Genomic DNA, 115,343 nt, shown 5'->3' with positions numbered 1-115,343 from the left:
TGAAGATGCTCGCGAAGGTGCAGTACATCATGGTGCCGTCGAGATTGAAGGAATAGCCGAGCGGCAGCACGAAGGCCGAGATCCGCGAGGAGGCGCCGAACTTGTTCAGTCCCTCCAGCGTCTTCGGATAGGCCGCCTCCGACGAGGCGGTCGAGAACGCGATCATCAGCGGCTCGCGGATCAGCCGCAGCAGATGACTGTAGCGCGGCCCGATCACGATGAAGCCGACCGCGACCAGGATGCCCCACAGGATCAGCAGCGACAGGTAGAAGCCGCCCATGAACACGATCAGCTTCCAGAGCACGCCGAGGCCGTTCTTCGAGACCGTCGCCATGATCGCGGCCCACACCGCGATCGGCGCGAACAGCATCACATAGCCGGTGACCTTGAGCATGATGTGCGCGAGGTCGTCGATCAGGCCCATGATCGGCTTCGACCGCTCAGGCATGGCGCCGAGCGCCACCGCGAAGAACACCGCGAACACCACGATCTGCAGGATTTCGTTCTGCGCCATCGCGTCCGCGATTGAGGTCGGGATCAGATGGGTCAGGAATTTCTCGATCGAGAACGCAGAGACCGGCAGGCCGGTCGACTGCGCCTTGTCGGGGAGCGTGCCGGGGAAGTTGGCGCCGGGCTGCAGCAGATTGACCATCACGAGGCCGAGCAGCAGCGAAACGAAGGAGGCGGAGACGAACCAGCCCATGGTCTTGGCGAAGATGCGCCCGAGCTTGGCGCCGCTTCCCATATGGGCAATGCCGCCGACCAGGGTGGCGAACACCAGTGGCGCGATGATCATCTTGATCAGGCGCAGGAACAGCATCGCGATCAGGTTGACGTCTGCTGCGATCTCGGCGCGGCTGTCAGGCAGATAGTTGAAGACGAGCGTCCCCATCGCGATGCCAAGGACCATCGCAATCAGGATGTACTGCGTAAACCTGTTCGACATTCTCTTACCCCCGTAAGTTCCCGGCGAAGGGCAAGTGTGGCAGATTTACGCAGCTACGCAACACGCTTCGCGTCCAGCGGGACTTTGCCGAAACGTTCCCGTTGTGGAATGCCAGCGCGCGGATTAGCGTTCATGCAGCGCACAATCTGTGCAACGAGCTGCGCACGCGGCAGCCAACTGCATCCGAAACGACCAACGCGAGGGGGAGACATCCATGAACGACACCGTCAATCGCCAGATCCTGCTGGTTGAAAAGCCGACCGGCAAGCTTGGCCCCGAGCATTTCCGTCTGACCAAGGGCACGGTGCCCGTGCCCAAGGACGGCGAGGCGCTGGTGCGGACGCGCTACATCTCGCTCGATGCCGCCAACCGCGCCTGGATGCACGGCGCCACCTACCGCGCTGCGGTGGAGGCCAACACCGTGATGGCCGGCGGCAGCATCGCCGAGGTGGTGTCGTCGAACGACCCCGGCCTGAAGCCGGGCGACATCGTGTTCGGCGATACCGGCTGGCAGGACTATGCCGCGGTTCCCGCCAAGCATCTGGCGAAGATGCCGAAGCTCGAGCCGATGACGCATCTGCTCAGCGTCTACGGCGTCGCCGGGCTGACCGCCTATTTCGGCCTGCTCGATGTCGGCAAGCCCAAGGAGGGCGAGACCGTGGTGGTGTCGGCCGCCGCCGGCTCGGTCGGCTCGATCGTCGGCCAGATCGCCAGGATCAAGGGCTGCCGCGTGGTCGGCATCGCCGGCGGCAAGGACAAGTGTCACTGGCTGACCTCGGAACTCGGCTTCGACGCCGCGGTCGACTACAAGGACGGCGCCACCTACAAGGCGCTGCGCGCAGCCGCGCCGAAGGGCATCGACGTCTATTTCGATAATGTCGGCGGCGACATCCTGGAGGCCTGCCTGGCGCAGATGAACAACCGCGGCCGGATCGCCTGCTGCGGCGCCATCTCGCAATATGACGGCGTGCCCTCCGCGCACGGCCCGCGCGGTGTGCCCGGCCTGATCGTGGTGAAGCGGCTGGTCATGCAGGGCTTCATCGTGATGGACTACATGGAGCAGCGCGACGCCGCGCTCGCCGACCTGCAATCCTGGGTCGCCTCCGGCAAGCTCAAGGTGCAGGAGGACGTCATCGCCGGCATCGAGAACACGCCGCAGGCGCTGATCGGCCTTTTGGCCGGCGAGAACCGCGGCAAGCGCATGGTGAAGGTGTAACGGCAAGCACGATGTCGTAGGGTGGGTTAGCGCAGCGTAACCCACCGACTTCGTGCCGTGGAGAAGATGGCAGGTTACGCCTTCCGCCTTCGCTCGTTGGGCTACGGCGGACGTAGTCGGCTAACCCGCCTTACGCAACTCAGTCCCGTCATGCTGAGGTGCGCGCTCTTGCGCGCCTCGAAGCATGCAGGGCCCGGCTGGTGGCCGTCGACCCTTCGAGACGGCCGCTTCGCGGCCTCCTGAGGGTGACGGGGAGAAATTAGATGCGCGGAGCTAATGCACCGTGCCGGGTGCCTCCGCTGCCGACTGCGGCGCGGCCGCCTTGCCCTTCTTCGCCTTGCGCCAGTTCTCAAAACTCTGCACCACGACGAAGAACGCCGGCACGAACAGCACCGCAAGGCAGGTCGAGGCGATCATGCCGGAGAACACCGTGATGCCGATCGACTTGCGGGCGTTGGCGCCGGCGCCGGTCGCCAGCACCAGCGGCAGCACGCCGAGGATGAAGGCAAACGACGTCATCAGGATCGGCCGGAATCGGGCGCGGGCGGCGTCGATCGCCGACTCCAGCACCGGCTTGCCGTCGCGGACGTGATGCTCCAGCGCGACCTCGACGATCAGGATCGCGTTCTTGGCCGACAGCGCGATCAACAGGATGGTGCCGATCTGGGTGTAGAGGTTGTTCTCGATGCCCAGGCTCAGCAGCACCAGCGTCGGGCCGAGCAGCGACAGCGGCACCGCCAGGATCACCGAGATCGGCGCGTACCAGCTCTCATATTGCCCGGCGAGCACCAGGTAGACCAGGAGCAGCGCCAACGCGAACACATAGTAGATCTGGCCGCCGACTTCCTTCTCCTGGTACGACATCGCGGTCCACTCGAAGCCCGCGCCCGGCGGCAGCGTCCTGGCCGCGATCTCCTCCATCAGCGTCATCGACTGGCCGGACGAGTAGCCCTGCGCCGGCAGCCCGATGACGGAGGCGGACGGATAGAGGTTGTAGAGGCTGATCAGCGACGGTCCGACCGAGGGCGTGATGTTCGCCACCGTGCCGAGCGGGATCATGTCGCCATTGCTGTTGCGCACCATCATGTTCTGGATGTCGCGCAGGGTCAGGCGGTATTGCGCCTCGGCCTGGGTGTAGACCTGGAAGGTGCGGCCGAACTTGGTGAACTGGTTGACGTAGCTGGCGCCGAGATAGGACGACAGCGCCGCGAAGATCTGGTCGGTGGTGACGTGAAGGGTCTGGGTCTTGACCCGATCGACCTCGACGTCGAACTGCGGCACCATCGAGCGGAACGACGACTGCACCCGCTGCAGCGCGCTCTGGGTCTGCGCATTGGCCACGATCGCCCCGGTGATCGCCTGCAGCTTGCCGTAATCGGCATTGCCGTCGCGGAGCTCGACCTGCATGGCAAACCCTGCGGCGTTGCCGATGCCCTGGATCGGCGGCGGCGGGATCACCAGGATGCGCGCCTCCGGGATCACCGCGAGCTTGTCGTTGAGCCCGTAGACCAGCGAACGCAGATCCTCGCCCGGCCCGCGCGCGCTCCAGTCCTTCAGGATCAGGTAGGCCACGCCGGCATTGGCGAGGCTCGAGGAATTGTCGAGCGCGGAGATGCCGGCGATCGAGACCACCTGGTCGACGCCGGGCGTCTTGCCGGCAATCTCGGTGACCTTGTCGAGCACCTGCTGGGTACGGTCGAGGGCCGCGCCGTCCGGCAGCTGCACCGCGGCGAGCAGATAGCCCTGGTCCTCGATCGGAATGAAGCCGGTCGGCACCCGCGACAGGCCGTAGCCGGCGAGCCCGATAATGACCAGCGCGACCGCGACCGAAATCCTGGCATGCCCGGCGATGCCGCCGACGACGCGCGTGTAGCCGCGCTCCAGCCGGTCATAGACCGCGTTGAAGCCGCGATAGAAGACATTGCGTTGCTCCGGCGGCGCCGGAGGACGCAGCCACAGCGCGCATTGCGTCGGCTTCAGGGTCGCGGCATTGACCGCACTGAGCAGCGCGGTTGCCGCGATCACGAGCGCGAATTGCGCGTACATCCGCCCGGTCAGCCCGGGCAGGAAGGCCGCCGGCAGGAACACCGAGATCAAGACCAGCGTGATGCCGACGATCGGCGCGAACAATTCGTCCATCGCCTTGATCGCGGCGTCGTGCCCGTTCATGCCGCGCTCGATATTGTGCGCGGCGCCCTCGACCACCACGATGGCGTCGTCGACCACGATGCCGATCGCCAGCACGATCGCAAACAGCGTCGACAGGTTGATGGTGAAGCCGAGCGCGGCCATGCCGGCGAACGCGCCGATGATGGTGACCGGCACCGTGGTCGCCGGCACCAGCATCGCCCGCCAATCCTGCAGGAACACCAGGATCACGACCAGCACCAGCAGGCCGGCCTCGATCAGCGTCTTGTAGACCTCCGCGATCGAGGCGTTGACGAACTTCGTGGTGTCGAACGGCGTGTCGTATTTGATGTCCTGCGGAAACTGCCTGGCGAGCTCCGTCATCTTCTTCTCGACCGCCTTCTCGACCTGCAATGCATTGGCACCCGGCGACTGGAACACGCCGATGCCGACCGCAGGCTTCTGGTTCAGCGAGAAGATCTGGCTGTAGGTCTGCGCGCCGAGCTCGACCCAGCCGACGTCGCGAACCCGGGTGACGTCGCCGACCGTGCCTGATTTGACGATGGTGTCCTCGAACTGGCTCTTGTCGTCGAGCCGGCCGTTGACGTTCAACGTGTACTGAAACGCCTGCCCGGCCGGCGTCGGCGGCGCGCCGACCTGGCCGGCGGTGACCTGCTGGCTCTGCTGCTGGATCGCCTGGATGACGTCCTGCGGCACCAGCCCGCGCACCTGCAGCTTGTTCGGATCGAGCCAGACCCTCATCGAATATTGCCCAGCGCCGAACACCGTGACGTTGCCGACGCCGGGCAGCCGCGACAGCTCGTCGCGGATGTTGATGGTGGCGTAGTTCGACAGGAACAGGCTGTCATAGGTCTTGTTCGGCGAGGTCAGCGTCACGAACAGCAGGATCGAGGTCGATTTCTTCTGCACCGTGACGCCCTGGTTCTGCACCGCGGACGGCAGCTGCGACAGCGCCGAGGAGACCCGGTTCTGCACCAGCACCTGCGCGAAGTTGAGATCGGTGCCGATCTTGAAGGTCACCGTCAGCGTATAGGTGCCGTCGGCGCCGCTGTAGGACTGCATGTACAGCATGTCCTCGACGCCGTTGACCTGCTGCTCGATCGGCAGCGCCACGGTGTCGACCACGGTCTTGGCCGAGGCGCCGGGATAGCGCGTCGTCACCTGCACTGTCGGCGGCACCACGTCGGGATATTGCGCGACCGCGAGACTATACAGCGCCACGCCGCCGAGCAGGATCATCAGGATCGCGATGACGTTGGAAAGGACCGGGCGCTCGATGAAGAATTTCGAGATCATGGCGCGCCCCTCACTTGGCCGCTGCCGGCGTCGCGTCGCCCTTCTGCATCTGCGGATCGACCTTCTGCCCGGGGATCGCACGCAACAGTCCGGCGGTCACCACGCGGTCATCGGCCTTCAGCCCGCTCTCGATGACGCGCAGTCCCTCGTCGAGCGGACCGGTCGTCACCTTGCGCTGCTCGACCACATTGTCGGCATTGACCACCAGCACGTAGCGGCCGGCCTGGTCGCTGCCGATCGCGACGTCGGGCACCAGCAACGCGTTGTCCTGCTTGTCGAACGGCACCCGAACGCGGACATAGAAGCCCGGCAGCAGCACGCGATCCGGATTGGGCACCAGGCCACGAACCGCAAGCGTGCCGGTCGACTGGTTGACCGTCGGCGAGACGTAGTCGAGCTTGCCCTTGTGCGGATAGCCGGTCTCGGTCTGCAGGCCGACCTCGATCGGCAGCTGCCTGATCTCATTGGTCGTCATGCCACGGCGGCGCGCTTCGTCGCGGACGCGCTGCACGTCCTGCTCATTGACATTGAAATTCACATAGATCGGGTCGAGCTGCACGATGGTGGCAAGCTGGGTCGGCGACGCCACGCCGACCAGTTCGCCGACCGAGACCAGATGGTTGCTGACAATGCCGTCGAACGGCGCGGCAACGTTGGTGTAGCCGTAATTGACCGCGGCGATCTTGGTGTTGACCTGAGCCTGTTGCAGATTGGCCTGGGCGTTGTCCCGCGTCGATGTCGAGGTTTCCAGCGTCGCCTGCGAGACTGCCTGGCGCTGCACCAGATCCTGCTGCCGCTTGAAGTCGGACTCGGCCTGCTTCAGCGTCGCCTGCGCGCCGACTTCGGCGGCTTGCGCCTGCTCCAGCTTCAGCTTGTAGGTCTCCGGCTCGATCGTGAACAGGGTGGTCCCCTCCTTCACCGGCGAGCCGTCCTGATAGTTGATCGACGCCAGAAAACCCTGCACGCGCGCGACCAGATCGACGGTCTTGATCGGCGCGGTGTTGCCGGTGGCATCCAGATAGCGTGTGATGGCGCGCTGCACCGGCGGCGCGACGTCGACCTTGGGGGGCGGCGGCGCAACAAAACTATTTTGCTCGCAGGCACTTAAACTGACAAAGGCGGATGCGATGAACGCGATGCGCGTGAGCGGCGCATTTCGCATCCGCACAAAATTGCTCTGATTGAAATGTGCCGACGCGCGCGCATGCCTCATTTCCGAGCCTCGATTCAAATGACTTAATTCAAAGCCGTCGTGGCGAGCAAAAAATCCGCGTGCGTCATCCATAGCAACAATCCGCTTGCGGCGGAACTCGAAAGCGAAAATGATGTCACCCGCCGAGGTTGTCAAAGCAAGTCATTTTCAGAACCCAGTTCAATTGAGCCGCAAGCTGCCGGCACGACGAGAGGATTTATTCCGATGATCAATGCGTTGATACGTGCAACGAAGCTGTCCGCATGGTTCGGGCTTGCGGCATTCATCAGCACGGCGCCGGCCTTGTCGCAGGCGCCAAGCCAGGCGCAGCGCGACGCCATCAAATCGCAATGCCGCGACGACTACATCGCACATTGCTCGAGCGTTCCGCCGGGCGGCGAAGCGTCACTGCAATGTCTGCAAAAGAACATGGCAAGTCTCGCGCCGGGCTGCGCCACCGCAGTGAAGGCCGTGGACGCGCCGGCCGCCGCGCCTGCGGCAGCCAAAACCGACGCGGCACCCGCAGCAGCGGCAGCCAAGCCCGCCGCCGCTGCGGCTGCACCGAAGGCGGCCGGGACGCCATCCAGCGCACAGGTTTCAGCGATCCGCAGCGCATGCCGCTCCGACTATCCCAAGGTCTGTGCGGGCGTGCCGACCGGTGGCGCACCGGCGCTGCAATGCCTGGAGAAGAACAAGGGCAGGCTGTCGCCGGCCTGCGAAAAGGCCGTGGCGGCTGCCGGCGGTGCCGCACCGGAGGCAGGCGCTGCGGCAACCGCTGCACCGGCCGCGGCGCCAGCGGCGGCGCCAGCCGTGATCGTGCTGCGGCCGCTGCGGCCGCGCGAAGAGCTGTTCGTGCTGCGCTCGGCCTGCGGCGCGGATGTCCGCTCGATCTGCGGCGGCGTCCAGCCCGGCGGCGGGCGGATCGTGCAATGCCTGGCGACCAATGCCGGCTCGCTCTCGCCGGGATGCCGCGACGTGCTGGCGCCGTTCGCGGCGCGGTGATCCTGTTGCCAAGCAACTGACCGGAAAGGGAAGCGAACAATGCTGCGACTTGTCCTGACCGCCGCGCTGCTCTGCGGCGCGACCGCCGTCTACGCCCAGGAGCTGACCAGCGCACAGCGCGACGCCTGCATGGGCGACTACGAGAAGTTCTGCAAGAGCGTGACGCCCGGCGGCGGGCGCATCATCGCCTGTCTCGCCAGGCAGAGCGACAAGCTGGCACCCGCCTGCAAGAAGGTGCTGGCGGACGCGGAGAAGAAATAGCCGCGCGGGCGGCGAGACGACATGTGCCCGGCGATGGCCGGGCACGGAGCCGCAGCACCTTGTTGTCATCCACAGGCCAACCAACTTCACCCAGGGAGAGGGAACATGATGCGTTCATTATTGCTGATCGCTGCGGCCCTGCTGTCCTTTGCCGCGACCATGACTTTCGAGTCCTCCGACGCCAACGCCGTCGTCTGCGGGCGCGGTCCCTATCGCGCCGGATGCGCCAGCACGCGCGGCGCGGTTGTCGTCCGCAAACCCGTCGTCGCCGGCTGCCGCTGGGTATGGGTCGACGGGGTCAAGGTCCGCCGCTGCTACTGAGCCTTTCGGCGCCGACAGGGTAGTCGCCGCGCATTTTCCCTCTGGCGTTCCCGCCAGAGGGCGATTAGTCTGGACCCAAATTGTAAGTACACTGTCAATCTGGGAGGCAGACGTTGCGGATCGCCGTGATTGGCGGAGGGCCCGGCGGGCTCTATTTCGCCTATCTCTGGAAGAAGCGTCATCCTGACGCCGAGATCGACCTGTTCGAGCAGAACGCGGCCGGCGCCACCTGGGGCTTCGGCGTGGTGTTCTCCGAGCAGGCGCTGGACTTCCTGCGCGCCGACGACCCCGGGACGGTCGACGCCATCACCCCAGAAATGGAGAGCTGGAAGAACATCACCCTCAATCTGCGCGGCGAGAGCGTCGAGATCGACGGCGTCGGCTTTTCCTCGATCGGCCGGCTCAAGCTGCTGACCATCCTGCAGGAGCGGGTGCGCAGCACAGGTGTCACGCCGCGCTTCGATACTGTCGTACAATCGGTCGATCAGCTCAGGGGTTACGACCTGATCGTTGCCGCAGACGGGTTGAACTCGATGGTCCGCCGTGGTTTCGAGTCCGCGTTCGGCGCGTCGGTCTCGCATTCCACCAACAAATTCGCCTGGTACGGCACCACAAAGCCCTTCGCGACGCTGTCGCAGACCTTTGTGGCGACCGACGTGGGCTGCTTCAACGCCCATCACTATCGCTACGCCAAGGACATGAGCACCTTCCTGGTCGAGTGCGACGCGGCGACCTGGGACGCTTACGGCTTCGCCGACAAGACGATCGAGCAATCGCAGGCGATCTGCGAGGACGTGTTCGCCGCGACGCTGGACGGCCATCGGCTGATCTCGAACAAATCGGTGTGGCGCAACTTCCCGTGGATCTGGAACGAACGCTGGTCGCACGGCAACATGGTGCTGATCGGCGACGCCTTGCATTCCGCGCATTTCTCGATCGGCTCGGGCACGCGGCTCGCGATCGAGGATGCGATCGCGCTGACCAAGGCACTGGAAAGCGAGGGCGGCATCGCCCCTGCCCTTGCCCGCTACGAGGCCGAGCGCAAGCCGATCGTGAAGAAGCTCGTCACCGCGGCACGGACCAGCGCCGACTGGTACGAGCACTTCCCGGCTCATATGCAGCGCGATCTGATGGACTTCGCCTACAGCTACATCACCCGCTCCGGCCGGATCGACGACGCGCGGCTGCGCGCGATGTCGCCTGCCTTCATGGCCCGTTACGAAGCCGCAAAGGGACGCTCATGACCGGGATCGCCGACCAGGTTCCGCAGGACAATCCCGGTGCGCGCGAGATCGGCTTCACGATCCCCGAGCGCTATAATGCGAGCCGCATCCTGTTCGACAATCTCGGCAACGGCAACGCCGAGCGCCTGGCGTTGACCGGGCCGGCCGGCACGCGGACCTATCGCGAGCTCTGCGCTGACGCCGCGCGCTGGGGTCACGCCTTCCAATCACTCGGCTTGCAGCGCGGCGACCGCGTGCTGCTGTTCCTCGACGATACCCCGGCCTATCCGGCGGCGTTCTTCGGCGCGGTGCGCGCCGGCTTCGTGCCGCTCTTGATCAACACCCTGACGACGCCGGAGCTGCTGCAATTCTACCTGTCCGACGCCGGCGCGCAGGTCGCCGTCACCGATGCCGAGTTCTGCACGCGCTTCAATGCCGAGGCCTGCAAGGATACGCCGCTGCGGACGCTGGTCGTGGTCAATGGCACAGCCGGCGATCACGCTGTCGCGGAAACGCGTAACGCCGGCGAATGGCTGCACGGCTTCCCGACCGAGCTCGACGCGGCCGACACCCATCGCAACGAGATGGCGTTCTGGATGTATTCGTCGGGCTCGACCGGCCGCCCCAAGGGCATCGTGCATCTGCAACACGACATGGCCTATAGCGAACGCGCCTTTGCCCGCAGCGTGCTGAAACTTGCGCCCGGCGATATCTGCTTCTCGGTGCCGAAGATCTTCTTCGCCTATGGTTTCGGCAATTCGATCACGTTTCCTTTCTCGGTCGGCGCTACCACGCTGCTGCTGCCGGGCCAGCCGAAGCCGGCCGCGATCTTCAACGCGATCGGGCAGTACCGGCCGACCGTGTTCTTCGGCCTGCCGACGCTCTACATCTCCTTGACCAAGGCCGAGGGCGCGGACGCTGCCGATTTCTCCTCGTTGCGGATGGCGGTCTCGGCCGCCGAGGTGCTGTCCGCCGAGGTCTTCAACGGTTGGAAGCAGCTGACCGGGCTCGAGATCATCGAAGGGCTCGGCTCGACCGAGGTGCTGCACGTCTATCTCAGCAACCGCGCAGAACAGAAGAAGCTCGGCGCCGCGGGCCTGCGCGTGCCGGGCTACGAGATCATGCTGCGCGACAGCGACGGCCGCGAGGTCGGCGACAATGAGGAAGGCATTTTGTGGGTGCGCGGCGATTCCGCCACGCCGTTGTACTGGAATCGGCCGGACAAGACCGCCGAGACGGTGCGTGAGGACGGCTGGATCTACACCGGCGACCGCTTCATGCGCGACAGCGACGGCTTCCACTTCTTCCGCGGCCGCGCCGACGACCTGATCAAGATCTCCGGCCAGTGGGTCTATCCGCTGGAGGTCGAGCTCTGCCTCGCCGATCACCCCGATGTCCGCGAATGCGCCGTCTACGCCGCCGAATTGCCGGACCGCCGCATGACGTTGCGCGCGGTGGTGGTGATGAACAAGGCCGGCTTCGACAGCGACGAGGCAACGCGGCGGCTGCAGGATTACGTCAAGACGAAGCTCTTGCCGTACAAATATCCGCGCGAGGTGAAGTTCATCGACGAGTTGCCGAAGACCGGCACGGGGAAGATCGATCGCCAGGCGGTGATGCGGATGTGAGCGGTGCTGTGGAGATAGCGCGCCGCGTTGCTGTCGCCTGATCTCAATCTCGACATCTCGCCCGGGGCTCACCCCTCTCCCCACCCCTCCACCGCAAGGGGGGAGCGAGCCCGAGCAGGGTACTCACCTCACTCGCATGCGCGGCAATCCATGCCTACGGACGTAAGAGAGGCACCGGCGGACGGGTTCCCTCCCCCCTTGCAGGGGAGAGGGGTGGCCACACGGAGTGCTCTTTCAATCAGCGTGCCGCAGCTAACCGCCCAGCCCCGTCCCACCATACAGCCACGCGATATCGTCGCACCATTCAGCTTGCGACTTCGCGCTCATGATCGCGTTGCGGATGCGGGCGTGCTCGCCTGAGGGATGGTAGACGTGCTCGCCGATCGCACGCGACATCAGTTGCACCCGCGCGGTGCGCGGGAAGCGTTGCGCCCGGTAGGCGTCGAGCGCTGCCGGCTGATCGTCGTGATGGGCCAGCATGTGCGACAGGCAGACCGCATCTTCCATCGCCTGGCAGGCACCTTGCGCAAAATACTGCAACATCGGATGCGCGGCGTCGCCGAGCAGCACCACGCGGCCGTCGATCCAGCGCTCGGTGGGATCGCGATCGCACAGCACCCAGAGCTTCCAATTGGTGCCGTGGCGGATGATGGTCTGCGCCCGCTCATGGACGTGGGTGAAGCCTTTCATCACCTCTTCCTCGGAGACCGGCTTGCCGGCGACCGGCTCCGGCGCGTCGTTGTGATAGGTGACGACGAGGTTGAACACCTTCCAGCCCGACAGCGGATAATGCACGATGTGGCATTTCGGGCCGGCCCACAGCGTAGCTGCGTTCCAGCGCAGATCCTCCGGCATCTGCTCGGTCGGGATCACGGAACGATAGGTGGTGTGGCCGGAGACGCGCGCGCGGGCCGTCGGCCGTCACCTGCTTGCGGATATTCGACCACAGGCCGTCGGCGCCGATCAGAAGACGTCCGGTGACCCGCTCGCCACTGCCGAGCCTGGCGGTCACCGATGAGCCGTCCTGTTCGTAGCCGACCACCTCGCTGCTGACGCGCAGTTCGATCAACTCGTGCCTCTCGCAGGCGCGCAGGAACACGCCGTGCAGATCGCCGCGATGCACCACGGCATAGGGGTTGCCGAACCGAGCGCGGAAGGCGTCGCCGAGGTCGATATGGGTGATCTCGTCGGCGGTGAGTGCATCCATCAGCCGCAACTGGTCGATATAGACGGCCATGTTGCGCGCCGCCTCGCCGACGCCGAGATAGTCGAAGGCATGGAACGCATTCGGCCCGAGCTGAATGCCGGCACCGATCTCGCCGAGCGCTGCGGCCTTTTCCAGCAGGATCGAGCGGATTCCCTTTTGTGCGAGCCCCAGCGCCACGGCGAGACCACCGATGCCGCCGCCCGCGATCAGGACAGGCCTCGTCTCCGCCATCAGCCCGACCTCCCGAGATGCTCGAGCGCGTCCTCGGCGCGCAGCGGCACCCGCGACGCCTCGTTGTTGAGGTCGACGAGCTGGGTCAGGAGCGCGAGAAGCGTCTTGCGATCGGCAGGCTTCAGCGGTTGCAGCATCCGCGCCTGCGCCTTGTCGACCGAGGGCATGATGTCGTTGAGCACGGACGCGCCGGCCTTGGTGAGGTAGAGCAGCTTGACGCGCTTGTCCTCGGGCGACGGTTTGCGGGCGATGAACGCCTTGGCCTGCAACCGCTCGATCACGTTGCCGAGCGTGGAGCGGTCGAACGCGATCACCGCCGAGAGCCTTGTGGCGTCGATGCCGGGATGGGTCGAGATCGTCACCAGCGCGGCGTATTGCACCGGCGTCAGGTCGAACGCCTTGCACTCCTCGATGAACAGCGCGACCGCGATCTGCTGCATGCGCCGGAACAGATAGCCGGGCGCGGTGTAGACCGCGTCCATGGTGACGGGCGTTGGCTTGCTACTCGGCATCGGGCTGCTTGTCCGGGACGGCGTCGGCGAACGCCTTGACCTGCTTTGCTGCGGCCTCGGCCTTGAGCAGGCGCGGATAGGCTGACACATCGACGCCGAAGCGCCGCGCATTGGCGAGCTGCGGCACCAGGCAGAGATCGGCGAGCGTCGGCTGGTCGCCGAAGCAAAACGGCCCGGTCTCTTCGGCAATCAGCGTCTCGCAGGCCGACAGGCCCTCGCGATTGGCCCAGGCCGCCCATTCCGTCACCTGCGCCTCGGGCAGGCCGAGCTGACGCAGCCGCGCCAGCACCTTCAGATTCTGCACCGGATGGGTGTCGCAGGCGATCGCCTGCGCGAAGGCCCGCACCTTGGCGCGCCGCAACGGATCCTTCGGCAGCAGCGGCGGAGTGGGATTGGTCTCGTCAAGCCATTCGATGATCGCCAGCGACTGGGTGAGGATCGCCCCCGCATCGCTCTCCAGCGTCGGCACCAGCCCCTGCGGATTGATCGCGAGATAGGCCGGCGCGCATTGCTCGCCCTTGCGCAGATGATGCGGCAGATGCTCCGGTGTCAGACCCTTCAGATTGAGGGCGATCCGGACCCGGTAGGACGCGCTGCTCCGGAAATAGCCATGCAGCTTCATCGGAACCTCCCTTGCATTCGTGATTGGCTTGTTTCATTGACGCTAGCCATATTGTCAGTATACTGTCAATTAAATTGAACCGACAAGAATGATGGGAGGCTTGCCATGGAAGCCGTGCAGAAGACCCCGGAGCGCGAGGCGTTCTACAAGAAGATCGACGGCGAAAATCTCTCGGCGCTGTGGAACGTGCTGGGCGACCTGGTCACGCCGGAGCCGCGCAGCGCCTGCCGTCCGCATCTGTGGAAGTTCGACCAGATCCGCGACTACATGAACGAGGCGGGCAAACTGATCACGGCCAAGGAAGCCGAACGCCGCGTGCTGGTGCTGGAGAATCCCGGCCTGCGCGGCCAGTCGAGGATCACGACCTCGCTGTTTGCCGGCGTGCAGATGGTGGTGCCGGGCGACGTCGCGCCCGCCCATCGCCACACCCAGTCGGCGCTGCGCTTCGTGCTCGAGGGCAAGGGCGCCTATACCGCGGTCGATGGCGAGCGCACCGCGATGGCGCCGGGCGACTTCGTCATCACGCCGTCGATGACCTGGCACGACCACTCCAACGAAACATCGGAGCCGATGTTCTGGCTCGACGGGCTCGATATCCCGATGGTGCAGTTCTTCGACTGCTCGTTTGCGGAAGGCGCCAAGGAGGATCAGCAGGCGATCTCCAAGCCGGCGGGCGACAGCTTCGCGCGCTACGGCCGCAACCTGCTGCCGATCGACCAGAAGCGGTCGTCGAAGACCTCGCCGATCTTCAACTATCCCTATGAGCACACCCGCGAGACGCTGGAAAAGGCCCGCGCCCGCGACGAGTGGGACGCCTGCCACGGCCTCAAGCTGAAATTCTCCAACCCCGAGACCGGCGACTTCGCGATGCCGACCATCGGCACCTTCATCCAGCTGCTGCCGAAGGGCTTCAAGACCGCACGCTATCGCGCGACCGACGCCACCGTGTTCGCCGCGATCGAGGGCAAGGGCCGCACCCGGGTCGGCGACCAGACCTTCGAATGGGGACCGCGCGATCTGTTCGTGGTGCCGAGCTGGCACTGGGTCACCCACGAGGCCGACACCGACTCCGTGCTGTTCTCGTTCTCGGACCGCCCGGTGCAGCAGAAGCTCGATCTGTTCCGCGAGGACAGGGGTAACGCGTAGCGAGGCGTGGCAAAATGTAATGGTGTCGTCCCGGGCAAGCCAACGGGTCGGCGCGAAGCGCCGCCCGATGACAGGCTCCGCGCGACCCGGGACCCATAACCACAGGGGCTTGTTGTTCGAGGCGCTGGGCCCCAGCCTTTTCTAGCAACGACACCCTGTGGTTATGGGTCCCTGCTTTCGCAGGGACGACAGCGGGGGTTGTAGCCGGCAGCGCAGCCTTCACCGCCAGTGCAGCAGCCGCACTTCCAGCAGGTTGATCAGCTTCCCGACCGCGAGCCCGAACAGCGACAGGATCACGACGCCGGCGAGCAGCTGATCGGTCTGCATCAGATTGCCGGCCTGCAGCACGAAGGCGCCGATGCCGTATTGCGCGCCGATCATTTCGGCGCTGACCACCAGCAGCAGCGCAACCGACGCAGTGATGCGGAAGCCGGCGAGGATCGAGGGCAGCGCGCCCGGCCAGATCACGCGGCGCACGATGGCGTGGAACGGCACGTTGAAGCTCTGCGCCATCCGGATCAGATTGCGCGGCACCGCATCCACGCCGCTATAGACCGAGATCGCGGTCGAGAAGAACACGCCGAGCGCAATGGTCGCGATCTTCGGCTCCTCGCCGATCCCGAGCCACAGGATGAGCAACGGCAGCAGCGCGATCTTCGGGATCGGAAACAGCGCCGAGATGAAGGTGATGCCGACGCCGCGCGCCATGGTCGACAGCCCGATCGCGAAGCCTGTGACGATTCCGGCGGCCGTGCCGATGATCCAGCCGGTGCCGATCCGCATGATCGACCACGACAAATGCTGCCACAGCGCGCCCGACATCGCGAGCTCGGTGATCGCAACCGCGATCGCCGACGGCGCTGGCAGGAACAGCGGATTGACCCATCCCGCGCTGCCGGCGAGCTGCCAGACCGCGATCACCAGCGCGAGCGCGATCCAGCCGGCAGAGCGGCTGCCGCCCGGCGTGAAGCCGGCGCCGCGAAACGCGACCGGGCGGGTTGCTTCCGCGGATTGGTCCTTCGTTTCCGGCGGCGCGCGATCAAGCATGCTGGACCTCGCGCTCGGCATCGATCGCCTCTTTCCGGATCAGCGACCACAGCTCACTCTGGAGTGCTGCCATCGGCCCGCGCGCATCCGCGGTCCCGCGCTCGGCGCGCGTCATCGGGATGGCCACGATCTCCCTGATGCGGCCGGGGCGGCGCGACAGCACCACGATGCGGTCGGCGAGCCGCACGGCTTCTTCGAGATTGTGCGTGACGTAGACCGCTCCCATCGCGCCGTCGGCCAGCAGGCCGACGAAATCCTCCATCAGCAGCTCGCGGGTCTGCGAGTCCAGCGCCGACAGCGGCTCGTCCATCAACAGGATCGCGGGACGCACCGCGAGCGCGCGCGCGATGCCGACGCGCTGGCGCATGCCGCCGGACAATTGCTTCGGATAGGCCGCGCGAAAATCGGTTAGGCCCGTGCGGCGCAGCGCATCGTCGATCACGGCGCGGCGCTCGCCGGCGCTCAATCCGGTGTGCAGCAGCGGAAACGCGACGTTCTCCTCGACCGTATTCCACGGCAGCAGGGCGAAATCCTGGAACACGAAGGTCAGCGGATTGAGGCTGCCGGCCGGCGACACGCCACGCAACTCCGCCGCGCCGCTGCTCGGCCGCAGCAGGCCGCCGAGGATCGACAGCAGCGTGCTCTTGCCGCAACCGGACGGCCCGACGATTGCCACGATCTCCCCGGCCGAGACCTGGAAGGAGACATCGTCGAGCACGTCGAGCGCGCCGAAGCGATGGCTGATATGATCGGCGATCAGGTCCATGATGCGCCGCTCCGCGCTGTTTGACCGTCATCCTGAGGAGCGCGAAGCGCGTCTCGAAGGATGCACGGCCGAGCTGCTGCATCCGGGCCGTCGACCCTTCGAGACGCCGCTGCGCGGCTCCTCAGGGTGACGGGGATGGAGTTGTTTGCGCGGCTCATCATCAATCCGCCTTCACATAATCCTTGGCGATGATCGCATCGGCATCAAAGCCCTTGTCGACAAAACCCTGCCCCTGCAGCCATTTGATCTGGTTGTCGAGGTTCTTCACGTCGAGCTTGCCGTCGGGATCGATGTAGGCGCAATTGCCGACCACCTGCTCGACCGGAAGATTGGTGTATTTGGCGATGATCTCGAGCAGCGGCTTTGTTTTCTCGTTGATCGGCGCCATGCCGTCCTTGATCGCGGTGAGGATCACGTCGTGGTATTCGTGGTCGGCGCGAATGAGCGCGGTGAGCAGCCGCTTCACCAGCTGCGGGTTGGCCAGCGTCTTCGGAGACGCGAAGATGGCGCCTAGCTGCCACGGCGTCTCGTCGCCGACCCAGCCGAGCAGCTTCGCACCGTTCGAATCCATCAAGGTTCGCGCGGTCGAGACCGGCAGCAGCGCGGCGTCGACGGTTTCGCCCTTCAGCGCTGCGGCGGCATTCGACAGCGATTGCAGCGGCACGACCTTCAGGTCCGACAGCTTGAAGCCGTATTTGTCGGCGAGCAGGCCGAGCGAATAGTGGAAGCTGGAGCCGATTTGGGTCACCGCGACGCGCTTGCCCGCAAGATCCTTCGGCGTCTTGAGGCCGCTCGCATAGGCGTTGTTGCTGGCGAAATAGCCGATCAGGGGATAGCCGGCCTTCTCGCGGCTCATGCCGCCGATCACCTTCAGCGTGCCCTTGCCGGCGAGATTATAGAGACCCGCGGTGACGGCGGTGACGCCGAAATCGACATCGCCGGATGCGGTCGCGACTGCGATCGGCTGTGCCGCGTCGAAGAACTTCAGCTCGACATCGAGGCCGGCGTCGCGGAAATAGCCCTCGTCCTGCGCGATGAACACCGGCGCCGAGGACGACAGCCGCAACACACCGATCTTCGCCTTCAAGAGATCATCCGCGCGCGCCACACCGCTCGCGGCCCACACCAAGAGACCCGCGAGTGCGAGCCGCGCCCAACCCTTCATTACCGTCTCCACCTACAACCCCTCGGGCACGGCCTGATCGCGGCCGATGAACGCGCCCTGCTTGCCAAGCTGTTGTTGCAACTTTTCGACGGAAATGTCGCGCGGAATCGTATTGCCTGAAAGTGCCAGCGCCGCCGCGGTTCCCGCCGCCTCGCCCATCACAAAACAGGCACCGGAGACGCGCGCGGCCGATTGCCCCTCATGGGTCATCGAGGCGCAGCGGCCGGCAACCAGCAGATTGTCGACGCCCTCCGGCACCAGCATGCGGTACGGCAATTCGTTATAGCCCCGGCTCTCCGGGATCGGCGGAAATTCGAAGGTCACATCGCCCGGCACGTGCTTTTCCATCGGCCAGCCATTGACGCCGATCGAATCGGCGAATGAAGCGCAGCCCAGTACGTCCTCGCCGGACAGCATGTAGCCGCCGATCACACGCCGCGTCTCGCGGATGCCAAGCTGCGGCGGCAGGTCGACGATGTAGGAGCTTTCAAAGCCCGGCACCGTGCGCAGGAACTTGAACGCCTCGACGGCCTGGCGACGGCCCTCGATCTCGCCGCGCGTCATGTCGTCGGGATCGATACCTGAGATCGCACCGCCATCGCTGCGCGTCACCTGGGTGAAATTCACCCGCCATTCGATCTGCGATTTCTGCGGCCGCACGATCGCGGACTTGCGCGGGAATTTGAAGGTGCCGGCGGCCTCGGCCTGCGCCATCCGCTCCGGAATCGTCCGCCACGCATCGCCGGCCTTCCCCGGATCGATACCGTTGAGGCGGAACATCATCGATGGATAGAGCATGCCGCCTTTGTTGTCGCCGACTTCATGGGGCGCGCCGGCCCACACCGCAAGATCACCGTCACCGGAGCAATCGATGAAGATGCCACCGCGCACGGCCTGCCGGCCGGCCTTGGTCTCCACCATCAGCGCGCGGATGTATGCGCCGTCCATCACGACGCCGGCGCCGAGTGCATGGAACAGGATGTCGACCTTATGATGGGCCAAGAGATCGTCCGCCGCGATCTTGTAGGCCGCGGTGTCGTAGGCCTGCGCAAGGATCTTGCCGAGGATCAGGTGCGGCGCGTTCAGCCCGCCGAGCCGGTCGATCCGCGCCAGCAGGTCGGAAGCGATGCCCTGCACCACGCGATGCATCTTGCCGAAGACGTTGGCATGCAGCCCGCAGAAGTTGGTCACGCCGGCCGCGGTGCCCATGCCGCCGAGAAAGCCGTAACGCTCGATCAACAGGGTTCGCCGTCCGGCCCGTGCCGCGCCGACCGCGGCGGCGATGCCGGCCGGTCCGCCGCCGAGCACCACCACGTCATATTCGCCATAGAGGGGCACCTGCCGCGCAGGTTCTTCGATCGTGCTCGCTCGCATCATTTCCGCCCTGAACAAGGTTGATTGGGCAAACTATGAATTGATGCGGATTGCAGTACAATCCACCAAATTATGTGATCAGCTTTCTCGAATCGAGAAAGGCAAAAGAAGAGCAAGGGGAAGGCAGATGGATACGCTCACCAATCTCGAAGCCTTCCTCGCCACCGCCGATGCCGGCGGCTTCTCCGCCGCAGCCCGCAAGCTCAACGTCGCGACCTCGGTCGTCGCCAAGCGCGTCACCCAGCTCGAGGAGCGGATCGGGACCGCGCTGTTCCACCGCTCGACCCGCCAGTTGCGGCTGACCGAGGCCGGACAGCAATATGTGCACCGCGCCCGCGGCGTCGTTGCCGATGTCGGCGATCTGCTGTCGCGGATGGGCGAGAAGCAGCGCGACCTCTCCGATCATCTCCGCGTCAAGGCGCCGACCTCGCTGACGGTGGCGCGGCTCGCCGATGCCTTCACGGTCTTCCAGAAGCAGAACAGAAGCGTGAAGCTCGAGATTGTGATGATCGATCGCCCGGTCGATCCGGTGACCGAAGGCTTCGATATCGCGATCGGCGCCTTTCCGCACTCGTTCGGCGGCGTCGTCGACGAGCCGCTGTGCCGGCTGCCGCGGCTGTTGTGCGCCGCGCCGGCCTATCTGAAGAAGCACGGCACGCCGAAGCATCCGCGCGACCTGGTCGACCATCGCTGCCTCAGCTTTCTGCCGACCGGACCGGAATGGCCGTTCGAGGGACCGCGCGGCCGCATCAACATCCAGGTGCGGCCCATGCTGTCCTCGAACAGGGCCGCGTGCTGACGCAAAGCGCGATCGCCGGCAATGGCATCGCGCTGCTGTCGCACTATCTGGTCGCGGAGGCGCTGCGCAAGGGCACGTTGCAACCCCTACTCCCTGAATTTCCGATCCCCGAACTGTGGGTGAAGGCCGCCGTTCCCGAACGCCGCATCGACGCCGCCGCGGTGCAGGCGCTACTCAAGACATTGAAAAAATCGCTGTCGCAGTCGCTGTGATGGTGCGGCCTTGCCTCGCAAGGGTGGACCTGAGACAACAGTACGAAAGGATCGCCCGCTTGAAACTCCTGATGTCCGTGTCGATTGGCCTCATCCTCGCAGCGCAGCCTGCGGCCGCGATCGAGACCTGCCGCTTCATCGAGGCCAAGCCGGAGCGCGAAGCCTGCTATCATCGGCAGGAGCTGGAGCTCGCCGCCAAGCGCAAGCCGGAGGCCAAGCCTGAAGCATCGACGCGATCGAACGAAGCGAAGACGTTCGAATCGCTGCAACAGATGCGCCGCGACGACGAAGAGGTCTATCGCAGCATTCGCGGCATCTGCAACGGCTGCTGAGCGGCACGACTATACCTTGCCACCCCAGCGGCCGGCGCGCTTCTCGGCAAAGGACGCGAGCCCTTCGGCTGCTTCCGCGGTCTGCCGCTTCGCCGAGTGCAGATGAACGAGGCGCTGGTAGGCCGCATCATCCACGGCCATGCCGCCGAACGAGCTCTCCATCGCGAGCTTCTTGGTCTCAGCCATCGCATCCGGGGCGTTGCCGAGCAGCTGCTCGACGACCTTGGCACCGGCGCTGTCGAGATCGGCCAGCGGCACCACCTCATGCACCAGACCGATGCGCCGGGCATCCTCGGCGCCGAACCGTTCGCCGGTCAACGCGTAGCGGCGCACCTGGCGCACGCCGATCGCGTCGCAGAGCTGCGGGATGATGATCGCCGCGGTCAGGCCCCAGCGCACCTCGGTGATCGAGAACAGCGCATTGTCGGCCGCGATCACGATATCGCAGGCCGAGATCACGCCGGTGCCGCCGCCGAAGCAGCCGCCCTGCACCAGCGCGACCGTCGGCACCGGCAGCGTGTTGAGCCGCTGCACCGCCTCGAAGGTGGCGCGCGACGCCGCCTCGTTCTCATCAGATGATTTCGGCCGCACGCCGTTGATCCATTTCAGGTCGGCGCCGGCCTGGAAATGCTTGCCGTTGCCGTTCAGCACGACGACGCGCACCGGCTTGGTCGAGAGATCGTCGATCGCGGCCAACACGCCGGCGATCAGCGCGCCATCATAGGCGTTGTTGACCTCGGGCCTGTTCAGCGTGACGGTCGCGACCCCGCGCGCATCGAGGCTCCACAGGACTGGGCTGACCGACATGAATTTTCTCCCTCGTTCGCCATTGCTCTTGCCCAGCCACTATGGCGACAGGAGATGGCGTGATCCATCACTTTCGAGCGCGCGCGGCCGCGCCGCATGCATGGCGGGTTGCGCAATGCCCCGCGCTTGTGGAAACTGACGCGACACGTTGCAAGGACCAGTTCCACTGATGCGCATTTGTATTTTCGGCGCGGGCGCCGTCGGCAGCCATGTCGCGGTCCGGCTGGCACGCGCCGGCCACGATGTCTCCTGCGTGATGCGCGGGCCGCATCTCGACGCGGTCAGGACCAACGGGCTGACGCTGAAGGTCGGCCTCGATCCCGGCGGGCGTCTGCGCAGCGCCGTCCCGCAGCAGCGGATCGTCGGCGGGGTGATCTTCTCCTCCAATGATGTGATCGCGCCCGGCGTGGTGGCGAACCTGTCGCCGGATCGCAATCGCCTCCTGATCGGCGAATGTGACGATCGGCAGAGCGAGCGCATCGCCCGGCTGCGCGCGACACTCAATGACGCCGCGATCGAATCGCCCGAGGTCAAGCAGATCCGCGAGACGATCTGGTCGAAGCTGCTCACCAACATGTCGATGTCGGTGCTCTGCCTGCTGACCGGGCTGACCGCGCGCGGCGTCCGCGACGATCCCGACATCCAGGACGTGATCCCACGCCTGCTCGAGGAGGCCAATGCGGTGGCGACACACTACATTCCCGAGGTCAAACGCGTCACCCGATCAGGGCCGGCGCCGAACCACAAGCCGTCGATCCTGCAGGATTACGAGCTCGGCCGCGCCATGGAGATCGACGTACTGGTGCGCGCCCCGGCGGCATTTGCGCGCGCGGCCGGCCTTGCGACCCCGATGCTCGACCTGATTGCCGCACTCGCGATCAGCAAGGCACGTGACAAGGGGCTGTATCAGGGCTGACGATCGCGACAATAAACAGGCAGGGACATCGAACCATGCAAATCAAGGACAAGGTCTGCGTCGTTACCGGCGGCGCCAGCGGGATCGGCGAAGCGGTGGCACGGGCCTATGCGGAGGCCGGCGCCCGCGGCGTCGTGGTCGCCGATCTGAAGACCTCGCGCGACCGGCTCGCCAGCGTCGCCGGCGATATCGACGGGCTCGCGGTCACCGCCGATGTCGGGCTCGAGGAGGACGTCAAGGCGCTGATCGCCGCGGCCGAGGACAAATATGGGCCGGTCGACGTGTTCTTCTCCAATGCCGGGCTGTCGCGCAAGGGACAGGAAGCCGCGTCCGACGCCGATTGGGAGGTCAGCTGGCGCGTGCATGTGATGAGCCACGTGTTCGCCGCCCGCGCGCTGGTGCCCGGCATGCTGGCGCGCGGCTCCGGCTATCTCATCAACACGGCGTCTGCGGCCGGATTGTTGGCCTCGCTGAACTCGATGCCTTACGGCGTCACCAAGAGCGCCGCCGTCGCGATCGCCGAACATCTCGCCATCCAGTACGGCGATCGCGGCATCCGCGTCTCCGTGCTCTGCCCGCAATCGGTGCAGACGGGCATGACGACGCCGGGCCCGAGCGCGGCGCGGGTCGACGGCGTGCTGCAGCCGAGTGAGGTCGCGCGGATGGTGCTCGAGGCGATGGCCGAGGAGCGCTTCCTGATTCTCTCGCATCCCCAGGTGCAGGACTACATGCAGCGCAAGGCCGCCAATCGCGACCGCTGGCTGTCCGGCATGCGCCGGCTGCGCGACCGAATCTATGGCGGCGCCGCAACTTGACCGAGCGTAGCCCGGATGGAGCCAACGGGGCGCGCGAACGCGCGCCCGATGACAGGCTCCGCGCAATCCGGGACGGTGTCACAGGTGGCAAGCAATCCCGGATTTCGCTGCGCTCCATCCGGGCTACAAAAACCTACGAATGCTGTGCGATCCAGGCCGCGAAGGCATCGAGCAGCTCGGCCATCACCTCGCGGTCGGTGCGGCCGGAGCGCTTGAGGACGTGGAAGGAGTGATCGGCCTCCTGCACCAGATGCAGCGTCGCACGGCTACCCAGCCCCTTCACGACGGGCTCGAGCAGATCGAGCTGGGCCAGCGCGTCGCGGGTGCCTTGCAGGAACAGCAAGGGAATCTTGACCGCGGCGAGATGCCTGGCCCGCTCGTTCGACGGCTTGCCGGCGGGATGCAGCGGGAAGCCGAGGAACACCAGCCCGCGCACGCCTTCGAGCGGCGCTTTGGCCTGCGCCTGCGAGGTCATGCGTCCGCCGAACGACTTGCCGCCGGCGAACAGCGGCAGTTCGCCGCAACGGCGCCCGGCCTCCGCCACCGCCGCCCGCACCGTCGCCTGCGCAACGGCAGGCGGATCGGGCCGCCTGCTGCCCTTCTCCATGTAGGGAAACTGATAGCGCAGCGTCGCGATGCCGCGCTCCGCCAGACCCTCCGCGATCACGGCCATCGACGGATGCGTCATGCCGGCGCCTGCGCCATGCGCAAGCACATAGGCCGCACGTGCCTGCGCCGGGCGCAGCAGCAGTGCGGGCACCGTGCTGTCATCGGCGACGGCGATCGTGAGCGGCTGTGCACCTGACGCGTTCAAGATGACATCTCGAAGAATTGTGGCTCCGGCATATCTAGCCGCAGGTCGCGATGCGCGCAAATGTCGCCACCGTCGCGATGCCGCAAGTGAACTGGCTCACAGCCAGTCAATATTTCCTTGGCAACATTTCCGTTGGTAGACCAAGCGCCGCTACTGTAGGATGGCGCGCAGCGCACTACACGCTTAGCGCGAACCTGTTTTCGGCGAATCTTAATATCTCATCCATATCACGCGCGGGTACCGCGAATTGGGGACGGGCATGCCTCGCAAGACGATCTTTTTTATCGGACTGTTGGTTGTCGCCGGCCTGCTCTACTTCAAGGACGATATCGAGACGGTGGCGAGCGGCTTCCACGTCAAGGTCGTCGACTACCAGCCGCCGGCAAAGACGGTGTGGCTGGAGCAGAATGTCACCGCGGCACAGCTACGCTGGTTCTATCACGCCGACCAGGGCACGCGGACCTTCGGCATTCCGCTGAAATGGTTCATGGCGCTTGAGCAGCCGACGCTGTGGCCGCTGTTCGGCGCGGCACCGCGACTCAGCGAGACCAATTATCTCGGCCGCTTCGGCTTTATTCCCGACACCGTGATCCCGGGCAGCCCGGATGCGCTGCCGATCGGCTTCGCCCCGAGCTCCCCGATGACCGATGCCAACGGCGCGCCCTGGCGCAACCCGCACACGAAAGAGGATATGCACGGGATCGGGCTGACCTGCGCCGCCTGCCACACCGGAAGCTTCAGCTATCGCGGCACCGAGGTCGTGATCGATGGCGGGCCGGCCAACACCAATCTGTTCGAATTCCAGAAGAGCATCGGCGTCTCGCTGCTGCTGACCCGGTTCTGGCCGGGCCGCTTTGCACGCTTTGCCGACGACATCCTCGGAAAGGAGGCCAGCCGCGACGAACGCATGGCGCTGCGCGGCCAGCTCGATCTCGTGCTGAAGCAATACGCCAACATCAACGCGCTGGAGACCAAGGTCGCCGCCAACAGCGTCGAGGAAGGCTACGCACGGCTCGACGCGCTGAACCGGATCGGCAACCAGGTGTTCTCGATCGACCTCAACAACCCGAACAACTATGCCGCGCATTCGGCGCCGGTGCATTTCCCGCGAATCTGGAACGCACCGTGGTTCAGCTGGGTGCAATACGACGGCTCCATCATGCAGCCGATGGTCCGCAATGCCGGCGAAGCGCTCGGCGTCAGCGCCGAACTCAATCTGCTCGACGAATCGAAGGGCCTGTTCAAATCGAGTGCGCGGATCGACGTCCTGCACGAGATGGAGCGAATGATCGCTGGCGAACCGCCAAGCGAGGACAAGGGCTTTGACGGCCTGGCATCGCCGAAATGGCCCGAGAACATCCTGGGACAGATCAACATGCCGCTCGCGACAGAGGGCGGCAAACTCTACAAGAAGCACTGTGAGGGCTGCCACGGCCCGGCGATCAACAGCAAGGCGCTGCCGCAGGACGAAGCCTTTGCACTGTTCAAGGACAAGAAGCGCTGGATCAAGAACGACGCCGGCCAGTCGCTGCTCGACGTCGAGATGATTCCGATCAGCCATATCGGCACCGACAGTGCTCAGGCCGAAGGCCTCAGGAGCCGTACGGTCGAGACCCCGGCCAATCTGAAGATCAGGGACGGCAGCTTCGGGCCGGCGCTCGGCGAACTGGTCGAGAAGACGGTCGACTACTGGTATGACCAGAACAACACCCCGGCGGAAGATCGCAAGCGCATCAGCGGCTACCGGGCGAACGAGATCCAGGCGCCGCTCGCCTACAAGGTCCGGCCGCTCAACGGCATCTGGGCGACCCCGCCCTACCTGCACAACGGGTCGGTCCCGACCATCTACGCGCTGCTGTCGCCGGTGAAGGAACGTCCCTCGATCGTCTATCTCGGCAGCCGCGAGTATGACCCGAAGGATCTCGGCTACGTCTCCGACAGCAAGATCAAGAACGTGTTCGCGCTCGACACCGCCAAGCGCGGCAACAGCAATGCCGGGCACGAATTCTCCAACGAGAAGGGCACCGGTGTGATCGGACCGAGGCTCGAGGAAGGCGAGCGCCGCGCCCTGATCGAATTCATCAAGACGCTGTGACATCGGTAGGTGGCCAGACCTCCCCGCTTGCGGTGGAGGTCGGGTCATTCCTTCGGCGCCCTCAGCTCTTCGGCACCGGCTGCCGGCGTGCCGGGCGGGTCATGGCTTCCAGCTCGAGCAGCTGGTTGAGCTGCTCCTCGGTCAGAAGCTTCTCCTCCAGCACGATGTCGGCGACCGAGCGGTTTTCCTTCAGCGCGCGACGCGCCACGCGGGAGCTCGCCTCATAGCCGAGCGCCGGCGCCAGCGCCGTGATCAGGCCGATCGAGCCCTGCACCAGGCTGCGGCAGCGCTCGCGATCGGCCTCGATGCCTTCGACGCAGCGCCTGGTCAGCGTATCGATCGCCGCCGTCAGCATGCGCAGCGAACTCAACACGCAATAGCCGATGGTCGGCTCGAAGGCGTTGAGCTGGAGCTGGCCGCCTTCGGCGCACATCGTCACCGTGAGATCGTGCCCGATCACGAGGAAGGCGACCTGATTGACCACTTCGGGAATCACAGGATTGACCTTGCCGGGCATGATCGACGAGCCGGCCTGCACCGCCGGCAGCCGGATCTCGCCGATGCCGGTGCGCGGCCCCGACGACAGGAGACGGAGGTCGTTGCAGATCTTCGACAGTTTCACCGCGACGCGTTTCAGCACGCCCGAGAACAGCACGAAGGCGCCGAGGTCGGAGGTCGCCTCGATCAGGTTCGAGGCCAGCACCATCGGCTGGCCCGACAGCCGCGACAATTCCTCGACCGCAAGCGCCGCGTAGCGCGGGTCGGCGTTGATGCCGGTACCGATCGCAGTGGCGCCGAGATTGACCTCGCGGAACAGGCTTGAGATCTCGTTCAGACGCGCGACGTCCTCCTTCACGGTAGCGTGGAAGGCGTCGAACTCCTGGCCGAGCGTCATCGGCACCGCGTCCTGGAGCTGGGTGCGGCCCATCTTCAGGACATCGGCAAACTCCACCGCCTTGCCCTTGAAGGCATAGGCCAGATCATCGAGCGCGCGCACCAGCGGCTGGGTGGCAAAGATCACCGCGAGCCGCAACGCGGTCGGATAGGCGTCGTTGGTCGACTGCGCCATGTTGACGTCGTCGTTCGGATGCAGCGTGTGATAGTCGCCGGGCTTCTTGCCCATCAGCTTGAGCGCGACGTTGGCGATCACCTCGTTGGCGTTCATGTTGGTCGAGGTGCCGGCGCCGCCCTGGATCGCATCGACGACAAAGGACTCGGCGTAGACCTTCTCGGTTGCGACCTTGGTGCAGGCCGCCTCGATCGCATCGGCCTTCTCGCGCGCGAGATAGCCGAGGCGCCTGTTGGCGCGGGCGGCCGCCTGCTTGACCAGCGCCAGCGCGCGGACGAATTCCGGGAAATGGCCGACCGGCACGCCGGTGATCGGAAAGTTCATCGCCGCGCGCTTGGTGTGGATGCCCCACAGCGCATTGGCCGGCACCTCGTCCTCGCCGAGCAGATCGTGCTCGGTGCGCGACTGCGCCTGCTCGATCGGCACGGTACGGACGGTCGCGATCGCAAGCTCGCTGACGCCGCCGCTATCGCCGGAAGGTGGCGCGGTGCCTGCGGTGTTGGCGGTTTCAACCTTCGATTCGGCCATCGATCCCTCCGTTGCCTGCTGCAACCTCGTCGTCAGCGAAGGCCGACATGATGCGCCCGACCGGCATCGAAAGCCAATGCCTGTCGGCAAAGTCTTGCACACCGGCGAGCCGAACGAGGCAAAAAAAGCAGCGCCGCGCCGGCCATCGAAGACTTTGCCTTATCTCTCATGATAACAACAACTTATAGCTCCATGCCGCGGTTCGCCCGGCAGCCGCTGCGGCTGCTTTCTCCGTCCCGTCATCGCGTGCTAGATCAGCATCAACTGGCGCAGATGCGCCGCGACATCGAACGAACCAAGGGCCAGGCCGTGTCCAACAACAACGAAGCGATAGCGATCAAATTCCGCTGCCCGGCGGAGCTCGAGGGCAAGATCCCGCCGCCGGTGCCGGCGTCATTGGGTCTCCCCGGATGGCTCAAGGCGATGCCGACGCAGGCCTTCAATACGATGAGCAATCGCGAAGAGGACACCGTCAAGCGCTGCCCGCCATTCGTCGATGCGATGACGTCGGGTTTCCTGATGCCGCTGGTCTGCGATCTCAAGGTCGAGAACGGCGAGATCACATGGGACAACGATCTTCCCGCCGGCGGCGCGCTGGAATTCCCGCGCTCGCCGATCGGATTCCACGACGAAAGCCAGGTGATCGGCTCGCCGCTGTTCGAGGCCGACCGCCTCCTCATCAAGTTCGTCAACCTGTGGACCATCGAGGCGCCGCCGGGCTACTCGCTGTACTTCACCCATCCGGTCAATCGGTTCGACCTGCCGTTCACCACGCTGTCCGGCATGGTCGATTGCGACCTGTTTCACGACAGCTGGGTTCATTTCCCCGCGCACTGGCACGACACCAATTTCAGAGGCGTCCTGCCCAGGGGCACGCCGGTTGCGCAATGCTTCCCGGTGAAGCGCGAGAACTGGGTCGCCCAGACCGCGGCGATGACCCCGGATGAAACGTCGCGCGCCCAGGAGCTGTCCAACAGGATGGCCCGCGAGCCCGGCGTCTATCGCCGCCAGTTTCGGAGCTAGGCGCGCGCGTCGTTGCGAGCCACCTAGCTCTGCATCCGTCGCCGTCGTCCCGGCGAAAGCAGGACGACACCGACGATGTGGCGCGATCCTGTCATCACCCGCGAAAGCGGGTGATCCAGTATTCCAGAGACAGCAGTGCTTGAGTGGAGAAGCCGCGGCGTACTGGATCGCCCGGTCAAGCCGGGCGATGATAGCTGTGCTAACTCAAAAACTTCGCGAACGCGCTGCGACGGAAGAAGAAGCGGCCATGCGATGACATGATCAGCGCGGCCGTGGTGCGGCCGATCATTTGCGGGCGGCCGCGCATCGCCAGACGCAGATTGGCTTCGCCGGCGTTGCGATCGCCCATTTCCAGAAGACTGGCGGAGAAGCTCAGGCGTGTCAGCGGGTCGTCGGGGCGCTGCGCCACCACCTGACTGTAGAGATCCGCCGCAGCGGCATATTCGCCGTCGAGCAGCAGCACGCGCGCGAGCGCGGCCAGAACATCGGGATGTCCCGGCGCCGCCGCGCGCAGCTTCTCCAGCATCTCGCGCGCGCGGCCGCGCTCATTGCGCTGAGGCAACAGCTGCGCGAGCAGGAGCTGGAATTCGAGGCTCCCGGGCGCGAGAGCAAGCGCGCTCTCAAGCACGGCAACCGCCTCGTCGATGCGGCCGGCCGCGTGCAATTGCCCTGCCAGCGCCTGAAATGAAGGCAGATATGGCGGCCGCCGCGCGGTGGTTCGCCGCAACAGATCGATCGCCTCGTCCTGGCGACCGGCGCCGCCGAGCGCCGCGCCGAGCAGGGTCTCGAGGCCGGGATCCTCGACGCGGCGCGTGGCGCGCTCGAGCGGCGCGATCGCCTCCTCGTTGCGGTTCTGGATCATCAGCGCCCGGGCCAGGATCGATGCCGCGCCGACATCGTTGCGGTTTGCCTTCAAGACCTCCGCCGCCAGCCGCTCGGCCTCAATGATCTGCCCCATCTGCAATGCGACGATGGCGCGTTGCAGGACCGGGGACGGGCTGGGCCCGCGATTGGCTGAAGGAGGCGGAGGTTTCGGCATGCGATCCGTCACGAGAACATTGGCTCAGCCGTTATCATCGCCGCCGACCGAGCGTCCAGCGAAACCCGCCAACGCAGTTGCCGGAACCTGGCCTCGTGGGGACATTGCGGTATTGGAAGGGCCAATTGCGTTTGGCGGACTGGCGATCCCGGGAAGACTCGAACTTCCGACCTACGGTTTAGGAAACCGTCGCTCTATCCGGCTGAGCTACGGGACCGCGAACCCGCGGCGAAGCATGCGGGGTGCCATCCCATAGCAGAGGCGAGGCGTGATCGCCAGCCCGCGCCACATCGGGCGCGCGAAGTTGCCCGGAGTTTCGCTGTTTCTAAGTGCTACGCCACCTGCCGTGCCGAGCCGGATGCCGGAGTCACCGCCGCCGCCCGGCGCGGCGGCAGAAACTCGATCGCCTCATCCTTGAGCGAGCCGAAGCGCAGCGTCATGATATCGAGCGCATAGTTCTGATAGAGCCGCCACGGCCGGCGCGAGCCCTGCTTGGGGAACCTGGCCGCCGCACGCTGGATATAGCCCGAGGAGAAATCCACCCAGGGCAGTTCGGCGACATCAGGATCGTTCCGCCGCGGCGTGACTTGCGCGTAGCCATTCGTCTTCATGTGGTTGAGCATTCGGCAGACATATTCGCAGGTCAGGTCGCATTTCAGCGTCCAGGATGCGTTGGTGTAGCCGAACGCGGCGGCGAGGTTCGGCACGCCGGAATACATCAGCCCCTTGTAGTTCATGGTTTTGGACAGATCGACCGGCGCGCCGTCGACCTTGATCTCGAGCCCGCCGAGCACCTGGAGATCGAGGCCGGTTGCGGTGACCACGACATCGGCGTCGAGCACACTGCCGCTCCTGAGCTTGATACCCTCACGCGTGAAAGTCTCGATCTGGTCGGTGACGACGGAGGAGGCGCCGCTGCGCAAGGATTGAAAGAGATCGCCGTTCGGCACCAGGCAGAGCCGCTGGTCCCACGGATTGTAGCGCGGCGTGAAATGGGTGGCGACGTCGTAGTCGGGGCCGAGCGCGTGGCGCACGCCGCCCAGGATCAGCTTCTTCACCCGCTCCGGATCGCGCTTGCAGAGCCGGTAGAAATACATGCCGAACAGCACGTTCTTCCAGCGCGTGAGGCCGTAGGCGAGTTTTGCCGGCAGCCGCGCCCGCAGCCAGTTGGCGACCTTGTCCTCGTCCGGACGCGCCACGACGTAGGTCGGCGAACGCTGCAACATCGTGACATGGGCTGCGGTCTTGGCCATTTCCGGCACCAGCGTCACCGCGGTCGCGCCGCTGCCGATCACCACCACCTTCTTGCCGGCATAGTCGATGTCGTCGGTCCATTGCTGCGGATGGACGACGCGGCCGGCGAAATCGGCGATGCCGGGGAAGTCGGGCGTGTAGCCGTGCTCGTATTTGTAGTAGCCGCTGCACATGAACAGGAAGCCGCAGGTGAAGCGCTCGATCGTCTTCTCCGGCCCGCGCTCGACCTCAACCGTCCATTGCGACTCCGCCGACGACCAGTCGGCGCGCACGACGCGGTGGTTGAAGCGGATGTTTTTGTCGATGCCGTGGACGCGCGCGGTCTCGCGCACGTAATTCAGGATCGAGGGACCATCGGCGATCGCCTTCGGCTCGGTCCACGGCCGGAACGAATAGCCGAGCGTGTACATGTCGGAGTCGGAGCGGATGCCGGGATAGCGGAACAGATCCCAGGTGCCGCCGATGCAATCGCGGCCTTCAAGGATAGCGTAGCTGCGGTCCGGGCAATTGGCCTGCAAATGATAGCCGGCGCCGATGCCCGACAGGCCCGCGCCCACGATCAACACGTCGAAATGAGCGGACATGCCCTGACCCTCCCGTGACAGTATTGACAATGCCAATTGTCAGATAGCTTGACATCTGACAATGCATCGTGTCAATAGGCTTTCATGGCAAGCAGCCGGAAAGCCCGCCTCTACGGCGGCATGGACGCCGAGGAACGCCGCGCCGAACGACGGCTCAAGCTGATCGATGCGGCGATCGAGGTCTATGGCGAGGTCGGCTATCGCGGCGCGACCGTGAAGGCGATCTGCGAGGCGGCCGAGCTCACCGAGCGCTATTTCTACGAATCCTTCGCCAACAGCGAGGCGCTGCTGATCGCGGCCTATAATCATGTCGTTGGCCACCTCCACGAGGAGATGACGGCGGCCGCCGCGTCCGGCAGTGACGATCCCGAGGCAAGGCTGCGCGCTGCGCTGACGCTGTATTTCACGCGGCTGAAGCAGCACCCGAAGCCGGCGCGGGTCTTCCTGCTGGAGATTTCCGGCATCAGTCCCGCGGTCGATGCCGTCAAGCTCGACGCGCTGCGCGTCTTCAGCGACATCCTGGTCCCACCGGCACGCGATCCGAAAGGCAGCGACAGGGGCGCTGCGGCCACGCTGCTCTCGATCGGCATGGTCGGCGCCGTGATCTCGATCGCGCTGCGCTGGGTGTCGAAGCAATATCCGCAGGCCGTCGAGGATGTCGTCGCGATCGCGGCCAGCTTCTGCCGCGTGGCGCTGGCCGAGGCCGACCTCCGTGAGGATGGTCACTCATCGTAGCGGCCGGATCGTACCAGCCGGCCGGCCTCGCCGATTTTCGATCATGTTTCGCCAAACTCTGTGGGCACGCCCGCTCGGCATGTGATCGATTTCACTTGCATGTCAGCGGGCCCGGGTTCTCTTATGCCCGGTACCGGGCGAAAGAGGCGCGACCTGTTTCGCTTTACGAAACAAGCAAACTCTGCATAGGGCGGAGCTGAACCTTTGGTCGACCTGCACAGGCTTGACGATGTGACCGCGCGCCTCGGCGACGTGGTGCTCGATCCGACGACCTGGCCGTCCTTCATGGACGAGGTCTGCGCCGCCGTCGGTGCGACCGGGGCTGCGATGCTTCAGAGCGATATCCGCACCGAAGACATCCCGCGCACGGAATCGATCACCGACTATTTCACCAAGACCTACTTCCCCAATAACCTGCATTTGTCCGACATCCGCGCGGCGCGCGGCGTGCCGCTGATCCTCGCCGGCACCAACGTCATCACCGATGCGGACCTGTTCGAGTCCGAGACCGACATGTTGCGCGATCCGCTCTACGCCTCGCTCGGCGAGTTCGGATTGAAATGGTTTGCCGCCATCGGCTTTCGCTCCGGCCCGGCCTTGTGGGGACTGACCATCCAGCGCACGCCGAAGGAGGGCATGTTCGACGCCGACGAGGTCAAGGCGCTCTCGCGGGTGTCGGCGCGGCTGACCGAAGCGGCGACGCTCTCCGCCGCCGTCGGCCGTTCCGCGTTGTCGGGCATCACCAGCGCGCTCGACCTGATCCAGGTCGCGGCAATCGCCGTCGGCCGCTTCGGCGCCGTCATCGGCATGAACGGCCAGGCGGAAGCCTGCCTGGGCCACGACCTTGCGATCCGCAACAACCGTCTCACCCTGCTCGACCGGCAGGCCAACGCCGATCTGACCAGGCTGATCGATCAACTGGCCCACAGCTCGGACCTGCACCCGCTCCCGTCGTCGCCGATCGTGGTGCGCAGGATCGACAAACGGCCGATCGTGATCCAGATGCAGCCGGTGCCTCCTGCCGCGCGCTCGCCCTTCCTGGGCGCGCGCGCGATCCTCCTGATCCGCGATCTGGAAGGCAGCGCCGCGTTCGATCAGGCACTGCTGGCGGCGACCTTCGAGCTGACGCCGGCACAGGCGCGGCTCGCGACGCGGCTCGCGCGCGGCGATTCAGTCGAAGCGGCCGCGCAGGAAGCCGGCATTGCCCTCGCCACCGCGCGCAATCAGCTGAAGACGATCTTCCAGAAGACGGGCACGCATCGGCAGGCCGAGCTCGTCGCATTGCTGCACCGCGTGAAGTGAACGATTCAAGTCGAATTGTTCCGATGGTCATTCGGCTTCGGATCAGAATTCTTTAATTATTTCAATACCGCGCGGCTGTGTTCCATCAGACACAGCGGCTGGCGTGGCGGTCCACAGGCGCGCAAAATCGTGGGGTTCCCGGGGTGACAAGCGTCACTAAAATGGCGACAATCTGCTCACTCTGTGTCGTTCGGATTTGGTTGCAATGTCCGTGATGCCGTCACGATCATCGACGTTGGCTGTTGCCGTTTTCGTCGCCGCCTGCGCGCTGACGACGAGCGCGCACGCACAATGGTGGCGCAGCGCCCCGAAGGACTTCGAGGATTGCGCCGACCTCGCCGAGAAGGCGAAGACCAGGGAAGACAGGACCGCGCAACTTGCCGATTGCAACGCCAAGTTTGCCGGACGCCGCAAGCCAGGCGGTGGCTACACCTATTACGACTTCATGCAGGATCGCAGCTTCGACATCGCCGGCCCCAACCCGACGCCGGACGAGCAGAAGAAGATCGACCAGGAATATACCGGCTATCTCGAGAAGGAGCGCCGCTCGAGCATCGTCGCGGCGTTCAACGCCAAGCAGCTGGAGCGGCAGGAACAGCAGCAGCCGCAGATTCAGCAGGCGTCATTGCAGAGCGAACCGGCGAAAGTCCCCGTGCCGGTCGCAAGGCCGACCAAACCGCGGGCCGCGGCCACTCCTCTTCCCCGGGTGCGGCCGCAGGCGGGGAGCTGCGTGAAAGGCACGTTCTCCTGCGAATGGCCGCGGCTTTCCGAGGGGCTGGATGGCTTGAAGAAGCTGTTCACGCCGGCCTCGCCGACACCAACCAAGCTGGCCAAACGAAACTAACGTCTCTTCATCGTCGACGCGTTTTCTTCACGCGAACCGGGATCCACTTCGCTCGAAAACGCTACGCTGCGTCAGTCGGTGATCACCATCGCCCAGAACCTGCGGTACGGCGACTTCGGATTGTCGACGAACGCGACGCCGACGCGCTTGGCGCCCGGCATCAGCAGGTTCTCGCGATGGCCCGGCGAATTCTCCCACTGCTTCAGCATCTCGGCGAAGGCGATGAACCCGGCACCGATATTCTCCGCGGCGCGTTGCTTCTTGAGCGGCGCGATGCGCCTAAAGAAGCTGCCGTCCGCGGAATGGCTGACCGAGCCGGTCGCCGACATCGCCTGCGCCTGCTTCAGCGCCATCGCATTCAGCTTCGCGTCGAGCGTCACCGCGGGCATGCGGTTGGCACGCCGGTAGGCACTGATCGAACCGGCATAATCGGCGGCGCCGGCCGTCGTGCTGACGCCGAGCACGAAGGTGAGCGCGAGGACGAGCGGCTTCATTGAGATCTTCTCTGCGGTGGATCAGCGCGCGCGACTGCGCTTGTGGTGGCGATGCGTGACCGGTTTGCGCGCAGCCATGGCCGATCGGCTCGTTGCCGCGGCAGCCGCCGCGCGCTGCTCCTGCAAGCGCGCATCATAGCCCGGCGATGGTGCCACGGTCGGCGGCGCCGCGCGCGCCGGGCCCAAGCCCAGCGCAACAAGCATGAGCAGCATGATGCAAGATCGTTGCATGATGTCACCTCCTCGGTTGTTCATCGCGGATCTGCTCCGGCGTCAGCCCGGGCGATCCCTTGCCGTCGGCCTCCGCCTTCCGGATCAGCGTGATGATCCGGCGCGACAACGGAGCCTGAAGGCCGCGGCGATCCGCGATCGCAACGATCACGCCTTGCAGATAGTCGATCTCGGTGCGGCGCCCGCGCTGCAGGTCTTCCCACATCGAGGAGCGCGCCTCGGGGTCGATCTTCATGGTGCGGCCGAGCAGCACGTCGAACAGCGCGTCCGGCAGCCGCAACAAAGGCGGCATCCAGCTCGACGGCAGCGGCGTCGGCGACACCGGCGCGATGCCTTCGGCGCGCACCGCGGCCAAGCCTTCGGCCATCTGGTCGGCGAACAATTGTCGCCAGCCGCGCTGCGCGAGCTGTCGTCGTAGCGGAATATTGGACAGCGCATTGAGCGCGTTGTTGAGATTGACGATCAGCTTGCCCCACTGCACGCCATCGATATTGGAGGTCGCCTTGATCGCAAGGCCCGGCACCGAGAGCCGCGCCGCAGTGCCGGAATCATCCCGCGCGATCACGATGTCGCCTGAGGTCGAGCGATGGAAGCGCCCATCGCCGAGCGCGACCACGTTGAACGGCACCATGCCGCCGAGCACCTTGCGGTCCGGCAGGCGGTCGCGCAGCAGCGGCAGGTTGCCGACGCCATTTTGCAGGCTGACCACCGCGGCGTCGGCGGGTGCGTGGCGTGCGATCAATTCCGCGATCTCTCCGGTATCGGCGCTCTTCACCGTCACCAGCACGGTCTGGGCATCGCGCAGCACTGCCGGATCGTCGGACAGAATCAGCCGGTCGGCAGATACCATCCGCTCCGAGCCGTCGAAACTGCTGAGCCGCAAGCCGTTGCCCGTGATCTCCTGGATCAACCGCGGCCGCGCCAGCAGCGCGACGCGACGACCCTTAGCCGCGAGCATACCGCCGACGAAACAGCCGATGCTTCCGGCGCCCGCAATCCCGATTGGCCGGTCCGCGTTCATCTGGCTAAACGTCCGCTCATCAAGTCTCTAGCGGACGTCGATAGCAGACCTGGGGTTGCCTGCCTATTCGATGCGCCGCGGCCCGGGTGGTCCGCCTTGTAACCGTCATGGGCCGAAGCTATGTTTCCGGCTCGGGGCACGGTTGCGGCAGGAGACGATCATGGGTCTACTCGACGTACTCAACGGCATGCAGAACGGGCCCCGCGGTCCGAGCGCGCCGAGCACATCATCCGACAGCTCCAGCGGCGGCGGGATGTCGCCGATGACGATGGCCATCCTGGCGCTGCTCGCCTGGAAGGCGGTCAAGCATTTCTCCGGCGGTCAGCCGGGTGCGGGCGAGCCTGAGCCGAAGCCGGCGCAAGCGCCGTCGCTGCCCGGCAACGTCACCGCGAGCCTGCCCGGCGACACGCCCCTGCCCGGCGGCGCCAGCGGTGGCGGGCTTGGCGATCTGCTCAAGGGCGGCCTGGGCGGACTTCTCGCCGGCGGCGCGGCCGGCACGGTGCTCAGCGGCGGCCTCGGCGATCTGCTCAATCAATTGCAGCAGAAGGGCCATGGCGATGCGGCCAATTCCTGGGTCAGCAACGGGCCCAACAAGCAGATCGCGCCCGGCGATCTCGCCAACGCGCTCGGCGCCGACCAGATCGACTCGCTGGCGTCGCAGAGCGGCATGTCGCGCGACCAATTGCTGCAGGGCCTCAGCCAATACCTGCCCGACGCGATCAATCATCTGACGCCGGACGGCCGGCTGCCGAGCGGCGACGAGCTGAACCGCAGGCTTTAGCGGCAGCGTTGATTCCATCTGAGGAGGACGACAGTCATGGGCGGCATCATCTGGGTCATCATCGTCGGCTTTGTCGCGGGGATCATCGCGCGGTTCCTGTCACCGGGGCCGAATAATCCAAGCGGCTTCATTCTCACCACCGTGCTCGGCATCGCCGGCGCGTTTCTCGCGACCTTCATCGGCCAGGCGATCGGCCATTACGGCCCCGAACAAGGCGCCGGCTTCATCACCGCCACGATCGGCGCGCTGGTGGTGTTGTTCATCTGGAATCGGCTGGTCGCGGCGCGCGTGATCCCGGATATCGGCAACAAGTGACGGCGAAGGCGCCATCCCGGAGAGATGCATCACTCTGACTTGCTCAGTGTCATCACCCGCGCATGCGGGTGATCCAGTATTCCAGAGACTGCAGTGCTAGAGCCGAGTGGGCGCGGCGTACTGGATCGCCCGGTCGAGCCGGGCGAGGACAGCGGTAGATGAGGATATAGCCTCACATTCGGCTCACTGAATGAGATGCATGCCGGCATCCATGCGGACGAACTCGCCGGTCATGTTGCTCGACGCGGGGCTGGCCAGGAAGCAGACCAGATTGGCGATGTCCTCGGCGGTCGAGGCAACCTTCAGCGGCACCCGCGCGACCACGGCATCGCGCACCTGCTTGGCGCCATCAGCGCCGCGGCCCTTGGTGAACCAGGGCGTATCGATATAACCCGGGCATACCGTGTTGACGCGGATCAACGGTGCCAGCGCGCGCGCCAGCGACTGCGTCATGGTGTTGAGCGCGCCCTTGCTCGCGGCATAGGCGACCGACGAACCGCCGCCGGAAATGCCGGCGACCGAGGAGACGTTGACCACCGCCGAGGGACGGCCGGAGGTCTTGGCGCCGGCTTCGAGCAAAGCGCGCGCGGCACGGACCATCTGGAACGGACCGATGGTGTTGACTGCATAGATGCGCTGAAAATCCTCCGCGGTCAGGCCGTCGAGATCGTGATGCGGCACATGCTTGGTGGTGCCGGCATTGTTGACCAGCACGTCGAGGCGGCCCCAGCCCTGCGCAGCGGCGGCGATTGTCTTGCAATCCTCATCGCGCGAGACGTCGCCCTGCACCACCAGCACCTCGGCGCCCTGCTTGCGGCAGGCTTCCGCGGTCGCCTCGGCTTCCGCCTTGCTGTTGGAATAGTTGATGATGAGGCGCGCGCCCGGCGTGGCGAGGATTTGCGCAGTCGCGGCGCCGAGTCCCGACGCCGACCCCGTCACGATCGCGCACAAACCATCCTTGGACATCTGCATTTTCCTTGTTGTTGTAAGCCAGATGATCTCCGGCGGTGGCACACCATATCGCGCGGCACAGCATCTGCAAACAGCGCGAAGCTCTCAGATACGAGGCCTCACGTATACGCGTTCGGCCCCTTTTGCAGGCCGGCCCACTGCGCCTCGTCATGGCCGCAGATGATCTTGACGCCCGACGCCTCGAGCCTGGCGATCTCGTCGAGCGATTTCAGGAATTGATCGACATCGAGGCTGTTCCGGGGCGAGACCCGCTGGTCGAGATTGGCGCGCACGCTGAGCGCGTCGGACGCCAGCAGATATTCGCCGCTCTTGTCGAGCTTGACCAGCGCGCCGGTCGTGCCCTTCGAATGTCCCGGCAGCGGGATCAGCGTCAGTTTGCCATCGCCGAACACGTCCATCTGCCGATCGAAGATCTCCATCTTCAGCGGATGATCCCAATCCGCCTTGATGTATCCGCGATCGAACGCGTTGTCGGCATTCGCGGCCTCGATCTCGAGCGCGTGGACGAAGATCGTCGCCTTCTTGAAAAAGGCGTTGCAGCCGCAATGATCGGTGTGCAGGTGAGAGCAGATCACCACGTCGATATCATCAGAACCAAGTCCGACGGCCTTCAGGCTCGTCAGCACGTGATCGTCCGCCGGCATGATCGGGCGCATGTATTTGGCGAGCATGCCGAGCCGCCCCTCGGGATCGGTGGCGACATCGGGATGGCATCCGGTGTCGAACAGCACGTTGCCCTGCGTATGCCGCAACAGCACGCAGGACACCGGAAGGTCGATCGTCGCGCCACGCGGCGCATCAGGCAGATAGGTCCGCTTCGACATCTGCAGACGGCCGCCCGACAACATATGCATCTTCATCTCGTTACCTCCCGATTCGCCTTCAAACTACATATGAGTTTTTTGGAAACTCATAACGGATTTGACAGCACGTTACTCGCCCCTATAGCTTCCGCGCAACGCCGCGATCGCGGCAACGCGCTCAACGAAGCAGCACCCGCAGGCCGGCATCGTTGACGTCGACCCGCGGCCGTCAGGGGAAACATTCGCGACGATGTACACCGTCTTCAACGTGTTCGCTGCGACCGCAGATGCTGCGGCGTTCAAACCCTTTCTCTGCATTCCCGCGCGTCCCAACCGCACATACTTTCCCGACGGCGTCGAACTGTCCTATGGCGACATTGCGCGGCAGGTCTGCGCATTGCGCGACCGGTACCGCACGTCGGGCTTCGGCCATGGACATCGCGCCTGCCTGCTGCTGGAGAACCGGCCCGATTTCATCGTGCACTGGCTGGCGCTCAACAGCCTTGGCGTCTCGATCGTCCCGATCAATCCGGCCTATCGCGCGGCGGAAATCGAATATCTCATTGCGCATGCCGAGCCCGATTTGATCGTCACGCTGCACGGTCAGACGGAGTTGCAGAAGGCGTTGACCGGCGCGGTGCCCGTGCTTGAGGTGTCCGGTGATGACCTCGGCGCGAGCCTGGCGCAAATCCCGTTTGCCAGGCGGCCGCCACCGCGTACCGGCGAACCGGGAAGCGAAACCGAGGCCGCCCTGCTCTACACCTCGGGCACCACGGCGCGGCCGAAGGGCTGCATCCTGACCAACGAATACGTGGTCTCGACCGGCCGCTGGTACGTCAGCCACGGCGGCGAGGCGACGTATCACATGGGAACGGAGCGTCTCTACAGCCCGCTGCAGCTATTCCACATGGCCGGCCTGACGCTGACTCCGATCGCGATGATGCTGACCGGCGGCTGCCTGATCCTCCCCGAACGCTTCAACGCGAAATTCGCCTGGCGCGACATCGTCGCGTGCCGCGCCAGCGTACTGCACTATCTCGGCGTGATCGTCGCGGCCTTGCTGGCGCAGCCGGAAACGCCGGACGAGACAGCGCATGCGCTGCGCTTCTCGATGGGCGTCGGCGCCAATCCCGAGCAGCGCGCGCGGGCCCGCGACCGCTTCGGCATCGCCTTCGTCGAGGGCTGGGGCATGACCGAGACCGGACGCAGTCCGTTCAACACCATCGAACCGCGCCACCTCGAGACCAACACGATCGGCCGCAGCGCGCCCGGCCTCGAAATGACGATCCTCGATGCCGACGGCCATGCGCTGCCGCCGGGCGCGGTCGGCGAACTCTGCGTGCGCCATTCGGAAGCGACGCCGCGGCGCGGCTTCTTCTCCGGCTATCTGAAAGACCCCGAGGCCACCGAGCACGCCTGGCGCGGCGGTTGGTTTCACACCGGCGACAGCGCCTGGCAGCATCCGGATGGCGCCTTCGTGTTCGTCGACCGGTTGAAGCATCTGGTCCGGCGCGCCGGCGAGAACATCTCGGCCGCCGAGGTCGAGGCCGTGCTGACGACGTCGCCGCTGGTCAAGCAGGCCGCGGTTGTTGCCGCGCACGATCCGATCCGCGACGAAGAGGTCGCGGCTTTCATCGTGATCAACGATGGCGCTGACGCTTCCCACAAGCTTGCGCAGGACATCTTCCGTTTCTGCCGCGAACGCCTGGCGCCGTTCAAGCTGCCGGCGTGGATCGCCTTCGTGGCCGAGCTGCCGCTGACCTCGACCAACAAGATCCAGAAGCACGTGCTGCTCGGCGCCGACAGGGACCCGCTGTCGCATCCGGGCATGATCGACCTGCGACAAGACAAGACCAAGGCCATAAGGCAATCGAACTAGAGGAAACCAGGGACAATGACACCGAGTTACGGATGGATCGCCGCGAGCGCTGCAATCCTCTCAGTCGCCTTCGCCGCGCCATCGCACGCGCAGATCTCCGACGACATGGTCAAGATCGGCGTGCTGACCGATCAGGCCGGGCTGTATGCCGACGCGGCCGGCCCCGGCGCGGTCGAAGCGGTCCGGATGGCGATTGCGGATTTCGGCGGCAAGGTGCTGGGCAAGCCGATCGCGATGGTCGATGCCGACCATCAGAACAAGGCTGATATCGGCGCCGGCATCGCGCGGCGCTGGTACGAGCAGGAGAATGTCGACGTCATCGTCGATTTCGCCAATTCCGCGGTCGCCTTCGCGGTGCTCGAGCTCACCAAGCAGAAGAACAAGGCGATGCTGGTGTCGTCGGCCGGCTCTTCAGACCTGACCGGAAAGGGCTGCTCGCCGAATTCGGTGCAATGGACCTACAACACCTATGCGCTCGCCAACAGCACGGTGCGGGCGCTGGCCAAATCAGGCGCCAGGAGCTGGTACTTCGTCACGGTCGACTACGCCTTCGGCCACGCCTTGCGCAACGACGCCGCCAAGACCGTGGAGAAGGTCGGCGGCAGCATCGCCGGCGAAGTGCGGCATCCGCTCAACAGCATGGATTTCTCGTCCTATCTGCTGCAGGCCCAGAGCTCGAAGGCCGACGTGATCGCCTTTGCCAACACCGGCGGCGACCTCGCCAATTCGATCCGGCAGGCGCAGGAGTTCGGCATGGCGCAGAAGCAGAAGCTCGCAGCCTTCCTGATGCAGACCAGCGACATCCACGCCATCGGTTTGCAGGCCGCCCAGGGCCTGCAGCTCGCGACCGCGTTCTACTGGGATCTCGACGACAAGACCCGCGACTTCGCCGCGCGCTTCATGGCCAGGACCAAGAAGCGGCCGACCATGGTGCAGGCCGGTCTCTACTCCGCGGTCATGACCTATCTCAAGGCGATCGAGAAGTCCGGCACCGACGACGGCCCCAAGGTGATCGCGCAGATGAAGGACATGCCGATCGATGATTTCTTTGCCCGCAACGCATTCCTGCGCGAGGACGGCCAGCTGATCCACGACATGTATCTGGTGCAGGTGAAATCGCCGGCGGAATCCAAGGGCGCCTGGGATTACGAGAAGCTGGTTCAGGTCATTCCGGGCAAGGAAGCGTTCGCGACATCAGAGGAAAGCGCCTGTCCGCTGCTGAAGAAATGATGGCTCTGACGAATCCGCAAACCACAAGCAAGGCTGGACATCGCATGACCGAACTGCCGCTGCTGTTTACCCCGCTGCGACTGCGCGACCTCGAACTGAAGAACCGGATCATGGTCTCGCCGATGGCGACCTATTCGGCGCGCGAGGGACGTGCCACCGATTGGCACACCGCGCATATCGGCAAGCTCGCCGCCGGCGGCGCTGGTCTCGTGTTCGTCGAGCAGAGCTCGGTGAACACCCAGGGCCGCATCACCCATGGCTGCCTCGGCATCTGGGATGATGCGCATATCGCCGACCATGCCGCCCTCGCCGCGCTGATCCACGGTTTCAACGCCAAGGCCGCGATCCAGATCGCCCATGGCGGCCGCAAGGGCTCGTCGCAGCGGCCGTGGGAAGGCGGCAATCCGCTCGGCGAGGCCGACATCAAGGCGCGCGGCGAAGGCCCGTGGCAGATCGCGGCCTCGAGCGGCATTCCGTTCGATGAGGGCTGGCCCGCGCCGCAGATGATGACGTCAGAGCAAATCGACGCCCTGGTGGATGACTACCGCCAGGCGTTCCGCCGGGCCAGGGCCGCCGGATACGACGTCATCGAGCTACACTGCGCGCACGGCTATTTGATGCACTCGTTCCTGTCGCCGCTCGCTAACAACCGCAACGACGAGTATGGCGGCTCGCGCGAGAACCGCATGCGCCTGCCGCTGCGGATCGCCGCAATCATGCGCGAGGAATGGCCGGATCATCTGCCGGCCTTCGTTCGCATCTCGTCGGTCGACGGCGTCGACATCGGCTGGTCGATCGAGGACTCGGTTGCGTTTGCGCGCGAGTTGAAGGCGATCGGGATCGACATGGTGGACTGCTCGTCGGGCGGCATGAAACTGCCGCGCGGCAATTCGCTGGTGTCGCGCACCCCCGGCTTTCAGGTGCCGTTCGCCGAGCGTATCCAGAACGAAGCCGGCATCCCGACGGTGGCGGTCGGGTTGATCCGCGAGCCGGACTACGCCGAAGCCATCTTGCGGGACGGCAAGGCGACGCTTATTGCGCTCGGCCGCGAACTGCTGTGGAATCCGAACTGGCCCGCGCAGACCGCACTTGCGCTCGGCTGCGATCCCGAGTGGACCAGTTGGCCCGAGCAATATGGCTGGTGGCTGAAGCGGCGAGTGGCACAGCAGGGACGATAACGATGCCGGTGGCGAAGAAAGATGCAGCGACGACCGACGTGGCTGCCGGCGCCCGGTCTTTCGATTTTCCCGGCGATACCTCGCGCGACCTGCCGAAGATGGACAATGCGGTCAAGTCGGCGCGGCGCGTGTTCGACGTACTCGAATTCTTCGAGGAGCACCAGCGCGCCGCCTCCGCCATCGAGGTCGCCGCCGCGCTGAAATTCCCGCAATCCAGTACCTCGGCGCTGATGCGGACCATGACCGCATTCGGCTATCTGCACTACGACACCAGCCGCCGCACCTATATCCCGACGCCGCGGATCTCGATGCTGGGGCACTGGCTGAGCCCGGCGCTGTTCACCAGGGGGCGCCTGGTCAATTTGATGGAGGAGCTCTCCGCGCGGACCGGCGAGACCATCATGCTCGCAGTGCGTAACGGGCTCAGCGCGCAATATGTCCATATCATTCAGGCCAAGCTGCCGATGCGGCTCTATGTCAAGGCCGGAACGCTGCGGCCGCTGGCACGCTCCGCGTCGGGTTACGCGCTGCTGTCGGCCTACCCGGACAAGGAGGTCCGCCGCCTGGTGCGCCTGATCAACGCCAACGAGACCCGGCCGGACCGGCATGTCGACATCAAGGCCCTCATGCTCGAGCTGAAGAAGGTCCGCGCCAAGGGGCATGCCTTCTCGCTCGGCCTGGTCACGCCGGGCGCCGGCGCCGTTGCCATGAACCTGCCGCCGATTGCTGAGTCGAACGAGCCGCTGGTGCTGTGCGTGGCCGGACTGAACGACGCGCTGGTCACCCAGGAGACCGAATTCGCCGACCTGATGCGGAAAGCGATCGAGTTTCATCTGGCGGACTGAACTGATGTCACCGACCGATTTACGATCGCGCGTGGCATACAAAACGAGGCGCGGCAAAGTTCACTCTGCGGAATTCATGTGCCGCGTCCGGCTTCATGCCGTCCGCGCAAGTGGCCCTGCGGGCAGCGCTTGTCACGGCTATGGCTTTTCCCCATCATTGAGCGCAAGACAACATCGCAAGCAGGGCACGGCCGAACGGCCGGCCCGAGCCAATCAACACGAGGAACGCTGTGGCGGAGAGTGAGAACATCGTCGCCGAGACCGCGGAAAAGATTTTCGCCGATCTCGCGGATGCCCAAACCATCAATCACGACAAGCAGGGCGCATGGAAAGCGCCGCTGTGGCAGGCGCTGACCGAAGCCGGCCTGCCGCTGTCCTGGGTGCCCGACGATCTCGGCGGTTCCGGTGCCAGTCTCGCCGAAGGCTTCAGCGTCCTCAATGTCGCCGGACGACATGCGATCGCTGTTCCGCTGGCCGAAACGATGCTGGCCGGCTGGCTGCTGACGCAGGGCAAGATCGCATCTCCCGAAGGCGAGATGACGGTCGTCCCGGCGAGCCCGAAGGACCGCGTCACGGTTGGCGCCGACGGCTCGCTCTCCGGCCGCGCCCGCGGCGTGCCGTTCGCGAAAGACGCAAAGCATTTTGCCGTGCTGGCTGATGGCAATGGTGGCGTGTCGGTTGCGCTGGTCGATGCCGCGAAGTGCCGGATCGAATCCGGGATCGGCCTTGGCGGCGATCACAACGACACCGTCACGCTCGACAAGGTGCAGCCGGTCACCACCAAGCCCGCGCCCAAGGGTTTTGACCAGACCACGCTGATGCTGATGGGCGGCGTGGTACGCAGCCTGCAGATCGCGGGCGCGCTGGAAGCGATGCTCGACATCTCCGTGCGCTACTCCAACGAGCGCGTCGCCTTCGAGAAGAAGATCTCGAAATTCCAGGCGGTGCAGCACAACCTCGCGCGCCTCGCCGGCGAAAACGCCGCGGCGCTGGCCGCCGCGACCTCGGCGGCGGATACCATCGTCAACGCGACCTCGCTCAATACCGACGCGGTGTTCCTCGAGGCGGCGTCGGCAAAAATCCGCTGCTCGGAAGCCGCCGAGAAGGGCAGCGGCATCGCGCATCAGGTGCATGGCGCGATCGGTTTCACCATCGAGCACATCCTGCACCGCTACTCGCTGCGCGCATTGGCATGGCGCGACGATTTCGGCTCGGAGAGCTACTGGGCGGTCGAGCTCGGCAAGCTCGTCGCCGAACGTGGCGCCGATGAATTGTGGCCGCTGGTGGCTTCGCGCTGAGATCAGGCAGAAAGATCAGGACTGGACATCATGACCGCAGCCCTTCGTTTCGATCCGATCCGCCTGCCGGAGAAATGCGAGCAGCTCCGCAAGGAGGTGCGCGCCTTCCTCGCCGAGGAGATCGCCGCCGGCACCTTCGATCCGCACGCGCCCAACCGCGAGGACAATGATGCGCCGGAATTCTCCCGTCGCGTCGGCGCCAAGGGCTGGCTCGGCATGACCTGGCCGAAGAAGTATGGCGGCCAGGAGCGCTCGTTCCTGGAGCGCTACGTCGTCACCGAGGAGATGCGGGTGGCGAATGCGCCGACCCGGCGCTTCTTCGTCGCCGACCGCCAGAGCGGCCCGGTGCTTTTGAAATACGCGCCCGAGCACATCAAGATGGATATCCTGCCGCGGATCTGCCGCGGCGAGGTCTGCTTTGCGATCGGCATGAGCGAGCCGAACTCCGGCTCCGATCTGTTCGCGGCGAAGACCCGCGCGACCAAGACCGACGGCGGCTATCTGATCAACGGCACCAAGATCTGGACCTCGTCGGCGCACATCGCCGACTACATGATCGCGATCTTCCGCACCTCGCCGCCGACCAAGGAAAACCGCCGCCACGGCCTGACCCAGTTCCTGGTCAAGATGAAGCAGCCGGGCATCCAGGTGAATCCGATCGGCCAGATCACCGGCCAGTTCGAATTCAACGAGGTGGTGTTCACCGACTACTTCGTGCCCGACGATCACGTGCTGGGCGAAGTCGACGGCGCCTGGAAACAGGCGACGTCAGAGCTTGCGTATGAGCGGAGTGGCCCCGAGCGCTTCCTCGAAACCTATTACGTGCTCACCGAGCTGGTGCGCGCGGTCGGCAAGAACCCGGACACCCGCAGCGCCGAGGGCATCGGCCGGCTGGTGGCGCAGGTGCACACCATGCGCCGCATGTCGGTGTCGGTTGCGGGCATGTTGCAGGCCGGCAAGGAGCCGGTGGTGGAGGCCTCGATCGTCAAGGACATCGGCACGGTGTGGGAGCAACAGCTGCCGCATCGCGTGCGCGATCTCGCGGCGTTCGTCGAGGAGACCGCGACCAACCGCGAGACGCTGGAGAAGCAGCTCGATTTCGCCATCAAGACCGCACCCAAGCTGACGATCCAGGGCGGCACCACCGAGGTGCTGCGCGGCATCATCGCCCGCGGACTCGGCTTGCGCTAATTCAAAGAGGACAGATCATGACCAAGTACACTGATATCGGCGTCGAGACCCACGGCCATGTCGGCCTGATCGAAATCCGTAAACCCCCGCTGAACTTCTTCGACGTCGCGCTGATCAACCAGATCGCCGACGCGCTGGAGGAGTTCGACAACAACATCGAGATCCGCGCTTCGGTGCTCGCAGCCCAGGGCAAGGCGTTCTGCGCCGGCGCCAATTTCGGCGATCCCGCCCGCCAGGAGCAGGAAGAGCGCGCCAAGTCTGATCCGGCCTCCAACCTGCCGATCAACCATCTCTACGTTCAGGCGGTGCGCATCTTCCGCAACAAGAAGCCGATCGTCGCGGCGATCCATGGCGCCGCGATCGGCGGCGGCCTCGGCCTTGCGGTCTCCGCCGACTTCCGCGTCGCCTGCCCCGAGGCCCGCTTCTCCGCCAACTTCACCAAGCTCGGCTTCCATCCGGGCTTCGGCCTCACCACGACGCTGCCGGAGCTGATCGGCAAGAACAATGCCGAGCTGATGTTCTACACCAGCCGCCGCGTCACCGGCGAGGAAGCCTATCGCTGGGGACTCGCCAACGTGCTGGTGCCGCAGGACCAGGTGCGGGCTGAAGCGATGAAGCTCGCGCAGGAGATCGCCGAATGCTCGCCGCTCGGCCTGGTCTCGACCCGCGCCACCATGCGCGCCGGCCTCGCCGACCGCGTGCTCGCCGCGACCAACCATGAACTCGCCGAGCAGACCAAGCTGCGCGCCACCGAAGACTTCAAGGAAGGCGTCAAGGCCACCGCCGAGCGCCGCGTCGCCAACTTCAAGGGGCGGTGAGCGCCGAGCGGCACTCTCTCCACGGGTCGTCCCGGCGAAGGCCGGGACCCACAACCACTGAACTGAGTTGTAAGGAACGCCGACGCCGCTTGTGCCTCTTTCGTCGGCCGCGGCGTATGGGTCCCGGCCTTCGCCGGGACGACGTTGAGGAGATAGCGGGCTAATCCCTCGGCACCACCAGCGCATCGACGATGGTCACGCCCTGCCCCTCGGGATGCACCAGCACCGGATTGAGCTCGATCTCGGCGATCTGGTTCGCATGCTGCGCTGCCAGCACTGAAATCTGCGAGATCAACCGCGCCAGCGCTGCGACATCCGCCTTCGGCGCACCGCGGAAACCGTGCAGCAGCGGCGCGGCCTTCAGCGTCTCCAGCATCGCGGTCGCCTCGGCCCCGCTCACCGGCGCCGGGCGATAGACCACATCCCTGAACAGCTCGGTGGTGATGCCGCCGAGCCCCACCATCACCATCGGTCCGAAGGTGGCATCCGTCATGGTGCCGACGATGATCTCGACGCCCCTCTTCGCCATCGGCCCGACCAGCACGCCCTGGATCGCAGCGTCCGGCCGCCGCCTCTGCACGCTCTCCAGCATGTCGCGATAGGCCGTGAACGCCGCGCCCTTGGCTGAGATGTTGACGCGGACGCCGCCGACCTCGCTCTTGTGCGCGATGTCAGGCGATTGGATCTTCATGACAAGTGGAAACCCGGCCCGCTCGATCGCGGCATCGAGCCCGTCGCGATCGGTCACCAGCACCTCGTCCGGCAACGCGATCCCCGCCGCGCGCAGCAGCGACTTGCTGTCATATTCGGAGAACGTCTTCGCTGCGAGATGCGCGGAGAGATCGCGCGCTTGCGACGCAGATGCCGCCATCTCGGGCGCGGGCTTGAAGCCGGCATAATCAGCCAGCCGCCGCATCGCGACGCCGACATGGGTCAGGCCCGACAGCACCACCACGCCCGATTTCGCCAGCTCCTGTCGCGCAAACGACGACGGCAGCGTATAGGAGTAGAACACCACCGGCTTGTGCTGCGCTGATATCACCGGCTTCAGCTCTTCTTCCTTGAACGGCATCCGCGTCTCGCTCGACAGCGACAGCACGACCAAGGTCGCGTCGACCTCGTCGGAAGCGTTGAACAGTTCGATGCTCTTCTGCAGGCCGCCGGAGGAGACGCCCTGCGCGGTCACGTCGACCGGATTGCCCGCCGCGCCATAGGACGGCATCCATTGCTTGATCTGGCTCTGGATCTCGGCCGACAGCTCCGGCACGCGCAGGCCCTGCATCGAGACGGTATCGGCGCCCCAGATGCCCGCTCCGCCGGACACCGTCAGCACCGCGACGCGGTCGCCTTTCGGCAACGGATTGGTGGTGAGGACGGCGGCAATCGTCACCGCCTCGTCGAGGTCGTTGGAGACGATGAAGCCGTATTTCGCGAACACCGCATCATAGGCCGCCGACCAGCCCGCCATGCTCGCGGTGTGCGAGGCCGCGGCGCGCTCGCCGGCGCCGGAGCGGCCCACTTTAGTTACGATGACGGGCTTCCTGAGCTCTGCCGCGCGCTTCGCCGCCGCCAGGAACTTGTCGACGTCGCGGATGCCCTCGATGAACAGCAGGATCACGTCGGTCGAGGCATCCTGCACCATGTAGTCGAGGAACTCGCCGGCACCGAGATCGCTTTCATTGCCGGCGCTGACCACATAGCTGAGCGCGACGCCGAGCGCCTTGGCGCGATGATATATCGCAAAGCCGATGCCGCCGCTCTGCGCGACGATGCCGATCCGCCGCTGGCTTGCGACCAGGCCGGGCGCATCCGGCTTGACGTCGACGGTCGGGCTGAAGGTCGCGGCGACCTTCTGCACCTGGCTGTAGAAGCCTTCGGCGTTCGGACCGGAGATCCGCATCCCCGTCCGCTTCGCGAGCGCGACGATGGCATCCTGCATCGCTGCGCTGTCGCCGCCCTCCTCGGCAAAGCCCGAGGAGATGATGACCGCGTTCTTGACGCCGGCGGCCGCGCACTGCTCCAGCGCCGGCAGCACCGCACGCGCAGGGATCACGATGACCGCGAGATCGATCGGCGCGCCGATCTCGGCGACCGACTTGAAGCATCTCAGCCCGTCGATCTCCTCATAGTTCGGATTGATCGGATAGAGCCCGCCCGGATAGCCGTTCTTGCGCAACATTGCGAGCAACCGCCCCGGAATCTTCTCGTGATCGCGCGAGGCGCCGATCAGCGCGATGCTTTTGGGCGCGAAGAAGGAATCGAGCGGATGCGGCATGGGGCGTTCCGTTGTTGTTATTATGAACCACGATATTGAATAGCGGCCATTCGCTCAATCTTTCCCCGTCATCCTGAGAAGCGCGTAGCGCGTCTCGAAGGATGAACGGCCCGGCCGGTGGCCATCGATCCTTCGAGACGCCGCTTCGCGGCTCCTCAGGATGACGGATTAGGGAACGTGTAGCCCGGATGGAGCGCAGCGCAATCCGAGGACGGCTTATCCGCCCACAGCGTAAACCCGGATTTCGCTTCGCTACATCCGGGCTACGAAACTACGCAATCAGGCGAAAGTTCACACTGCACAGAAAGAACTCATCGTCCTTCACCTCGCAGCCCCTGGCTTTCGCGGCATCCAGCACCTTGGCCTTGTCGGCAACCTTGAAGGTCAAGCCGCTCATGATCTCGCTGGCCCCCTTGACGAAGCGGAAGGTGGCATTCGGCAGCTTCACCACGGTACCGTCGGCGGGAATGCCGACGATCCTGCCCCAATGCGCCGCCAACCCTTCGGGGTCGGGACTCTGCATCTCGACCTCGGTCAACGCCAACGTCGTGTCCTTGCGGATCGACTTCTGCCAGTCCGGGCCGGCCGGCGGATATGGCCCCAGCACGTTATCGCTGCCGTCGGTGTGGTTGAACTCGATGAAGACGGCGCGGCAGTCGCGCGGATGCAGTTGCACCCCATGATACGGCGCATGCGTGATCACGTTGGCGGTACGCACGCCGATCGCATTGGCCTTGGCGCCGCGCGCGTCAGGATCTTCGCAAGCGAAGATCGCCATGTAGCCGCCGCGTCCGCCCGTCTTCTCGATGAAGCGGCCGGCCGCGGTGCCCGGCCCCGGCTGGAACGGCGCGACCACTTCGAGCAGGATCGTATCGACCGGCAGCAGCGCGTTCTCGAGGCCGTATTTGGCGACGTTACCGTCGCGGTAGCAGACATCGAGGCCCATGATCGCAGAGATATCCGCGATCACGGGCGCGAGCTGCGGCGCCACCAGGCAGATCTGCCGCAACCGCATGTACTCGGCCATGTGATTGGTCACGGCTTACTGACCCTGGAAGGTGGGCTTGCGCTTCTCGACGAAGGCCTTTGCCGCTTCCTTGTGGTCGGTGGTCTCGCCGGCACGGGTGTGGTGGATCGCCTCGCCGTCGAAGCAGGCCTCCAGCGTCATGGTCTCGGCATTGTTGATGTTGCGCTTGATGTAGCCGAGCGCCACCGACGGGCCCTGCGCCAGCGAGCGCGCGAGCTCCAGCGCTTCGGCCTCGATATCGGCATCGGGCACCACCTTGGAGACCATGCCGAGATTGTAGGCCTCCTGCGCCGACAGCACCGGCGACATCATGTAGAGCTCGCGCGCCTTGGCGCTGCCGAGCATCTTGGTGAGGAAATAGGTGCCGCCGTAGTCGCCGGAGAAGCCGACCTTGGCGAAGGCGGTGGTGATCTTGCAGGACGCGCTGGCGACGCGCAGATCGCAGGACAGCGCGATCGAGAGCCCGGCGCCGGCCGCAGCACCATCGAGCTGCGCCACCACCGGCTTCGGCATCGTGTGCAGGATCCGCGAGACCTCCATGCCGCGGCGCAGATTGGCCATCTTGGCTTCGAACGGCAGCGGCGCACGGCCTGCCGCCATCGACTTGACGTCGCCGCCGACGCAGAAGGTGCCGCCGGCGCCGCGGATCAGCACCGCCCGCACCTCGGTATCGTCCTGCGCGCGACGCGCGGCCTCCACGAGCCCCTGCGTCATGTCGGGATTGAGCGCATTGCGCCGATCCGGGCGGTTCATGGTGATAGTGAGCAGGCCCTGTTCGAGGGATTGGAGAACCATCTGATTGTCGCTCATGGCGTTTTGCCTTTCGTTGTTTGTTGGTTGTTCCCCGTCGTTCCGGGATGGTGCGCTAGCACCAGACCCGGAACCTCGAGATCCCCGATGCGCAATTGCGCATCTGAGGTGCGATGCTAACGCATCGCCCCGGGATGACTGAGTGACTTCGTCACTCCGTCACTTCTTCACCAGCGGGCAGCGCGACGCCGACAGCGGCTGGAACGCCTGGTCGCCGGGCACGGTCGCGAGCAGCTTGTAGTCGTCCCAGCGACCCTTCGACTCCGAGGGCTTCTTGACCTCGAACAGATACATGTCGTGCACCATGCGGCCGTCTTCACGAATCTTGCCGTTCTTGGCGAACATGTCGTTGATCGGGGTCTCCTTCATCACCTTCATGACGGCGGCGGCATCAGTGGTGCCGGCGGCCTTCACTGCCTGCAAATAATGCAGCACCGAGGAGTAGACGCCGGCCTGGGCCGAGGTCGGCACCCGCTTGGTCCGCTCCATGAAGCGCTTGGTGAACGCGCGGGTGTCGTCATTGAGGTCCCAGTAAAACGCCTCCGCAAGCAGCAGGCCCTGCGCGGTCTCGAGCCCCACACTGTCGATGTCGGTGACGAAAGCCAACAGCGGCGAGATCTTCTGGCCGCCCTTGGTGATGCCGAACTCAGCGCCCTGCTTGATCGCGTTGATGGTGTCGCCGCCGGCATTGGCAAGGCCGATCACCTTGGCTTTCGAGGCCTGTGCCTGCAACAGGAACGACGAGAAATCGGAGGTGTTGATCGGATGCCGGACGCTGCCGAGCACCTTGCCGCCCGACTTCACCACGACATTGCTGGTGTCCTTTTCCAGGTCCTGGCCGAAGGCGTAGTCGGCGGTGAGGAAGAACCAGGTGTCGAGACCGGATTTGACCGCGGCAAGGCCGGTCACATTGGCCTGCGCGAAGGTGTCGAACACGTAGTGCACGGTATAGGGACCGCAGGCCTCGTTGGAGAGACGGATCGAGCCCGGACCGTTGAACATGATGATCTTGCCGCGCGCCTTGGCGATCTCGCCGGCGGCGAGCGCGGTCGCCGAGGCCGCGACGTCGAAGATCATCTCGACACCCTGGTTGTCGATCATGTCGCGGGCGATATTGGCGGCGAGGTCGGCCTTGTTGAGATGGTCGCCGACCACGATCTCGATCTTGCGGCCGAGCACCGTGCCGCCGAAATCCTCCGCCGCCATCTTGGCCGCGGTCTCGCTGCCCGTACCGGTGATGTCGGCATAGAGGCTCGACATGTCGAGGATGCCGCCGAGCTTCAGCGGAGGCTTGTCCTGCGCCAGCGACGCATTCGCCGAGATCGCAAACACACAGGCCAACACGCCGGCCAAAACTCGTCTCATTCATACCCTCCCTGGAGATGCGGACCTCATTGCATCAGGTCCGTTTCGAGGGCGGGATCATGCCGCATGGCCCGCAGTGCAGCAAGCCGCAGCGGCAGTAATCTGTTTTCCGCTAGCCGGAATGACGCCTCGATCAGAGATGGAAGTCAGGCACGGTCTGATACGACGTGCCAGCCGGCAGCCCGAGGAACAGGTACTGCATGCCATAGTGCCCGGCGAACGCCGTGGCGGTCGCGTCCATGATGACATGGCCACCGAGATCGAGATGCAGTTCCGGCCGCGTGATCGACCCGAGCGTATAGGCCGGCACTGTCGTCTCGTTGATGTGCAACGCATCGAACGCCGCCGACACGGCCGACAGCGACGCCGCATTGCCGGCGAGGTCGACCACGCTGGCGCCATTGGCGGCGAAGCCGGTCACCGCCAGCGATGGCGCGCGATCGGTCGACGACACGATGTGATCGAATACCAGCTTCGAGGGATCGCCGAGCAGCGTCGTGGCCGCGGCATCGTAGATCGCGCTGCCGCCGTCGTTCAGCGTCAGTGTCGGCGTGCCGCTGATCACGCGAACCGCCTCGCTGAAGCCGACCGTCAGTTGCACCAGCGCGCCCGGAGACGCAACGCCGCCGGAGGGCGTGGCGGTGATCCCGGTCAGATGGGGCGCAGTCGTGTCGAGGGTGAAGGTCAGGCTGGACGACGCGCTGACATTGCCGGCGGCATCGACCTCCTGCACCGTCACGGAATGCACGCCATCGGTCGTGAACACCGGCGCCACCGCCGAGAAGCCCGACGCGCCGTCGGCCTTGAAGCGCAGCGTGTCGGCAGCATCGGCCTTGTAATAGTCGATCAGCGGATTGCTGGTGATGCGATCGGCACCCGAGACGCCGGTGTCCTGATGCAGAAATAGCGCCGGTACCAAGGGCGCCTTGGTGTCGCCGCTGAAATTGACCGAGCTGCTTGCCGCACCGGCATTGCCGGCGACGTCGGTGTAGCTCGCGCCGGCGACCGACAGGTTTGCCGACAGATAGTTGGTGACATCGGGCGTGAAGATCGCGGTGTAGATATCCTGGCCTGCGCCGTTGAGGCCGACATGAACAAGGTTGCCCATGAAGCCGCCGTGCACGGTGATGTCGCCGAGCCCGAAGCCCGCGACGGCTTCGGAGAAGGTGAACGTCATCAGCGCCGTGTCGCCCGCGTGCAGCACGGTGTGATTGGCCGCCACCGACACCGTCGGCGCATGCGTGTCGCCGCCGATGGTGGCGGTGTTACCAGCCGCACCGGTATTGCCGGCATCGTCGGCATAGCTCGAGGCCGTGACCCGGATCGAGCCCGCCAGCACATCGGTGATATCAGGCGTGAACAGCGCGGTGTAGACGTCCTGGCCCGACACATTGAGCCCGACATGGACCAGGTTGCTCAGGGCACCGCCGGCGACGACGGTATCGCCGATGGCGAAGCCCGCGACATGTTCGGAGAAGGTGAAGGTGACCACCGACGTCTGCCCGGCCAGCACCGTGCTCGGGCTCGCGGCAACCGACACCGTCGGCGCCTTGGTATCGCCGATGAAATTGACGATGTTGCTCGCTGCACCGGCGTTGCCGGCGACGTCGGTATAGCTTGACGCCGTGACCTGCACCGAGCCCGCCTCGGTGTTGCTTTCATCCGGCGTGAAGGCTGCGGTGTAGATGTCCTGGCCCGACGCGTTGATGCCGACATGGACGAGATGGCCGAGCGTCCCGCCATGCACCGTGACGTCACCGAGCGCGAAGCTCGCGACCTCTTCGGAGAAGGTGAATGTCACCAGCGCGGCCTGGCCCGCCAGCAGCGCGCTACGGTCGGCCGCGATCGAGACCGTCGGCGCCAGCGTATCGCCGCCGATCGTGGCGGTGTTACCAGCCGCTCCGGCGTTGCCGGACAGATCGGCATAGCTCGACGCATTGACCTTCACCGAACCGGTCTCGGTGTCGCTGACATCGGGCGTGAAGGTCGCGGTGTAGACATCCTCGCCGGCACCATTGAGCCCGACGTGGACCAAATTGCTCAGCGCGCCGCCATGCACGGTGGTGTCGCCCAGGGCGAAGCCGGACACCGCCTCCGAGAAGGTGAAGGTTGCGACCGAGAGGTCGCCGGCCAGCACCGCGTCGGGATTGAGCGAGACGGAGACGGTCGGCGCCTTGGTATCGCCGGTGAAATTGATCGTGTTGCTGATACCGCCGGCATTGCCGGCCGTGTCGCTGTAGCTCGATGCGTTGACCTGGACCGATCCGGCCTCGATGTTGGTGACATCGGGCGTGAAGGTCGCGGTGTAGATGTCCTGACCGATGCCGTTGACGCCGATATGGACAAGATTACCCAGCGCGCCGCCGCTGACGCTGACATCGCCGAGCGCGAAGCCCGCGACCGCTTCGGAGAAGGTGAAGGTCACCACTGCGGTCTGGCCGGCGAGCAGCGCATTGTGGTCCGCCGAAACCGACACCGTCGGCGCCCTGGTATCGCCGGTGAAATTGACCGCGTTGCTCGACGAACCGGAATTGCCGGCGACGTCGCTATAGCTTGAGGTGTTGACCTGCACCGAACCCGCTTCGGTGTTGGTCACGTCGGGTGTGAAGGTCGCGGTGTAGACGTCGTGGCCGGAGCCATCGACGCCGACATGGGTGAGATTATCCAGCGTGCCGCCGCTGACGGTGACGTCGCCCAGCCCGAAGCCGGTGACGGCCTCGGAGAAGCTGAAAGTCACGACTGTAGTATCGCCGGCCGCGAGCCTGCTGTGATCGGCAGTGACCGACACCGTCGGCGCCTTGGTGTCGCCTGAGAAATTGATCGCACTGCTGGCCGCGCCGGCGTTTCCAGCCGCGTCCGTATAGCTAGCCGCGTTGACCTGCACCGAACCCACCTCGGAATTGGTCACGTCAGGCGTAAAGGTCGCGGTGTAGATGTCCTGGTGCGCGGCGTTGAGGCCGACATGGATAAGGTTATCAAGCGTGCCGCCGCTCACCGTCGTGTCCGCAAGCGCGAAGCCCGTGACCGCCTCGGAGAAGGTGAAGGTGACGATCGAACTCTGCCCGGCCAGCAGCGACGTCGAGCTTGCCGCGACCGATACCGTCGGCGCGACCCCGTCGATCACCAGATGCAGATCGGTCGCCGCATGGGTGACGTCGGCGTCCTGGCCGCCGGGATCCTTGATCGTGCCGCCGTTGAGCGACAGGCTCTGCACCTGAAGATCAGAGCTGCTGTCGCCGTCCTGCACCGTGTAGCTGAACACGAGTGCCTGCGAGCCGCTGCCGCTGACATAGGTCGCGGCCTTGCCGTCGCTGAGCAGCAGTTCCGGCGCACCGGTCACGGTCACCGCATTGCTGAAATTGACCGTGATGGTCACCACCTTGCCGGTATTGAGCAGCGTCAGGTGACCGGTCGTGTCCGCGGTCAGCGAAGCAATGCTGGCCTGCGACCTGATCTCGAGGTGCGGCGTGGCCGAACCATCCGAGGCGAGGCTCAGCGAGCCGAAGGTGGCGCCCGCGCCGAAACCCAGATGCAGCGAGGCGAGCGTGCTGCCACTGCCGCTCTTCACCGTCAATATGCCGTTCGCATAGGCCAGCGTCGCCGTCGCGTCATAGGCGAGATTGCTGAAATCGATGGTATCGCCGCCGGCAAAGCCGGTGATCGACGTGCCGAACGAGGTGCCGGAGAATGCCGCGGCATCGAGCACGAGCTTCTCGGTAGAGCCGTCCGTGAACGCAATCGCTCCGGTTCCGGCCGCACCGCTCGCTGCGAGCTCGAGGATCGAGCCCTTAATGACGGTGCCGCCCGAATAGGTGTTGTGCGCGGACAGCACGAGCCGTCCACCGCCGGTCACTTCCACGTCGCCGGGCGTCGCGCCGTCGGAGATGACGCCGCTCTGGGTGACGGTCTGGCCGGCCGCGACGTTGAAGACCGGATCACCGGCGACGGTGATGTTGCGGGTCTGCGTAAAACCGTCGGTGAAGCTGATGCCGGTGCCGTCGCCGAGCTTCAGCACGTTGGTCACCGCGCCGAGATTGACGTTGGCGGAGATCGACACCCGTGTGCCGGCGCCGCTGACCGTGGTGTTGCCGGTGTAGGTGTTGTTGCCGCCGAGGATGACGGTGCCGCCGCCGCTAACCACGAGACCGCCGACGCCCGCATTGGCGCCGGTGCCGCCACTGCCGCTCTGGTCCGCGATATCGCTGGCGACCGTCAGCGTCTGGCCGCTGGCCGGTGCGAAGCTGAGATTGTTGGTGCCCTGGATGAAGATGCCTGAGCCGTATGCAGATCCGCTGGCCTGGCCGGCGCCATTGGTGCCGCCCTTGACCGCGTTGAAGCCGGAATCGTTCGAGAGCGAGCCGCCCTTGATGGTCAACGAGCCGCCTTGCTGAACGAAGACGGTGCCACCAGCGCCAAGGCCGCCACCGCCACCCGCCGTGCCACCACCGCCGCCGAAGCCACCGAGCCCGCTGACGCCACCACCGCCGCCGAAGCCGCCATTGCCGCCATAGCCGCCACCACCACCGAAGCCACCATTGCCGAACGCCCCGCCGCCACCGCCGTAGCCACCATTGCCGCCGTCGATTGCGTTGCCGCCGCCGACGCCACCGCCGGTACCGTGCGCGCGGTTGTTGTTGCCGAGGAAGCCACCCGCGCCGCCGCCGCCGCCATTGGCGCCGCCCGTTCCGCCATACCAGTAAAGCATGGTCCCGCCTCCGAACGGGATCAGGTAGCCGTCGACGCCTTTGCCGCCCCCCGCGGCGCCGGGAACGATCCCAGCGGCCCCGTTCTGGAATGCAGCGGAGTTCGCACCCTGCGCGTGAAGGCCGATGCCGCCACCGCTGCTGTTGCCGCCACGACCGCCCATGCCGCCACCACCGCCGAAGCCGTCGAGGTTGGCGTTGCTCGCGGTGCTGCCGGTTCCGCCATTGCCGCCGATCGCGGCACTGTTGTGAAACACGACATTGTCGAGCGTGGCGCTGCCGTTCGCCGAGACGAACAGCGCACCGCCGAGCCCGGCGCCACCGCCGCCGCCGCCCTGGATGACGCCGCCGCCGGCCGCCACCGTGTTCTGGATGGTCAGGTTCTCGAGATTGACGTTGCCGGCATAAACGAAGAACCCGCGCTGGGCGTTGAGGCCGTCAATCGTGTAGGCGCCGCCGTGACCATCGCTGCCGTTGATGGTGACGCTCGACCCGCTCAAGAGATTGAGCGCGTACAGCTCCGACGAGAGGCTGAAGCTGGCGGTGATGTTGATGGTGTAGTTGGCATTCGGCGCGGCGTTCTGGCCGCCGGAATCCATCTGCAGGATGGCTGCGTTGAGCTCGGTGACGTTCGAGACATTGAAGACGCGCGTCGACACAAGCTGCACGATCGTGCCGCCATTCGCATCCTGCGAAAGCTGGAAGCGGGCGCCGCCGTCGAGCCCGTTCACCGTCAACGTATCCGTCACCGTGCCGTTCGAGACCGTGAGGACGTTGCCGGAAAGACTGACGGTGTTGAGCGAGGTGTTCTGGGCGTTGTAGTGCAGCCCGGTCAGGTCGATGGACTGGCCGGGATTGAAGTTGGAGATGCTGTTGGTGAACGCGTTGCCGGTCAGCGCGGCATCGTCGATCTTCAGCGTGCTGGCGAGTCCTGTCGTGAACGAGATATTGCCGGTGCCGGCTGCGCCGGCCGTGGTCAGCCATACCGTGCCGGAATAGATCGTCGTGCTGCCATAGCTGTTGGCATGGCTGAGCACGAATGTGCCGCCGCCGTCGATTCCGAGATTGCCGCCGCCACTGATCAGGGCGGTATCGGTGACGGTCGCGCCGGTCCCGACCGTCAAAACCGAGTTGCCGCCGACCACGATCGCGTCGTCAAAGGTTCCGCCCGTCGTCAACCCAAGGTGCCCACCGCTCAGGTTGAGCGTCCCGGTCAGCCCCGCGAGCTGGCCAAGCCCGAGTTGCAAGGTGCCTGCGCCCGACAGCGTGAACGTGCCGGAGCCGCTGATCGCGCCAGAGTCGGCGATCGTGCCGGACGAGATGTCGAAGGTGCCGCCATTGGCGGTGACCTGGATGCCGTGCGTGAAAGTGTAGCCGCCGGTCGTGGTCAGCGTGCCGCCGTTGAGGATCAGTGCGCCGGCCGAGCCGCCGATATTGTTGTCGGCGGTGATCGAGAGCGTATTGCCGGCATCGATCTGGGTGCCGCCGACATAGCTGTTGGCGCCGGTCAGCGTCAGCGTGCCGCCGCCGGAAATCTGCAACTTGCCGGTCGTGCCGGCACCGCTGATTCCCTTCTCGTCCGCAATCGTGTCGGCGATCGTCAGCGTGGTGACGGTCTGCAATCCCTCGAAGACCGTGGAAACGGTGTGCGTCGGCGTGACGACCATCGTGCCCTGGATGAAGATGTCGCCATAGGCCGAGCCGTTGCTCGCGCCATTCGCGCCAGTGCCGCCGGTCTCGGTGGCACCGGACAGGGTGCCGCCGATCACGGTCAGCTTGCCGCCTTGCTGGACGAAGATATCGCCGCCGGCGCCGAGACCGCCGCCACCGCCGCCGGCGAGCGAGCCATTGCCCGCGCCGAAGCCGCCGCTGCCGGGCGTGCCGTTCGACCCGCCGCCACCACCGCCGAAGCCGCCATTGCCGCCGGTGTGCGCGTAGCCGCTGCCATTGCCGGATCCGCCGCCACCGCCGGCGAACCCGCCATTGCCGCCGCCATAAATGCCGCCGCCGCCACCGCCACCGACGCCACCTGCACCGCCGAAGCCGATCAGCGTGCCCGAAGGGCCGCCGCCCACCGAGTTGCCGCCACCGATGCCACCGCCGCCGCCGCCGACGCCGCCGGCACCACCGCCACCATTTGCGCCGCCGGAGGCATGCGCGCCGTAGCCGATGCCGCCATAATTGTCGGCGCTCTGTCCGCCGCCTGGACCGACGACGGTCGCCGGCGTGCCGCTCGAGCCCTGCGCGCCTGTTGAAGGATGCTGGCTATCAGAGCCGGCTTCGCTGTAACCGTTCGCGCCATTGCCGTGGTCGCCATAATAGTCGTGACCGCCGAAACCGCCGCCACCGCCGCCGCCGCCATTGCCACTGCCGCCGTCGGCACCGATGCCGCCGCCACCGCCGCCGCCACCGGCAGGATCGACCGCACCGCCATCGCCGCCCTTCGCGGTGTTACTGCCGAAATTGACATTGTCGAGCGTGACGTCGGCGTTCTGCCCGACGAACAGGCCGCCGCCGAGGCCTGCACCGCCGCCGCCACCGCCGACCCCGCCATTGCCGCCGCTCGCAACCGCATTGATGATGGTGAGATTCTTGAACGTCACCTTGCCTGAGGTGACGACAAAGCCCTGATAGCCGCGCGCGTCGATGACGTCGCTGTAATCCTGCCCGCCGAGCTGATTGTTGTAGTCGGAGTTGCCGTCGAAGGTGAGCGTCGAACCGTTCATCAGGTTGATGGCCGGCAGATCGTCGAGCAGCTGCAACGTGCGCGCGCCTGACGAGAGCGAGAAGTTGATGACGTAATCGGTGTTCGCCGCAGCGAAGCCGCCGCCGACGCTGATCGCCGAGATCGCGTTGTAGAGCTGGGTGTAATCGTGGAGGAGATCGCTGGTCGTCAGCGTGAGAACAACTGGGTTCGACACAAGGACCTCGGCAATAGGATTGAGCGACCGCAATCGATCGCTGTTTCTAAAAATTGCCGAATAGTTATCGTGCGCCGCAAATCATTGGCAATAATAACGAATTCTCATTCCGCGCACGGAGTTGAGATGGTCAATGGGTAAGGTTGACGGGCGCGCGGACCGCGTCGCGCGCGATTGGATGGCCATTTTCGTCACGGCAAGGGACATGCGAGGTGTGTTTGTCCCGTCGCGGCCACGCATCGATGTGAAACCAGCGGCGCGTGCATGCGCGCGATGAGAAGCGCTCGGAAAATTTGTTCGCTGAATCAAGGTGCCCAACGGGTGTCGTTTCGCTTGTGGCTCCGCGACGATCTTTCCGTCAGACTGCCTCTGTTGGCGGCCGCCGCTCGGAACAGAGCGCGCCGGAGTGAAGAGTGCAGCATGACGCTTCCACACGATCGAGCATGGCGACGCCGTTCGCGGACGGTGACGATGACAGTATGCGCGCTCGCAATCGTCGCATGCATCGAACCTGCCGAAGCGGCCGGATGCAATTTCGAGATTCAGGGCGAAGGGCGCGTCGCGGCTATCATCGATGCCCGCAGCCTTCGGCTCGACGACGGCCGTGAGGTCCGGCTTGCCGGCATCGAGGTGGCGGACAGGACGAAGGCCATGGCAGCGCTGTCGGCACGGCTGGTCGGCCGCGAGGTGACGCTGCGCGGGCAGGACGACACGCCGGACCGCTACGGCCGGCAACCGGCCTACGCCTTCGTCGAAGGTGAGGGGCTGCCCGTGCAGACCGAACTGCTGCGTCAGGGCCTCGCGCTGGTGTCGTCCGAGGTCGCCGACAAGGACTGCGCCGCGGCGCTGATGGCGGCGGAGGGCGAGGCACGGGCGGCCCGGTCGGGAACCTGGGCCGAGGCCAGTGTCATAAAAAACGCCGAAAGTCCGGACGATATTTTGGCCGGGATCGGGCGTTTTATGGTGGTCGAGGGCAGGGTTTTGTCGGTGCGCCAGGCCGGGGCGACGACCTACCTGAATTTCGGCCGAAACTGGACTCGGGACTTTGCTCTGACTATTTCAAGGCGCATAGTCCCTGCGTTCGAAGCGGCCGGGCTTGCGCCCAAGTCTCTGGAAAATCGCAGGATTCGTGTACGAGGCTGGGTGGAAGCACGACGTGGGCCGCGAATCGAACTGCTCCGGGTGGGGCAGATTGAAGTGCTCGGCGGGAACTAGGGGGCCTTTGGCCACACCCCGGCCGACTCACGGGACAATTTGCGAGTTTTGGACGTGATGGTGCGCGCAGGACGGCGTGAAAATGGGACTGGCCGCCGGCTTTCGGCTGCGCCGGTGCTCGTCTGCGCCGCCCTGACGCTGTCGGCCTGCGGCAATGTCGGCCGATTCGAGCAGGTCACCCCGACTGCGGCGGCGGCGCCGGTGAAGCCGAACCGGGTGGTGCAGCAGACGCCCAACAGCGAGCGCGAGCATGAGCGCATCCTGTCGTCCTATGGCGGCGCCTATGACGACCCGAAGCTCGAGGCGCTGATCAGCAAGACCGTCGAGCGGCTGGTCGCCGCTTCCGAGCGGCCCGACCAGGCCTACAAGGTGACGATCCTCAACTCCGGCGCGGTCAACGCCTTCGCGCTGCCGACCGGCCAGCTCTACGTCACGCGCGGCCTGATCGCGCTCGCCAGCGACACCTCGGAGCTCTCCTCGGTGCTGAGCCACGAGATGGCGCATGTGCTGGCCAAGCACGCCGCGATGCGCGAGGACCAGGCGCGCCAGGCGGCGGTGGTGACGCGCGTCGTCACCGACATGAGCACCGATCCCGATCTCACGGCGCTTGCGCTCGCCAAGACCAAGCTGACACTGGCGAGCTTCTCGCGGCAGCAGGAGTTCGAGGCCGACGGCATCGGCGTCGGCATCGCCGCCCGCGCGCATTTCGATCCCTACGGCGCGGCGCGTTTCCTGACCGCGATGGAGCGCAATGCCGCGCTCAAGATCGGCAAGACTGCGCTCGATCCGCGCGCGCAGGATTTCACCTCGTCGCATCCGGCGACGCCGGAGCGCATCAACAATGCGCAGACCACCGCGCGGCAATATTCATCGCCGGAGAGCAACGATCGCGACCGCGAGACCTATCTCGCCGCGATCGACAACATCGTCTACGGCGAGGATCCCAGCGAAGGCTTCGTCCGCGGCCGCCGCTTCCTGCATCCGAAGCTCGGCTTCACCTTCACCGCGCCCGATAATTTCACGCTCGACAACACCGCGCAGGCGGTGATCGGCGTGCGCGAAGGCGGCAGCCAGGCGATGCGCTTCGACGTGGTGCGGGTGCCGGCCGAGCAGTCGCTCGGCGACTATCTGAATTCCGGCTGGATGGAGGGCGTCGAGAAGTCCTCGACCGAGGACCTCACCATCAACGGCTTTCCGGCGGCCTCGGCCACCGCGCATGGCGACCAGTGGCAGTTCAAGGTCTATGCGCTGCGCTTCGGCAGCGACGTCTACCGCTTCATCTTCGCCGCCAAGCAGAAATCCACCGAGAGCGAGCGCAACGCACGCGAGACCGTCAATTCATTCCGTCGCCTGACGCTCGACGAGATCCAGGCCGCGCGCCCGCTGCGCATCAAGGTGATCAACGTGCAGCCCGGCGACACCGTGGAATCGCTGTCGCACCGCATGGCCGGCGTCGATCATCCGGCCGAGCGCTTCCGCGTGCTCAATGGCCTCGACGCCCACGCCCAGGTCAAACCGCGCGACCGCGTCAAGATCGTGGTGGATTGAGGCGGTAGAGAACCGTAGCCCGGATGCAGCGTTGCGCAATCCGGGGACGTGCGTCCGCGAAGAGAAGATCCCGGATTACGCTGCGCTCCATCCGGGCTACAAGCAACCCTACTTCGCCCTCTCCTTGAGGAAGGCGATGATGTCGGCGCGATCCCTGGGATCCTGAACCTCGTAGAACATCTTGGTGCCCGGGACCATCGCGTCCGGATCGGTCAGCCATTTGTCGAGATTCTCCTCGGTCCACACGATCTTCGAATTCTTCAGCGCCGGCGAATAATTATAGCCCGCGACCGAACCGGCGAGGCGGCCCACCACGCCCTTATGCATCGGGCCGACGTCGTTCTTCTCGATCGAATGGCAATCGCCGCAGCCCTGGTACAGCGTGGCGCCGCGTGCCGGATCGCCCGCCGCGCGGGCGCTGTTCAGCGCGAGCAGGATCGCGATGGCCGCCATCGCGGCGATTTTGGCGCGCCGCGGCGCCAGCGCGCCGGCGATCGAACGAATGGTCATTCCGGGTCTCCTGTTTGCCACCACAACAGGAGCCGCCGCGCTGCCATTCTATTCCCTGCCGCCCGGCCGTCATTGCACTGGACGCCGGCCGCTGGGATCGCCGACAATCATGCCTCGTGTTGAAGTTTTTTGCCGCCCCCGCGGAATAATTGCGCGGCCCCGTCGATCTTGATTGCGGCTGCCACCTCCGCAGCCGCGCCGCGCTATTGGAGCATCCCCAGTGTTTCAGACCAGGTTCGGCGCCGTCGCTCGACTTGCCGAACTCGGGTGCGTGCTTGCTGCGCTCACACTCGCAGCAGCCACCGCCGCGCGCGCGGACGGCTGTCCCAAACCGAGCGACGAAATTGCGACCGACCGGCCCGACGTCACCAATTCCAGTATCGTCGTGCCGGTCGGGAGCCTGCAGAACGAGAACGGCGTCAACCTGACCGGCCGCGACGGTGGCCGCAGCATCGACGGCAGCAACAGCCGCTGGCGGCTCGGGATTGCGCCCTGCCTCGAAGTACTGGTCGACCTGCCGAGCTATGTCGGCACGCTGAAATCGCCGGGCGCCTCCGGCTTCTCCGACGTCGCGCCGGCCATCAAATGGCAGATCAGCCCGGGTGCCCGGGAAGATCGACCTCTCGATCACGGCCGGCGTCGCGTTGCCGACAAGTGCTGCTGTTATCGCCGGCCGCGGCGCGCAGCCCTATATTCAATTGCCATGGTCATGGGAGCTGCATGAGGGCTGGGGCGTCAGCGGCATGTTCACGGAATTCTTCCGTCCGGCCGAACCGACCGGCCAGCACATGTCGGAGGCGACGTTCGTGGTCGAGAAGAAACTGACCGAGCGGATCAGCGTGTTCACCGAATATGTCGGCGACTATCCCGACGGCGCGCGGCCGACCCAGCTGGTCAATTCCGGCGGCATGTACAAGATCACACCGACCCAGCAGCTCGACTTCCACATCGCGTTCGGGCTCAACCGCAACTCGCCGAACTACGTTGTCGGCTTAGGCTATTCGTTTCGCGTCGATGGATTATTCCGCTAGCCTGAGATTCGCAGCCCGGATGGAGCGCAGCGCAATCCGGGGGCAGAACGGTCCGCGGTCAAGGTGGCCCCGGATTTCGCTTCGCTCCATCCGGGCTACAAGACGAGGGAAACTGCGCGAGCAGTCTAATTCACTTCCGCTTCGCGCAGGCCGCTGAGCCACAGCGCCAGCAGCGTCCACACCGCCCCCGACAACAGGTACGCGCCGGCCGAGATCAGGCCGAAATGCGTCGCCAGCAAGAGCGCGGCCAGCGGCGCGAAGCCGGCGCCGAACAGCCAGGCGAAATCCGAGGTCAGCGCGGAAGCCGTGTAGCGATAGTTGCGCGCGAAGTTCGAGGCGATCGCGCCCGACGACTGGCCGAACGACAGGCCGAGCAGCACGAAGCCGAGCACCATGTAGACGGTCTCACCGAACGCGCCGGCGTCGAGCAGCTGCGGGGCAAAGCCGCTATAGACCGCGATCGCGACCGCCGAGCCCAGCAGCAGCGGCTTGCGCCCGACGCGATCGGCGATCATGCCGGAGGCGACGATCGCCGCGACGCCGACCATGGCGCCGATCATCTCGATGATCAGGAAGCGCACCGGGCTTTCCTTGGTGAACAGGAACACCCAGGACAGCGGAAACACCGTGACCATGTGGAACAGGGCGAAGCTCGCCAGCGGCGCGAACGCGCCGAGCAGGATGTTGCGGCCTTCCTGCGCGACGGTCTCGCCGACCCGCGCCGGCTCGAGGTCGCGGCTTTCGAACAGCTCGGAATATTCATCGGTCGCCACCATGCGCAGCCGCGCGAACAGCGCCACCACGTTGATGGCGAAGGCGACGAAGAACGGATAGCGCCAGCCCCAATCGAAGAAATCATCCGCCGACAGGTTGCCGGCGAAAAACGCGAACAGCGCGCTCGCCACGATCAGCCCGAGCGGCGCGCCGAGTTGCGGCACCATCGCGTACCAGCCGCGCTTGTTCGCCGGCGAATTCATCGCGAGCAGCGAGGCGAGGCCGTCCCACGCGCCGCCCCAGGCAATGCCCTGCAGGACGCGCGCGGCGGCGAGCAGCCAGATCGCCGCAACGCCGATCGTATCGTAGCCGGGCAGGAAGGCGAGCGCGACCGTCGCGGTGCCGAGCAGGAACAGCGCGGTGACGAGCTTGGCGCCCTTGCCGTGGCGGCGGTCGACCGCCATGAAGATGACGGTGCCGAGCGGCCGCGCGGCGAAGGCCAGCGCGAAGATGCCGAAGGAATAGAGCGTGCCGGTCAATTCATTGGCGAACGGGAACACCAGCTTCGGGAACACGATCACCGAGGCGATCGCGTAGACGAAGAAGTCGAAGAACTCCGAGGTGCGTCCGATGATGACGCCGATGGCGATCTCGCCGGGTTTCGCCTGCCCGTGACCTGATGTGGTCGGGGTGCCGTGAGCCATTGCTGGGGCCTGTGCCATCGCCGGAGAACCGTCCTTTGGAGCCTGATCCGGGAAACCGAAGAACGGTTTTCCGAACCAATCATGCTCGAACAAGATGAGGCCACGGGCAGACTTTGCCACGCGGTCCACCTCACCTTCTGACCGCCTATCCCGCAGTGCAACATTGGACAAATTGTCCAATGTCAACTTTGCTGCATCGCAGCTACCCCTTGGCCGAACTCATGAAATTCAAGTGGGGTGAGCCGTGCGCGCCTTGAAATTATTGGCCTTATTGCCGTTCGCGGCGCTCCTTGGCGGGTGCGATTTCGTCGTCCTGGCGCCTGCCGGCGACATCGCCGCCCAGCAGCGCGACCTCGTCGTGATCTCTACCGTCCTGATGCTGATCATCGTGCTTCCGGTAATGGCGCTGACCGTGTTCTTCGCCTGGCGCTACCGCCAGTCCAACACCCAGGCGCCCTACGAGCCGGACTGGGATCACTCCACCCAGCTCGAGCTGGTGATCTGGTCGGCACCGCTTCTGATCATCATCTGCCTCGGCGCGCTGACCTGGATGGGCACCCATCTGCTCGATCCCTACCGCTCGCTCGGCCGCATCGCCGCCGACAAGCCGATCGAGAGCAAGGACGCCCCGCTCAATGTCGAGGTGGTCGCGCTCGACTGGAAGTGGCTGTTCATCTACCCGGATTACGGCGTCGCCGCGCTCAACGAGCTTGCGGCGCCCGTCGACCGCCCGATCCGCTTCCGCATCACGGCCTCCTCCGTGATGAACTCGTTCTACATCCCAGCTCTCGCCGGCCAGATCTACGCCATGCCCGGGATGGAGACCAAGCTGCACGCTGTCGCCAACAAGCCCGGCACCTTCCGCGGCTTCTCCGCCAATTACAGCGGCGCCGGCTTCTCCGGCATGCATTTCGATTTCAAGAGCCTGTCGAACGCCGATTTCGACAAGTGGATCGCGACCGCCAAGGCCAGCGCCAACATGCTCGGCCGCACCGATTATCTCCAGCTCGAACGTCCGAGCGAGAACGATCCGGTCCGGCTCTATCGCTCGGTCGATCGCGATCTCTACAAGGCGATCCTCAACATGTGCGTCGAGCCCGGCAAGATGTGCATGAGCGAGATGATGGCGATCGACGCCAAGGGCGGCTTGGGACGCGAAGGCTTCAGCAACACGCTGCCGCTGACTTACGACAAATACGCCCGCCGCGGCGCGCCGCTCGGCTCCGAGCCGACCTTCGTCGCCGGCATCTGCTCGATGGACGAGATCAAGGATGCGCCGTCGCGCGAGGTCACCGCGCCGCTCGATCTGACGCCGCTGCGCGGCTTCGGGCTGAAGCGCCCGCCGTTCTCGCCGGCTCACCCGTCATCGACATCCCTGCTGCTCGGCCAGCGTCCGAAATCAGAGTCCTGAGGAGGACCGCATGAATCCCGATCTCGTCAAGATGATCTTCGGCCGCCTCAATCTCGAAGCGCTGCCGATCCATGAGCCGATCCTGGTCGGCACCTTCGCGGTGGTCGCAACCGGCGGGCTGGCGCTGTTCGCCCTCGTCACCTACTTCCGGCTCTGGAGCTATCTGTGGCGCGAATGGTTCACCACCGTGGACCACAAGCGCATCGGCATCATGTACATGATCCTCGGCATCGTGATGCTGCTGCGCGGCTTCGCGGACGCGCTGATGATGCGCCTGCAGCAGGCGATCGCCTTCAACGGCTCCGACGGCTACCTCCCCGCCCATCACTACGACCAGGTCTTCACCGCCCACGGCGTGATCATGATCTTCTTCGTGGCGATGCCGCTGGTCACCGGCCTGATGAACTACGTGGTGCCGCTGCAGATCGGCGCCCGCGACGTCTCGTTCCCCTTCCTCAACAATTTCAGCTTCTGGATGACGGTCGGCGGCGCGGTGCTGGTGATGATGTCGCTGTTCGTCGGCGAATTCGCCCGCACCGGCTGGCTCGCCTACCCGCCGCTGTCGAACATCGGCTACAGTCCTGACGTCGGCGTCGACTATTACATATGGGGACTCCAGGTCGCCGGCGTCGGCACCACGCTATCGGGCATCAACCTGGTCTGCACCATCGTCAAGCTGCGCGCGCCCGGCATGACGATGATGAAGATGCCGGTGTTCACCTGGACCTCGCTCTGCACCAACGTCCTGATCGTCGCCTCCTTCCCGGTGCTGACCGCGGTGCTGGCGCTGCTGTCGCTCGACCGTTACGTCGGCACCAACTTCTTCACGAACGATTTCGGCGGCAACCCGATGATGTACGTGAACCTGATCTGGATCTGGGGCCATCCCGAGGTCTACATCCTGGTGCTGCCGGCGTTCGGCATCTTCTCCGAGGTGACCGCGACGTTCTCCGGCAAGCGGCTGTTCGGCTACACGTCGATGGTCTACGCCACCGTCGTCATCACCATCCTGTCCTACCTGGTCTGGCTGCACCACTTCTTTACGATGGGCTCCGGCGCCAGCGTCAACTCGTTCTTCGGCATCACCACCATGATCATCTCGATCCCGACGGGCGCGAAGATGTTCAACTGGCTGTTCACGATGTATCGCGGCCGCATCCGCTTCGAGCTGCCGATGATGTGGACGGTGGCGTTCATGCTGACCTTCGTGATCGGCGGCATGACCGGCGTGCTGCTCGCGGTGCCTCCGGCCGATTTCGTGCTGCATAACAGCCTGTTCCTGATCGCGCATTTCCACAACGTGATCATCGGCGGCGTGCTGTTCGGCCTGTTCGCCGGCATCAACTACTGGTTCCCGAAGGCGTTCGGCTTCAGGCTCGATCCGTTCTGGGGCAAGCTGTCGTTCTGGTTCTGGGTCTCCGGATTCTACTTCGCCTTCATGCCGCTCTATGTGCTCGGCCTGATGGGCGTGACCCGAAGGCTCCGCGTGTTCGACGATCCGTCCTTGCAGATCTGGTTCGTGATCGCGGCGTTCGGCGCCTTCCTGATCCTGCTCGGCATCGGTGCGATGCTGGTGCAGTTCGCGGTCAGCATCCTCCGGCGCGAACAGCTCAAGGACACCACCGGCGATCCCTGGAACGCGCGCACGCTGGAATGGGCGACCTCCTCGCCGCCGCCGGACTACAACTTCGCCTTCACGCCCGTGGTCTACGACAACGACGCCTGGTGGGACATGAAGCGCCGCGGCTACAGGCGCCCGCTGACCGGCTTCAAGCCGATCCACATGCCGTCCAACACCGGCACCGGCGTCATCCTCGCCGGGTTCGCGACGGTGATGGGATTCGCGCTGATCTGGTACATCTGGTGGCTCGCCGCCGTCAGCTTCGTTGCGCTGCTCGCGGTCGCGATCGGCCACACCTTCAACTATCACCGCGACTTCCACATCCCGGCGGATGAGGTGGTGCGGACTGAAGACGCGCGGACACGCGTTCTTGCCGCGGGAGCCCAGTCATGAGCGTAGCGACGACCATCACCACTCAAGACTCCGAGCCCGTCTTCCACGTCGTCGACGAGCACGATCATCCGGAAGGCGCCAGCACCATGCTGGGCTTCTGGATCTACCTGATGAGCGACTGCCTCATCTTCGCGATGCTGTTTGCGACCTATGGCGTGCTCGGCGGCAGCTATGCCGCCGGCCCGTCGCCGAAGGACCTGTTCGACCTCAAGCTGGTCGCGCTCAACACCACGATGCTGCTGCTCTCCTCGATCACCTACGGCTTCGCCATGCTGACGATGGAGAAATCGAAGATCGGCCAGACCCAGCTCTGGCTCGCGATCACCGGACTGTTCGGTCTCGCCTTCCTCGGCATCGAGCTCACCGAGTTCGCCCACATGATCCATGAGGGCGCCACGCCGCAGCGCAGCGCCTTCCTGTCGTCGTTCTTCACGCTGGTCGGCACCCACGGCCTGCACGTCACCTTCGGCCTGGTCTGGCTGGTGACGCTGATGGTGCAGACCGCGCGGTTCGGCCTCACCACCGCCAACCGGCGCCGGCTGATGTGCCTGTCGATGTTCTGGCACTTCCTCGACGTGGTCTGGATCGGCGTCTTCACCTTCGTCTACCTCCTGGGAATGCTGCGATGACAACAAAAGCTCACGCCGAAGCTCATGCCCTCGAAGCCAATGCCGGACACGGCCATGACGATCATGGCGGCGCCGCTCACGGCTCGCTGAAGAGCTATCTGATCGGCTTCGGCCTTTCGGTCGTCCTCACCGCCATTCCGTTTTGGCTGGTGATGACCGGCACCATCGCCGACAAGGCGGTCACCGCCCTGATCGTGCTGGTGCTGGCGGCGGTGCAGATTGTGGTTCACATGATCTACTTCCTCCACATGAACACGCGGTCCGAGAACGGCTGGACCATGATGGCCATGATCTTCACCGTGGTCATGGTGGTGATCGCGCTGACCGGCTCGCTGTGGGTCATGCATCACCTCAACATCAACATGATGCCGATCCACGACATGAGCCAGATGCCGTGACGGTGCGATCTGCCAGACCACCGCTGGTGCTGCTCACGCTCGGCATGCTGGGCGTGGTGCTGCTGAGCGCGCTCGGCGTCTGGCAGATCGAACGCCGGACCTGGAAGCTGGCGCTGATCGAACGGGTCGAGCAGCGCATGCATGCGGCAGCGGTCGCGCCGCCGCCGCCATCGTCATGGCCCGCGGTCACGGCCGCCAGCGACGAATATCGCCGCGTCACCCTGAGCGGCACGTTCCTCAATGCCGACGAGACGCTGGTGCAGGCCGTGACGGCCGAAGGCCCCGGCTTCTGGGTGCTGACGCCGCTGCAGATGGCCGACGGAACCACGGTGCTGGTCAATCGCGGCTTCGTTCCGCCCGACCGGCGCGATCCCGCCACACGGCGCGACGGCGCCCCGCAGGGCCGGGTCAATCTCACCGGGTTGTTGCGGATTTCGGAGCCGAAGGGCGGTTTCCTGCGCAGCAACGACCCTGCGGCGGGCCGCTGGTATTCGCGCGACGTCGCCGCGATCGCCGCCGCGCACGGATTGTCGCACGTCGCCCCCTATTTCATCGATGCCGATGCGACGCCGAATCCCGGCGGCAGCCCCCTCGGCGGGCTCACGATCGTGCGGTTTCCCAACAACCACCTGATTTACGCGCTGACATGGTTTGCGCTGGCCTTTATGCTGGCGGGCGCGCTCCTGCGCATCGTCGGCAGGAGCCGCGCCGGCGCCTCCGATCCAGGGTGGAGTTCAAGACGCGCCGCCGTGCGCCGCTTGGTCGGCGCAGCCCGCAACCTGTCTCGCGACCCAGGCCCAGATGCTCGAGCGCACATCGGATCCGCATGAGGAAAATGCCGCGACAGGCACGGCTGTGATGCCGTCTGCCGCAGGCGCGGCCACCGGCATCCCGTTCGATCTCGCAAGCCCCGCCGACATCGCCACCAACCGCAAGAACATGGCCCTGCTGGTCCAGCTGCGCTGGATCGCCGTGATTGGCCAGATCGCCACCATCGGCTTCGTCCAGTTCTGGATGGGCATCGCGCTGCCGCTGCTGCCGCTCGCCGCCGTGATCTCCGGGCTCGTCGCGCTCAATGTCGTCAGCCTGCTGTGGCTGCGCTACCGCGCCGACATCAACAACCGCGAGCTTTTGGTCGCGCTGGCGCTCGACGTCGCGGCGCTGACCGCCCTGCTCTATCTCAGCGGCGGCGCGACCAATCCCTTCACCTCACTCTATCTGCTGCAGGTGACGCTCGGCGCGGTGCTGCTCGATGCGCCCTCGACCTGGTCGCTGGTGGCGCTGGTCTGCATGAACTTCGCCTGGCTGACCAGCTACTACCGGCCGCTGGAGCTGCCGCAGCAGGGCTTCGCTGACGCCTTCAACCTGTACATCGCCGGCACCTTCATCGGCCTCGTGCTCGACGCCGTGCTGCTCGTGGTGTTCATGACCCGGATCAACCGCAATCTGCGCGACCGCGACCTGCGCCTCGCGGCGATGCGCCAGCATGCCACCGAGCAGGATCATATCGTCCGGATCGGCCTGTTGGCTTCCGGCGCCGCGCATGAACTCGGCACGCCGCTCGCCTCGCTCTCGGTCATCCTGGGCGACTGGCGCCGGATGCCTGCGCTCGCCTCCGACCCCGAACTGTCGCAGGACCTCGGCGAGATGGAGATCTCGGTGCAGCGCTGCAAGTCGATCGTGACCGGCATCCTGCTCTCAGCCGGCGAAGCCCGCGGCGAAGGCTCCTCGCCGACCACCGTCGCGGCATTCCTGAGCACGCTGGTCGAGGAGTGGCGGACGACACGGCCGTCGGCCACGCTGTATTTCCGCAACGCGTTCGGCACCGATCTTGCGATCGTGTCCGACATCGCGCTCAAGCAGGCGATCTTCAACGTGCTCGACAATGCCGCCGAGGTTTCGCGCGACTGGATCGAGCTGATGGCCGAGCGCAATGCCGATACGCTTGTGCTGTCGGTGAACGATCGCGGTCCGGGCTTCTCGCGCGAGGTGCTTTCACATATCGGCAAGCCGTATCAATCGACCAAGGGCAGCCCCGGCAGCGGCCTCGGCCTGTTCCTGGTCGTCAACGTGGTGCGCAAGCTCGGCGGCGTGGTGGCGGCGCGCAACCGGCCGGACATCGGCGCCACAGTCAGGCTCGAGCTGCCGCTCTCGATGCTTGCGATCGGAGACCACCTTGACGCATGAACGCCAGCTTCTGATCGTCGAGGACGATTCAGGCTTTGCCCGGACCCTGAAGCGCTCGTTCGAGCGCCGCGGCTACGGCGTCGCCGTATCCGCCTCGCTCGACGAGGTCCGTGAGCTACTCGAGCAGCAATCGCCCGGCTATGCCGTCGTCGACCTCAAGCTCGCCGGCGGCGCCTCGGGTCTTGCCTGCGTCGAAGCGCTGCATGCGCATGACCCGGAGATGCTGATCGTGGTGCTGACCGGATTTGCCAGCATCGCCACCGCGGTCGAGGCGATCAAGCTCGGCGCCTGCCACTACCTCGCAAAGCCGTCGAACACCGACGACATCGAGGCCGCATTCCAGAAAGCCGCCGGCAACGCCGCCATCGAGGTCGGTGCGCGGCCGACCTCGATCAAGACGCTCGAATGGGAGCGCATCCACCAGACCCTGATCGAAACCGACTTCAACATCTCCGAAGCCGCCCGCCGCCTCGGCATGCATCGCCGGACATTGGCGCGAAAGCTCGAGAAGCAGCGGGTGAAGTAGCCATAGGCGGAAGCTTCTCACCGTCACCCTGCGGTGCTCGCCCCTTCGGCGAGCCTCGAAGGGCGACGGCCCTACTTCCTCCGCGAGCACCGGGATACATCCGCAGGACGATGCTGGTCGGAATCGTTTACGTAGCGTCGAGCGCCGTGGCCGTTTGCTCCGCTACCGTATGGCGACGCAGCGCTCGTCTTGAGTACAAGTGCCGCAGCAGGAGAGCAGTCAGTGTCACCGAGACGCTACCGGCGGGCCAGAAAGACCCCTAGCATGCAACGGCAAGTGATTGAAGTGGGGCGGCCTTGGTCGCCTCGCCCAGGTGATGCAGCCACCGGTCTCGTTGCGGCAAAGGTTCAAATACGCTGTGCTCAGCCATCTGACGGATCGCCTCTGACGCCTGCTCGATGCGTTGCTCAGGGCTCGTCGCGAAAGCAATGGAGGTTTCGTCAGTCATCACCATCAACGTTCCTTAATTCCGGACTGTTCCTCCATTCCTTCACCAAGTGACGCGCTCAGTCATTCCCGAAGAATTTCGCGAACGGACGGGGCGGGGAATCATCATCTTCAGATGCCATGATCGGTACGTCACGGCGGTCTACCTGTTCCAGGAGCACCGGAGCTTCACGGCGTTGGCCGCCTTGCTCGATGCGCCGCTGCTGACGTCTCGCCTGCTCGGACGCGATACGCTTCGCCTTGCGTTCAGCATACCGCTTGCGCCGCTCCCGTTCTTCCGCTGCAGGCTTCCTCGCCTCAGCCGCATCCGCCTGCTTCTCGACGGGCGCCTGGACGTCCTTCACCGGCTCTGGCTGCACCTGCGACGGCGGGGGTGGCGCGGCGGCTTCTGCAGCGGCGGCCTCGCGCTGGCTCGCTGGCTGCGGTGCGGGCGCGGCTTCTGCCGTCGATGGCAGCACCACGCGTGCTGGTTCCGCGGCCGCCGGCGAAGAGACGCGCGTCTGGGGACCGGCGGGATCCTTGAGCGCCGAATTTGCCATCAGCAGCCCACCACCGAATCCGGCACCGAGGATGATGAAGGTTGTTCCGACGCCCGCGAAGAAAATGACTGCCTTTGATGCCATGGTCCGCTCTCCTCCAATGGCGAGCGAACGCGCGAAAGGTAGCGGCGTTCCGTTCGGGATAAACCGGCAATGAGGTGGGCGACATTTTGCCAAAAAACAAAAAGCCCGGTCTTGCGACCGGGCTTTGGTTTCAATCCGTCGAACCCTTTCAGGCGGCTTCGTCCTCGACGGCGGTGTCGTCGCCATCGCTGTCGGCATCCTCGCCGTCGGCATCGCCCTCGCCTTCACCCTCGGCTTCCGCCTTGGCGCCGCGGCGCGGGCTCTTGGCGAGCTGGCCTTCGATCTCCTTGATCGCTTCGGTCTCGGTCGAGTGCTGCACCACCGCGATCTCGCGCGACAGCCGGTCGAGCGCCGCTTCATACAGCTGGCGTTCGGAGTAGGACTGCTCGGGCTGCGATTCCGAACGGTAGAGGTCGCGGACCACCTCGGCGATCGCGACGATGTCGCCCGAATTGATCTTCGCTTCGTATTCCTGGGCGCGGCGCGACCACATGGTGCGCTTGACGCGGGCGCGGCCCTTCAGGGTCTCCAGCGCCTTCTTGACCAGCGCCGGCTCCGACAGCTTGCGCATGCCGACATTGGCGACCTTCGCCGTCGGGACGCGCAGCGTCATCTTGTCCTTCATGAAGTTGATCACGAACAGCTCGAGCTTGGCGCCCGCGATCTCCTGCTCCTCGATGGCCAGGATCTGGCCGACGCCGTGAGCGGGATAGACGACGAATTCATTGGCCTTGAAGCCCTGACGCTGGGTCACGACCTTCTTCGGCTCCTCGACGCGCGGTGCGGCGGCCGGCTTGGCGGCAACCTTCGGAGCAGCGGCGGGGGCGGCAGCCTTCGGGGCAGCCGGCTTCGGCGCAGCAGCAGTTTTGGGGGCGACCTTCGCAGCAGCGGGCTTCGCAGCTGCCGCTTTCGCGGCAGTCTTGGCAGTCTTTTCTGGCATCACGCTTCTTTTGTTCTTTGAGGACTTTGCAGCCGCGGCCTTCTTGGCGCCTTTCACAGGCGCCTTGGCACGGCCCTTGGTTGCGCTGCGGGCAACGACAGCGGCTTTCTTCGTCGTCTTTGAAGCACTCTTTTTACGCGTTTTCTGTGACACAGCCTGCGCGCGGAAACTGCCACGCCCCTGTTCGATGTTGCGGGAACCTCGAAGCCACAAGGTACGCATGGCAGGGGGTTCTTGGCCTGTAATGTGTCAGATATAGCACATTTTCCGCAAAAATCAATGGTTTACGCCCGATTCCGGGCATAACAGGGCATCCTCAGGTCATATGTCCGTCATTAGGGTTAAATTGGAGCGCCGCGGCGAGCCAAAGCCCGCCCTTATCGGGGTAATCCGGAAGATTGCTCGCGAACGCCAGCGAATCAGTCGCCGCTGCCCGGATTCGGAGAAAAATATTTCTCGAACTTGCCTTCCTTGCCTTCCCACTCCTTGGCGTCCTCGGGCGAGTCCTTCTTCTGGGTGATGTTCGGCCAGCTCTTGGCGTAGTCGCGGTTGACCTCGAGCCACTTCTCCAGCCCCGGCTCGGTGTCCGGCTTGATGGCGTCAGCCGGGCATTCCGGCTCGCACACGCCGCAATCGATGCATTCGTCGGGATGGATGACCAGCATGTTCTCGCCCTCGTAGAAGCAATCGACGGGGCAGACCTCGACGCAGTCGGTATATTTGCACTTGATGCAGGCTTCAGTGACGACGTAGGTCATCCAAAACTCCGGAACGATCGATTTTTCTGGGGTTGCGTAGCGCAGGAATACCGGGGCCGCAAGGGAAGCCGCCCCCGAAAAACGCCAGTATTCTCACGTAACTGCCCGCCCAAATCGGAATAGCAAGCGCTAGATAACTACTCCTTACCGGCTTGCAAATTCCCGGCCTGCAAATCCTCATACAGCACCCGCGCTGAAATCGCGTCGCCGCGCCGCTCGGCGAAGGCGATCACCTTCAGCACGCGGACGCTGTTGTCGAGCGCGACGGTGACGACATCGCCCGCCTTCACCGCATGGCCCGGCGATTTCTCGCGCGTGCCGTTGATGCGGACATGCCCTGATGCGACCAGTTCAGCCGCGCTGGTGCGGGCCTTCACCACCCGCGCGTGCCACAGCCATTTATCGAGGCGCTGTCGATCCAAAAGCTAGACCAAGGGTTGGACTATTCCTTCCGGCCGGCGAGCTGCTCTTTGAGAGCAGCGAGCTTGGCGAATGGCGAATTCGGATCGATCGGCCGGTCGCGCTCGCGCGGCGCGCTGGAGGCGTAAGGCCGATGCGACGGGCCGCCCTCGCGCTTGTCGCGACCGCCCTTGTCACGGCCGAAATCGCGGCCGCCGCGGTCACGATCGCCGCGCTCGCCCTTGCGATCGCCACCGCCGAACTTGTTGTCGCGGCGCCGTTCATTGTCGCGATCACGGCCCTTGCCTTCGAAGCGCTCGCGGCGCGGGCCCTTGTCGTCTTTGTTGTCGCGGGCCTGCGCGCCCTCAGTGGGTGCGGCCGACGGATCCGCCGGCGCGCCGGGGCGCGGGGTGCGGAAATCCTGGTGACGGCGTGGACGACGATGCTGCTCGCGCTTGGCCTCGCCCTCGCTGCCACCCTCCGCGGCCTGCGCGCCCTCGGCGGGCTTGCCCTGATGGCGGCCGCGGTTGCGATCGTGGCCGCGATGATGCGGACGGCGCTCGTCGGAACGGCCACCGGGACGCCAGACTTCGACCAGCTGCGGCTCGGCCGGCGTCTCCACGGCGGCGGGAGCCGCCTCGGCGACAGCTTCAGCGGGTGCAGCGTCAACGCTTGCGGTCTCCGCAGGCGCTTCGGCAACAGCTTCAGCAGCTTCCACGGCAGGCGCAGGCTCGGCCGCGACTTCGGCAGCCGGCGCCTCAGCTTCGACGGCAGCGGCCGGCGCATCGACCGGCGCGGCGCGCTCGGCCACCGCATCCTGATGAGTCTCGACCACGGCCGGCGTCGCCTCGCTGGCAGCGACCTCGGCAAAGCCGACATCGGGCAGCAACGCGGCCGACGGCGCCGGATCGCCGGACACCGGCTGATGATCGACCGCAGCCTCCGCCGCATCGGCGGTGACTTCGGCAGCGGCATCGACCGGCGCGTTCACGGCGGCGTCGGAGGTCGCTTCGACCGGCGGCGTCTCGGCGGCGACCGTCTCGGTGGTCTCGGCCGGCGCAGCCTCGACCGGCTTCGGCGGCAGCGGCGGACGGCGGTCCATGCGATAGCCGAGCGCGCGCAGGATCGAGGCAAAATCCTCACCGGCCGAACCGGTCAGCGAGGTCATCGCCTGGGTCACGACAAAGCCGCGGCCGTCGAACGCACCGGCGGGCTTCTCGCCCGGCGAGGTCTCGCGCCAGGCCAGCGCCGGCCGGATCAGATCGGCCAGCCGCTCCAGGATGTCTACGCGCACCGCGCGCTCGCCGCACTGGCGATAGCCGAGCACGCGATAGCCGTCGCGCGGCAAGGTCTTGTCGACCGGGAACGAGGTGCGGCCGCTCGACGCCAGATGCTGCACATTCGACAGCGCAGCCATGTCGACATTGCTTTGCTTCTCGGCCCACAGCAGCGAGGCCAGCGAGCGCGCCGCGGGCTTCAAGAGCTGCGGGAAATAGATGTGATAGGCGCCGAACCGCACGCCGTATTTGCGCAGCGCCGCGCGCGACGGCTGGTCGAGATCCTTCATCTCGGCCGCGATCTTGCTGCGCTCGAGCACGCCGAGCGCCTCGACCAGCTGGAAGGCGATGCCGCGGGCGATGCCCTGCAGATCTTCGGCCTTGGACAGTTCGAACAGCGGCCCGAGCAGCTTTTCGACATGCGTCTTGAGCCAGAGATCGAGCCGGGTCTGCACCGCTTCGCGCGAGGCGCCGGTCAGCCGCTCGTCGGAAATGATGCGCAGGCGCGGATGCAGCGCGTCGTCGGCGGCGACCAGCTTCGCCACCGCATCGCCGGTCCAGCGGATGGTGCCGTCGGAGGTCAGCACGAACTGCTCGTCGGGGGCGGCGCCCAGTTTCTCGGCCCGCGCATCGATCTCGCGCGCCAGCACCTGCTGGGCGGCGGCTTGCAGCGCCTTGGCGTCGCTGCCGGCCTCGGCCGCATCGGGTGCGAAGGTGAAACCATCGAGCCGGCCAATCACGTGGCCTTCCACGATCACTTCACCGGTCTTGCCAATTTCCGTATTCAAAACTGAGTTCTCCCGCAGGCGGCGCATCAATACACTGGTCCGCCTGTCAACGAAACGCTCCGTGAGCCGTTCATGCAGCGCATCGGATAATTTATTTTCGAGGTCGCGCGTGATCCCCTGCCAGTGGTCCGGGTCGTCGAGCCAGTCGGGCCGGTTGGCAACAAAGGTCCAGGTCCTGATTTGCGCGATCCGGCCCGATAGCGTGTCGATATCGCCGTCGGTCCGGTTGGCCTGGTCGACCTGGGCGGCAAACCATGCGTCAGGGATACGCCCCTTTTGCATCAGGAAGCCATACAGCGTGGTCACGAGTTCGGCATGGGCGGCCGGCGACAGCTTCCGGTAGTCCGGAACCTGGCAGGCCTCCCACAGCCGCTCCACCGCCTTGGGCCCATGCGCCCATTCGCGCACCTCGGCGTCGCGTGCGACATGTTCGAGCACCCGCAAATCCTCGGCCACCGGGGCCCGCGTCAGTGCCTCATGATTAGGCGTCAGCGCCAGCGACACCTGCAACGCGCCGAGCGAGGAGAAGTCCAGCCTGGCGTTGCGCCATTGCAGCATCTTGACGCTGTCGAAGGTGTGGTTCTGCAGCGCGTTGACGAGCTCCGGCTCGAACGGCGCGCAGCGTCCCGTCGTCCCAAATGTGCCGTTGCGGGTGGCGCGCCCGGCGCGGCCGGCGATCTGCGCGAACTCGGCCGGCGTCAGGCGGCGGAATTGATAGCCGTCATATTTGCGGTCGGAGGCGAAGGCGACGTGATCGACGTCGAGATTGAGCCCCATGCCGACCGCATCTGTCGCGACGAGATAATCGACATCGCCGTTCTGGAACATCGCGACCTGCGCATTGCGCGTGCGTGGGCTAAGCGAGCCCAGCACCACGGCCGCGCCGCCATGCTGACGTCGGATCAGTTCGGCGATCGCATAGACTTCATCAGCGGAGAACGCGACAATTGCCGTGCGGCGCGGCTGCCGCGTGATCTTGCGGTCGCCGGCGAATTCGAGCTGCGAGAGCCGTGGCCGCGTGATGATCGAGGCGCCCGGCAGCAGCCGCTCGATCATCGGCCGCATCGTCGCCGCACCCAATAGCAGCGTCTCGTCGCGGCCGCGGCGGTTGAGAATGCGATCGGTGAAGACATGCCCGCGCTCGAGATCGGCGGCGATCTGGATCTCGTCGACCGCAAGAAACGACACATCGAGATCGCGCGGCATCGCCTCCACGGTGGAGACCCAGAAGCGCGGCGCCTTCGGCTTGATCTTCTCCTCGCCGGTGATCAGCGCGACGTTGTCGACGCCGGCGCGATCGACGATCTTGTTGTAGACCTCGCGCGCCAAGAGCCGCAGCGGCAGCCCGATCAGGCCCGATGAATGCGCCAGCATGCGCTCGATCGCCAGATGCGTCTTGCCGGTGTTGGTCGGCCCCAGCACCGCAGTGACACCCGCACCGGGCACGCGGTCATTTCCGAACGAAGTTGAGAAAACCATTTTTTGCAGGTGTTTCTTGAAGTCAGGTGTTTCTTGAAGTGTTGGGCGAAACGCTCAATCCGTCATCCCGGGAGCTTGTGACGCATTGGCTTGCTCGGTGTCATCACCCGCGCATACGGGTGATCCAGTATTCCAGAGACGGTCGTGCTTGAGCCGATAGGCCGCGGCGTACTGGGTCGCCCGGTCCCGTCTTCGCCAAGGCTTCGACGAGGCCATGACTCCCTGGCGCGCCGAAGCTTTAGCGAAGGCGGCAAGCCGGGCGACGACAACGGTGGATGAGGACAAAGCTTCACATCCTCTCAGGGTGACGGTTTGGCAGTGTGTTTCGCACCGGCAGAGTGTTTCGCAAAATCTGTCTCACAATGCGACGCTTGCTGCGCCGCCCTTAAGCTTCGGAACGACTTGAGAACGAATCGCGGCCGAATCGCTGACTCCGTTCCGGGCCTGAAACGTTCACCGCAACATCTCGGGTAGACTCCACGGCGGCGGCACTAGATCAAGTTTGAACGGGCTCCACAAGCAGGGGATATGCGGACTGAATTCCTTAAATTCCAGAGGCGGCCGAGTCGAATCAGAAGCGGGCAAGAGTCAACTGGATTCAGTCAACTGGATTCCGGTGACGTTTGTTGCATGGCCTCGCGCTGCGTAGCCCGCATGGAGCGAAGCGCAATCCGGGACTTTGCATCCGCGGCGAAAGACCCCGGATTTCGCTTCGCTCCATCCGGGCTACCAAGCTGCCAGACCGTCATCCTGAGGAGCCGCGAAGCGGCGTCTCGAAGGATCGACGGCCACGCCGGGGACCGTGCATCCTTCGAGGCTCGCCAAAGAGGCTCGCACCTTAGGATGACGGGTCGGGCAGTGTCGCCCGCGTAGCCCTACTGCGTCTTCGCCACGCGCGGCGGCGCGGCTGTGGTGACGAACGAGGTCGCTTCCAGCATGGCCTGGCCGAGCGGGGTCGGGATCGTCATGCGGAACGGCACCAGCAGGCGGGTGCCGGCGATCGGCACGAAGGCGATTTCGATGTTGCGCTGGGCGGCGAGGTATTTGATCACGGGGCGATCCGGGATGTAGCCCGAGATCGGCACGAAATAGAGCGCGCAGACCAGCGCCGGACCGTGATAGCCGCGTTCGGCCTTGACGATCTCGACCCGCTTGAAATCGAGCTTGAGGTCGTAGCGCATGCGGCCGTCGAACACGCCGGCGCCGGTGCGGCAGACATCCGGGCTCATCAATTCGGCGTTGCCGGGCGCGCGCAGGAACGCGCCGGTCATCGGATCGAACACGTTCTTCTTCTGCGCCTCGGTCACCGGCAGGCGGTCGGCATCAACTGGCGGCTCCGGCTCGATCGTGGATTCCTTGATGCCGCCACCCGCAAGCACCATCCGGATCGTCTCGGATTTCTTCGAGGTGGTGGTGGTCGCGGTGTAGGACGAGGCCGCCAGCGTCCCGTTGACGACCCGGCCCTGCGAGGCGCCCGAGCCGCTGCCGCCGGAAAATGCCTTCAGAAGCCCCGCGGTGCCGCCCTGGGCGGTGGCGGAGAAGGTGTCGTCGCCGATTTCGATGGTCCAGGAGCCCTTGCCGACCGGGATACCGGCAAGCGTCGCCTCATACTGCGCGTCGAGCCGACCCTGCGCGCTGGCGCGCTCGGCACAAAACAGCAAAAGGGCACCGGCGCACAGGCCGAGGAGCCGGCCGAGCGGGGGCAAAATGGCAATGGCGGTCGTCACTTAACCTACCTGACGGTCCTGCTATCGGCGCTTGGTCCGTTGTCCATTTCTCAAAGCACATCGGCCGGACAACATGCGCGTCTCTTATGGAACCAAGACTTGCAGCCGAATACGCCCTTTATATGGTTGCCATTTCAGCCGTTAAGTGGCTGGAACGGCTTATGAACCGGCATTCCCGGATACCGCCATGCGGCGATATAATCTTGACGCTCGGGTGATCCGCCTCTATACACCCGCGGTTCCTGGAAAATGGACGCGAATTCAAAACCCCCGCGCGGGCCGTGCGATTGCACGCCTGGCAGAGCGGCGGGGATGCAATAAGGATTTTGTAAGATGTCCCGGCGCTGCGAACTGACGGCCAAGGGCCCCCAGACGGGCCACAAGGTGAGCCACTCCAACATCAAGACCAAGCGGCGCTTCCTGCCGAACCTGGCCAACGTGACCTTCATCTCGGATGCGCTCGGCCGCAACGTGCGCCTGCGCGTCTCGACCAATGCGCTCAAAAGCGTCGACCACAATGGCGGCCTCGACGCCTACCTGCTCAAGGCCAAGGCCGACGTGCTCTCGCCCCGTGCCCTCGACCTGAAGCGCGCGATCGAGAAGAAGGTCGGCAAGCCGGTCCCGGTGAAGAAGGCGAGCTGAGCGAGACTGCGAGAGCGGAATTCGCGGAGAGTGTTTTGAACGGCCGGGTCGATGACCCGGCCGTTTTTGTTGAAGTGGTACGCGTGTCAACTATCAACGAATTCGCGCCAACCCTTCTTGCGCAATCGGCAAGCATCGCAAATCGAACACCCGTAAGTGCGATACTTGCACACATGGAAAGCATGATGAGATTGCGACCCGGGATATAGCGCCTTCCAGGGAAAAGCGGCGACCCAACCAAACCTCCGTGAAGGACCTCGATACTTGTCGCGACCTGCCCGATCAAATCAAGCTTCACGAGGTGATCAGGACCGAGGCGCTCGCTCCAAATCGGAAACGCCGCCTCTAGGGATTTTCTGACAGCGAGTCTTTGCTCAAGCTCAATGGAGTGCTTCTGGCCGTACTCAAATCCGACGGTCTCAACCCGCCTGTATTTGTTTAGCGCCCATGCGAGGACCGTCGTCGAATCTTGACCTCCTGAAAAGAGCACGATTGCAGCATTCCGGTCTAATGCTGCTCCCAGCGCCTGCACCGTATCCATTCACAAGCCTCGTCAATGCTGTGAAACACCGCTCGTAACGCGCAATCAATCATCGGATTGTCGCCGATCGGCAAAAGCGACCGAACGTCCGTCTTCACTCCAACGCAAATCTTTCCACGACTGTACGCATAGCCCCCAACGCTCAACGAGTAGTAGTGACTTCCGATATAGAGGGGACGCGTACATGTCGCGCGCAAGCTCGCGGTGATCCCCTTTGGTCTTGCTACACGAGATTAGTGCTCGAACGCCTTGGACGCCCATCGAACGTATTGTCACCGAGCATGCAAGTGCCCGTTTGGTGACCGTGGAATCAGTTTCGATTGGTGTCATCCGACCAACATCGATCGAGGACTTTGCGTGATCGAAAAACTATATGCGACGGGCATCGTCTGAGATCTCGAAATTGGGGGGAATCAGAATCACCAATGACTGACAGGTCCCTTAAACTTGGCATGAGTAGAGGACGGTGCCTCTCTATCAAGCGGCCTCTCCCCTAGGTTGTGATCTCCTGGGTGCGAGCCAACTAACATCATGGAGCAAGAACGTGCGGTCTGGCTATGCACCAAAACACGAATTTCCCCAACCTTTTCAAGGCACCGCATCCTGTCCGACCTTCACCACAAAAATATTCCCCCCACAACAGTAGAACGGACCGCATCCCGCCTCCTGTGAGAAGCGCGTATACGAGGGGGTGCGGTGGACGGAACGGGTGGGCGAGACGAGCGCGCCGCATCGTGGACGGCGAAATCGCGTGATCCTGACGCCCATAGACGGCGTGCCCGCACCCGGCGTTCCCTGCGCCCTTTGCTGACAAGCGAGGTCAACTGCCGCAAAGCTCGGATCAATCGCGCGCGAGGATGCGCACATACAGCCTCTCCTCTGTCCGGCAGGTGAGTCGATCTGACCATGGCGCACGTGCCACAATGGTGAGGTGGATTATTCTTTATGCGATCGCGCGCGAAGTAAAATCATCCATCGGGCTGCATGATGAGAGGCGGATTGCCTCAGCGCTACGCTCCTCGCACTGACAGCGCTGAGAGCTGCATCGAATCCGCTGACAGCTACTGCCAATGACAGCGGTGTCATCGCTCGCCACTGCGCGAATCTGTGGCGATACGCTGTTCGTGCGTGAAGAAACGCTTAACGCGCGCGCCTTAACCAACATAGAAACTCTATAAATAAAGGCAAAAGCGGCTTCCCGCACTCGTTAATCACAACATCACTGCGCATCATCACGAGCGCATGAGGCGCATGCAAAACGCCATGATCTCTTCCAGATGTGAGTGTGCAAACAAGCGCGCCCGACGCGCTTCCGATTCGCTTGTGGCCGACGCCGCATCGTCTCGAACACCGTGCCGGACATCACGGCGGGTACAACTGATTGTGAGGCCCGTGCGCCGCACTCTTGGGAAGAAGCCTGGCCGTTCTTATGTCACGTCCAAAGACGACCCGATAAAGGAATTGATCAATGCAAGTTCGCGCAGCCGATCCGCGCGGAAGACTGGTGCCCGCGATCGCAACCGCCGCCGTGGCGGTGCTCGCAACAGCCGCCCTCGTCGTCCTCGAATTTCACCCGCCCAGGAACGTGCGAACGGGTGAGCCCGGGATGATCACCTCCGCCGCCGCCAGCCGCGCCGGCGCCACCGTGCTGCCGACCGATCCGGTGACGACTGGTAGCGTGCGGTATCGCTGAGGCCAGGAGTTCTCCCTCGCCCCGCTTTTGCGGGGTCGAGACGAGCGAAGCTCGCTCTTAGAGGGTTGGGGTGAGGGGCATCTCTCCACGCGATAGGTCGCTGATAGACCTGTACCCCCTCACCCGGATCGCATTCCGCTTCGCTGCATGCGATCCGACCTCTCCCCGCAAGCGGGGCGAGGTGAGAAGCGCCCCGGGCGCGGGGAAAGATTTTGATAATCATTCCACATCGCGGCAGGCCACCGCACAGTCGCTGAGCTTGGCGGCTTGATATTACCCCGGCCATTCATCCCGCCGCATTTTCGCATCCCTGCCCCGGCGTCTCGCCGCAAGCCTGCCTCCCCCGGCCTCGCGTAAGCTTAGCCCTCGCGAACAACAAAAAACGCACAGGGAGGCTCACGATGATCTGGAAGGCCATCACGGCAGCCGCAGCGCTTGCGCTGGCGACGCAAGCGTACGCCGCCGAGAAGAAATACGGCGCCGGCGCCAGCGACACCGAGATCAAGCTCGGGCAGACCTCGCCATTCTCGGGCGCGGCGTCGGCCTACAGCGTGATCGCGAAGACGCAAGGAGCCTACTTCAGGATGATCAACGACCAGGGCGGCGTGAACGGGCGCAGGATCAATCTGATCACGCTCGACGACGGCTACTCGCCGCCGAAGACGGTGGAGCAGACCCGCAAGCTGGTGGAGCAGGAGGAGGTCGCCGCGATCCTCAATCCGCTGGGCACGCCGACCGGGCTTGCGGTGCGCAAATATCTCAACGACAAGAAGGTGCCGCAGCTGTTCGTCGGCGCCGGCGCCACGCTGTGGGGCGACTATGCGCATTATCCGTGGTCGATCGGCTTCCAGCCGTCGTACCAGGCCGAGACCGCGGTCTACGCCAAATATGTGCTGACCCAAAAGCCCGACGCGAAGATCGCGCTGTTCTACCAGAACGACGACGCCGGCAAGGATTACGGCAACGGCTTCAAGAAGGGGCTGGGCCCGGAGAACACCGCGAAGATGGTGGTGGCGGAGACGACCTATGAATCGACCGATCCGACGGTCGACAGCCAGATCGTGAAGCTGAAGGCCTCCGGCGCCAACGTGCTGTTCATGCACGCGATCCCCAAGCAGGCGGCGCAGGCGATCAAGAAGATCGGCGAGATCGGCTGGAAGCCGGACCTGTTCTTCCTCGCGGCGACCTCGACCTCGGTCTCCTCGGTGCTGAAGCCGGCCGGCTTCGACTACTCCAGGGACATCATCTCGTCCTATTCGCTGAAGGATCCGAACGATCCGCAGTGGAAAGACGATCCGGACGTGATCGCCTGGCAGGACTTCATGAAGAAATATTTCCCGGACGGCAATCTGCAGGACCAGCTGATCGTCTACGGCTATGTGGTGGCGGAGGCCACCGTGCAGGTGCTCAAGCAATGCGGCGACGACCTCACCCATGAGAACATCATGAAGCAGGCCGCCAACCTCGACATCGCGCTGCCGATGTTCCTGCCCGGCATCAAGGTGAAGACCTCGCCGACCGACTATTTCCCGGTGGAAGCGATGCGGCTGCAGAAATTCAACGGCGAAACCTGGCAGCTGTTCGGCGAGACGATCGGGAATGATTGAGGGGGTTGAGAGGGATGTGTTGAGGGGCAAGTTGTCGGACGCGCCCCATCCACATCGTCGTCCCCGCGAAGGCCGGGACCCATTGCCACCGCAGCCCGTTGTTGCAGCGGGCTGCGGCCCCAGCATCGCGCCAAACATTCATTTGTGGTTATGGGTCCCGGCCTTCGCCGGGACGACGGAGGTTAGACTTGCCGTCAACAACGGCGAAATGACTCGCCCTTGGGGCGCGCACACACGCATTCCAGATTTCGGAATATTGGAAATGTACCCTTGAGTTGCCCGACGCGTCAAGCCGCCTGGTCGAAGGTCCCCGGCTACCGCCGGGCTCCTTTGCATGGGGTTGTTTTCGCTGTTTTGGTATCGGCCCCCTCCGCGGGGCGGGAGTTACACCCCCCGCTCCAACAACACCCTGAAATCCGCCCGCGCCCGCTGCGCCTCGGCGCGGGCGGCGTCCGACGCGTCGCCGAGGCCGAAATAGCCGTGAATGAGCCCCTCGCCGGTGTGATACGCGACCGGCACCCCGGCCGCCTGCAACGCCCTGGCATAGGCGTGGCCCTCGTCGCGCAGCGGGTCGAACCAGGCGGTGGTGACCACCGCCGGCGCCACGCCGGCGAAGCTCGTCGCGCGCAGCGGCGAGACGCGCCAGTCGGCGGCATCGGCCTTGTCCGCGAGGTAATGCCCCGCGAACCATTGCATCGTCGCGCGGGTCAGGAAGTAGCCTTCCGCATTCTCATCGCGCGACGGGAATTTGGCGTTCTCGCCCGCGTCGGCATAGTGGCCGACCACGTCGGTGACGGGATAGACCAGCAATTGCCCGGCGAGCCTGATGCCGGCGTCGCGGCACGCCAGCGCCGTGGTCGCGGCGAGGTTGCCGCCCGCGGAATCGCCGGCGACGCCGATGCGGGCGAGATCGCCGCCGAACTCACTGAGCCGCGCGATCACGTCGCGGATCGCGGCGAACGCATCCTCGAATGCGCCGGGAAAGCGCGTCTCCGGCGGGCGGCGGTAATCGACCGAGATCACGACCGCGCCGGTCTCGATCACGAGGTTGCGGGCCTGCCGGTCATGGGTCTCGAGATCGCCGGCGACCCAGCCGCCGCCGTGGAAGAAGATCACGGTCGGCGCGGTGCCGCTGCCGTTCCGATAGAGCCGCGCGCCGAGCTTGCCGGCGGCGCCCTGCACTTCGATATCCCTGAAAACATCGACCGGCGGCGGCGGCACCGCCTTGCGCGCCTCGGCCAGCGCGCGCAGCTGCTCGCGGCAGCTCTGCGGCGTCATGGTCGCGGGATCGCGCAGCGGCAGCAGCGGGATGATTTGTTCGATGACGGGGTCGAGGGGAAGAACCATGGCTGTGCTTTCTCGGGAGCAGTTGCCGTCCATCTGACAACATGCGCACGGAAAGCACAACCATCATGCCGAGGCTCAAGCCAAAACTCAGGCCGAAGGCTCAAGCGACGTGTTGCTGACGCGCCTCCGGCTCGGCCTCGGCCGCGTCGGTCGTCTCATCCGCCTGCGGCGCCGGCACGGGCGCAGCGGCCGCAAGTTCCTTGGCCAAAGCAGTGGCGCCGACATAGTCGGTCTTGCCGGTGCCGAGCAGCGGCACCTTGTCGACGACGCGGATGTCGGCCGGCACCGCGAGCTCGGAGGCACCGGTGCTCTTGGCCTGGCGCTGCATCGCGGATCGGTCGGCGTCCTTTTGCGTGGTGAGCAGCACGATGCGCTCGCCCTTGCGCTGATCGGGCAGCGTGACCGCGACCGACATCGCCTGCGGCCACAGCGCGGTCGCCATCGCCTCGACCGCCGACAGCGAAACCATCTCGCCGGCGATCTTGGCGAAGCGCTTGGCGCGGCCCTTGATCGCGATGAAGCCCTGCGCGTCGACCGTGACGATGTCGCCGGTGTCGTGCCAGCCCTCGGGCAGCGGCTCCAGCACGCCGGGATTCTCGGCGCGGAGATAGCCGATCATCACGTTCGGGCCCTTCACCGACAGCCGGCCGCCCTCCGCGATGCCGGGAACCGGATCGAGGCGGTACTGCATCAAGGGCGAAATCCGGCCGACGGTGCCCTGGCGGTTGGCCATCGGCGTGTTCATCGCCAGCACCGGTGCGGTCTCGGTGACGCCGTAGCCCTCGAGGATGCGGATGCCGTAGCGCTCCATGTAGATCTGCCGCGTGCGCTCCTTCACCGCTTCCGCGCCGGCGATCACCAGCCGCAGCGTGCGGAAATCATAGGCATGCGCCGAGCGGGCGTAGCCGGTGAGGAAGGTGTCGGTGCCGAACAGGATGGTGGCGCCGGTCTGGTAGATCAGCTCGGGCACGATCCGGTAATGCAGCGGCGACGGATACATGAAGATCGGGATGCCGCCGAGGATCGGCATCATCATGCCGCCCGTGAGACCAAACGAGTGGAACACCGGCAGGACGTTGAACACCTTGTCGTTGGCGTTGGCATCGACCCGCGCCAGCGCCTGCGCCGCGTTGGCGAGGATGTTGCGGTGGGACAGCACGACGCCCTTCGGCGTGCCTTCCGAACCCGAGGTGAACAGGATGACCGCGGGATCGCTGGCATTGCGGGCGACGCGGGGCGCGATGCCGGCGCGGAAGCCCGCGATCTTGTCGGTGAGGCTGATGCCGCCGCGCACGTCTTCGAGATAGATCACGCGGGCCTGGCCGGCCATCGCCGCGATCAACTTGTCGAGCTTGCCCTTCTCGATGAAGGCCTGCGAGGTCAGCACGGTCTTCACCTGCGCCGCCTTCATCGCGGCCAGCACGTTGACCGGGCCGGCCGAGAAGTTGAGCATCGCGGGCACCCGGCCGATGGTCTGCAGCGCCATGAACACGACGGCGACGCCGGCCGAGTTCGGCAGCAGAACGCCGACATTCTCGCCCACTGAAGTCCCCTGCTCGAGCTTGCGGCTCAAGACCTGCGCGCCGAGGATCAGCTTGCGATAGGTCAGCTTGGTGCCGAGCGCGTCTTCAATGATCGGCTTGCCGGTGTCGCGGTCGCGATAGGCGTGGCCGAGGCCCTCGAACAGCGTCTGGTCGAGCATCGCGTTCTGCACCATGGCGTCGATCATGACGTCCTGAAGTGCGGCGCCGGCGGCGTTGCGGCGCGCCTTGCCTTTCAGCGACTGGTCGACCGGCAGCTTGACCGGCGGCAGGATCGAGATCGTCACCTTGGGAAACCAGGAGCGCTTGATCTCGCCGTTCTTGAGATAGCTGAGATGCGAGCGCTGCGCGCCCTCGATGCGGACCGGGACGACGACCGCGTCAGCCTTGTCGGCGATCATCGCGGTGCCGTCATAGACCTTCATCAGCGAGCCCGAAACCGTGATGCGGCCCTCCGGGAAGATCACCACCGGCTCACCGGCGGCAACCAGCTTGATCAGGTCGCGCGCGGCCAGCGGCTTCGACGGATCCATCGTGTAGTGCTTGATCATCTTCAGGAACGGCTTGGCCCACCACGCCTTGGCAATCCCGGTGTCGACCGCGAAGCTCGCGTCGATCGGCAAGGTGGCGTGCAGCAGCGGGCCATCGACCAGGCTGACATGGTTGGGCGCGATCAGCATCCGGGTGCCTGCAGGCGGCAGGTTCTCCATGCCGCGCACCTCGAGCCGGAACATCGCGCGGAACAGCAGCGCGCCGAAATCGCGCACGCCCTCCTTGCCCCACTTGTTCAGCACGAACCAGACGCTGCCGAAGCTCGCGATGCCGAGGCCGAAGAAGATCCAGGCGATCGGCAGTCCGACGGCTTGCAGGGCGCCGACGAACACCGCGCCGGCGACCATGAAGCCGGCCTGCAGGATGTTGCCGGCGGCGATGATGCGGGCGCGCTCGGACGGCGCGGTCCAGGCCTGCACGGCGGCAAACGCCGGCACCACGAACAGGCCGCCGCCGATGGCGAACAGGAAGAAGTCGGCCAGCATGCGGAAGCCACCGAGCGAGGTCGCGAACGCGGCCGCGGTGACGTCCTTGCCGAGCGACGTGGTGGCGATCGCAAGTGCGAGGTCGAGGCCGATCACGCCCATCACGATGGCACCGATCGGCACCAGCGCGATATTCGGGCGGACATGGCTCAGCTGGGCGGCGAACAGCGAGCCGGCGGCAATGCCGATCGCGAACACGGCGAGGCACAGCGTGACCACGCCCTCGGTGCCGCCGACGCCTTCCTTGATCAGAGCGGGCAGCAGCGACAGCACGATCGCGCCGACCATCCAGAACCACGACACGATCACCATGCCGTCCCACAGCCGCGGCTCGGCATAGAGCGACTTCAACAGCCGCACGGTCGAGGTCCAGGGATTCCTGGTGATCGGCAGATCAGGCGCGGACGGCTGCGTGACCGGGATGCGCGAGGCAAATCCCCAGGACAAGATCGACAGGCCCACAACGGCGGCGCAGATCCAGCCCATGTGGCTGGCGCCCGCGACGAACAGGCCACCCGCGATGGTGCCGATCAGGATCGCCATGAAGGTGGCGCCCTCGACCAGCGCGTTGCCAGTGGCGAGTTCGGACACCGACAGCTGGTCGGGCAGTACGGCATATTTCACCGGGCCGAACAGCGCGGCGACGGTGCCGAACAGCACCAGCGCGATGAACAGCAGCGGGATTGAATGCGTGAAAAAGCCGGCCGCGGCAAAGGCGGCGGCGAAGATCTCGAAGAATTTCAGGCGGCGCGCGACGATGGATTTGACATAGCGGTCGGCGAGCTCGCCACCGAGCGCCGACAGCACGAAGAACGGGAAGATGAACACCGCGCCCGCGAGCTGCACCAGCGCCGGTCCCTGCTCGTTGGCGACCCCATACAGCAGCATGATGACCAGCGCGTTCTTCAGCACGTTGTCGTTCAATGCCGAGCAGAACTGCGACCAGAACAGCGGCGCGAAGCGGCGGGACGTCATCAATTCCTTGATCATGACCGGTTCCTTGGGTTAGCGCGCAGGGCGCTGGCAGGTCTGCGAATTCGGGTGGCAGAGAATGCTGAGCGTGGTGAAAATGACGGAGATGCCGCAGCCTTTAGTCTGTTCCGCAACGTATCGGTTCGAATCGGGGCGGATCGGCCGCACCGGAACGCCGGGACAATGCCCGGCAGAAATGTACGAGACCTTATCCAGGGTTGTGGCCGGTCGACGGCGAAACGGACTCGCGAGGGACATGGTGAGTGCTTTGTTGAGGTTTCGGCGACAATTGCGGCCCGAACCCTTCAGGTCAGTTCACTCAAGCCGCGGAACGGCGACCAGCGGCAGCTGCGCTGCTTGCAACGACCACCGGTGACCATCGCCGGGCGCGGCGCGCGCCGATCGGCGCGCCGCTGCTCCAGGACGCCTGCGACGTCGCAGGCACGGGCGATCCGCTCGATCGGCGCCATCGCCAGGGCGAGGATGCCGCGGCCAAGGCCCTTCACGAGCTCGATCGCGTCATCGATAAGGGTGGTGGTCAGTTGAAGTGCTAGGGTCTGCATGTGAGTGGCCTCCTATGCCAACTTGAGCAACGCTCAAATTTGTAGCTAGAAAATGAACGTTGTTCAAGAAGAATCGCGACGAGACCGAAAAAAACTTCAGCGGCGCACTCTGCTGATCGAGATCGCGCGCCGGGTCATCTCGACTAAAGGTCTGAGATCATTGAAGGTTCGTGACGTTGCCGAAGCCGCCGGCTGCTCCATCGGCAGCGTCTATAACGAGTTCGGCGACTTCGATGGCCTGATCCTGACCGTGAACCGGGAAACCGTTCAGGCCCTGACCGCGCGGCTCAAGGCGGTCCCAACCGACGATCCGCTGCGCCAGCTACACGGGCTCGCCGACGCCTATCTCGGCTTCGCCACCGAGCACGCCAACCTGCTGCGTTCGCTGTTCGAGCACCGGATGGAGGACGACCGGCCGTTTCCGGAAGATATCCTGACGATGGTGATGGAGGCATTTGCGCTGATGCATGCGCCACTGGTGCGGCTATTGCCCGATCGCGATCCCGACGACGTCGCGCTGCTGTCGCGGATGATGTTCTCAGCGGTCCACGGCATCATCTCGCTGGGCCTCGAGGAGCGCATGGTCGCAGTGCCGCCGGAGCAGCTGCGCGAGCGCCTTGCGCAGTTCGTCGACACGCACCTTGCCGGACTCGGCGTATCGCGCGGCGACTAGCTACGCGCGCGCCCGCGCGATGGTGCCGGCGACGATCTGCATGGCGACGCCGAGCACCCAGCCGGCCATGATGGCTGCGGTCCAGCCGATATCCGGTTCGCTGCGCAGCACGACGACGCCGACCGAAAAGAACGCGACCATCGTCGCCAGGAACGTGCCGATCGCGCCGAGCAGCTCCGCCGCGTCGATCTTCCGCGTCGATGCGGCATCCTTCGGATGGAACAGCTTTGGCGGCGTATCGATGCCGAGATAGAAGCCGATCGCGCCGCCGAGCATCATGATCAGCAGGAACGCCTGCGAGGTCAGCGCCGATACGCTCGATCCGACATGGATGGCGACGAACAGACCGCTCGCAGCTCCCGCCAGGGCAAGGCCGAAGCGCTCCAGGACATGGGCAAATTTTCTGACGCGGCTGCGCATTGCTCTGCCTCATCAATGAATTGCACCGCTGTCAGGCTAGGCCTTTTCGCAGCATCGCGATAGTCGCTCGCCACTCACATGACTGCGACCAGGCGGCGCTTCGCGGTTGCTGCAGGCCGCAGCAACCGTAACGAACCGCGCGACGTATTCCATCTGTGCGCGACGCCGACTGCCCGCCACAACCTGAAGCACGGGGCAGCGTTGCCGCTGCCTCGCATCGCTCAGGTCTACGCCGCGCGGCCGACCGAGGCATCGAGATGCTTCAGCTTCGGCAGCACCTCGTGCTTCAGCAGCCGCAGCGAGTTGTGCCAGGCCTCGGGCTTGTGCTTGTAATCGAAGCCGAACACCAGCAGCACGCCGAAACCGCCGACCTCCCGGTAGATTGTCTCGATCTTCTCGGTAACCGTCGCGGGCGAGCCGACGATCCAGTTGTTGCGGGCGCAATACTCGACGGTGACGTCGCTGTCCGGCACGTCGGGCGAAGCTTTCAGATAATCCTTGAAACCAAAATGGCCGAGCAGCGGCAGGAAGTACTCGCCCATCATCCGGCCCATCATGTCGCCGGTCGAAAGCTTCCACGCCTCTTCGTCGGTGTCGGCGACGAACACCTCGCGCACCATCCGCCAGTCCTTGCGGCTTGGCTTGCGGCCGGTCTTGGCGGCACCGGCTTCCACCGACTCCCAGTGGCTGCCGACGTAGGCCGGGTTGAGGTTGAGGCTCATCGGAATGAAGCCGCGCTCGCCGGCGAGCTTCAGCGTGTCGGAATTCTTCGATAGGCCTGCGACGCCGATCGGCGGATGCGGCGCTTGCTGGGGCCTGATGTGGGGTTTGAGGAAATCGAACATCGTGTCCGGCTTGGTCACCGTCCAGAACTTGCCCTTGTGGGTCCACGGCGCCGGCTCGGTCCACATCTTCAGGATGATCTCGAGCGCCTCGCGGGTCATGTCGCGGTTCTGGCCCGACATGCCGTCGACATTGAACATCGCCCAGTCGCTCGGCAGCCCCGAAGCCGCGACGCCGAAATTGAGCCGACCGTTCGAGAGATGGTCGAGCATCGCGACGCGGTTGGCGAGCTCGGCCGGGTGATGATACGGCAGCAGGAAGCCGCCGGGCCCGATGCGGATGTTCTTGGTCTGCAGCAGCGCCTGCGCGATTAAGAGGTCGGGCGACGGATGCGGCTCCCACGGCGCCGTGTGGTGCTCGCCGATCCAGGCTTCCTGATAGCCGAGCTCATCGAGCCAGCGCAGCACCTGCAGATCCCAGTCGTGGCCCTCCTTCAATCCGCACTCCGGCGGATGCGACGGCATCGCGAAATATCCGAGTTCCATGGGTTTCCTCTCTTTGTTCGAAGCGTGTCTTGCGCACGCGCGCAGAGAGTAGCTGCCCCGGCTGCGGCAGGACAATGGCCAGATGAATCACATCGTCATTCCGGGGCAATGCGCAGCATTGAACCCGGAATCTCGAGATTCCGGGTCTGGTGCTGACGCACCATCCCGGAATGACGAGGGAGTAATCCTAGCGCGCCCCGAACGTGGTCTTGCCGAACAGCGCCTTCTGCGTCGAAGGCTGCGAGCGCCAATATTGCGGCGGCGCGCTCACCTCGCCACCGAGCTCGGCAGCGGCATGCCAGCCCCAGCGCGGGTCGTAGAGCATGCCGCGGGCGAGCGCGACCATGTCGGCCTTGCCGGTGGAGACGATCTCCTCCGCCTGCCTGGCTTCCGTGATCAGGCCGACCGCCATCGTGGTGACGCCGGTCGCCTCCTTCACCGCCTGTGCCGCCGGCACCTGGTAGCCCGGACCGAGCGGAATCTTCTGCAGCGGCGAGACGCCGCCGGACGAGACATCCATCCAGTCGACGCCGCGCTTTTTCAATTCCTTTGCAAATTCGATGGTCTGCGCGAGGTCCCAGGCGCCTTCGACCCAGTCGGTCGCCGACACCCGCATGCCGATCGGCTTGTGATCCGGGAATACGGCGCGCACCGCGTCGAACACTTCCAGCGGGAAGCGCATGCGGTTCTCGAGCGAGCCGCCATAGCGGTCGGTCCGCTTGTTGGCGATCGGCGACAGGAACTGGTGCAGCAGATAACCGTGCGCGCCGTGCAATTCGAGCGCGTCGATGCCGAGGCGGTCGGCGCGCTTCGCCGACGCGACAAAGGCCTCGCGAATGCGCTTCAGACCGGCATCGTCGAGCGCCACCGGCGCCGCCTCGCTCTCCTTGTGCGGGACAGCGGACGGCCCGACCGTCTGCCAGCCGCCCTCGGCGATCGGGATCAGTTGCCCGCCCTCCCAGGGCCGCTGGCTCGAGGCCTTGCGGCCGGCATGCGCGAGCTGCATCGCGACCGCGGCCTCCGAGTGCTTGCGCACCGAGGCCATGATCGGCTTCAGCGCCGCCTCGTTGGCATCGCTATAGAGGCCGAGGCAACCCGGCGTGATCCGCCCGATATCCTCGACATGGGTGGCCTCGATGCAGAACATCGCGGCGCCCGACAGCGCCAGCATGTTGATGTGGGTGAAATGCCAATCATTGGCCGAGCCATCGTCGGCCGAATACTGGCACATCGGCGAGACCATGATGCGGTTGGAAAGCTTGAGGCTGCGCAGTTCGATCGGGGAAAACAGGGCGCTCATGCGGGGACATCCGGGACCGGGAAAGGACCCGGCTAAGATAGAGGGCGCGGCCGAGATCACCAACTGTCGGGGACGCCGGGCAGGCTACGACGCAGATCAGCAATGCGATAGCGCCGCCCCTTGAGGCGCGGCACCTCACTCCAGCAGCGTGAACTGCAGCAGCAGGTTGCGCTGGATCAGCGAGAAATTGTCGTCGGAGATCAAGGTCAGCACGGTCTCGCCCTCGTCGGTGACATGGGCGTCGATGCCTTCCATGTTGTCGATCTCGTTGCCGAGATCGGCGTTGAAGATCGCAGGTCCGTCGACCACGGCGCCGGGCGCGATGTCGGACAGCGCGAGGCGGCGGATGCGGATGCCGACGCCGCCGAGCCAGGAGAATTTCCGCTCCAGGATCAACAGATCGCCTGACGGCAGCAACACCGCGTCGCTGATATCGAAATTCTCGGTGCGACGAACGCTGAACTGGCCCGGCGTTCTGCCGCCGACCAGAAAGGCGATCAAATTGCCGCTCGCGTCGAGCCCGCGCTCCGAGAACGCGATCAGCGTGCCTGCCAACGGCTGGGCCTTCGACAAGGCCTTGGGTACGAAGACCAGCGCCTCCAGCCCCTTGTTGTTGGGAAGCTTGCGCGCCGCCGGCGGCAGCGGCACCACCTCGCCGCGCGAGCGGGTAAACCCCTTGGCGAAATCGTAGCGCAGCACCTGGTTGACCCGCTCGAGCCCGACATAGGCAAACGAGCCGTCGAGCGCGAGCGATTCCGAATCGTACCAGCCACGAGTCGCGGTGATCGGCCTGCCGTCGGCACCTAACAGCGGCGCAGCCTCGACATCGTCCAGCCCGGCCATGTCGCGGCCGCGATAGACGATGCGGCCGGTGAACCAGGTCCCCTGGTCGCTGACCGCGATGAAGCGCTCGCCCTTGGCATCGAGCCGCAGCGCGGAGAGGCCGCCGAAGCCGGAGAATGACGAGGTCAGAATAAGACCGCTGCGATATTCCAGCGCGCCGAACTTGACCCGCGCGCGATCGCGGATATCGAACGACGGCAACGGCCGCGCGTTGACTTCGATCGCGACGGGCTCGTCGACGCGATGCCGGCCCGGCCTGCCTGATGGTCCCGGAGTCAGTGGCGGCTGGGTCGCGCTCTGTGCCAAGGCAAGATGCGGCAGCGCGGCGGCCGACAGCCCCGCCGCCACACCTCTCAGGATATGGCGGCGGCTAGGGAGTGAGCGCATGTCTCACGAGTGCAGGCGGCGCCGGCTGCCCGGTGCAGGCGCCGAGCCGTGGGTCTCGCTGAACAGCTCGGCGAGCTTTTCGGTGATCGCGCCGCCGAGCTCTTCGGCATCGACAATGGTGACGGCGCGACGATAGTAGCGCGTGACGTCATGACCGATGCCGATCGCGATCAATTCGACCGGCGAGCGGGTCTCGATCTCCTCGATGATGTGGCGCAGATGCCGCTCGAGGTAATTGCCGGGATTGACCGACAGCGTGGAATCGTCCACCGGCGCGCCGTCGGAGATCATCATCAGGATGCGGCGCTGCTCGGGACGCGCAAGCAGACGCTTGTGCGCCCAGTCGAGCGCCTCGCCGTCGATGTTCTCCTTGAGCAGGCCTTCGCGCATCATCAGGCCGAGATTCTTCCGCGCACGACGCCATGGTGCGTCGGCCGATTTGTAGATGATGTGCCTGAGATCGTTGAGGCGGCCGGGATTGGCCGGCTTGCCCGCGGCAAGCCACGCCTCGCGCGACTGGCCGCCCTTCCAGGCGCGGGTGGTGAAGCCCAGAATCTCGACCTTGACGCCACAACGCTCCAGCGTGCGCGCCAGGATGTCGGCGCAGGTGGCGGCAACGGTGATCGGCCGGCCGCGCATCGAGCCTGAGTTGTCGAGCAGCAGCGTCACCACGGTGTCGCGGAAGGTCGCCTCCTTCTCATGCATGAAGGACAGCGGGTGATAGGGATCGGTGACGACGCGCGACAGCCGCGCCGGATCGAGGATGCCTTCCTCGAGATCGAAATCCCAGGCGCGGTTCTGCTGCGCCATCAGGCGGCGCTGGAGACGGTTGGCGAGCCGCGCCACGATGCCCTGCAGATGCGCGAGCTGCTTGTCGAGATAGGAGCGCAGCCGTTCCAGCTCGTCGTGGTCGCAGAGATCCTCGGCCGCGATCACCTCGTCGAACTTCGGCGCAAATGCATGATATTCCGGACCGCGCGGCTCGTTCTGACCGCGCGAATTCGGCCGCGTCGCCTCGCCAGGCGTCTCGTCGTCGCCGAGCTCGCCGTCGTCGAACGTATCCGACGTCGAGGCCTGCGCGCTCTCCATCGCGCTTTCGCTCATCTCGTCAGCGGTGGTCTGCGCCTGGTCGGCGCTCATCTCCTGCGCGGCGTCGGAATCGGGCGAGCCTTCGGCGCCGGACTGATCGTTCTCGCCGTCCTGGTTCTCGTCCTGGTCCTCGTCGTCGTCGGAATCCATGTTGCGATCGTCGCCGAGATCGAGCGCCGACAAGAGATCGTGGACGAGGTCGCCGAATCTCGCCTGGTCCTCGGCGAAGCGGCTGAGCTTGTCGAGCCGCGAGCCGATCTTGTCCTCGAGCGTCGGACGCCAGAGATCGACCATCTTCTTGGCGGCCGCGGGCGGCGCCAAGCCGGTGAGGCGCTCGCGCACCAGCATCGCCAGCGCGTCCGACAGCGGCGCATCGGCGCGGTCGGTGATCTCGTCATACTTGCCGCGGTGGAAATGATCGTCGAGCATCGCGGTGAGGTTCTTGGCGACGCCCGCCATCCGGCGCGAGCCGAGCGCCTCGACGCGCGCCTGCTCGACCGCCTCGAACACGCCGCGCGCCTGCGGATTGCCCGGCATCAGCTTGCGATGCACCTTGGGATCATGACAGGCGATCTTGAGCGCGATCGAATCGGCGTGGCCGCGCACGATCGCGGCATCGCGCTTGGTCATCTTGCGCGCCGGTTCGGGCAGCCGCGCCTTGCCGGGCGCGAGCCCCGGCCGCTCGGCGGCGAAGGAGACCTCGAGCTCCGGCTTCTTGGCGATCGCCTTCAGGCACGCCGACACCGAGCGCTTGAACGGCTCGGTCGGCGCTTCCTTCGATCCGGGACGGAATTTGATGTTGGAGGTTGTCATAGCGATTTCGTAAACCAGTGGCGCGTGACGCCGCCGGGATACCCCTCAATCGAACCGAACTCTTTATATCCGTTGGCGCGGTAGAAGCCCGGCGCCTGGAAGCTCATCGTATCCAGATAGGATCGCGCCGCTCCGAAGCGCCGCGCCTCGTCTTCGATCGCCTTGATCAGCTTCGCGCCAAAACCCTTGTTGCGAAACTTCTGCTCCATCCAGAACAACTGGATGAACAACACCGCGGTCCAGACCTCGCCGACGATGCCGCCGACGATCTCGTCGCCTTGCCGCAGCGAGATGGCGAAGCGCTTGTACTTCTGCTTCCCCATCTTCTCGTTGTTGTAACGGAGCAATCCGCCGAGCACCGCCTTCTTCGTCTGTGTGACTGTGCGCTCGACGGAGATGTTCGGCATGGATTAGCTGAGCGCCACGTTGACCGAGGATTCCGCCAGCTCGACGTTGAAGCAGCGCTGGTAGAACTCGGCGACCAGCGGCCGCTCCAGCTCGTCACACTTGTTGAGGAAGGTGACGCGGAACGCGAAGCCGATGTCGTTGAAGATGTCGGCGTTCTCGGCCCAGGTGATCACCGTGCGCGGGCTCATCACCGTCGACAAATCGCCGTTGGCGAACGCATTGCGGGTGAGATCCGCGAGCCGCACCATCTTGTTGACGATGTCGCGGCCTTCCTGGGTGCGATAGTGCTTCGCCTTGGCCAGCACGATCTCCACCTCCTCGTCATGGGCGAGGTAGTTCAGCGTGGTGACGATCGACCAGCGGTCCATCTGGCCCTGGTTGATCTGCTGGGTGCCGTGATAGAGGCCCGAGGTGTCGCCGAGGCCGACCGTGTTGGCGGTCGAGAACAGGCGGAACGCCGGATGCGGCTTGATCACCTTGTTCTGGTCGAGCAGCGTCAGGCGGCCCGAGACTTCCAGCACGCGCTGGATCACGAACATCACGTCCGGGCGGCCGGCGTCGTATTCGTCGAACACCAGCGCGATGTTGTGCTGCAGCGCCCAGGGCAGGATGCCGTCACGGAATTCGGTGACCTGCTTGCCTTCCTTGACCACGATGGCGTCCTTGCCGACCAGATCGATACGGCTGATGTGGCTGTCGAGGTTGACGCGGACGCAGGGCCAGTTGAGGCGGGCCGCAACCTGCTCGATGTGGGTCGACTTGCCGGTGCCGTGATAGCCGGTGACCATCACCCGGCGGTTCTTGGCGAAGCCGGCGAGGATCGCGAGCGTGGTGGCGCGGTCGAAGCGATAGTCCGGATCGGTCTCCGGCACATGCGGGTCGACTTCCGAATAGGCCGGAACTTCCAGATCGCTATCGATCCCGAAGACCTGCCGGACCGACACCTTCATGTCGGGCAAGCCGACGGGTTCTTGTTCTTTGGTCTGGACGGCGGTCGTCATTCATCCTCCGAGGTCCCGGGCATTCCCGAAACCAGATTGTAGGTCATTTGGCTGCGGATGGGGTGCTGCGCACAAGCCTAGCAGAGAGCAACGGCTGGCAGAAGCCCGCGGGCAAATCAAAGTTTCATTGGTCTATCATAAAGATAGGAACGAAACTCGATTTTTGGAAGGCTGCCCTGCAAATCCCGCCGTACTTTCGCCGCAGCGCCACGGCGGCCTGCCCTGCCGGGCACTTTTCAGCCCGGCGGGGAGTTGTTAGCTCTCGAAGCCGTTTTATCACCGCCGCATGGGATTTTTGTGACTTCATTCCTTGACCCCCTGATCGCCTTCGTCTCGGCCCATGCCTGGCTCGCCTATCTGACGCTGTTTCTGGCCGCCCTGCTGGAAGCTGTCCCGGTGGTCGGCTCGCTGGTGCCAGGTTCGACCATCATCCTGGCGCTGAGCGCGCTGGTGCCGGGCGGCGAATTGAAGCTGGTGCCAGTTCTGGCCGCCGCGGCCTGCGGCGCCATGCTCGGCGACGGCACCGCCTATCTGATCGGCTACCGCAGCCAGCGCGAGATCCTCTCCGCCTGGCCGCTCTCCAACTATCCGCGGGTGGTCGCGCAGAGCGAGGCCTTCTTCAACCGCTGGGGGGTGCTCGCGGTATTCTTCGCCCGGTTCGTGCCGCCGATTCGCGCCTTCGTGCCGATCACCGCCGGCGCGCTCGACATGCCGCCTCAGCGCTTCTACGCCGTCAACATCCCCGCAATCCTGCTCTGGGCGCCGGCGCATGTGCTGCCCGGCGTGCTCGCGGTCACTGCGCTGCACGACTATGCCGGCCTGCCGCATCATCAACATGTCGGCAAGCATCTCTGGATGTTTGCGGTCGCCGGCGGCGCGGTCATCCTGGCGCTTGCGATCTGGACCATTCGCCGCCGCCACGGCGGCGGCCTGATCGAACCGTCCAAGCCGGCAGAATAGCTTTTATTTGAGCATGATCTGCTCGGAAAACCGGCCTCCACTTTTCCGGATCATGCTCTAGATACTATTGGTCGAAGCGGCCCGCCCGGGTGCCGGTCCGACATAGCGCGCGCGGGGCCTGATCAGCTTGCCGAGTTGAAGCTGCTCGCTGGCATGCGCAATCCAGCCGACATTGCGAGCCATCGCAAACAGCGCGAGCTCGCTGCCTGCGGGCATCCGCAGGGCTTGCACCAGTACCGCCAGCGCATAGTCGATGTTGACGAATTCGCCAGTCGCCTCCGCGATCCGCTCCGGCACCTCCCTGGTGAATTTGCGCGGCGCGCCGGCCCGCGTCAGCGCTTCGAGCAGCGAGATCGCGCGCGGATCGCCCTTCTTGTAGACGCCGTGTCCGAAGCCGGCGAAGCGCTCGCCGAGCGCGACCCGCTCGCGAACCACCGGCGCAACGTCATTGTCGATCATCGTCCTGACCAGGCGCGAGGCGAGCACGCCGGCGCCACCATGCATCGGCCCCTTCAGCGCAACGAGACCTGCGATCACGGCGTCATACAGATTGAGTCCGGTCGACGCCGCGCAGCGCGCGGTGAAGGTCGAGGCATTCAATTCGTGATCGGCGAGCAGCACCAGCGCGCGGCGAATCAGATCCGGTGCGTGCTTGTTGTCGGGCGTCCAGACCCGAGCCACCTGCTCGTGGAGCGGGTCCGCCGATGGCGCGGCGTTCAGCATGGTCGCGACCAAGAGCCGCAAGATGCGGCCGCCGACCATCGCGCGGCCGTCGGGCGCGCGGGTGAAGGCGCCGGGATCGGCACTCGCCGCCAGCGCCAGCACGGCCACCGTGCGGTCGATCGGCTGGGCGCGGCGCGCGGCCTCGGCGATCAAGCGCATCTCGTCCGAGACATGCGGACAATTGTCCGAGGCAAACGGATCGACGTCGGTGACATCCCAGAGCAGCGTCGCGGTGTGCTCCAGCGTATCCCGCTCGGCAAGATCGACGCAGTTCACGCCGCGATAGATCGGGCCCTGCTCGGTGATGGTCGCGATCGCCGAATCCATCACCGGCAAATCGGCATCGAAATTGCGAAAGCCGCGCGGCTCCGGCGACGGCACGCGGCGTTCCTTCAGGCCCCTGATGTCCTCGGCGCGGTAGCGGTGGCTGCGCGAATCCGGCGACGGCTCGGAGCGGATCAGGCCACGACTGACATAGGCGTAGAGGGTCGCCGGCGAGATCGCGAGCTCGGCGGCGGCCTCGCGGGCGGAGAGGTAGAGCTCGGCGGATTTTTTCATATTGATTTATATAATCAAGATTGATCAACTCGTCGAGAGGCCCGACCTTCGAGGCGTGAAGCAAGGAGATCGGGTCATGAACATGATTGTCACCAAGAGCCAGATCGGTCTGGACGGCGTTCCCGCCGCCGAGACCGTGTTGAGCCATGTCGACGGCGAGCGCGGCGAATTGATCATCGCCGGCGAGCACGTCGCGAGCCTCGCCGGCACGTCGAGCTTCGAGGCCGTCACGGCGCGGCTGTGGAACGGCGCCACCGGCAAGTCGCTGAGCGAGGCCAATGTCCGCTCAAGCCTCGGCGCCGCCCGCGAACGCGCCTTCGCTCGCCTGCCGGACCTGCTGCCGGCGACCCGCGGCATGTCTATTGTCGACGGCTTCCGCGCCGCGATCGCCGGCCTGCGCAGCGAGAACGGGCTGGAGCACGAGGCGACCATTGTCGGCGCCTTCCCGGTGATCGCGGGTGCGCTGGTGCAGCAAGCCAAGGGACACGCCCCGATCGCGCCCGATCCGAATGTCAGCCACGCCGCCGACACGCTGCACATGCTGCTGGGCCGCAAGGCCGCGCCGCGCGAGATCACAGCGCTTGACGCCTATCTCGTCACGGTCTGCGATCACGGCATGAATGCGTCGACCTTCACGACACGGGTGATCGCATCGACCCAGGCCGATCTGTTCGCGGCCATCACCGGCGGCTATTGCGCGCTGACCGGCCCGCTGCATGGCGGCGCGCCGGAGCCGGTGCTGGAGATGCTGGATGCGATCGGCACACGCGAGCGAATCAAGCCCTGGGTCGACGGCGCACTGGCGCATGGCGAACGGTTGATGGGCTTCGGCCATCGCGTCTACCGCGTGCGCGACCCGCGCGCCGACGTGCTCAAGGTCGCGATCGAACGCCTCGAGGCAAACGGGGCCGACCTGCCGTTTGCAGCAGAGGTCGAGGCCTATATCCGCGAGGCGCTGCAGAAGAAGAATCCGGAGCGGCCGCTGGAGACCAATGTCGAGTTCTTCACCGCGATCCTGCTCGACGGGCTGGAAATCCCGCGGCAGGCGTTCACGCCGATCTTCGCGGTGGCCCGCGCCGCCGGCTGGACCGCGCACGCGCTGGAGCAGCGCCGCACCGGCCGCCTGATCCGGCCGAGTTCGTCCTATGTCGGGGCGGTGCCGAAGGGCTGAGAGCCAACCGCGAACCGTAGCCCGGATGGAGCGCAGCGAAATCCGGGAGCGGTGTGACCGCGGTTAGAGGGGTCCCGGATTACGCTTCGCTTCATCCGGGCTACAAAACCGCACCGTTGGACGACGGCGGAGCCACCCACTCACAGGGGCGACGACGGTGATGGCTTACGCCTCGCGCACCACGGTCTTCAGATAATTATACGCCTTGATGATCTCGATCAGGCGATCCTCGGTGGAGCGGTCGCCGCCATTGGCGTCGGGGTGGTGCTGCTTGACCAGCGCCTTGTACTTCGACTTGACGTCGTCCAGCGTCGCGCCGGCACCGAGCCCCATCACCATCAGTGCCTTGCGCTCGGCGTTCATGACCTTGCGGGTCTCGGGCTTGGGCTCCGCGCCGCCCGGGCCGGGCCGCCAACGGCCGCGGCCGTTGAGTTCGGAGAACACGTGGAACGGATCGGAGGCGGCATCGAGACCGCTCTCCTTCTTGCCGTTGTTGGCGCCCATCTTCCAGGTCGGCCGATGACCGGTCAGCGCGTCCTTCTGGTAGCGCGCGACGTCGTCAGGATTCATGCCCTGGAAGAAGTTATAGGACTGGTTGTATTCGCGGACATGGTCGAGACAGAAGTGCCAATACTCGCGCGAATTCTCGCGGCCCTTCGGGGCGCGGTGCGCACCCTTGTTCTGGCAACCCGCCCACTCGCAGGTCACGGCCTGCTCGCCGGCCTGCGCCTGGCGCTTCGCACTCACCTTGGTCGGCTTGATGCGAATGGAGTCGAAGAATTTTGATGAATCGATCGGCATGTTCTCTTTGACTACGCAATGCACAAATCTTCAAGTCTTGACATTGCGCAGACCTCGTTTCCCGCTAGCACCATTGACGAAAAGCCGTCGCGAACCTAACTCCGCCGCCATGAGCACCAAAGACGCTATCATAAACAAGTTGCGTGAAGCTTTCTTGCCGGAAAGCCTCGACGTCGTCGATGAGTCACATCTGCATGAAGGCCACGCCGGCCACAGGCCAGGCGGGGAGACGCATTTCAGGGTATATATTGTGTCTCCGGCCTTCGAAGGGAAGAGCCGGATCGAACGCCATCGCATGATAAATGCGACGCTGGCGCCGGAACTCGCCGGCTCGGTGCATGCGCTGGCGATCCATGCCCACGGCCCCGGGGAAAAGCCGCGCTAGCTCGCGCTTGCCGCAAGACGAAGCAGCGGTTTTCCGTTATGAGGATGATACCTCCGGCGATGGACCTGCTCCCGATGCGAGCAGGGAAACCACGGGTCGCCACGCATGATATGGGGCCGTTGATGATCCCTTGCTGGCCACGTTTCCGGTCGATCGTCACCGCTGCCGGCCTGCTCCTGATCTGTGCGATGCGCCCGGCCTCGGCGCTGGATATGCCGAGCCCGTTCGTCCAGGAGGTGCTGATCAAGAGCATCCTGGTGTCGCTCAACGATGCGGTGGCCGCCAACAATTTCACCGTATTCCACGCCAAGATATCGAAACCGTTCCGCGACCAGTTTTCGCCGGACAAGCTGAAGACCATCTTCAAGGACCTGGTCGACAAGCACGCGGTGTTCGACGCCGTGGTCGCCAAGCCGATCACGCTCGATGAGGACGCCAAGATCGACGACAAGGGCGTGTTGCGGCTGAAAGGCCATTTCGACACCAGGCCCAAGCAGGTGAAGTACCAGCTCGGCTTCATCCCCTCCGACGGCGCGTGGAAGCTGTCGGGCATCTCGATCGATATCGAGTAGGCCGACGGCTTCGTTCAACCCGTCATCCTGAGGAGCCGCGAAGCGGCGTCTCGAAGGATGCACGGCCACCAGCCGGGCCGTCGACCCTTCGAGACGCCGCTGCGCGGCTCCTCAGGGTGACGGAGAGAGGCTTGCGTGTGCTGTACCCGCCTAGAACGCTGTCCCTGCCCGCTTCGGCTTCTTCTCCTCCAGCTCGGCCTCGCGCGGCACGGCTGTGATGCGCAGCGCGGTGATGCGGTTGCGCTCGCGGCGGAGCACGCGGAAGCGGAAGCCGTGGAAGGTGAAGCTCTGGCCGCGCTCCGGGATCGAGCGCGCCTCGTGAATCACGAGGCCGGCGACCGTGGTCGCCTCCTCGTCCGGCAGGCGCCAGTCCATCGCGCGGTTGAGGTCGCGGATCGGCACCGAGCCGTCGACCACGACCGAGCCGTCCGGCTGGGCGCGGACACCGGCGACGACGATGTCGTGCTCGTCGGAGATGTCGCCGACGATCTCCTCCAGGATGTCCTCCAGCGTCACCATGCCTTCGACCTCGCCATACTCGTCGACCACGAGGGCGAAGTGGGTCTTGCGGCGGCGGAACGCCTTCAGCTGCTCGGAGACCGGGCGCATCTCCGGCACGAACCAGGGCGGCAGCGCGATCGCCGAGGCATCGATCGCGGACATGTCGCCCTCATTGGCGCGGATCGCGCGCAGCAGGTCCTTGGCGTGCAACACGCCGACGATGTTCTCGGGCTTCTCCCGCCATAGCGGGATGCGGGTGTATTCGCTGGCCAGCACCTCGCGCACCAGCTCCTCGGGCGGCAGGTCGGCGTTGACCATGGTCATCTCGGTGCGATGGACCATCACGTCGGAGACCTGCAACTCGCTGAGGTCCAGCAAACCTCCGAGCATGTCGCGGTCCTGCTTCTCGACCTTGCCCTCGTGATGCAAGAGATCGACCGCGCCGCGCAGACGTTCGGTCGGCGACAGCACCGCCTGATGCGCGCCGACCTTGATGCCGAGCAGCTTCATCAGCGCCAGCACGATGGCCTCGATGATGGTGAGCAACGGCCCCAGCACGAAGATCGTCAGCCGCATCGGCCGCGCGACCAAGAGCGAGATGCGGTCGGGCGCGTTGATCGCGATGGTCTTGGGCAGCACCTCGGCGAATACCACGACCATTACAGTCATCACAGCGGTGGCATAGAGCACGCCGACATCGCCGAACCAGGCGGTGAACACGCCCGTTGCCAGCGCCGAGGCGCCGATATTGGCAATGTTGTTGCCGAGCAGCAGCGCGCCGATCATCCGCTCGCGCATGTTGAACAGTTTCGAGACCACTCCGGCATCGGTGTTGCCCTGCTTCGACAGCCGCAGCATGCTGGCGCGCGAGGCGCCGGTCAGCGCCGTCTCACTCGCCGCGAAGAACGCCGAGATCAAGAGACAGAGCAACACGATCGAGAAGGTCAACCATCCCACTGAAATGATCCGTGGCTAGAGCATGATCCGGAAAAGTGTGCAGCGCTTTTCCGAAAAGATCATGCTCGAATCAAGCAGACAGAGCGGGGTGACGATTCGAAGAAGAGTCATCCCGCTCTAGGCCTTGAGCTTGGCTTGCAGGAAGTCGCGCACCGGCTGCGGCTCGACATTGTTGGCAATCACGGCGCGGCCGACCGCTTCCAGCAGAATGAAAGTGAGCTTGCCGCGCTTGACCTTCTTGTCCTGCGCCATCAGCGCCAGCAATGCGTCGGCATCGACAAGGCCTTCCTGCGTAAAGCCTGCGATATCCTGCAGGCGCGTCGGCAACCCTACCGCGGAAAGATGACGCGCGATGCGGGTCGCATCGTCGGACGAGATCATCCCGAGCTGCGCCGAGAATTCCGCTGCCAGCACCATGCCGACCGAGACGCCCTCGCCGTGGAACAGGCGATCGGAGAAGCCGGTCGCGGCTTCCAGCGCATGGCCGAAAGTGTGGCCGAGATTGAGCAGCGCACGTTCGCCGGTCTCGCGCTCGTCGCGGGAGACGACGCCGGCCTTGGCGCGGCAGGAGGTGGCGATCGCGTGCTCGCGCCCGGCGCCGCCCCCGAAGATGTCGGCGTGATTCTTCTCCAGCCAGGCGAAGAACGCTTCGTCGCCGAGGATGCCGTATTTCGCGACCTCGGCGTAGCCGGCGCGGAACTGGCGCGGCGACAGCGTATCGAGCACCGAGGTGTCGGCGATGACCAGCACCGGCTGATGGAAGGCACCGATCAAATTCTTGCCCTGCGGCGAGTTGATGCCGGTCTTGCCGCCGACCGAGGAATCGACCTGCGCCAGCAGCGAGGTCGGCACCTGCACGAAATCGACGCCGCGGCGCAGGATCGCGGCCGCGAAGCCGGCAAGATCGCCGACCACGCCGCCGCCCAGCGCGATCACCAGATCGTTGCGCTCGATCTTCGCCGCGATCAGCGCCTCGCTGACCTGCGTCAGCGTCGCGTAGCTCTTCGAGCCCTCGCCCTCCTCGACGACGATCTGCGATGTCGGCACGCCCGCGGCCTTAAGCGACGCTTCGGTCGGCTCCAGCCAGTGCTTGGCGACGGTGCGGTCGGTGACAATAGCGGTGCGCACGCCGGGCCGCAGCGCCGCGACGCGTTCGCCGAGCGAGGCCAGCACGTCGCGGCCGATGACAATGTCATAGGCACGGTCGCCGAGCGCGACGTCGACGGTAACGGAGGCGGAGTGTTTCAAGGGCGCAGTCATGAGGTCGCGTTCAATCCATCAGGTGGCGGCCCGCCGGCCGGACGCACGCCGCACAGATGCGCATGCAGGGCCGCGAGGCATTCGTCGACGATGCGATCGTGCGGCACGTCGCGCGAGGCAATCGTCAGGTCGGCATTCTTGTAGACCGGCTCGCGCTCGCTGAGCAGCCGGTTGACGGTCGCCTCCGGGTCGGCGGTCTGCAGCAGCGGACGGTCGGCGCGGCGGCGGACCCGGCGCATGATGATATCACTGTCGGCCTTGAGCCAGATCGAGATCGCGCGGTCGCGGATCCGGTTGCGGGTCTCATCGCGCATGAAGGCGCCGCCGCCGGTCGCCAGCACGACCGGGCCGCTGTCGAGGATGCGGGCGATCACCCGCGCCTCGCCGTCGCGGAAATAGGGCTCGCCATGGGTTTCGAAGATTTCCGGGATCGTCATGCGGGCCGCCGCCTCGATCTCGGTGTCGGCATCGGCAAAGGGCAGCTTGAGCCGCGCCGCCATCCGCCGGCCGATGGTCGACTTGCCGGCCCCCATCATGCCGACCAGCACGATCGACCGCAGCCCCAGCGCGGCCGCGATATCGGCCTCCAGGGTCGGGTGGGTGGGTGCCGGTACGGCTGCGTCGGACATCAAAAAGCTCGGATATTGGGACGAATTGTTTGGAATTCGAGCCACCTATACTACCCCCGGCGATACCGTTACCAGCGACTCTTGCAACCGCGCGGGGAACATGTTGGATGATTTCATTGGTTAATTCGCCGCCCGAGTCGCCTCTATGCCCAGCCTGTTCCGCTTCCTGACGGTCGTCGCCGTGATTTTCGGGATCGGGTACGGCATCGTCTTCGCGCTGGCGAATTTCGTGCAGCCGAAACCGCGGGAAATGACCGTGACCATTCCGCCCGATAAGTTCCTCAAGAAATAGCCGCTATGATTCCGGCATGCCAGCCAAGGTTCAGACCAAGCCGCCTGCCAAGTCCTCCGACGCCAAACTGACCGCGTTGTTCCTCGACATGCTCGCCGCGGAACAGGGCGCAGGCCTCAACACGCTCGACGCCTACCGGCGCGACCTCACCGATTTCTCCGGTTACCTCGCCCATGCCGGCGCCGATTTCACCACTGCCGACACCGAGGCGCTGCGCGGCTACCTCGCCGACCTCGATACCAGGGGCTTCAAGTCGACCAGCGTGGCGCGGCGGCTGTCGGCGATGCGGCATCTCTACCGCTTCCTGCTCAACGAGCAGGTCCGAGCCGACGATCCCGCCGCGATCCTGTCCGGGCCGAAGCGCGGCCGCGGCCTGCCCAAAGTGCTGTCGATCGCCGACGTCGACCGCATGCTGACCCGTGCCAAGGAACTGACCCGGACCGATGTCTCGCCGGCGCAACGGCTGCGCGCGCTGCGGCTGTATTGCCTGCTCGAAGTGCTCTACGCCACCGGCCTGCGCGTCTCCGAGCTGGTGTCGCTGCCGGTCTCCGCGGCGCGGCGCGATGCGCGGATGATCGTGGTGCGCGGCAAGGGCAACAAGGAGCGGCTGGTGCCGCTGAACGAGGCCTCGCGCCAGGCGATGGCGGACTACCTCGCCGCGTTGGAGGTGATGCAGCCGAAGGCGAAGAAGGCAGCAGCATCGAAATGGCTGTTTCCGTCCTCCGGCGAGAGCGGCCATTTGACCCGGCAGCATTTTGCCCGCGACCTGAAGGAGCTTGCGGCGGCTTCCGGCCTTGCGCCCCGGCTGGTCTCCCCGCACGTGTTACGTCATGCGTTCGCCAGCCATCTGCTGCACAATGGCGCGGATTTGCGCATCGTGCAGACCCTGCTCGGCCATACCGATATCTCGACCACCCAAATCTATACCCATGTGGTCGAGGAGCGGCTGAAGAGCCTGGTCCGCGACCTGCATCCGCTGGCGGAAACGTCGCAGGCCCCGTAGCCCGGATGAAGCGCAGCGCAATCCGGGACAGACCATCCGTAGCCCGATCTACCCCGGATTACGCTTCGCTCCATCCGGGCTACGAGCGTTGGAGACCTCGATACCTTCACCTGATCCGCCTTGACTTCCGCGCCGTCTCCGCAGAAAGAGCGTGGCCTGCCTGCGATCCCGAAGCGTGCATTCCGCTGAATGCGCGTTAACCGATTGAAGTTACAAAACTTCTCTTGTCACCGCCGAATCCGCTTCGCCCCTCGCATTGTTCCTCCCTATATTAAGTTGATGCCCGACCCGATGCGCAGCTATCTCGACTTCGAAAAACCCGTCGCCGAGCTTGAATCCAAGATCGACGAGTTGCGCACGCTTGCCGCCAGCGGCAGCGACATCGGTGACGAGGTCGCGCGGATCGAGGACAAGGCGGCGCAGGCGCTGACCGACCTCTATGCCAATCTGACACCGTGGCAGAAGACGCTGGTGGCGCGGCATCCGCAGCGGCCGCACTTCACCGATTTCGTCAGTGGCCTGATCACCGAATTCACGCCGATGGCCGGCGACCGCAAATTCGCCGACGACGAGGCGCTGATCGGCGGCTTCGGCCGCTTCCGCGGCGAGAGCATCTGCGTGGTCGGCCAGGAGAAGGGCGCCACCACCGACAGCCGCATCAAGCACAATTTCGGCATGGCGCGCCCCGAAGGCTACCGCAAGGCGGTGCGCCTGATGGAGATGGCCGATCGCTTCGGCATCCCGGTGCTGTCGATCGTCGATTCCGCCGGCGCCTATCCCGGCATCGGCGCGGAGGAGCGCGGCCAGGCCGAGGCGATCGCGCGCTCGACCGACGCCTGCCTGTCACTCGGCGTGCCCAATGTCGCGATCGTCACCGGCGAGGGCATGTCGGGCGGCGCGATCGCGATCACCACCGCCAACCGCGTCCTGATGATGGAGCACGCGATCTACAGCGTGATCTCGCCGGAGGCGGCCTCCTCGATCCTGTGGCGCGACGGCAGCAAGGCGCAGGAAGCCGCCAACAGCATGAAGATCACCGCGCAGGACATGCTGCGCTTCGGCGTGATCGACCAAATCCTCAAGGAGCCCTCCGGCGGCGCGCATCGCGACCCCGCCGCGATGATCGCGACCACCGGCGACGCGATCGCCCAGGCACTCAACGACCTACGAAATCTTGATCCGGACGCGATTCGCAAACAGCGGCGCCAGAAGTTCCTCGATATCGGCCGCAAGCTGGGCTGAGGCGCCCAAACGGCCGGATTTTTCGCCCAAATCGACCAATTTTGCCGCAATTGGGCCCCGAGCCGGGTCTTTAACGTTCCTTGAACCATGCCTGCTACCGTGAAGGCTGTCAGCCCCGGTTCAGGTTGCGAGCAGGGGTGGTCGAAGGCTAATATTTTACACAATGGCTTCAGGGCATATTCGCCGTGTTGGGGTCGCGAAAATCGCCCGGTGGGTGTGGAGCTCGGACTTGACTCATCGCACGCTCGTACGCGCGCTTCTGACTTCGGCAGTCCTCGCCGCGGGCGTCATGCTCGCCGGTTGTGACAGCGACCAGATCTCGCTCGCCCAGAACGCCAAGGCCAACCAGCCGGTCCCGCCAAAGCTCGTCGCCGCCATGGCCGAGAAGGACATGGATCTGCAGTCGCCGATCCTGGTCCGCCTGTTCAAGCAGGAGGCCGAGCTCGAGGTCTGGAAGCAGACCCGATCCGGCCAGTTCGCGCTGCTCAAGACCTATCCGATCTGCCGCTGGTCGGGCGACCTCGGCCCCAAGGTCCGCGAAGGCGACCGCCAGGCGCCGGAAGGATTCTATTCCATCAACCCGAGCCAGATGAATCCGCAGTCGGCCTACTATCTCTCGTTCAACACCGGCTATCCCAACGCCTTCGACAAGGCGCTCGGCCGAACCGGCTCGGAGCTGATGGTGCATGGCGACTGCTCGTCGCGCGGCTGCTACGCGATGACCGACGAGCAGATCGCCGAGATCTACTCGCTCGGTCGCGAATCCTTCTTCGGCGGCCAGAAGGCGTTCCAGTTCCAGGCCTATCCGTTCCGGATGACGCCGGTGAACATGGCCAAGCACCGCAACAACCCGAACATGCCTTTCTGGAAGATGATCAAGGAAGGCAATGATCATTTCGAGGTGACGAAGCAGGAGCCGAAGGTCGACTTCTGCGAGAAGAAATACGTGTTCGATGCGGTGAAGCCGCCGGATGCGACCCGCGATCCGGTGTTCAACGCGTCGGCGAAGTGCCCGGCCTATGTGATCCCCGAGGAGATCACGAGCGCGGTGCGCGAGAAGCAGCAGCGCGACGACGCCGAGATCGCCAAGCTGGTGTCCAAGGGCACGCCGGTGGCGCGCCTCAACACCGGCATCGACGGCGGCATGAACGCGATCTTCGCCTCCAAGATTCCGGAAGGAAACACCGGCCTGTCCGAAGGTGGTGACAGCCAGGCGCTGGCCTCGATGGCGCTGGCGCGCGCGCCCGGCACGATCCCAGGCACGGTCAATCCGCCGCGGCCCAATCTCGCGGTCCAGCAGGAAGAGCCGGTGGTGGCGACGACCTCCTCGACCGCACCTGCGGCCAACACCCGCGTCGCTTCGGCGAATGCGTCCGACAAGTCCGAAGGCTTCTTCTCGAGCTTTGCCCGCAAGGTCGGCATCGGCGGCGCCACCGCCGACGCCAGCAAGGCGACCGCGCCGGCGCCAGCCGCTGCCACGCCCGCCAAGCCGAAGGTCGCCGAAGCCAAGCCGCAATCGGTGGTTCGCGTCGCCCCGAAGGCGGAGCCGAAGCAAGCCGCCAAGCCCGCGCCGAAGCCGCAGGCGACCGACACCGCAGCCGCCGCACCGGCTCCGACCTCGTCGACCCAGCTCGCCGGCTCCGCACCTGTCGTTCAGACCAACTCGTTCGACACCCGCTTCTCCGCGGTGAAGTAAGCGCGGCCCGGCTTCGGCGCGTTTTGTCTCGCGACATGTTCTGTCCGAGCTTCCTTCTGCTCACTTCATGAACAAGGCGCAGGGCAACTAAACGCAAGACTCGGACTCAATCGGCCGCGAGATTGCGGGTCTATGATCCTCAAGCGAGCACCACATATTCGATGTCGTCCCGGGCAAGCCAACGGGTCGGCGCGAAGCGCCGCCCGATGACAGGCTCCGCGCGACCCGTGACCCATAACCACCAATGACAATTGCTTGGCCAGCGCGGGGGCCACAGCTCACTTCAACAACACCACCCTGTGGTTATGGGTCCCTGCTTTCGCAGGGACGACAGCGGAATAGGCGGCGCGATCGTGCAACCACGCGCAGGAGCACTGATGACGGCCCCGATTTCCTCCGCTAACCTCTCCGCACAGAACCGCCAGCAAGGCGGACCGGATTGAGGGAGGAGACCCGCGTGCACCAAGGCCGTGTCGTATTCGGCGCCATGGAGGAGGTCGTGTTCGGGCGGCCCGCTTGTGAGGCCATCGTCGAGCAACTGGACCGGCTCGGCGCCGCGCGCGCCTTCCTGATGGTGTCGGGCACGCTGAACCGCGGCACCGATGAGATCGAGAAGATCCGCCGCGCGCTCGGCCCACGCTGCGTCGGCACCTTCGACAGGATGCCGGCACATACGCCGCGCGCCGCTGTCATCGCGGCCACGGAGCAGGCCCGCGCTGCGAAGGCCGATCTGATCGTCACTATCGGCGGCGGCTCGATCACCGACGGCGCCAAGGCGGTGCAGCTCTGCCTTGCCAACGACGTCACCACATCCGACGGCATCGACACGATCCGCACCCGCGGCGGCGTCTCGCCCGAAATGAAGCCGCCCGTCGTGCGCCAGATCAGCGTGCCGACCACGATCGCCGGGGGCGAGTTCTCCTCGATCGCCGGCGTCACCAACGAGGCCAAGCGGCAGAAGGAGATGCTGCGCCATCCGCTGGTGATGCCGCGCGCCACCATCCTCGATCCGGAATTGTCGGTGCACACGCCGGAATGGTTGTTCCTGTCGACCGGTATCCGCGCTGTCGATCATTGCGTCGAGGGCATCTGCTCGCGCGAGGCGCATCCCTATGGCGATGCGCAGGCGCTGAAGGGGCTCGAGATGCTGGCGGCCGGCCTGCCGCGCGTGAAGGCCAATCCGAAGGACATCTCGGCGCGGATGGATTGCCAGATCGGCACCTGGCTCTCGACCGGCCCGCTTGCATCGGGCGTACCGATGGGCGCGAGCCACGGCATCGGCTATGTGCTCGGCGCCGAGTTCGACGTGCCGCATGGCTACACCTCATGCGTGATGCTGCCCGCGGTGATGCGCTGGAACAAGCGCGACAATGCCGACCGTCAGGCGCTGGTCGCCGCCGCGATGGGGCATCCCGGCAAGGACGCCGGCGACGTGCTCGACCGCTTGATCCGCGACCTCGGCATGCCGCGCAGCCTGCGTGAGGTGCACGTCGGCCCCCAACATTTCGATCGCATCGCTGCGGGTGCGATGCGCACGCCCTGGGTGCCACGCAATCCGCGCAAGATCGACGATCCGTCAGAGGTTCGCGAGATTCTGGAGATGGCGGCTTAAGGCAAAGATTGAGGGGGATCTGGAGTTCGATGTACACCGGCAAGCACGCTTACCTGCGCCCGCTGCAGCCCGCCTTCATCATGGCCGGCACCGGCGAGATCGTCACCTATCGCGAACTCGAGGCGCGCAGCAACCGCCTCGCGCACCTGTTCCGCAACCGCGGCATGAAGCGGCTCGATCATTATTCGATCTTCATGGAGAACAACAACCGTTACCTCGAGGCCTGTGGTGCCGGTGAGCGGTCGGGCCTCTATTTCACCTGCGTCAATTCCTTCCTCACGCCGGGCGAGCTCGCCTACATCCTGACCAACAGCCAGTCGCGGATCCTGATCACCTCGAAGCTGAAGCTCGAGATCGCACGCGAGGCACTGAAGGAGTGCCCGCAGGTCGAGCTCTGCATCGTGGTCGACGGCGACAGCGAGAGCGCGCGCATCGTCGGATTGCGCGACGCGACCGCCGGGCTGCCGGCAACGCCGATCGCGGACGAATATGCCGGCACCGCGATGCTGTATTCCTCCGGCACCACGGGCCGTCCCAAGGGCATCGTGCGGCCGCTCCCAGAGCAGCCGCCATCGCAAAACCTGCCGCTGTTCGATTTCCTGACCAAGCTCTGGCACTACCGCGAGGGCATGGTCTACCTGTCGCCGGCGCCGCTCTATCACTCGGCACCGCAGGCCGCGGTCAATCTGACCATCCGAATGGGTGGCACCGTCGTCATCATGGAGAGCTTCGATCCCGAACGGTATCTCCAGCTGGTCGAGCAATGGGGCATCACTCACAGCCAGCTGGTGCCGACGATGTTCTCGCGCATGCTGAAGCTGCC

Annotated in this window: 100 protein-coding genes, 1 tRNA gene and 1 pseudogene (2 of these 102 running past the window's edge); 50 read left to right on the top strand and 52 right to left on the bottom strand. The window is 65.3% G+C overall.

The genetic code is table 11. From position 1 onward, the window contains the following. A protein-coding gene (locus ACVINW_RS13790) for a dicarboxylate/amino acid:cation symporter (RefSeq protein WP_456751795.1) crosses the window boundary here: on the bottom strand, positions 1 to 946 show its 5' portion. 344 nt of this gene lie to the left of the window's left edge; the window shows 946 of its 1,290 coding nt (coding positions 1-946); its start codon is at positions 944 to 946; its stop codon lies off the left edge, out of view. 214 nt (positions 947 to 1,160) lie between these two features. Between ACVINW_RS13790 and ACVINW_RS13785 the strand changes: the two genes are divergently transcribed. After that, positions 1,161 to 2,162 carry an NADP-dependent oxidoreductase gene (locus ACVINW_RS13785; RefSeq protein WP_456751794.1) on the top strand — a complete coding sequence of 334 codons (1,002 nt, stop codon included), beginning with the start codon at positions 1,161 to 1,163 and terminating at the stop codon, positions 2,160 to 2,162. A 273-nt stretch (positions 2,163 to 2,435) separates the two neighbouring features. Here the strand turns inward: ACVINW_RS13785 and ACVINW_RS13780 are convergent, their stop codons facing one another. Then, positions 2,436 to 5,606: an efflux RND transporter permease subunit gene (locus ACVINW_RS13780; RefSeq protein WP_456751793.1), complete on the bottom strand. Its 3,171-nt coding sequence runs from the start codon at positions 5,604 to 5,606 to the stop codon at positions 2,436 to 2,438. A gap of 10 nt (positions 5,607 to 5,616) precedes the next feature. Next, on the bottom strand, positions 5,617 to 6,768 hold the full coding sequence (locus tag ACVINW_RS13775; RefSeq protein WP_456756393.1) for an efflux RND transporter periplasmic adaptor subunit: 1,152 nt from the start codon (positions 6,766 to 6,768) through the stop codon (positions 5,617 to 5,619). Between the two features lie 255 nt (positions 6,769 to 7,023). On the opposite strand from ACVINW_RS13775, the gene ACVINW_RS13770 reads away from it, so the two are divergent. From ACVINW_RS13770 to ACVINW_RS13750, 5 genes are all read left to right on the top strand, one after another. Next, positions 7,024 to 7,800 (top strand): hypothetical protein, encoded by a 777-nt coding sequence (locus ACVINW_RS13770; RefSeq protein WP_456751792.1) that lies wholly within the window; start codon positions 7,024 to 7,026, stop codon positions 7,798 to 7,800. A gap of 39 nt (positions 7,801 to 7,839) precedes the next feature. Further along, positions 7,840 to 8,061 (top strand): cysteine rich repeat-containing protein, encoded by a 222-nt coding sequence (locus tag ACVINW_RS13765; protein WP_456751791.1) that lies wholly within the window; start codon positions 7,840 to 7,842, stop codon positions 8,059 to 8,061. A 108-nt stretch (positions 8,062 to 8,169) separates the two neighbouring features. Then, positions 8,170 to 8,382, top strand: coding sequence for a hypothetical protein (locus tag ACVINW_RS13760; protein WP_146992091.1), 213 nt, complete (start codon positions 8,170 to 8,172; stop codon positions 8,380 to 8,382). A 113-nt stretch (positions 8,383 to 8,495) separates the two neighbouring features. Next, positions 8,496 to 9,626, top strand: a complete 1,131-nt coding sequence (locus ACVINW_RS13755; protein WP_456751790.1) for an FAD-dependent monooxygenase — start codon at positions 8,496 to 8,498, stop codon at positions 9,624 to 9,626. Next, entirely contained in the window at positions 9,623 to 11,233 is a 1,611-nt protein-coding gene (locus ACVINW_RS13750) for a benzoate-CoA ligase family protein (protein ID WP_456751789.1), read from the top strand. Before ACVINW_RS13755 ends, ACVINW_RS13750 begins: the two co-directional genes overlap by 4 nt. A gap of 252 nt (positions 11,234 to 11,485) precedes the next feature. Here ACVINW_RS13750 and ACVINW_RS13745 read toward each other — a convergent pair whose 3' ends face one another. Genes ACVINW_RS13745 through maiA form a run of 4 tightly spaced genes read right to left on the bottom strand, consistent with a single transcriptional unit; the run spans position 11,486 to position 13,805 of the window. After that, positions 11,486 to 11,923, bottom strand: a complete 438-nt coding sequence (locus ACVINW_RS13745) for an FAD-dependent monooxygenase (RefSeq protein ID WP_456751788.1) — start codon at positions 11,921 to 11,923, stop codon at positions 11,486 to 11,488. Then, positions 11,898 to 12,671, bottom strand: coding sequence for an FAD-dependent monooxygenase (locus ACVINW_RS13740; RefSeq protein WP_456751787.1), 774 nt, complete (start codon positions 12,669 to 12,671; stop codon positions 11,898 to 11,900). The genes ACVINW_RS13745 and ACVINW_RS13740 overlap by 26 nt, the downstream gene beginning before the upstream one ends. Continuing rightward, positions 12,671 to 13,183: a MarR family winged helix-turn-helix transcriptional regulator gene (locus tag ACVINW_RS13735; protein WP_456751786.1), complete on the bottom strand. Its 513-nt coding sequence runs from the start codon at positions 13,181 to 13,183 to the stop codon at positions 12,671 to 12,673. The genes ACVINW_RS13740 and ACVINW_RS13735 overlap by 1 nt, the downstream gene beginning before the upstream one ends. Beyond that, positions 13,173 to 13,805 (bottom strand): maleylacetoacetate isomerase, encoded by a 633-nt coding sequence (maiA, locus tag ACVINW_RS13730; protein WP_456751785.1) that lies wholly within the window; start codon positions 13,803 to 13,805, stop codon positions 13,173 to 13,175. Before maiA ends, ACVINW_RS13735 begins: the two co-directional genes overlap by 11 nt. A 105-nt stretch (positions 13,806 to 13,910) precedes the next feature. Between maiA and gtdA the strand changes: the two genes are divergently transcribed. Beyond that, positions 13,911 to 14,951 carry a gentisate 1,2-dioxygenase gene (gtdA, locus tag ACVINW_RS13725; RefSeq protein WP_456751784.1) on the top strand — a complete coding sequence of 347 codons (1,041 nt, stop codon included), beginning with the start codon at positions 13,911 to 13,913 and terminating at the stop codon, positions 14,949 to 14,951. 219 nt (positions 14,952 to 15,170) lie between these two features. Here gtdA and ACVINW_RS13720 read toward each other — a convergent pair whose 3' ends face one another. The 4 genes from ACVINW_RS13720 to ACVINW_RS13705 form a co-directional block, all read right to left on the bottom strand. Next, the gene (locus ACVINW_RS13720) at positions 15,171 to 15,998 is read right to left on the bottom strand and encodes an ABC transporter permease (protein WP_456751783.1); all 828 of its coding nucleotides are present in this window, start codon (positions 15,996 to 15,998) and stop codon (positions 15,171 to 15,173) included. Next, on the bottom strand, positions 15,991 to 16,764 hold the full coding sequence (locus tag ACVINW_RS13715) for an ABC transporter ATP-binding protein (protein WP_456751782.1): 774 nt from the start codon (positions 16,762 to 16,764) through the stop codon (positions 15,991 to 15,993). The genes ACVINW_RS13720 and ACVINW_RS13715 overlap by 8 nt, the downstream gene beginning before the upstream one ends. A gap of 160 nt (positions 16,765 to 16,924) precedes the next feature. Beyond that, complete coding sequence (locus tag ACVINW_RS13710; RefSeq protein WP_456751781.1) at positions 16,925 to 17,929, bottom strand: ABC transporter substrate-binding protein; 1,005 nt, start codon at positions 17,927 to 17,929, stop codon at positions 16,925 to 16,927. Between the two features lie 12 nt (positions 17,930 to 17,941). Then, entirely contained in the window at positions 17,942 to 19,303 is a 1,362-nt protein-coding gene (locus ACVINW_RS13705; protein WP_456751780.1) for an FAD-dependent oxidoreductase, read from the bottom strand. A gap of 127 nt (positions 19,304 to 19,430) precedes the next feature. Between ACVINW_RS13705 and ACVINW_RS13700 the strand changes: the two are divergent. Next, positions 19,431 to 20,314, top strand: a pseudogene (locus tag ACVINW_RS13700) (LysR family transcriptional regulator). Between the two features lie 71 nt (positions 20,315 to 20,385). Beyond that, complete coding sequence (locus ACVINW_RS13695) at positions 20,386 to 20,646, top strand: hypothetical protein (protein WP_456751779.1); 261 nt, start codon at positions 20,386 to 20,388, stop codon at positions 20,644 to 20,646. Between the two features lie 9 nt (positions 20,647 to 20,655). Here the strand turns inward: ACVINW_RS13695 and ACVINW_RS13690 are convergent, their stop codons facing one another. Then, a complete protein-coding gene (locus tag ACVINW_RS13690; RefSeq protein WP_456751778.1) occupies positions 20,656 to 21,453 on the bottom strand; it encodes an enoyl-CoA hydratase-related protein in 798 nt (265 codons plus the stop codon). A 169-nt stretch (positions 21,454 to 21,622) separates the two neighbouring features. Between ACVINW_RS13690 and ACVINW_RS13685 the strand changes: the two genes are divergently transcribed. Continuing rightward, complete coding sequence (locus ACVINW_RS13685; protein WP_456751777.1) at positions 21,623 to 22,369, top strand: ketopantoate reductase C-terminal domain-containing protein; 747 nt, start codon at positions 21,623 to 21,625, stop codon at positions 22,367 to 22,369. A 35-nt stretch (positions 22,370 to 22,404) separates the two neighbouring features. Next, on the top strand, positions 22,405 to 23,184 hold the full coding sequence (locus tag ACVINW_RS13680; RefSeq protein ID WP_456751776.1) for an SDR family oxidoreductase: 780 nt from the start codon (positions 22,405 to 22,407) through the stop codon (positions 23,182 to 23,184). Positions 23,185 to 23,317: 133 nt separating this feature from the next. Here the strand turns inward: ACVINW_RS13680 and ACVINW_RS13675 are convergent, their stop codons facing one another. Beyond that, positions 23,318 to 23,998 (bottom strand): alpha/beta hydrolase family protein, encoded by a 681-nt coding sequence (locus ACVINW_RS13675; RefSeq protein WP_456751775.1) that lies wholly within the window; start codon positions 23,996 to 23,998, stop codon positions 23,318 to 23,320. Between the two features lie 259 nt (positions 23,999 to 24,257). Here ACVINW_RS13675 and ACVINW_RS13670 point away from each other — a divergent pair, with 259 nt between their 5' ends. Next, a complete protein-coding gene (locus ACVINW_RS13670) occupies positions 24,258 to 26,093 on the top strand; it encodes a di-heme-cytochrome C peroxidase (RefSeq protein ID WP_456751774.1) in 1,836 nt (611 codons plus the stop codon). Positions 26,094 to 26,154: 61 nt separating this feature from the next. Here ACVINW_RS13670 and ACVINW_RS13665 read toward each other — a convergent pair whose 3' ends face one another. Next, positions 26,155 to 27,690 (bottom strand): aspartate ammonia-lyase, encoded by a 1,536-nt coding sequence (locus ACVINW_RS13665; protein WP_456751773.1) that lies wholly within the window; start codon positions 27,688 to 27,690, stop codon positions 26,155 to 26,157. 273 nt (positions 27,691 to 27,963) lie between these two features. Between ACVINW_RS13665 and ACVINW_RS13660 the strand changes: the two genes are divergently transcribed. Next, a complete protein-coding gene (locus ACVINW_RS13660; protein WP_456756392.1) occupies positions 27,964 to 28,713 on the top strand; it encodes a hypothetical protein in 750 nt (249 codons plus the stop codon). A gap of 199 nt (positions 28,714 to 28,912) precedes the next feature. On the opposite strand, the gene ACVINW_RS13655 is transcribed toward ACVINW_RS13660, so the two are convergent. The 3 genes from ACVINW_RS13655 to ACVINW_RS13645 all read right to left on the bottom strand — a co-directional run bounded on the left by ACVINW_RS13655 (position 28,913) and on the right by ACVINW_RS13645 (position 31,590). Then, positions 28,913 to 29,752 (bottom strand): tetratricopeptide repeat protein, encoded by an 840-nt coding sequence (locus ACVINW_RS13655; RefSeq protein WP_456751772.1) that lies wholly within the window; start codon positions 29,750 to 29,752, stop codon positions 28,913 to 28,915. Positions 29,753 to 29,892: 140 nt separating this feature from the next. Next, positions 29,893 to 29,969 (bottom strand) — tRNA-Arg (locus ACVINW_RS13650). Between the two features lie 115 nt (positions 29,970 to 30,084). Then, positions 30,085 to 31,590, bottom strand: coding sequence for a flavin-containing monooxygenase (locus ACVINW_RS13645; RefSeq protein ID WP_456751771.1), 1,506 nt, complete (start codon positions 31,588 to 31,590; stop codon positions 30,085 to 30,087). 84 nt (positions 31,591 to 31,674) lie between these two features. Here ACVINW_RS13645 and ACVINW_RS13640 point away from each other — a divergent pair, with 84 nt between their 5' ends. From ACVINW_RS13640 to ACVINW_RS13630, 3 genes are all read left to right on the top strand, one after another. Then, positions 31,675 to 32,325, top strand: a complete 651-nt coding sequence (locus ACVINW_RS13640; RefSeq protein ID WP_456751770.1) for a TetR/AcrR family transcriptional regulator — start codon at positions 31,675 to 31,677, stop codon at positions 32,323 to 32,325. Positions 32,326 to 32,529: 204 nt separating this feature from the next. Beyond that, a complete protein-coding gene (locus ACVINW_RS13635) occupies positions 32,530 to 33,627 on the top strand; it encodes a helix-turn-helix transcriptional regulator (protein WP_456751769.1) in 1,098 nt (365 codons plus the stop codon). 205 nt (positions 33,628 to 33,832) lie between these two features. After that, positions 33,833 to 34,471: a hypothetical protein gene (locus ACVINW_RS13630; protein ID WP_456751768.1), complete on the top strand. Its 639-nt coding sequence runs from the start codon at positions 33,833 to 33,835 to the stop codon at positions 34,469 to 34,471. Positions 34,472 to 34,542: 71 nt separating this feature from the next. On the opposite strand, the gene ACVINW_RS13625 is transcribed toward ACVINW_RS13630, so the two are convergent. From ACVINW_RS13625 to ACVINW_RS13615, 3 genes are read right to left on the bottom strand one after another with little or no spacing between them, the layout of a single operon-like run. Then, the gene (locus ACVINW_RS13625; RefSeq protein ID WP_456751767.1) at positions 34,543 to 34,965 is read right to left on the bottom strand and encodes a CAP domain-containing protein; all 423 of its coding nucleotides are present in this window, start codon (positions 34,963 to 34,965) and stop codon (positions 34,543 to 34,545) included. A 21-nt stretch (positions 34,966 to 34,986) separates the two neighbouring features. Then, positions 34,987 to 35,220: a hypothetical protein gene (locus ACVINW_RS13620; RefSeq protein WP_456751766.1), complete on the bottom strand. Its 234-nt coding sequence runs from the start codon at positions 35,218 to 35,220 to the stop codon at positions 34,987 to 34,989. Next, a complete protein-coding gene (locus ACVINW_RS13615) occupies positions 35,201 to 36,217 on the bottom strand; it encodes a 2-dehydropantoate 2-reductase (RefSeq protein ID WP_456751765.1) in 1,017 nt (338 codons plus the stop codon). Before ACVINW_RS13615 ends, ACVINW_RS13620 begins: the two co-directional genes overlap by 20 nt. Positions 36,218 to 36,377: 160 nt before the next feature. Between ACVINW_RS13615 and ACVINW_RS13610 the strand changes: the two genes are divergently transcribed. Further along, positions 36,378 to 36,998, top strand: a complete 621-nt coding sequence (locus tag ACVINW_RS13610) for a YidB family protein (RefSeq protein ID WP_456751764.1) — start codon at positions 36,378 to 36,380, stop codon at positions 36,996 to 36,998. Positions 36,999 to 37,034: 36 nt separating this feature from the next. Continuing rightward, positions 37,035 to 37,313 (top strand): GlsB/YeaQ/YmgE family stress response membrane protein, encoded by a 279-nt coding sequence (locus ACVINW_RS13605; protein WP_021080200.1) that lies wholly within the window; start codon positions 37,035 to 37,037, stop codon positions 37,311 to 37,313. A 183-nt stretch (positions 37,314 to 37,496) separates the two neighbouring features. Here the strand turns inward: ACVINW_RS13605 and ACVINW_RS13600 are convergent, their stop codons facing one another. Together ACVINW_RS13600 and ACVINW_RS13595 are read right to left on the bottom strand one after the other, a co-directional pair. Beyond that, positions 37,497 to 38,279: an SDR family NAD(P)-dependent oxidoreductase gene (locus ACVINW_RS13600; RefSeq protein ID WP_456751763.1), complete on the bottom strand. Its 783-nt coding sequence runs from the start codon at positions 38,277 to 38,279 to the stop codon at positions 37,497 to 37,499. A gap of 104 nt (positions 38,280 to 38,383) precedes the next feature. Continuing rightward, positions 38,384 to 39,145 (bottom strand): N-acyl homoserine lactonase family protein, encoded by a 762-nt coding sequence (locus ACVINW_RS13595; protein WP_456751762.1) that lies wholly within the window; start codon positions 39,143 to 39,145, stop codon positions 38,384 to 38,386. Positions 39,146 to 39,338: 193 nt separating this feature from the next. Here ACVINW_RS13595 and ACVINW_RS13590 point away from each other — a divergent pair, with 193 nt between their 5' ends. The 7 genes from ACVINW_RS13590 to ACVINW_RS13560 all read left to right on the top strand — a co-directional run bounded on the left by ACVINW_RS13590 (position 39,339) and on the right by ACVINW_RS13560 (position 47,527). After that, positions 39,339 to 40,967 carry an AMP-binding protein gene (locus tag ACVINW_RS13590; RefSeq protein ID WP_456751761.1) on the top strand — a complete coding sequence of 543 codons (1,629 nt, stop codon included), beginning with the start codon at positions 39,339 to 39,341 and terminating at the stop codon, positions 40,965 to 40,967. A 15-nt stretch (positions 40,968 to 40,982) separates the two neighbouring features. Next, entirely contained in the window at positions 40,983 to 42,197 is a 1,215-nt protein-coding gene (locus ACVINW_RS13585) for an ABC transporter substrate-binding protein (RefSeq protein WP_456751760.1), read from the top strand. A 44-nt stretch (positions 42,198 to 42,241) separates the two neighbouring features. Next, a complete protein-coding gene (locus ACVINW_RS13580; RefSeq protein ID WP_456751759.1) occupies positions 42,242 to 43,375 on the top strand; it encodes an NADH:flavin oxidoreductase/NADH oxidase in 1,134 nt (377 codons plus the stop codon). A 2-nt stretch (positions 43,376 to 43,377) separates the two neighbouring features. Further along, positions 43,378 to 44,220 (top strand): IclR family transcriptional regulator, encoded by an 843-nt coding sequence (locus ACVINW_RS13575; protein WP_456751758.1) that lies wholly within the window; start codon positions 43,378 to 43,380, stop codon positions 44,218 to 44,220. Between the two features lie 230 nt (positions 44,221 to 44,450). Then, entirely contained in the window at positions 44,451 to 45,518 is a 1,068-nt protein-coding gene (locus tag ACVINW_RS13570) for an acyl-CoA dehydrogenase family protein (RefSeq protein WP_456751757.1), read from the top strand. Between the two features lie 30 nt (positions 45,519 to 45,548). Further along, positions 45,549 to 46,709 carry an acyl-CoA dehydrogenase family protein gene (locus tag ACVINW_RS13565; RefSeq protein ID WP_018269158.1) on the top strand — a complete coding sequence of 387 codons (1,161 nt, stop codon included), beginning with the start codon at positions 45,549 to 45,551 and terminating at the stop codon, positions 46,707 to 46,709. A gap of 17 nt (positions 46,710 to 46,726) precedes the next feature. After that, positions 46,727 to 47,527: an enoyl-CoA hydratase/isomerase family protein gene (locus ACVINW_RS13560; RefSeq protein WP_018269159.1), complete on the top strand. Its 801-nt coding sequence runs from the start codon at positions 46,727 to 46,729 to the stop codon at positions 47,525 to 47,527. A 160-nt stretch (positions 47,528 to 47,687) separates the two neighbouring features. Here ACVINW_RS13560 and ACVINW_RS13555 read toward each other — a convergent pair whose 3' ends face one another. The 5 genes from ACVINW_RS13555 to ACVINW_RS13535 form a co-directional block, all read right to left on the bottom strand. Next, the gene (locus ACVINW_RS13555) at positions 47,688 to 49,802 is read right to left on the bottom strand and encodes an acetate--CoA ligase family protein (RefSeq protein WP_456751756.1); all 2,115 of its coding nucleotides are present in this window, start codon (positions 49,800 to 49,802) and stop codon (positions 47,688 to 47,690) included. Between the two features lie 271 nt (positions 49,803 to 50,073). Next, a complete protein-coding gene (locus tag ACVINW_RS13550; RefSeq protein WP_456756391.1) occupies positions 50,074 to 50,829 on the bottom strand; it encodes a hypothetical protein in 756 nt (251 codons plus the stop codon). A gap of 15 nt (positions 50,830 to 50,844) precedes the next feature. Continuing rightward, a complete protein-coding gene (locus ACVINW_RS13545) occupies positions 50,845 to 51,639 on the bottom strand; it encodes an enoyl-CoA hydratase (RefSeq protein ID WP_456751755.1) in 795 nt (264 codons plus the stop codon). 159 nt (positions 51,640 to 51,798) lie between these two features. Continuing rightward, a complete protein-coding gene (locus tag ACVINW_RS13540) occupies positions 51,799 to 53,004 on the bottom strand; it encodes an ABC transporter substrate-binding protein (protein WP_456751754.1) in 1,206 nt (401 codons plus the stop codon). 133 nt (positions 53,005 to 53,137) lie between these two features. Continuing rightward, positions 53,138 to 60,628 (bottom strand): Ig-like domain-containing protein, encoded by a 7,491-nt coding sequence (locus tag ACVINW_RS13535; RefSeq protein WP_456751753.1) that lies wholly within the window; start codon positions 60,626 to 60,628, stop codon positions 53,138 to 53,140. 420 nt (positions 60,629 to 61,048) lie between these two features. Here ACVINW_RS13535 and ACVINW_RS13530 point away from each other — a divergent pair, with 420 nt between their 5' ends. Next, positions 61,049 to 61,843: a thermonuclease family protein gene (locus tag ACVINW_RS13530; protein ID WP_456751752.1), complete on the top strand. Its 795-nt coding sequence runs from the start codon at positions 61,049 to 61,051 to the stop codon at positions 61,841 to 61,843. A 57-nt stretch (positions 61,844 to 61,900) separates the two neighbouring features. Beyond that, the gene (locus ACVINW_RS13525; protein ID WP_456756390.1) at positions 61,901 to 63,391 is read left to right on the top strand and encodes a M48 family metalloprotease; all 1,491 of its coding nucleotides are present in this window, start codon (positions 61,901 to 61,903) and stop codon (positions 63,389 to 63,391) included. Between the two features lie 108 nt (positions 63,392 to 63,499). On the opposite strand, the gene ACVINW_RS13520 is transcribed toward ACVINW_RS13525, so the two are convergent. Beyond that, a complete protein-coding gene (locus tag ACVINW_RS13520) occupies positions 63,500 to 63,901 on the bottom strand; it encodes a c-type cytochrome (RefSeq protein ID WP_456751751.1) in 402 nt (133 codons plus the stop codon). A gap of 220 nt (positions 63,902 to 64,121) precedes the next feature. On the opposite strand from ACVINW_RS13520, the gene ACVINW_RS13515 reads away from it, so the two are divergent. Both ACVINW_RS13515 and ACVINW_RS13510 read left to right on the top strand, forming a co-directional pair. Further along, on the top strand, positions 64,122 to 64,625 hold the full coding sequence (locus tag ACVINW_RS13515) for a hypothetical protein (protein ID WP_456751750.1): 504 nt from the start codon (positions 64,122 to 64,124) through the stop codon (positions 64,623 to 64,625). Continuing rightward, positions 64,546 to 64,932: a transporter gene (locus tag ACVINW_RS13510; protein WP_456751749.1), complete on the top strand. Its 387-nt coding sequence runs from the start codon at positions 64,546 to 64,548 to the stop codon at positions 64,930 to 64,932. The genes ACVINW_RS13515 and ACVINW_RS13510 overlap by 80 nt, the downstream gene beginning before the upstream one ends. 125 nt (positions 64,933 to 65,057) lie before the next feature. Here the strand turns inward: ACVINW_RS13510 and ACVINW_RS13505 are convergent, their stop codons facing one another. Then, entirely contained in the window at positions 65,058 to 66,350 is a 1,293-nt protein-coding gene (locus tag ACVINW_RS13505; protein ID WP_456751748.1) for an MFS transporter, read from the bottom strand. A gap of 244 nt (positions 66,351 to 66,594) precedes the next feature. Between ACVINW_RS13505 and cyoA the strand changes: the two genes are divergently transcribed. From cyoA to ACVINW_RS13470, 7 genes are read left to right on the top strand one after another with little or no spacing between them, the layout of a single operon-like run. After that, complete coding sequence (cyoA, locus tag ACVINW_RS13500) at positions 66,595 to 67,761, top strand: ubiquinol oxidase subunit II (RefSeq protein ID WP_456751747.1); 1,167 nt, start codon at positions 66,595 to 66,597, stop codon at positions 67,759 to 67,761. A gap of 10 nt (positions 67,762 to 67,771) precedes the next feature. Next, positions 67,772 to 69,775: a cytochrome o ubiquinol oxidase subunit I gene (cyoB, locus tag ACVINW_RS13495; RefSeq protein WP_456751746.1), complete on the top strand. Its 2,004-nt coding sequence runs from the start codon at positions 67,772 to 67,774 to the stop codon at positions 69,773 to 69,775. Then, positions 69,772 to 70,404 (top strand): cytochrome o ubiquinol oxidase subunit III, encoded by a 633-nt coding sequence (gene cyoC / locus ACVINW_RS13490; RefSeq protein ID WP_456751745.1) that lies wholly within the window; start codon positions 69,772 to 69,774, stop codon positions 70,402 to 70,404. The genes cyoB and cyoC overlap by 4 nt, the downstream gene beginning before the upstream one ends. After that, positions 70,401 to 70,802 carry a cytochrome o ubiquinol oxidase subunit IV gene (gene cyoD / locus ACVINW_RS13485; RefSeq protein ID WP_456751744.1) on the top strand — a complete coding sequence of 134 codons (402 nt, stop codon included), beginning with the start codon at positions 70,401 to 70,403 and terminating at the stop codon, positions 70,800 to 70,802. Before cyoC ends, cyoD begins: the two co-directional genes overlap by 4 nt. A 26-nt stretch (positions 70,803 to 70,828) precedes the next feature. Next, positions 70,829 to 71,632 carry an SURF1 family protein gene (locus tag ACVINW_RS13480; protein ID WP_456751743.1) on the top strand — a complete coding sequence of 268 codons (804 nt, stop codon included), beginning with the start codon at positions 70,829 to 70,831 and terminating at the stop codon, positions 71,630 to 71,632. Between the two features lie 28 nt (positions 71,633 to 71,660). Further along, positions 71,661 to 72,989: an ATP-binding protein gene (locus tag ACVINW_RS13475; protein ID WP_456751742.1), complete on the top strand. Its 1,329-nt coding sequence runs from the start codon at positions 71,661 to 71,663 to the stop codon at positions 72,987 to 72,989. Further along, positions 72,979 to 73,515, top strand: a complete 537-nt coding sequence (locus ACVINW_RS13470) for a response regulator transcription factor (protein ID WP_456751741.1) — start codon at positions 72,979 to 72,981, stop codon at positions 73,513 to 73,515. The genes ACVINW_RS13475 and ACVINW_RS13470 overlap by 11 nt, the downstream gene beginning before the upstream one ends. A 259-nt stretch (positions 73,516 to 73,774) precedes the next feature. Here ACVINW_RS13470 and ACVINW_RS13465 read toward each other — a convergent pair whose 3' ends face one another. From ACVINW_RS13465 to ACVINW_RS13435, 7 genes are all read right to left on the bottom strand, one after another. Beyond that, positions 73,775 to 73,963 (bottom strand): hypothetical protein, encoded by a 189-nt coding sequence (locus ACVINW_RS13465; RefSeq protein WP_456751740.1) that lies wholly within the window; start codon positions 73,961 to 73,963, stop codon positions 73,775 to 73,777. Positions 73,964 to 74,021: 58 nt separating this feature from the next. Then, the gene (locus tag ACVINW_RS13460) at positions 74,022 to 74,585 is read right to left on the bottom strand and encodes a hypothetical protein (RefSeq protein WP_456751739.1); all 564 of its coding nucleotides are present in this window, start codon (positions 74,583 to 74,585) and stop codon (positions 74,022 to 74,024) included. 148 nt (positions 74,586 to 74,733) lie between these two features. After that, a complete protein-coding gene (locus tag ACVINW_RS13455; RefSeq protein ID WP_456751738.1) occupies positions 74,734 to 75,747 on the bottom strand; it encodes a CarD family transcriptional regulator in 1,014 nt (337 codons plus the stop codon). Positions 75,748 to 75,944: 197 nt separating this feature from the next. Further along, entirely contained in the window at positions 75,945 to 76,283 is a 339-nt protein-coding gene (gene fdxA / locus ACVINW_RS13450; protein WP_016844914.1) for a ferredoxin FdxA, read from the bottom strand. A 137-nt stretch (positions 76,284 to 76,420) separates the two neighbouring features. After that, the gene (locus ACVINW_RS13445) at positions 76,421 to 76,705 is read right to left on the bottom strand and encodes an RNA-binding S4 domain-containing protein (protein WP_456751737.1); all 285 of its coding nucleotides are present in this window, start codon (positions 76,703 to 76,705) and stop codon (positions 76,421 to 76,423) included. Positions 76,706 to 76,725: 20 nt separating this feature from the next. Further along, complete coding sequence (locus ACVINW_RS13440; RefSeq protein ID WP_456751736.1) at positions 76,726 to 80,226, bottom strand: helicase-related protein; 3,501 nt, start codon at positions 80,224 to 80,226, stop codon at positions 76,726 to 76,728. An 875-nt stretch (positions 80,227 to 81,101) separates the two neighbouring features. Next, a complete protein-coding gene (locus ACVINW_RS13435; protein WP_456756389.1) occupies positions 81,102 to 81,932 on the bottom strand; it encodes a DUF3108 domain-containing protein in 831 nt (276 codons plus the stop codon). Positions 81,933 to 82,286: 354 nt separating this feature from the next. Here ACVINW_RS13435 and rpmB point away from each other — a divergent pair, with 354 nt between their 5' ends. Then, the gene (rpmB, locus tag ACVINW_RS13430; RefSeq protein WP_456751735.1) at positions 82,287 to 82,595 is read left to right on the top strand and encodes a 50S ribosomal protein L28; all 309 of its coding nucleotides are present in this window, start codon (positions 82,287 to 82,289) and stop codon (positions 82,593 to 82,595) included. Here the strand turns inward: rpmB and ACVINW_RS13425 are convergent. Then, positions 82,495 to 83,136 (bottom strand): 7-cyano-7-deazaguanine synthase, encoded by a 642-nt coding sequence (locus ACVINW_RS13425; RefSeq protein WP_456751734.1) that lies wholly within the window; start codon positions 83,134 to 83,136, stop codon positions 82,495 to 82,497. The two genes, rpmB and ACVINW_RS13425, sit on opposite strands and share 101 nt — an antisense overlap. Positions 83,137 to 84,604: 1,468 nt before the next feature. Here ACVINW_RS13425 and ACVINW_RS13420 point away from each other — a divergent pair. Next, positions 84,605 to 84,829, top strand: coding sequence for a hypothetical protein (locus ACVINW_RS13420; RefSeq protein WP_456751733.1), 225 nt, complete (start codon positions 84,605 to 84,607; stop codon positions 84,827 to 84,829). 401 nt (positions 84,830 to 85,230) lie between these two features. Beyond that, the gene (locus tag ACVINW_RS13415; protein ID WP_456751732.1) at positions 85,231 to 86,436 is read left to right on the top strand and encodes an ABC transporter substrate-binding protein; all 1,206 of its coding nucleotides are present in this window, start codon (positions 85,231 to 85,233) and stop codon (positions 86,434 to 86,436) included. A 384-nt stretch (positions 86,437 to 86,820) separates the two neighbouring features. Here ACVINW_RS13415 and ACVINW_RS13410 read toward each other — a convergent pair whose 3' ends face one another. The 3 genes from ACVINW_RS13410 to ACVINW_RS13400 form a co-directional block, all read right to left on the bottom strand. Further along, positions 86,821 to 87,783 carry an alpha/beta hydrolase gene (locus ACVINW_RS13410; protein WP_456751731.1) on the bottom strand — a complete coding sequence of 321 codons (963 nt, stop codon included), beginning with the start codon at positions 87,781 to 87,783 and terminating at the stop codon, positions 86,821 to 86,823. A 100-nt stretch (positions 87,784 to 87,883) separates the two neighbouring features. After that, on the bottom strand, positions 87,884 to 91,351 hold the full coding sequence (locus tag ACVINW_RS13405; protein ID WP_456751730.1) for an acyl-[ACP]--phospholipid O-acyltransferase: 3,468 nt from the start codon (positions 91,349 to 91,351) through the stop codon (positions 87,884 to 87,886). A 287-nt stretch (positions 91,352 to 91,638) separates the two neighbouring features. Then, complete coding sequence (locus tag ACVINW_RS13400) at positions 91,639 to 91,896, bottom strand: hypothetical protein (protein WP_456751729.1); 258 nt, start codon at positions 91,894 to 91,896, stop codon at positions 91,639 to 91,641. Between the two features lie 52 nt (positions 91,897 to 91,948). Here ACVINW_RS13400 and ACVINW_RS13395 point away from each other — a divergent pair, with 52 nt between their 5' ends. Further along, positions 91,949 to 92,569: a TetR/AcrR family transcriptional regulator gene (locus ACVINW_RS13395; protein ID WP_456751728.1), complete on the top strand. Its 621-nt coding sequence runs from the start codon at positions 91,949 to 91,951 to the stop codon at positions 92,567 to 92,569. Here the strand turns inward: ACVINW_RS13395 and ACVINW_RS13390 are convergent, their stop codons facing one another. From ACVINW_RS13390 to cobS, 7 genes are all read right to left on the bottom strand, one after another. After that, complete coding sequence (locus tag ACVINW_RS13390; protein ID WP_456751727.1) at positions 92,570 to 92,989, bottom strand: hypothetical protein; 420 nt, start codon at positions 92,987 to 92,989, stop codon at positions 92,570 to 92,572. 227 nt (positions 92,990 to 93,216) lie between these two features. Then, entirely contained in the window at positions 93,217 to 94,317 is a 1,101-nt protein-coding gene (locus ACVINW_RS13385; RefSeq protein ID WP_456751726.1) for an LLM class flavin-dependent oxidoreductase, read from the bottom strand. A 187-nt stretch (positions 94,318 to 94,504) separates the two neighbouring features. Further along, on the bottom strand, positions 94,505 to 95,617 hold the full coding sequence (locus tag ACVINW_RS13380) for an NADH:flavin oxidoreductase/NADH oxidase (protein ID WP_456751725.1): 1,113 nt from the start codon (positions 95,615 to 95,617) through the stop codon (positions 94,505 to 94,507). 135 nt (positions 95,618 to 95,752) lie between these two features. Continuing rightward, the gene (locus ACVINW_RS13375; protein WP_456751724.1) at positions 95,753 to 96,847 is read right to left on the bottom strand and encodes an esterase-like activity of phytase family protein; all 1,095 of its coding nucleotides are present in this window, start codon (positions 96,845 to 96,847) and stop codon (positions 95,753 to 95,755) included. Positions 96,848 to 96,850: 3 nt separating this feature from the next. Next, positions 96,851 to 98,749, bottom strand: coding sequence for a cobaltochelatase subunit CobT (gene cobT, locus ACVINW_RS13370; RefSeq protein WP_456751723.1), 1,899 nt, complete (start codon positions 98,747 to 98,749; stop codon positions 96,851 to 96,853). Next, positions 98,746 to 99,156: a GNAT family N-acetyltransferase gene (locus ACVINW_RS13365; RefSeq protein ID WP_456751722.1), complete on the bottom strand. Its 411-nt coding sequence runs from the start codon at positions 99,154 to 99,156 to the stop codon at positions 98,746 to 98,748. The genes cobT and ACVINW_RS13365 overlap by 4 nt, the downstream gene beginning before the upstream one ends. Before the next feature lie 3 nt (positions 99,157 to 99,159). Then, a complete protein-coding gene (cobS, locus tag ACVINW_RS13360) occupies positions 99,160 to 100,158 on the bottom strand; it encodes a cobaltochelatase subunit CobS (RefSeq protein WP_456751721.1) in 999 nt (332 codons plus the stop codon). Between the two features lie 297 nt (positions 100,159 to 100,455). On the opposite strand from cobS, the gene ACVINW_RS13355 reads away from it, so the two are divergent. Next, positions 100,456 to 101,118: a DedA family protein gene (locus tag ACVINW_RS13355; RefSeq protein ID WP_456751720.1), complete on the top strand. Its 663-nt coding sequence runs from the start codon at positions 100,456 to 100,458 to the stop codon at positions 101,116 to 101,118. Between the two features lie 57 nt (positions 101,119 to 101,175). Here ACVINW_RS13355 and ACVINW_RS13350 read toward each other — a convergent pair whose 3' ends face one another. Next, entirely contained in the window at positions 101,176 to 102,399 is a 1,224-nt protein-coding gene (locus ACVINW_RS13350) for a citrate/2-methylcitrate synthase (RefSeq protein WP_456751719.1), read from the bottom strand. Between the two features lie 76 nt (positions 102,400 to 102,475). On the opposite strand from ACVINW_RS13350, the gene ACVINW_RS13345 reads away from it, so the two are divergent. Further along, positions 102,476 to 103,570: a citrate synthase/methylcitrate synthase gene (locus tag ACVINW_RS13345; protein ID WP_456751718.1), complete on the top strand. Its 1,095-nt coding sequence runs from the start codon at positions 102,476 to 102,478 to the stop codon at positions 103,568 to 103,570. A 165-nt stretch (positions 103,571 to 103,735) separates the two neighbouring features. Here ACVINW_RS13345 and ACVINW_RS13340 read toward each other — a convergent pair whose 3' ends face one another. After that, the gene (locus ACVINW_RS13340; protein WP_456751717.1) at positions 103,736 to 104,371 is read right to left on the bottom strand and encodes a J domain-containing protein; all 636 of its coding nucleotides are present in this window, start codon (positions 104,369 to 104,371) and stop codon (positions 103,736 to 103,738) included. Between the two features lie 109 nt (positions 104,372 to 104,480). Here ACVINW_RS13340 and ACVINW_RS13335 point away from each other — a divergent pair, with 109 nt between their 5' ends. Both ACVINW_RS13335 and ACVINW_RS13330 read left to right on the top strand, forming a co-directional pair. Then, entirely contained in the window at positions 104,481 to 104,756 is a 276-nt protein-coding gene (locus ACVINW_RS13335; protein ID WP_456751716.1) for a BolA family protein, read from the top strand. Positions 104,757 to 104,878: 122 nt separating this feature from the next. Beyond that, positions 104,879 to 105,328, top strand: a complete 450-nt coding sequence (locus ACVINW_RS13330; RefSeq protein ID WP_456751715.1) for a hypothetical protein — start codon at positions 104,879 to 104,881, stop codon at positions 105,326 to 105,328. A gap of 150 nt (positions 105,329 to 105,478) precedes the next feature. Here the strand turns inward: ACVINW_RS13330 and ACVINW_RS13325 are convergent, their stop codons facing one another. From ACVINW_RS13325 to ACVINW_RS13315, 3 genes are all read right to left on the bottom strand, one after another. Beyond that, on the bottom strand, positions 105,479 to 106,786 hold the full coding sequence (locus ACVINW_RS13325; protein ID WP_456751714.1) for an HlyC/CorC family transporter: 1,308 nt from the start codon (positions 106,784 to 106,786) through the stop codon (positions 105,479 to 105,481). A gap of 117 nt (positions 106,787 to 106,903) precedes the next feature. Beyond that, complete coding sequence (aroB, locus tag ACVINW_RS13320) at positions 106,904 to 108,046, bottom strand: 3-dehydroquinate synthase (protein ID WP_456751713.1); 1,143 nt, start codon at positions 108,044 to 108,046, stop codon at positions 106,904 to 106,906. Next, positions 108,043 to 108,675, bottom strand: a complete 633-nt coding sequence (locus ACVINW_RS13315) for a shikimate kinase (RefSeq protein ID WP_456751712.1) — start codon at positions 108,673 to 108,675, stop codon at positions 108,043 to 108,045. Before ACVINW_RS13315 ends, aroB begins: the two co-directional genes overlap by 4 nt. Before the next feature lie 145 nt (positions 108,676 to 108,820). On the opposite strand from ACVINW_RS13315, the gene ACVINW_RS13310 reads away from it, so the two are divergent. From ACVINW_RS13310 to ACVINW_RS13285, 6 genes are all read left to right on the top strand, one after another. Beyond that, complete coding sequence (locus ACVINW_RS13310) at positions 108,821 to 108,967, top strand: hypothetical protein (RefSeq protein ID WP_021081569.1); 147 nt, start codon at positions 108,821 to 108,823, stop codon at positions 108,965 to 108,967. 16 nt (positions 108,968 to 108,983) lie between these two features. Beyond that, positions 108,984 to 109,970, top strand: a complete 987-nt coding sequence (xerD, locus tag ACVINW_RS13305) for a site-specific tyrosine recombinase XerD (protein WP_456751711.1) — start codon at positions 108,984 to 108,986, stop codon at positions 109,968 to 109,970. Positions 109,971 to 110,249: 279 nt separating this feature from the next. Continuing rightward, the gene (locus tag ACVINW_RS13300; RefSeq protein ID WP_456751710.1) at positions 110,250 to 111,212 is read left to right on the top strand and encodes an acetyl-CoA carboxylase carboxyltransferase subunit alpha; all 963 of its coding nucleotides are present in this window, start codon (positions 110,250 to 110,252) and stop codon (positions 111,210 to 111,212) included. Positions 111,213 to 111,441: 229 nt separating this feature from the next. Next, entirely contained in the window at positions 111,442 to 112,908 is a 1,467-nt protein-coding gene (locus ACVINW_RS13295) for a L,D-transpeptidase family protein (protein WP_456751709.1), read from the top strand. A gap of 457 nt (positions 112,909 to 113,365) precedes the next feature. Next, positions 113,366 to 114,520, top strand: coding sequence for an iron-containing alcohol dehydrogenase (locus tag ACVINW_RS13290; protein WP_456751708.1), 1,155 nt, complete (start codon positions 113,366 to 113,368; stop codon positions 114,518 to 114,520). A gap of 29 nt (positions 114,521 to 114,549) precedes the next feature. After that, positions 114,550 to 115,343, top strand: the 5' portion of a protein-coding gene (locus ACVINW_RS13285; RefSeq protein WP_456751707.1) for an AMP-binding protein. 757 nt of this gene lie beyond the right edge of the window; only the first 794 of its 1,551 coding nucleotides appear in the window; it begins with the start codon at positions 114,550 to 114,552; the stop codon falls past the right edge of the window.

This window comes from Bradyrhizobium sp. USDA 4461 (assembly GCF_054055655.1).
Note: the sequence above shows the minus strand (reverse complement) of the source record. Positions and strands in the feature narration are given on the sequence as shown.

Coding starts and splice junctions, on each gene's coding strand:
- ACVINW_RS13780 (WP_456751793.1), bottom strand. CDS start 5,606: ATGATCTCGAAATTCTTCATCGAGCGCCCGGTCCTTTCCAACGTCATC.
- fdxA (WP_016844914.1), bottom strand. CDS start 76,283: ATGACCTACGTCGTCACTGAAGCCTGCATCAAGTGCAAATATACCGAC.
- ACVINW_RS13330 (WP_456751715.1), top strand. CDS start 104,879: ATGATCCCTTGCTGGCCACGTTTCCGGTCGATCGTCACCGCTGCCGGC.
- ACVINW_RS13690 (WP_456751778.1), bottom strand. CDS start 21,453: ATGTCGGTCAGCCCAGTCCTGTGGAGCCTCGATGCGCGCGGGGTCGCG.
- ACVINW_RS13475 (WP_456751742.1), top strand. CDS start 71,661: ATGCCGTCTGCCGCAGGCGCGGCCACCGGCATCCCGTTCGATCTCGCA.
- cyoC (WP_456751745.1), top strand. CDS start 69,772: ATGAGCGTAGCGACGACCATCACCACTCAAGACTCCGAGCCCGTCTTC.
- ACVINW_RS13395 (WP_456751728.1), top strand. CDS start 91,949: ATGAACGTTGTTCAAGAAGAATCGCGACGAGACCGAAAAAAACTTCAG.
- ACVINW_RS13300 (WP_456751710.1), top strand. CDS start 110,250: ATGCCCGACCCGATGCGCAGCTATCTCGACTTCGAAAAACCCGTCGCC.
- ACVINW_RS13670 (WP_456751774.1), top strand. CDS start 24,258: ATGCCTCGCAAGACGATCTTTTTTATCGGACTGTTGGTTGTCGCCGGC.
- ACVINW_RS13520 (WP_456751751.1), bottom strand. CDS start 63,901: ATGACCATTCGTTCGATCGCCGGCGCGCTGGCGCCGCGGCGCGCCAAA.
- ACVINW_RS13465 (WP_456751740.1), bottom strand. CDS start 73,963: ATGACTGACGAAACCTCCATTGCTTTCGCGACGAGCCCTGAGCAACGC.
- cobS (WP_456751721.1), bottom strand. CDS start 100,158: ATGACGACCGCCGTCCAGACCAAAGAACAAGAACCCGTCGGCTTGCCC.
- ACVINW_RS13530 (WP_456751752.1), top strand. CDS start 61,049: ATGACGCTTCCACACGATCGAGCATGGCGACGCCGTTCGCGGACGGTG.
- ACVINW_RS13575 (WP_456751758.1), top strand. CDS start 43,378: ATGCCGGTGGCGAAGAAAGATGCAGCGACGACCGACGTGGCTGCCGGC.
- gtdA (WP_456751784.1), top strand. CDS start 13,911: ATGGAAGCCGTGCAGAAGACCCCGGAGCGCGAGGCGTTCTACAAGAAG.
- ACVINW_RS13770 (WP_456751792.1), top strand. CDS start 7,024: ATGATCAATGCGTTGATACGTGCAACGAAGCTGTCCGCATGGTTCGGG.
- ACVINW_RS13310 (WP_021081569.1), top strand. CDS start 108,821: ATGCCCAGCCTGTTCCGCTTCCTGACGGTCGTCGCCGTGATTTTCGGG.
- ACVINW_RS13540 (WP_456751754.1), bottom strand. CDS start 53,004: ATGAGACGAGTTTTGGCCGGCGTGTTGGCCTGTGTGTTTGCGATCTCG.
- ACVINW_RS13695 (WP_456751779.1), top strand. CDS start 20,386: ATGTCCGTGTCGATTGGCCTCATCCTCGCAGCGCAGCCTGCGGCCGCG.
- ACVINW_RS13345 (WP_456751718.1), top strand. CDS start 102,476: ATGAACATGATTGTCACCAAGAGCCAGATCGGTCTGGACGGCGTTCCC.
- ACVINW_RS13350 (WP_456751719.1), bottom strand. CDS start 102,399: ATGAAAAAATCCGCCGAGCTCTACCTCTCCGCCCGCGAGGCCGCCGCC.
- ACVINW_RS13455 (WP_456751738.1), bottom strand. CDS start 75,747: ATGCGTACCTTGTGGCTTCGAGGTTCCCGCAACATCGAACAGGGGCGT.
- ACVINW_RS13735 (WP_456751786.1), bottom strand. CDS start 13,183: ATGCCGAGTAGCAAGCCAACGCCCGTCACCATGGACGCGGTCTACACC.
- ACVINW_RS13555 (WP_456751756.1), bottom strand. CDS start 49,802: ATGCCGCATCCGCTCGATTCCTTCTTCGCGCCCAAAAGCATCGCGCTG.
- aroB (WP_456751713.1), bottom strand. CDS start 108,046: ATGACTGCGCCCTTGAAACACTCCGCCTCCGTTACCGTCGACGTCGCG.
- ACVINW_RS13640 (WP_456751770.1), top strand. CDS start 31,675: ATGGCAAGCAGCCGGAAAGCCCGCCTCTACGGCGGCATGGACGCCGAG.
- ACVINW_RS13605 (WP_021080200.1), top strand. CDS start 37,035: ATGGGCGGCATCATCTGGGTCATCATCGTCGGCTTTGTCGCGGGGATC.
- ACVINW_RS13610 (WP_456751764.1), top strand. CDS start 36,378: ATGGGTCTACTCGACGTACTCAACGGCATGCAGAACGGGCCCCGCGGT.
- ACVINW_RS13415 (WP_456751732.1), top strand. CDS start 85,231: ATGATCTGGAAGGCCATCACGGCAGCCGCAGCGCTTGCGCTGGCGACG.
- ACVINW_RS13545 (WP_456751755.1), bottom strand. CDS start 51,639: ATGAGCGACAATCAGATGGTTCTCCAATCCCTCGAACAGGGCCTGCTC.
- ACVINW_RS13680 (WP_456751776.1), top strand. CDS start 22,405: ATGCAAATCAAGGACAAGGTCTGCGTCGTTACCGGCGGCGCCAGCGGG.
- ACVINW_RS13550 (WP_456756391.1), bottom strand. CDS start 50,829: ATGGCCGAGTACATGCGGTTGCGGCAGATCTGCCTGGTGGCGCCGCAG.
- ACVINW_RS13750 (WP_456751789.1), top strand. CDS start 9,623: ATGACCGGGATCGCCGACCAGGTTCCGCAGGACAATCCCGGTGCGCGC.
- ACVINW_RS13615 (WP_456751765.1), bottom strand. CDS start 36,217: ATGAACGCGGACCGGCCAATCGGGATTGCGGGCGCCGGAAGCATCGGC.
- ACVINW_RS13630 (WP_456751768.1), top strand. CDS start 33,833: ATGTCCGTGATGCCGTCACGATCATCGACGTTGGCTGTTGCCGTTTTC.
- ACVINW_RS13785 (WP_456751794.1), top strand. CDS start 1,161: ATGAACGACACCGTCAATCGCCAGATCCTGCTGGTTGAAAAGCCGACC.
- ACVINW_RS13560 (WP_018269159.1), top strand. CDS start 46,727: ATGACCAAGTACACTGATATCGGCGTCGAGACCCACGGCCATGTCGGC.
- maiA (WP_456751785.1), bottom strand. CDS start 13,805: ATGAAGCTGCATGGCTATTTCCGGAGCAGCGCGTCCTACCGGGTCCGG.
- ACVINW_RS13590 (WP_456751761.1), top strand. CDS start 39,339: ATGTACACCGTCTTCAACGTGTTCGCTGCGACCGCAGATGCTGCGGCG.
- ACVINW_RS13390 (WP_456751727.1), bottom strand. CDS start 92,989: ATGCGCAGCCGCGTCAGAAAATTTGCCCATGTCCTGGAGCGCTTCGGC.
- xerD (WP_456751711.1), top strand. CDS start 108,984: ATGCCAGCCAAGGTTCAGACCAAGCCGCCTGCCAAGTCCTCCGACGCC.
- ACVINW_RS13525 (WP_456756390.1), top strand. CDS start 61,901: ATGGTGCGCGCAGGACGGCGTGAAAATGGGACTGGCCGCCGGCTTTCG.
- ACVINW_RS13765 (WP_456751791.1), top strand. CDS start 7,840: ATGCTGCGACTTGTCCTGACCGCCGCGCTGCTCTGCGGCGCGACCGCC.
- ACVINW_RS13625 (WP_456751767.1), bottom strand. CDS start 34,965: ATGAAGCCGCTCGTCCTCGCGCTCACCTTCGTGCTCGGCGTCAGCACG.
- ACVINW_RS13365 (WP_456751722.1), bottom strand. CDS start 99,156: ATGCCGAACATCTCCGTCGAGCGCACAGTCACACAGACGAAGAAGGCG.
- ACVINW_RS13340 (WP_456751717.1), bottom strand. CDS start 104,371: ATGCCGATCGATTCATCAAAATTCTTCGACTCCATTCGCATCAAGCCG.
- cyoD (WP_456751744.1), top strand. CDS start 70,401: ATGACAACAAAAGCTCACGCCGAAGCTCATGCCCTCGAAGCCAATGCC.
- ACVINW_RS13440 (WP_456751736.1), bottom strand. CDS start 80,226: ATGGTTTTCTCAACTTCGTTCGGAAATGACCGCGTGCCCGGTGCGGGT.
- ACVINW_RS13585 (WP_456751760.1), top strand. CDS start 40,983: ATGACACCGAGTTACGGATGGATCGCCGCGAGCGCTGCAATCCTCTCA.
- ACVINW_RS13505 (WP_456751748.1), bottom strand. CDS start 66,350: ATGGCTCACGGCACCCCGACCACATCAGGTCACGGGCAGGCGAAACCC.
- ACVINW_RS13420 (WP_456751733.1), top strand. CDS start 84,605: ATGCAAGTTCGCGCAGCCGATCCGCGCGGAAGACTGGTGCCCGCGATC.
- ACVINW_RS13710 (WP_456751781.1), bottom strand. CDS start 17,929: ATGAAGGGTTGGGCGCGGCTCGCACTCGCGGGTCTCTTGGTGTGGGCC.
- ACVINW_RS13655 (WP_456751772.1), bottom strand. CDS start 29,752: ATGCCGAAACCTCCGCCTCCTTCAGCCAATCGCGGGCCCAGCCCGTCC.
- ACVINW_RS13620 (WP_456751766.1), bottom strand. CDS start 35,220: ATGAACAACCGAGGAGGTGACATCATGCAACGATCTTGCATCATGCTG.
- ACVINW_RS13315 (WP_456751712.1), bottom strand. CDS start 108,675: ATGTCCGACGCAGCCGTACCGGCACCCACCCACCCGACCCTGGAGGCC.
- ACVINW_RS13740 (WP_456751787.1), bottom strand. CDS start 12,671: ATGGCGGAGACGAGGCCTGTCCTGATCGCGGGCGGCGGCATCGGTGGT.
- ACVINW_RS13565 (WP_018269158.1), top strand. CDS start 45,549: ATGACCGCAGCCCTTCGTTTCGATCCGATCCGCCTGCCGGAGAAATGC.
- ACVINW_RS13580 (WP_456751759.1), top strand. CDS start 42,242: ATGACCGAACTGCCGCTGCTGTTTACCCCGCTGCGACTGCGCGACCTC.
- ACVINW_RS13410 (WP_456751731.1), bottom strand. CDS start 87,783: ATGGTTCTTCCCCTCGACCCCGTCATCGAACAAATCATCCCGCTGCTG.
- ACVINW_RS13595 (WP_456751762.1), bottom strand. CDS start 39,145: ATGAAGATGCATATGTTGTCGGGCGGCCGTCTGCAGATGTCGAAGCGG.
- ACVINW_RS13600 (WP_456751763.1), bottom strand. CDS start 38,279: ATGTCCAAGGATGGTTTGTGCGCGATCGTGACGGGGTCGGCGTCGGGA.
- ACVINW_RS13385 (WP_456751726.1), bottom strand. CDS start 94,317: ATGGAACTCGGATATTTCGCGATGCCGTCGCATCCGCCGGAGTGCGGA.
- ACVINW_RS13715 (WP_456751782.1), bottom strand. CDS start 16,764: ATGGACCTGATCGCCGATCATATCAGCCATCGCTTCGGCGCGCTCGAC.
- ACVINW_RS13645 (WP_456751771.1), bottom strand. CDS start 31,590: ATGTCCGCTCATTTCGACGTGTTGATCGTGGGCGCGGGCCTGTCGGGC.
- ACVINW_RS13380 (WP_456751725.1), bottom strand. CDS start 95,617: ATGAGCGCCCTGTTTTCCCCGATCGAACTGCGCAGCCTCAAGCTTTCC.
- ACVINW_RS13775 (WP_456756393.1), bottom strand. CDS start 6,768: ATGCGAAATGCGCCGCTCACGCGCATCGCGTTCATCGCATCCGCCTTT.
- ACVINW_RS13665 (WP_456751773.1), bottom strand. CDS start 27,690: ATGGCCGAATCGAAGGTTGAAACCGCCAACACCGCAGGCACCGCGCCA.
- ACVINW_RS13425 (WP_456751734.1), bottom strand. CDS start 83,136: ATGGATACGGTGCAGGCGCTGGGAGCAGCATTAGACCGGAATGCTGCA.
- ACVINW_RS13375 (WP_456751724.1), bottom strand. CDS start 96,847: ATGCGCTCACTCCCTAGCCGCCGCCATATCCTGAGAGGTGTGGCGGCG.
- ACVINW_RS13685 (WP_456751777.1), top strand. CDS start 21,623: ATGCGCATTTGTATTTTCGGCGCGGGCGCCGTCGGCAGCCATGTCGCG.
- ACVINW_RS13660 (WP_456756392.1), top strand. CDS start 27,964: ATGCGCCGCGACATCGAACGAACCAAGGGCCAGGCCGTGTCCAACAAC.
- ACVINW_RS13400 (WP_456751729.1), bottom strand. CDS start 91,896: ATGCAGACCCTAGCACTTCAACTGACCACCACCCTTATCGATGACGCG.
- ACVINW_RS13760 (WP_146992091.1), top strand. CDS start 8,170: ATGCGTTCATTATTGCTGATCGCTGCGGCCCTGCTGTCCTTTGCCGCG.
- cyoB (WP_456751746.1), top strand. CDS start 67,772: ATGAATCCCGATCTCGTCAAGATGATCTTCGGCCGCCTCAATCTCGAA.
- ACVINW_RS13705 (WP_456751780.1), bottom strand. CDS start 19,303: ATGCGAGCGAGCACGATCGAAGAACCTGCGCGGCAGGTGCCCCTCTAT.
- ACVINW_RS13460 (WP_456751739.1), bottom strand. CDS start 74,585: ATGGCATCAAAGGCAGTCATTTTCTTCGCGGGCGTCGGAACAACCTTC.
- ACVINW_RS13335 (WP_456751716.1), top strand. CDS start 104,481: ATGAGCACCAAAGACGCTATCATAAACAAGTTGCGTGAAGCTTTCTTG.
- cobT (WP_456751723.1), bottom strand. CDS start 98,749: ATGACAACCTCCAACATCAAATTCCGTCCCGGATCGAAGGAAGCGCCG.
- rpmB (WP_456751735.1), top strand. CDS start 82,287: ATGTCCCGGCGCTGCGAACTGACGGCCAAGGGCCCCCAGACGGGCCAC.
- ACVINW_RS13720 (WP_456751783.1), bottom strand. CDS start 15,998: ATGCTTGATCGCGCGCCGCCGGAAACGAAGGACCAATCCGCGGAAGCA.
- ACVINW_RS13405 (WP_456751730.1), bottom strand. CDS start 91,351: ATGATCAAGGAATTGATGACGTCCCGCCGCTTCGCGCCGCTGTTCTGG.
- ACVINW_RS13745 (WP_456751788.1), bottom strand. CDS start 11,923: ATGAAAGGCTTCACCCACGTCCATGAGCGGGCGCAGACCATCATCCGC.